This is a genomic window from Streptomyces sp. NPDC057900, assembly GCF_042887885.1.
GTDB lineage: Bacteria > Actinomycetota > Actinomycetes > Streptomycetales > Streptomycetaceae > Streptomyces.
Genome location: NZ_JBHVOI010000006.1, coordinates 98,100 through 207,492, shown reverse-complemented (window position 1 = coordinate 207,492; position 109,393 = coordinate 98,100). Strand labels below are relative to the sequence as shown.

Here is a 109,393-nt window from a genome sequence, read left to right as displayed (position 1 = left end):
GGCGACTGGCCGAACGTGTGCTGGACGGCGTTGGTGGCCAGCTCGGAGACGATGAGCCGGACGGTGTCGGCGCCGTCGCTCCCGTCCGACAGCCCCCATTCGGCCAATACCCGGGCCACGTACCTGCGGGCCGCGGAGACCGAAACCGGCTCGCTCGGCAGCGTGACACTCGCCTCTTGTTGGTCCGCCATGGCCGGCCGCCCCTTTCCCGCCCGGAACCGACCCACGATCGGTCCGTGCTGTGCTTCGCGCCAGATTGCCACTGATGCTGCCCTCTGTGACGGCGATCCACCAAGATATGCATATATCTGTCGCTCAAAGCGGTGAACTCTTCGCTGGATACCGTGCGGGAGCGGCACACTGTCCGCTCGGCACGGAGTGGCCGGCGGGACTGGGAGGGGAGCCACCACATGCAGCACGGCCCTGCGGTGCGACGCCGCAAGCTCGGGGAGGAGTTACGGAGTCTGCGCCACACCTCGGGCCTCACCAGCCGGGAGGCGGCGCAACTGCTCGGCTGGCACCAGTCGAAGGTGAGCCGGATCGAGACGGGCGTCAGCGGGGTGCGGCCGGCGGACGTCACCCGGCTGCTGGACGCGTACGCCGTGGACGACCGGCAGTTGCGGGAGGTCCTGGAGACCCTCGCGGGCTCCGCGGGTGGTGGCGGGGCGGGCTGGTGGCACGCCTATCGCGGGCTCATTCCGCCCCAGTACCGCGACTTCATCAGTCTGGAGTCGCAGGCGCGCACCGCCCGGACCCTGGAAACCTCGGTGGTGCCGGGCCTGTTGCAGACCGCCGACTACGCACGCGCGGTGACCCGGGCCTCGCTCGACGGCCTGCCGTCCGGCCAGTTGGACTCGCTGGTCGAGGTGCGGCTCGCCCGGCAGGGGGTGCTCAGGAGCGATCCGCCGCTGAGGCTGAGCGCGGTGCTCGACGAGGCGGTGCTGAGGCGCGCGGTGGGTGGCCGGCGGGTCATGAGGGAGCAGCTCCGCCATCTCATCCGGCTGGCCCGGCTTCCGCATGTGGACCTCCAGTTGCTGCCCTTCTCGGTCGGCGGCTACGTCGGCCTCACCGGACCTTTCGTAATCTTCTCTTTTCCGAGCACTTCTGATCTGGATGTGGTCGTTCTTGACCACTTGACGAGTAGCCTCTATCTGGAGCGGAAAGAAGACCTTGAGGCGTACAGCTCGGCCTTCCGCACTCTGCAGGCGCACGCGCTGTCGCCGGAGCACTCGTTGGACCTGATCGCCACGATCGACCGCGGCGGTCAGTAACTACGGACTGCCCGAGGGGGGCGTCATGTCGGATTGCCTCGCACAGCACGCGTTACGGTGGCGGCGCAGCAGCCGCAGCACGGGAATGAACAACTGCGTGGAAGCCGCGCCGTTCGGCGGCGGACGGCTGGCCGTGCGCGACTCCAAGGATGTGTCCAGGCCACCGCTGCGGTTCTCGGCCGAGGCCTGGACCTCCTTCGTCGCCGGTCTGAGCCCAAGGAGTGTCCCGGTCCGCTGACGCGACGCGGCGGACCGGTCGAGGGCGCCGGACGACGCGGGTGTCGTCTCAGGCGCCCGGAGCGGTCCGCCGCACGATCGTGACCGCGGTCGCGATCTGCTCGACCGTCAGATCGGCGCGTGCGGTCAGCCGCAGCCGGGAGATGCCGTCCGGTACCGAGGGCGGCCGGAAGCACCCCACCGCCATTCCGGCGGCGCGGCAGTCCGCCGCCCAGCGGACCGCCGCGTCGGCCGAGGGCGCCCGCACCGAGACCACGGCCGCGTCCGGGCGTACGGCGGTCAGACCGGCCGAGGTCAGCCGGTCGTACAGCGCGGTGGCGACCGTACGGGCCCGGCCCGCACGTTCCGGTTCGCGGCGCAGCAGCCGCAGGCTGCCGAGCGCGGCGCCGACGGCGGCCGGGGCGAGCCCGGTGTCGAAGATGAACGTGCGGGCGGTGTTGACCAGGTGGTCGATGACGCGGGCGGGGCCGAGAACCGCGCCGCCCTGGCTGCCCAGCGACTTGGAGAGGGTCAGGGTGGCCACGATGCCCTCCGCGCCCGCCAGGCCCGCGGCCGCGAGCGCGCCGCGCCCGCCCGCTCCGAGGACCCCCAGACCGTGCGCGTCGTCGACGAGCAGCGCGGCGTTCTCTTCGCGGCAGGCCTGGGCCAGGGCGCCCAGCGGCGCGGCGTCGCCGTCGACGGAGAAGACCGAGTCGGTGACCACCAGCGCCCTGCCGTCGTGCGCGTGCAGGGTCTTGCGCACCGCGTCGGGATCGGAGTGCGGCACGACGGCGGTCTCGGCCCTGGAGAGCCGGCAGCCGTCGACGATCGAGGCGTGGTTGCCCGCGTCCGACACGATCAGGGAGCCCCGGCCGGTGAGGGCGGTGAGCGCGGCGAGGTTGGCCGCGTAGCCGGAGGACAGGACGAGGGCCGCCTCGAAACCGCAGAAGTCGGCCAGTTCCTGTTCGAGCTCGGCGTGCAGCGCGGTGGAACCGGTCACCAGGCGCGATCCGGTGGCTCCCGCACCCCAGCGGCGGGCGGCGTCCGCCGCCGCCCCGGTCACTTCCGGGTGTCTGGTCAGCCCGAGGTAGTCGTTGCTGGCGAGGTCCAGCAGTTCCGATTCCGCGGGCCGGGGCCGGAGCGTCCGGACCAGTCCGGCGTCCGCGCGGCGGCGGGCCTCGTCGTCTGTCCAGTCGAACGGGGCGAAGGGCATGGGCAGTCCCTTTTGTAGGCAACTCACAGACCTTAACCGGGGGCGAAGCCGGACAGGGTGTGGCCATGCACACACCCTGAGGGCTCTCTGTTGTCCGGTTCTTCCTTGGCTCGGAGGCGTGCCGTGCGTCAGGATCATCGCCATGGACCTCCTGAACACGCTGGCGGAGAAGGGGCTGCGGCGCGAGCTGCCGACCCGTGAAGAAGCGCTCGCCGTACTGGCCACCCCGGACGACGATCTGCTCGACGTGGTGGCCGCGGCCGGAAAGGTACGCCGTCAGTGGTTCGGGCGGCGCGTGAAGCTCAACTATCTGGTCAATCTGAAGTCGGGGCTCTGCCCGGAGGACTGCTCGTACTGCTCGCAGCGGCTGGGCTCCAAGGCCGAGATCCTCAAGTACACCTGGCTGAAGCCCGATGAGGCGTCCAAGGCGGCCGCCGCCGGGGTGGCGGGCGGTGCCAAGCGGGTCTGCCTGGTGGCCAGCGGCCGGGGCCCGACCGACCGGGACGTCGACCGGGTCTCGCAGACCATCGAGGCGATCAAGGAACAGAATGAGGGCGTCGAGGTCTGTGCCTGCCTCGGCCTGCTCTCCGACGGCCAGGCCGGCCGGCTGCGCTCCGCGGGGGCCGACGCGTACAACCACAACCTGAACACGTCCGAGGGGACGTACGGGGCGATCACGACCACCCACACCTACGCCGACCGGGTGGAGACGGTGCACCAGGCGCAGGCGGCCGGGCTCTCCGCCTGTTCGGGGCTGATCGCCGGAATGGGCGAGAGCGACGCCGATCTGGTCGATGTCGTCTTCGCGCTGCGCGAGCTCGACCCCGACTCGGTGCCGGTCAACTTCCTGATCCCGTTCGAGGGGACCCCGCTCGCCAAGGAGTGGAACCTGACTCCGCAGCGCTGCCTGCGGATCCTGGCGATGGTGCGCTTCGTCTGCCCGGATGTCGAGGTACGGCTCGCCGGCGGGCGTGAGGTGCATCTGCGTTCGATGCAGCCGCTCGCCCTGCACCTGGTCAACTCGATCTTCCTGGGCGACTATCTGACGAGCGAGGGCCAAGCCGGACAGGCCGACCTCGACATGATCGCGGACGCCGGTTTCGAGGTCGAGGGTGCGGGCACGACGACGCTCCCCCGGCACCGCGCGGACGCCGGCGGCAGCTGCGGTTCTCAGTCGGACGCCTGCGGTTCGCACTCCGACGGCTGCACGCCCTGCGGCGAAGGACCGGTGGCGGAGGCGGATGCCTCCGAAGCCGCGGAGGTCCCGGCGGCACGCACTGATCTGGTGTCGGTCCGCCGTCGCGGCGCGGGAACGGATCTCGCACCCAATGCCTGAGCCGCTCTCGCCCGCCGCTCTGCGCGCCCTGGACCGGGCCCACGTCTGGCACCCCTACGGCCCGATGCCGGGCCGTCAGGAACCGCTGGTCGTGGAGTCCGCGTCCGGGGTACGGCTCCGGCTCGCCGAACCGGCCCAGGGGCAGCGCGAGCTGGTGGACGGCATGTCCTCCTGGTGGTCGGCGGTGCACGGCTACAACCATCCGGTGCTCAACGAGGCGGCCAGAGGCCAGCTGGACCGGATGAGCCATGTGATGTTCGGCGGGCTCACCCATGAGCCCGCCGTGCGGCTGGCGGCCCGGCTGGTCGAGATCACCCCGGAACCGCTGAAGCACGTGTTCCTCGCCGACTCGGGCTCGGTCTCGGTCGAGGTCGCCGTCAAGATGTGCCTGCAGTACTGGCGCTCGGCCGGGCGGCCCGCGAAACAGCGGCTGCTGACCTGGCGCGGCGGATACCACGGGGACACCTGGCAGCCCATGTCGGTGTGCGACCCCGAGGGCGGCATGCACGAACTGTGGTCGGGGGCGCTGCCGCGACAGGTCTTCGCCGACGAGCCCCCGGCCGGTTTCGACGCGGAGCCGGACGCCGCGTACGCGACGCACCTGCGGGAACTGATCGCGCACCACGCCGATGAGCTGGCCGCGGTGATCGTGGAACCGGTGGTCCAGGGAGCCGGCGGGATGCGGTTCCACTCGCCGGGCTATCTGCGGGTGCTGCGCGAGGCGTGCGACGCCAGCGGTGTACTGCTGGTGTTCGACGAGATCGCCACCGGATTCGGCCGTACGGGGAAGCTCTTCGCCGCTGAACACGCCGGGGTCTCCCCCGATGTGATGTGCGTGGGCAAGGCCCTGACCGGCGGCTATCTGACGATGGCCGCGACACTGTGCACGAGCGAGGTGGCCGAGGGCATCTCGCGCGGCGAGGTACCCGTACTCGCCCACGGCCCGACGTTCATGGGCAATCCGCTGGCCTCCGCGGTCGCCTGCGCCTCCATCGAGCTGTTGCTCGGCCAGGACTGGGAGCAGGAGGTCAAGAGGATCGAGGCGGGTCTGCGCGACGGCCTGGCGGCGGCAGCGGAGCTGCCCGGGGTCCGGGACGTGCGGGTGCTCGGCGCCATCGGGGTCGTCCAGCTCGACCACGAGGTGGACATGGCGGCCGCGACCGCGGCAGCGGTGCGCGAGGGCGTGTGGCTGCGGCCGTTCCGCGATCTCGTCTACACCATGCCGCCGTACGTGACCGGCGACGACGATGTGGCACGGATCTGCCGCGCGGTGTGCGCGGCGGCGCGGGAGGGCTGAGATGAGCGTTCTGGTAGTGACGGGTACGGGCACGGAGATCGGCAAGACGATCGTGACCGCCGCCGTGGCGGCGGCCTCCGCGGGGCGCCGGGTGGCCGTGCTCAAACCGGCCCAGACGGGGCTGGCACCCGGTGAGCCGGGCGACGCCGCCGAGGTCGTACGGCTGGCGGGCGGCCATGTGACGGCCGTCGAACTGGCCCGTTTCCCCGAACCGTTGGCGCCCGCCACGGCCGCCAGACGGGCCGGCCTCCCGCCGGTGCGCCCGTACGAGGTGGCGGAGGCGGCCGGGAAGCTGGCGGCCGAGCACGATCTCGTCCTGGTCGAGGGCGCGGGCGGGCTGCTCGTACGGTTCGACGACGAAGGGGCCACCCTGGCGGACGCGGCGCGGCTGCTCTCGGCGCCGGTCCTGGTGGTGGCGCCGGCCGGACTCGGCACGCTCAACTCCACGGCGCTGACCTCGGAGGCGCTGCGCGCCCGTGGGCTCGACTGCCTCGGGGTGGTGGTCGGCAGCATGCCCGCGGAGCCGGACCTGGCGGAGCGCTGCAATCTCACGGATCTCCCGGTGGCCGCGGGGGCACCGCTGCTCGGCGTGGTCCCGGCGGGTGCGGGGGCACTGCCGCCCGCCGAATTCCGGGCGCGGGCAGGCAGTTGGCTGACCGCCGGGCTGGGCGGGGTCCGTCCGCCGGACTGACGGGCGCAGGCCGAGCGGGACCCGGCCTTCGGCCCGGCGGACCAGGGTGGTCCGGTGCAGAATCGGGGTAACGGGGTAACGGCGTAACGGGGAAGGAAACTCGGAGGAGGCCGTCATGCGGTTGCGGAGCGCGAAGACGCGTCGGGACGCAGTGCACCATCCCGTCTTCGCCCGCTACTACGCCCGGATGAGCGTGGCCGCGGAGACCACCGCGGGCATCGCCCCGGTGCGCGCGGAGCTGCTGTCCGGTCTCTCCGGGCAGGTCATCGAGATCGGGGCCGGCAACGGTCTCAACTTCTCCCACTACCCGCCCACGGTCCGCGAGGTGGTGGCGATCGAACCGGAAGCCACCCTGCGGCGGCTGGCCGTACGGTCCGCGCTCGGGGCCGGGGTTCCGGTGGACGTCATGCCGGGCACGGCGGAGGCGCTGCCGGTGAGGGACGGGGTGTTCGACGCCGCCGTCGTCTCGCTGGTGCTGTGCACCGTGCGGGACGTGCGGCGGTCGCTCGCGGAGATCAGGCGGGTCCTGCGACCGGGCGGTGAGGTGCGCTTCTTCGAACACGTGCGGGCCGACAGCAGGGGCATGGCCGCCGTCCAGCGGGTCCTGGACCGGACGGTGTGGCCGCTGCTCGCCGGAGGTTGCCACACCTCGCGTGACGCACTGGCCGCGATCGAGGCGGCCGGATTCGTGGTGGAGGCGCACCGGGACATCCGGATCCCCGAGAGCGGTGTCCGGCTCCCCACCTCTGCCTGCGTGGTCGGGGTGGCGCGGCGGCCCTAGCGCGGCCTACCGCTCACAGGCTCCACTGGCGCAGCTCGTCGGCGATCGCGCGGACGTCCGCCTTGCCCTCCTTGACCAGCAGCGCCAGATCGCGCACCTGCTCGGGCGAGGTGATGACCTTCAGGCCCGACGCGACGAGATAGGCGTAGGCCACGGCGGAGGCGAACATCGCGTTGGACCGTTCCAGCGCGGGGACGTGCAGCAGCAACTGCAGCAGTGACGCGGCCCTGGAGTGCGGGTCGCTGTAGACGGGGCTGCCGAAGATCTCCGCCTCGTGGCGGGCGACGGCGGCGACGAGCGCGCCCCAGTCGGTGACCTGCGGGTCGCCGGGCGTCTTGTGCTCCGCGACCATGAGCAGCCAGGAAAGGTGGATCCGGAGATTCAACGGGTGCCTTTGCGCTCCGGGCCGAACTCCTCGGTGAATACCGATTCGTACTGCTTCATGAAGTCGGCTGCCGCTTCGACGAAGGTGTGTCCGACCTCGCCCGCGTCCTGCTTGACGAGCTCCTCTATGTAGCGGTTCACGCTCATCCCCCTCTGGAGCGCGCGCTGTCGCGCGGCCTCGGCGGTGGCCTCGTCCACTCGTACGTTCAACTGAGTCTTGGGCACCCCATCACGCTAGCGCGGGATCGCTAGCACCGGCAAGGGGAACCGGCCCTCGGAGCGCATCTGCGCAGGCCGCCCGGTCCGTCCGGGCCTCCGGCCGGGCACAGGCGTGGGCGCCCCGGCACACCTACGGTCGGAAGATAACCGACGGATACCCCACCCGACCGCTCCCCCGCCCGAACAAGTAGTCATAATTCCAGGTCAGGCAGGCGACGCCGGTGCGGTCGGCCACGCGGCAGGCGTCGAATCGCCTGCCGGCCGTCCAGCATCCCGCGACTACTCATGGAGTCCACTTTGAGTACGACGTTCCGTTCTCGTATCACCGCCAGGTTCGGCCGCAGCTACCTGGCCAGGATTCAGAAGCACGGAATCGGATCCTCCACGATCAGGCTGCTGCCGGAGGATCTCCTGATGCTGCTGCGCAGGGACGGTCTGGACCCGGTACGTCAACTGGCCGCGGCACGGGCCGCCGCACCGGTGTCCAAGGTCTCGCTGCCGTTCGGCATGGACGCCTGGGTGGTCACCGGATACGAGGAGTCGAAGTCCGTGCTCGGCTCCGCCGAGGGATTCAGCACGGACTTCGCCCACCTCGCCACGAACGCCGGAATAGCCGCCGAGCAGAGTCCCGGCGGACTGGGCTTCAGCGATCCGCCCGTGCACACCCGGCTGCGCCGCATCCTGACCCCTGAGTTCACGATGCGCCGGCTCCGCCGGCTGGCTCCCCGGATCGATGCCATCGTCGAGGAGCGGCTGGCCGCGATGGAGGCCGCGCGGGGCCCGGTGGACCTGGTGCACGAGTTCGCGCTGCCCATCCCCTCACTCACGATCTGCGAACTGCTCGGCGTGCCGTACGAGGACCGCGACGACTTCCAGCAGCTGGCCATGGACCGTTTCGACCTCTTCGGCGGAACGACCGCGCCCTTCGGTGCCATGTCCGCATCACTGGACTACTTCAGGGGCGTCGTCAGGGCGCAGCGCGCGAAGCCGGGCGACGGGCTGCTCGGCATGATCGTGCGGGAGCACGGCGACAGCGTCGACGACGAGGAACTCGCGGGCCTCGCCGACGGCGTACTCACCGGCGGATTCGAGACCACGGCCAGCACGATCGCGCTCGGCTCGCTCGTCCTGCTGCGGAACGAGGACGTGCTCACCCGGCTGCGTACGGACGACTCCACGACCGTGCCGTTCGTCGAGGAGGTGCTGCGCTACCTCTCCGCCGTACAGATGGCGTTCCCCCGGTTCGCCCGCGAGGACATAGAGATAGCCGGGGTCGTCATTCCGCGCGGGGACATGGTCCTGTGTTCCCTGAGCGGCGCCAACCGGGACGAGTCCTACGTCATGGACGACGGCCGCTTCGACCTGGACCGCGCAACCCCGTCGGTTCATCTCGCCTTCGGCCACGGCATCCACCGCTGCATCGGCGCCGAACTGGCCCGGATGGAGCTGCGGTCGGCCTACCCGGCGCTGGCCCGGCGGTTTCCCGGGATGCGGCTCGCCGTGCCGCCGCAGGACCTCGCCTTCCGCAAGCTGTCGATCGTCTACGGCATCGAGTCGCTGCCGGTGCGTCTGCGCTGAGGCCGGTGCGGCTCCCCGCCCGTGGCGGACGGCCGGGCGGGTATTGGCTGGCGGCGCCGGGCGGCACTCTGCTTGGCTCGCCGGATGAGTGATCTCCGCATCAGGTGCGCCGCCCCCTCCGACATCGACTCCGTACTGCGATTCTGGCGTGCGGCGGCGGAAGGCACGAGCATCAGCGACGACCGCGACGGGGTGGGGCGGCTCGTCGCGCGCGATCCCGAGGCCCTTCTCCTCGCCGAACGTGACGGGGTTCTGGTCGGTACCGTCATCGCCGGTTTCGACGGGTGGCGGTGCTCCGCCTACCGGCTGGCCGTCGCTCCGGACCGCCGCCGGCAGGGCATCGCCACCGCCCTGATGGCCGCGGCGGAGCAGCGGTTCGCCGAGCTCGGCGGGCGGCGCGTCGATGCCATGGTCCTGGAGGCCAACGAGCGGGCGCACCGCACCTGGGACGCGGCCGGCTACCGGCGCGAGGACCACTGGCGGCGCTGGGTGAAGCCACTGCAGGGGTGAGACGGCGCGGGGCAGCGGGCGACTTTGCTGATCCTTTACTATAGGTGTTCCCCTGTCGATCGTTACTTCCTTACCTCCTTACGAAAGGTGTGAGCGTCCGTCCATGGGCGAGCCTCCCAGTAGCCGACATCGCCGATACCGAGCGATCCTCCTGCCCCTGCCCGATCATGGGACGGAGGTGAACCGATGACCGAAGTGCTTCTGCTGCTCGTGGCGGTACTGCTCTCCCTTGCCTGTGGCGCCTTCGTCGCGGCGGAGTTCTCCCTGACCACCGTCGAACGGGGACAGCTCGAACGAGCTGTCGAGAAGGGTGAACGTGGCGCTTCGAGCGCCATGAAGGCGGTACGCAGCCTCACCTTCCAGCTCTCCGGGGCCCAGCTGGGCATCACCGTCACCAATCTGGTGGTCGGCATGCTCTCCGAGCCCTCGATCGCGAAACTGATCCGGGGACCGATCGAATCCGCCGGGCTGTCCGCCGGCGTGTCGTCGTCCCTGGCGCTCGTGATCGGCACAGCCCTGTCCACCGTCTTCCTGATGGTCGTCGGCGAGCTCGTCCCGAAGAACTGGGCGATCTCCTCGCCGCTGGCGGTCGCGAAGACCGTGGCCACCCCGCAGCGGGTCTTCACCGCCCTGTTCCGGCCCTTCATCAGCCACCTCAACAACACGGCCAACCGGATCGTGCGCCGCTTCGGGCTCGAACCCGCCGAGGAGCTGGCGACGGCCCGCAGCCCTCAGGAGCTGGTGGCCCTGGCCCGGCACTCGGCCAAGGCGGGCGCCCTGGAGGCGGACACCGCCGAGCTCTTCGTCCGCACCCTGAACCTCGCGGAGCTGACCGCGCAGAACGTGATGACCCCGCGGGTCCAGGTCACCGCGCTGGAGGTGCGGGCCACCGCGGAGGACGTCGCCAACGCCACCCGGGCGACGGGGCTGTCCCGGTTCCCCGTGTACCGCGGCAGCCTCGACACCGTCGTCGGCGTCGCCCACATCAAGGACGTGCTGGCGATCCCCGCGGAACAGCGGCCCCGTAAACGGGTCGGGGACATGCTGCGCGAGCCGCTGCTCGTACCGGAGACGCTGACCGTGGACCGGTTGCTGGACCGGCTCTCCGGGAAGCTCGCCATGGCGGTCGTCATCGACGAGTACGGCGGCACGGCCGGCGTGGTGACACTGGAGGACATCGTCGAGGAGGTCGTCGGCGAGGTGCGCGACGAGCACGACCCGCACGAGACACCGGATCTCGCGCCCGCCGGCGAGGACGCCGACGGACGCACCCTGTGGTCGGCCGACGGCGCCGCCAGGGCCGACCAGCTGGAGAGGATCGGACTGCGCGTGCCGGACGGACCGTACGAGACCCTCGCCGGGCTGATCGCCTCGGAAGTGGGCCGGATCCCCGTCGTCGGTGACGTGGTCGAGTTCGCCGGCTGGCGGCTCGACGTGGTGGACGCCTCCGGGCGCCGCGCCGCCCGCGCGCTGCTGCACGCGCCGCTGCCCGGCTCCGACGATGTGCCGGAGGACGGCCGATGACCGCCGTACAGCTCTTCATCGGGCTGATGACCCTGGTAGTGAACGCCTTCTTCGTCGGCGCGGAGTTCGCTCTGATCTCCGTACGGCGCAGTCAGATCGAACCGCAGGCGGAGGACGGGAACCGGCGCGCGCGCAGCGTCGTCTGGGGGCTCGAACACGTCTCCGCGCTGCTCGCCGCCGCACAGCTGGGCATCACGCTCTGCACCCTGGTCCTCGGTATCGTCGCGGAACCGGCCATCGCACATCTGCTGGAGCCGGTCTTCGACGCCGTGGGCATGCCGCACGGGCTGGTCCATCCGGTCTCGTTCGTGATCGCGCTGTCCGTGGCGACGTATCTGCACATGCTGCTCGGCGAGATGGTGCCGAAGAACATCGCGCTCGCCGAGCCCGTGCGGACCGCGCTGCTGCTGGGTCCGCCGCTGGTGGCGCTGGCCCGGACCCTGCGTCCGGTGATCTTCGCGATCAACGCCTTCGCCAACACTCTGCTGAAGCTGCTGCGGGTGGAGACGAAGGACGAGGTCTCCGCCACCTTCTCGGACGACGAGCTGGCCCGACTGGTGAAGGACGCCGGGGACGCCGGACTGGTCGACGACCGGGCGGCGGAGCGGCTGCACCACGCGCTGGAGCTGGGCCGCAGGCCCGTGCGCGATGTGGTGCTGCCGGTGGACCGGGTGATGTACACGAGGGTCGGTACGAGCCCCGAGGAGCTGGAGCGGCTCTCGTCGGAGACCGGGTTCTCCCGTTTCCCGGTGATGGACAGCGAACAGCGGATCCTGGGCTACCTCCATGTGAAGGACGCCCTCGATGTGACGCCTCGCGACGAGCCGTTCCCGGTGACGGCGATGCGGCCGATCGCCCGGGTCCGGGCGTCCACTCCGCTGGACGACGTACTGACCGCACTGCGGCGCAGCCGTACGCATCTCGCGGCGGTCGTCGACGAGGACGACCGGCTGGCCGGAATGGTGACGATGGAGGACGTGCTCCGGGAACTCGTGGGACGGCCACAGGCACGGTGACCCAGCCTGGGCCCCGGTCCCGGCTCCTGTCCTGAGCCGGGGCCGGGGCCGGACCGGGGCCGGGCTTCCTGGGGCCGGGAAGGGCCGGGCGACCCCGCGATATCATCACATCGCCATGGAAATGAATGCCACCTACACCAGTCTCGTCGCGATCGGCGACTCGTTCACCGAGGGCATGTCGGACCGGCTGCCGGACGGTTCGTACCGGGGCTGGGCCGATGTCCTCGCCACCCGGCTCGCGGCCCGGACTCCCGGATTCCGGTACGCCAACCTCGCCGTGCGCGGGAAGCTGATCAGCCAGATCGTCGACGAGCAGGTGGACGTCGCCGCGGACCTGCGGGCGGACGTCGTCACGTTGGTCGGCGGGCTCAATGACACCCTGCGCCCCAAGTGCGACATGGGCATGGTCCGCGGGCGGCTGGAGGAGGCCGTGGAACGCCTCGCGCCGTCGTGCAAGAAGCTGGTGCTGATGCGCAGCCCGGGGCGCAACGGACCGGTGATGGAACGGTTCCGGCCCCGGATGGAGGAGCTGTTCTCCCTGGTCGACGATCTGGCCGCCCGGCATGGCGCGGAGGTCGTCGATCTGTACGGGGCACCGGCGCTGGGCGACCCCCGCATGTGGGACGTCGACCGGCTGCACCTGACCGCCGAGGGGCATCGCAGGGTGGCCGAGGCGGTGTGGCAGACGCTCGGCCTGCCCGCGGAGAACGACTGGCGGACACCGCTGCCCGCCGCCGTCCCGCCGCACTGGGCCACCCGGCGCGTCGATGATGCGCGCTTCGCGCGTGAGCACCTGTTCCCCTGGATAGGACGGCGCCTGACCGGCCGCTCCTCGGGGGACGGACGCTCGGGGGCGCAGTTCAGCGCCGAGCAGGGGCTGGCCTTCTGGGTGACCCCCGACGACGCCGTCGTCCCGGGCCCGGTCGCCACGTGGCGCCGCGTGGACGCGGGCGAGTAACCGCCCTCCGTCAGCCGTCCTTCGTTGACGGCTCTCCGCCAGCCGCTCTCCACCCTCTGCGCCAGCCGCCCTCTGCCCTCTGCCCTCTGCCCTCTGCCCTCTGCCCTCCAGGGTCGTGCCTCATCCTCGCCACGGCCCGCTCAGCCATGCCTTCGCACCGGCGGCGCGGCAGGCATGGCAATCCCCCGGAAGGGTGACCGGCCGCGTCGAACTGATTTCAGCGCCCGCCGCCGGGTCCTGTCCGCCCAATCCGACCAATCAGAACGTGCGTTCACAAAATGAGCCGTGACGGAGCCCGAACCGAGGCGTTATTAGAGCACCAGTGCCACTTCGCCGCCCGGATGGAGCAACGTCATGAATCCCGCCCCCACCCCCGTGCATCAGCCGACCGGAATCGAACGGCGCCCTGCCGCCGCGACGACGCTCCGCATGGACGACACCCGCCGCTCATCACGTCCGGATACGGGGTGGGAGGCATGAGTGAGTCGACCGATGAATCGACCGGAAGCGTCCCGGGGCCGCGCCCCACCCCGCCGGACCCGGCAACAGGACAGGCGACGGCCACCGGGCCGGAGCAGGCCTCCGCCGTCCCGGAGATGCGGTATGTGGACCTGACGGGCAGCCGGGAAGCGGCCGGGCGGTCGATCCGGATGCGCGACATGGCGCGCCGTCTGCCCCAGCTGGTCCGGCGCTCCCTCGCGCTCGCCCACCGCGTCGACCCACGGGCCACCATCGGCCTCCTGCTGTGCCAGACGGCGGCCGGTGTGATGCAGGCGCTGGGCCTGATCGCGATCAGCGGCACCCTCACCGCACTGCTGACCAGCGGAGACGTCTACCACCGGCTCCTTCAGGCATGGCCGTCCGTGGCGCTGCTGGCCACCGCTTCCGGCGTACGGGCCCTGCTGGGCATCACCGTCAGCTGGCTCTCCTCCCGGCTGAGCCCCCTCATGTCGCGCGAAGCCGAGCAGATGCTGCTCACCGGCTGCGCCACGGTGGAGCTCTCCGCCTACGACGACCCCGACTTCAACCGCGACCGGGAAGCGGCCGACCGAGGAGCGCAGGTCACCGGCGACCTGATCAACGAGGGTCAGGACCTGATCGCCTCGGCCGCGTCCTTCCTCGCCGGTGCCGCCGTGCTCGCCGGGGTGAACTGGACGCTCCTCCCCCTCCTGGTCGCGGCCAGCCTGCCGCAGGCCCTCGCGCAGGTCAGCGCCGCCCGGGTGCGCTATCTGGCGAACCTCCGCAGCAACGGCGACAACCGCATGCTGTCGGTCCTGCGCTGGCACATCTTCACCAGGGAGGCCGCCGACCAGATCCGGGCCGGCACGATGGCCGCCTTCCTGTCCGGCCGGTACCGGCAGACAGTCGCCCGGATCAACCGCGAGGACCGCACCGCGGCCGACAAGGGCGCCCGCATGTCGCTGCTCGGCGCGCTGTGCGGCGGCCTCGGCTCCGCCGTCGTGTGGGCGGCGGTGGTGTGGCTGCTGGCCACCGGCCGCATCAGCGTCGGGCACGCCGGGACGGCCGTCTTCGCGCTGCAGACGGTGGGCCAGTCGGTGCGCGGGCTCGTCGCCGTCGGGGCCAGGGCCGTCCGCACGGGCCTGTACATGGACGACTGGTCGCGGTTCCTCGACCTCGCCGGCGGGTACGCGATGCGCCGCGGCGAGCACTGCCCGCAGCCGCCGAACGAGATCGAGATCAGGTCGGTCTCGCACCGCTACGCCGGAAAGGACCAGGACGCGCTGTCCGACGTCTCGCTCACCCTGCGGCGCGGCGAGGTCACCGCGCTGGTCGGCTTCAACGGCTCGGGAAAGTCGACCCTGTCGAAGCTGGTCAGCGGTCTGTACGTGCCCACGGGCGGGCAGGTGCTGTGGGACGGGGTCCCCACCGCCGACGCCGATCCGCAGGCGCTGTGGCAGCAGGTCGCCCTGGTGCCGCAGGACTACGCGCACTGGCCGCTGACGGTGCGGGAGAACGTGACCCAGGGTCAGCCCACGGCCCGGGGCGACGCCGCGGTCCGCGAAGCGTGCGAGGCCGCCGACGCCGACGAGGTCATCGACAAGCTCGGCGCCGGCCTGGACACCCTCCTGGCCCGCGAGTGGCTGAACGGCGAGGAGCTGAGCGGTGGCCAGTGGCAGCGCATCGCCCTCGCGCGGGCGTTCTTCCGCGAGGCCGGGCTCCTGGTCCTCGACGAACCGACCGCCAACCTCGACCCCCGCGCCGAGTACCGGATCTTCCAGCGGCTGCGGGACCTGGCCCGGGACCGGGTCGTACTGCTGGTGACCCACCGGATCACGAACGTGGCCGTCGCCGACCGGATCGTGGTCCTCGACGGCGGCAGGGTCGTACAGGAGGGCACGTACAAGGTTCTTGCCGAACAAGACGGCCTGTTCAAGCAGTTGTTGTCCTACCAGGTCACCTGCGAGGAGAACGACGACACGTACGGGACGCCCCGTGCATAGGGGGCCCGAAGGGCCGACGGGCTCCGACCCGGCCGCGCGCCGGGCGCCGCCCATCCCACTCGACGACAGGAGTTGTTCCATGAAGCGCGACCTCGCCCCCACCGCCACGGTGGGGCCGCAGGCCCGGACCGAGCGCCCGGCCACCCGCGCGGCCGGTCCCGCCGACGCCGAGGGCATCATCGGTCTGAGGTCGGAATTCATCCTCTCCGAGCCCCTGGACCCGGAGTGGACGACGCTGTGCAGTACCCAGCTCGCCCGCCGCCTGTCCCCGGGGGGAGACGCCCGCGCCCAGGTCGCCCTGGCGCCGGACGGGTCGGTCGTCTCCTGCGCGCTCGGCCTGATCCACCCGGTCCTCCCGGCGCCCGCCTACCCCAGGGGGCTGGCCGCGCGCGTGCACGCGGTGGCCACCCGGCCGGAGTTCCGGCGCCTCGGCCTCGCCAGGGAGACGCTGTCCGCCCTCCTCGACCGCCTCCAGGCGGACGGGGTCACGCTCTTCGAGCTGCACGCCGGCGAGGAGGCCACACCGCTCTACCGGGAGCTGGGGTTCGCGGCCGATCCCGCGCTGATGCGGATGACGCGGCTCGTGAGCGCGGCCGCCCGCGTCGAGCCGCCCACCGGACGAGTGCTGCTCCCACCGGAGGAGTACGCCTCTTCCGTGCCCAAGTCGACCGGATCGGCCTTCATCTTCTTCACCGACCGGGACGACCGCCCGGTGCAGTTGCGGGCCACCTACTCCGAGGCGCACCCCTGGCAGTTCCCCGGCGGCACGATGGATCACGGTGAGCGGCCCTGGCAGACGGCGCAGCGCGAATGCCGTGAGGAGACCGGCATCGACGTGGCGGGGCCGCCCCGGCTGCTCGCCTCGGTCTTCGGACCGCCCGGGGGCGACTGGCCGTACTCCACGACGGGATGTGTCTTCGACGGCGGCCGGCTCTCCGACGCACAGATCCGGTCCATCGTCCTGGACCCGGACGAGCATGACGCCCTGCGCGTCCTCACGTTGAAGGAATGGGAGCCGCTCATGCCGTCGCAGGACTTCGCCCGCCTGGACGCGGTGATGACGGCTCGGCTGACCGGCACGACCGCCTACTTCGACTCCTGGGGCTGGGGGAACGGCTGACCATCGTGCGGCCGGGCGATCTGCGGGAGGCCGACGCCGTGCGGGCCCACTGGTGCTCAGGGATCAGACGTCAGGAACGGTACGACGGCGAGGGGAGCGACACGTTGAGGCAGGTCCGGAAGGAAGCCTGGCAGGAGCATTACGAGGGCGGCCGGGGGTTCCGTCCACTGGGCGACGCGGAGCGGGCGTTGCTGGCTGAGCACGTCCCGGCGCCCGAGGGCGGACGGGCCCTCGACGCCGGATGCGGAACCGGTGAGCTTGCCGTGGCGCTGGTCGGCATGGGCTATCGGGTGGACGCGGTCGACTTCGCCGAAGGCGCGCTCGTCCGGGCCCGAGCGGAGCACGCCACGGTGCGCGGGGTGCGATGGCTGCGGCTGGACCTGGACCAGTGCGGCCTGCCCGGACTGCCCGGCCCGGCCGATGGGGACGACGGGGACAACGGGTGCGAGGGGGACGAAGGGGGCGAGGGGAGATACGACCTGGTCACCCTCCGCCTGAGCGTCGCCTTCCTCCGCGACCGATCGTCCGTACTGCGTGCTCTGCGGGCGCGGCTGCGGGAGGGCGGGGCGATCGTCGTCATCACGCCGGTGGTGGAACACACTCCACCGGACAAGCGGCACATCGCCCTGGACGAGAACGAGCTCAGCTCGATCACGGACGGTTTCGAGGAAGCCCTGAGGTTCGAAGCGGATGGCCTGGCGGTGCTGGTACTGCGCGGTGCGGACGGGTCGTTCACCGCGGTGGAGAAAGGACGGCCGAACCCGCAAGCGGTGGCGGGCGCCGCGGCCGTGGTCACCGACGCGGCCGGGCGGGTTCTGCTGGGCCGTTCCGTCAAGGGCATGTGGGAGCTGCCCGGCGGCCGTATCGAGGCGGGCGAGTCCGCGCAGGCCGCCGCCGTACGGGAGCTGGCGGAGGAGACCGGGCTGACGGCCCGGGTGGAGGACGCCCATGTCATCACCGTCCTGCACGACGACCGGCTGGACATGCGCCGCATCTCCCCCGTCGTCCGGGTCACCGAATGGGACGGCGAACTCACGCTGCGGGAGCCGGACAAGTTCGTCCGCTGGGAGTGGCACCCGCTGCACACCCTGGCCACCCTCGGGACGATTTTCATGCCCTCCGCCCAATCGCTGAACGCGGTCTTCCCCGGGGTACTTCCGGGACTGCCGCCGGTGCACTCCTACCCGTGCGTCTCCGCCGTCCCGCCCGTGCCGGGCGAACCCGCGGAGGCGGCCCGGCTGCGCGAGCGCATGGCGGACCGCGTGATCCACGAGGGCTGGGCCCCCTGCGCCCGGGTGCGGGCCGCGCTCCGCGCGGTGCCCCGGCACCGCTTCGTCCCCGAGGTCCCGCTCACTGCGGCGTACCGCGACGATCACGCCGTAGTGACCGTCCGCGAGGCCCCCGGAACTGCCGTCAGTTCGGTCTCGGCGGCCTGGCTCCAGGCCGACATGGCCGGGCAACTCCGCCTGGAGCCGGGGATGAACGTGCTGGAGGTCGGTTCGGGCGGGTACAACGCGGAGCTGCTCGCGCACATCGTCGGGGAGCGGGGCCGTGTGGTGACCGTCGATCTCGACCCGTACGTGGTGCACCGCACCAGACGGCTGTGCGCGGAGGCCGGGAGCGGCCGGGTCACGGCCGTACTCGGTGACGGCGGCGGCGGGGCGCCCGCACATGTACCGGCGGGCGGGTTCGACGGCATCATCATCACGCACACCGCGACAGACATCGCCCCGGCCTGGCGCGATCAACTGGCCGAAGGCGGCAGGCTGGTCGTCCCTCTGGAGATCGGCGGATACACCCGCTCGGTCACCCTGGTCCGGCGCGGGGACACCTTGCACGCGGAGCACTGGACGTACTGCGGGTTCGTACGCGACCGGGGTGCCGCCGCCCGTGCGGTCCCCGTGGACCGGCTGGCTGACGGGGCGGTCGCGGTGCGGTGGGAGAACGGTGTCCCGGGTGACACCGGGGGTCTGGACGATGCCCTGTGCGGGCCGCGCCACGAGCTCGCCACGGGCCTCGTCGTGTCCGGCCGGTTCAATTTCGAGACGCTGCAGATCTTCGCGGCGAGTACGCTGGCCGGGTTCTGCCGGCTGACCGTCCCGGACGGATCCGAGCTCGTCGCCCAGCGTGACGCGGCGGCGGTCGTGGCCGACGGCTCGCTCGCCTATCTGACCCTCGTCAAAGTCCACGAAGCGCCTGAACCAGCTGGTTCCCGCCACGAGTTCTACATCCACGCGTACGGGCCGGCCGGTCCGGAGCTCGCTCGGCGGTTCGCCGCGTGCGTGCGCACGTGGGACCGGGATGTGCGCGCGAGCGGCTACCCGTCCATGAGCGTCCACCCGGGGGGAACCCCGGACGACCACCTGCCGCCCGGTGACGTGCTCGAAAAACCGGCCTCGCGACTGGTTCTCGGCTGGCCAGGCCGTGGCGTCCGCGTAACCGGGCAGGACGCTCCGGGCGTACGGGGGACCGCGCCGGACGCTCCGGGCGAAACCGTCGTCGTGGGGCAGAACACATGACGAGCCTGGCCAACGGTCCGTCCGCCGATGGCACGAACCGGCTCGCACCCTCACTGATGGGCGTGTTCGCCCACCCCGACGACGAGTCCCTGCTGGCCGGCGGTGTGCTCGCGCGGAGCGCCGCCTGCGGTGCCCGCACGGCGGTCGTCACCACCACGTGGGCGCCTGACAGTCCCCGCGCGGCTGAGCTCAGCGACGCCCTGGGTGCGCTCGGCGCCGGCCAGCCGCGCATGCTCGGCCACGCCGATGCCCGCAACCCCTCGTCCGCCCCCGGCCGGGCCCGGCTCCTCGATGTACCGCTCGACGAGGCCGTCGGCCACGTCGTGTACCACCTGAGGGAGTTCCGTCCCGATGTCGTGGTCACGCACGACGCGCTCGGGCAGCTGACCGGCCACCCGGACCACCGCCGCACCCACCAGATCACCCTCCTCGCTGTCGAAGCCGCGGGACTCGGGCCGCTCTACCCCGAAGCGGGGCCTCCCTGGCAGCCTCGCGCCCTGTACGCGGCGACCCACCCCGACAGCGGCATCGGCGAACTCGGGCCCCTGCTGACGGGCGTCGGCAAGACCCTCCTCAGCGTCCCGGACGCGTATGTGAGCACGACCGTCGACGTCACCCCGTGGGTCGCGGCCAAATGGCGCGCGATCCTCGCCCATCGGAGCGAAGCCGCCCGCGAACGGTCTCTGCCCGGCATCCTGGCCCGCCGGCCGGCGGAATCCCGCCTCACGATCATCCGGACCGAGTACTTCACCCGCCTCGTGCCCGGCCCCGTAACGGACGATCCCCACCGGTCTTCCAGGGCCGGCCAGGAAGGGGACAGCTGAACGTCCCGGTGCGGGCGGTGCTTACGGTTTGCGGGTTACCCAGAGCGCTTCGGCCGGCCAGCGGTGCGCCCAGTCGGGCGGGTCTGTCCGGTTGTAGCCGTTGGCCGTTCCGAGTTCGGGCCGCGGCTCGATGAGGTCGTCGACGACGAGACCCGCGCCGCGCAGGACCCTGATCCAGTCGCCGTAGGTGAGCTGATAGCTGACCGCGCCCTGGTCCTCGGCGATGGTGTCCAGCCCGAAGTAGTCCTGCCGCAGCGTCGTGGTGGCGTGGCCGGCGGCTTCGTCGTAGCAGGCTTCGAACCATGGGCTGGCGACGTTGAACACCAGCCGCCCACCACGGCGCAGGACGCGTGCGGCCTGCGGAACGGCCAGCTGCGGGGGCGCCCAGCTGAGCCCGCCGTAGTCACAGAACACCAGGTCGAAGCTGTCGGCGGCGAACGGCAGGTGTTCGGCGGCGCCCTGCACCAGCGGGTAGCGGGCCGCCCCCATCGCGCGCGCCGCCGCGTCGAGCTGAGCCTCGGACAGGTCGAGCCCGACCACGGTGGCGCCCTCGGCGGCGAGCACCCTCGACCACTGGCCGGCGCCGCAGCCGAGTTCGAGGACGCGCTTCCCGGTGACGTCGCCCAGGGCGCGCAGGTGCGCGTCGGGGATGGCATAGGTGCCCCAGAGCCGGGGCGCTGCGCCGATCTGCGGGTCGTGCTTGTGCTGGTAGGCGCCGCTGAACTGGTTCCAGAACTGCCGGTTGGCCGAAATGCTGTCCACGGGCCGACTCAAGCACTGCCTGCCGGAACGGTCAACACGATTGCGCGGCGACCGGGAAGGTCGGCTCTGGAGAGCGCTGCGGTGCGATGCCGCCCACCTCTCACCGCCGAACGGTTCATGGCCGCGTGCCCGGCTGTCCCGTCCCGCGCAGCGCGAACGCCGCTTCCGTCGTACGGCACAGCGCCTGGACCGCATAGCGCAGGGAGCGCCAGGAAGTCAGGCCCAGGAGGATGCCGAAGGGAGCCGCGGGCCACCACCAGGCGCCGAGCACCGTGAACGCCGTGCCCCAGACAAGGCCCTCGCAGGCCGCGTCATAGGCGTCGCGGGCCTGGGCCAGCGCCGCGCGGGGCTGGTCGGCCGCACTGAGCAGGAGGGTGGTCCAGCTTCCGGCGACGTCCCCGCCGGTCTGCCGTCCGACGTTCTCCTCTGTGCGGCGCAGGCGGTCGCCCGACCAGGTCGGAGACTTCGGCCGCCCGCCCGTTCCGGCCCGTGCGGCCCGTGCGTCGAGGCGGTCGGCACGCAGCGCGTGGCCGTCGGCGCGGGCGCGCACGGAGCGCCGGGCCAGCACGTCCGGTTCGGCCCACCGCCGCACCCGCCACCTGGTCACCCGTCGGCCCACCGGCATCAGCCACCACGGCCAGGCGCCCGCCGCGAGCGAGCCGACCAAGGCTGCCGCGTAGGGCACCGCGAAGGCGGCTCCCAGCACCGGCACCGCGACGAGTACGAGCGAGGCCACGGTGTCCGCTGTCGGGCCGCCGCCCGTTCGCAGGGCATCGGCCATCCGCTCGCGCGCGAGGGCGATGTCGTTCCAGTGGGCATGGCCCAGGTCCCCGCCGCCGACGGCCGCGACGATGACGAACAGTGCGGCGGGCAGCAGCCGTCGCAGGAACCAGCCGTCGGGTATGCGCTTCTGCAACTCGATGAGCAGGCCCATCACCCGTCAGCCGTCCACCAGTCGCATCGGCCCCCCGGCCAGGTCACAGGCCGGTGTGGCGGTAGCCGTCCCGGCGCGTAGTTCGACCCGGCCGCAGCGGCTCGTGGGGCAGACCCAGCCCACCGACTGCGGGGTGGGAGCGCCGGGCCAGTCACCGACGCCCATGGTGGCGGGCAGTCCGAGCCCGTTCGGGACGCCGGCCGCCTCGACCGCGTCGTGCAGCGCTCGTACGGCGTTCCGCCACTCGGCACCGGCCGGATCGGCGTCCCGTACGGCCGGGAAGGCCGACTCCCATACGGCGGACGGGATGAGCGGACGCAGCTCCTCGACGTTGCGGCACAGGTATTCCACGGCGTCCTCGTACACGCTGTGCGCCTTCGCCCCGTCGCCCACCCGAACCCCCCTCTAATCCTGCCTCTAATCCTGTGCAAGCCAAGCTTCCTGACTGTTGATCAGACTAATGTAGGTGTGATGTCCGAGGTTCGGGAACGAGTGGTCGAACGTCTCACCGCCGCGTTCGGCACCGGCGATGTCACGCCTCTGCGCGGCCAGGAGGCCGTCGCCGAGGCACTGGCCCTGCTCGCCGAGGTGACGTCTTCACCGGAGGACTCGATCGACCTCGACGCGGTGGCCGCCGTGTTCTGGACGTTCTGGGGCCGCCACCAGGGCGCGGAGGATCCGGATGCCGTGCGGAACACGGAGGTCGCGGTCTGCACCTTCGGTTTCCTGTGCCCGCGGCTGCCCCCGGAGGCCGGACTCCCCGAATCCCTCAAGGAGGGCTTCGACGCCACCGACCCGTCCCACGAAGCGCGCTTCGCGCACCTGGTGTGCTCGGTCCACGCCGGCGTCGCGGTGGGCGGGACGCCTCAGGAGCGGCCGGCAGCACTCGGCCGCGCCCTCGCCTGGTCGGACGCCGCTCATGAACTCGTGGACGCCGAGGACCAGGTAGGGGTCGTGGAGCTGTCCGTCTACGCACACGACTTGTGGATGCTCCGGTTCCAGACGCAGGCCGACCCGGACGGCCTGGCCAATGCCGCCCGTTACGGCCGGGAGGTGTGCCGGCGGATGGCCGCCGCGCCAGGCCTGTTCGACTCCGACGCGGCACGCGCCGCGGCCTCGGCCTGCCTGCGCACGGTGGTCGACTCCGCCCGGCTCCTCGGCTCTCCCGGACTCGCGCGGGTCGAGCGGCTGATCACGGCTGTGCCGCGGGACACCGTCACTCCGCAGACCGCGGAAGGGCTGCGGTTCCTGCGGATGCTGGATGCCCAGCCCGTCACCTGGCCCGGTGAATTCGACCTGCACGTCGGTACGGCGATCGCTGACGCGGGCATCGCCGAGCAGGACGCGGGACGTGTCGCCTGCGGCGTACGACGGCTGCGGGCGGCGTACGACGACACTCCCGCCGGCCACCCCGAACACGGCACGGTCGCCGTAGCCCTCGGCCGGGCGCTCAGCGCGCTCGCCCAGGTGCGCGAGGACGACGACACGGCCCTGGAGGCGGCCCGGCTGCTCTCCTCTGCCAGTGCCTTGAGCGACGAGCACAGCGACATGCTCGCCACGTACCAGGAGTTCGAGTCGTTGCGCGAGAGCGACGATCCGGACGCCCTGAGACGGGCCGCGCCACTCCTGGACCGCCTCGCCGTACAGGAGAGGGCGAACGCCGCCCGCGAGGGCCGGCCGGTGGACCTCGACATCGAAGCCCTCTCGCTGATCAGCGGATTCGACCCCGCCGACGTCGCATCCGACTCCGGAGCCGGCTCCGACTCTGGCTCTGGCTCTGGCTCCGGCTCCGGCTCCGGATCCGAATCCAACTCCGTCGAACACGGCGTGGGGCGCGCCGACGAGCGCATCGGCCGCTACCGCTCCGCCCTCGCTGTCCTCCCGGCCGATCACCCCAAGCGGTATGCGCACCTCGCGGTCCTGGCCGCCCTCACCGGGTTGCGCGCCGGGGCCCTGCGCTCCAGCGAGCCCGCCCGCGCCGGACTGCTGGACATCGAGTCCCGCGAGCTGACCGAGGAGGTGCTCGCCACCGCCCCGCCCGGCTTTCCCGCGACGGACCTGTTGCGCCGAGGGATCCTGGACGTGGCGCTGCCCGTCGCGGTCCTCGCCGTCACAGCGGACATCACGCGGGAGGAGGACATGCCCGACGACATCCGCCGGACGCTCGACGCGCTGTCCCGGCTGTCCGGCATCAGCCTCGACCGCCCGGAACACCTCGACTCCGCCGTCGCGACCCTCCGCGAGATCCTCGACTCCACGGACGATGACGACCCCGAGCTGCGCCGGCACCTGGCGGGAGCCCTCGGCAGCGCCTTGTCCGCCGGCACCGCGGAGCGGCCCGATCCCGCTGTGCTCGAAGAGGTCGTACGGCTGCTCCGCGAGGCCGGCGCCAATTCCGGCGACTCACCCAGCGAGTACGACCGGATGCTCGCGCACGCCCTCAGCATTCTGTCGCTCGGCTCCCACGACGCGGAGGGCGCGCGTGAGGCGGCGGCCCTGCTCGCCTCCGCACCGCAGCCGACCCCCGAGGAGGCGGCGCTCCAAGAGGACGCGGGCCTGACCCGGACCGACCAGAGAGTGCTGGCCGCACGCGCGGAGTTCCACAACGCCCTGCAGAACTACGTGTTCGGCCATGACCCCGCACAGCTGGAACGGGCCCGGCGGATCGCCCACGGATTGCGGGACCTCACCCGGGCAGGGGCGTCCGAAGGTGACGACCGGCCCTGGTACGACCTGATGGGCGACGCCTATGTCGACCTGGTCGAATCCGTGGGGCCGGGAGGCCCTCGGTCCGACCTCGACGACGCGGTGGTCGAGCAGTGCCGCAGGACGTTCGCGGCCTGCCCGGTCGGACACCCGATGCGGCCCATGACGGCGATGACGCTCGTCAGGGTCCTGATGCAGCGTTCCGCGGCTCTCCGCACCGGCGAACCGGAGAGGGCGCGGGCCCTGCTCACCGAGGCACGGGCCCTGGAGAGCGCCCTGAAGGACGTGACACCGGGCGATTCACCGGTCGACCTGGCCGACGTGATGGGCCCGATGTTCGACCTCATCGGCCTGGACCGCCTTCCGCAGATGTCCGCCACGGATACCGATGGCCCCGTGGACCACCGGGAGGCACCGGGGACGGACCACGCCTCCGGTCCCGTACCCGGCTCGGAGCCGTCCGGGGCCGACGACGACGCCCAGGAGCCGGGGCGCGGTGCCGGTGTCCTGCTCGGGCCGCTCGCCGCCTTCGCGGACGGGCTCCGCTCCCGCCTCGCCGGCCGCGAGCCCGCCGCGGGCTGGGACGACCTCGTCGGTTCCACGTGGATGCGCGCCAACGGCGAGATCGGCGCGGCGGCCCGCGAGATCGGCCGCGGGGAGCAGGGAATCGGCCCGGCGCTGACACACCTCGAAGCGGCCGTCGAGGCGATGACCGGGATCACCGACCGGGGCAGTGACCAGACATCCGCCGAGCACGGTCTGTCCATCTTCGAGGGCGACATCAGAGGGCTGGTCGAGCTGATCCTCTGCACCCTCGAAATGCGCGAGTCAGCGGCGCGGATCGCGGAGCGGACGCGGCTCATGGAAGAGAACCTACGAGCGCAGAAGGCGGGACAGGCGCCCGGCCTCGACGGCCTCCCCGCCCTCGACCACACGGTCCGGGCCCCCGAAGTGGCGCGTACCGCCGAACTGCTGGAACGGGGCCGTGGCCTGCTGCTGGCACGCCGCATCGAGGCCCGCGCCGACATCAGTGATCTGCGGGCCGCGTTCCCGGAACTGGCCGAATCCTTCCAGCGGTTGACCGACCGGCTCGACTCCCGTTCCGAGCCTGACGCCGGGACACCGGGGGCTGCCGAGTGGGCCCGCCTCGCAGCCCTGCGCGCGTCGAACGAACTGGACGATCTCGTACGGCACATCCGCACCCGGCCGGGGTTCGAGGGCTTCCTGCGGCCGCTGACCACGGAGGGGTTCAGGGCGCTCGCCGCCGATGGCCCCATCGTTGTCCTCAACCACGGCAAGAACCGCTGCCACGCCCTCGTCATCACCCAGCAGTCGGTCACCTCGCTGCTCCTCGCTCCCGGGGCCGACGAGATCACCGACGCGGCGCGCCGGCTGCGCGACGCCGTCGACGCGATCAACGCCCGGGGGATGTCCCGCCCCTCCCCGCTTCGACTCGTCGCCGCGGGCAGGACGGTCCGCGAGACTCTGGCGTGGACCTGGCACCGGATCGTGCGCCCGGTCCTGGAGTCCGTCGGGCCGGTGGAACCCACCCCCCGTGACGGCTCGTGGCCGCGCGTCTGGTGGGTGGCGACCGGCGCGTTCAGCGCCCTGCCGCTCCATGCGGCCGAATGCACGGCGCCCGACTGCCCGGAGGACGGCTGCGGCGCCGCCCTCGACACCGTGATCTCGTCGTACGCGCCCGGGCTGCAGACCCTTGCGTACGCGCGAGCACGCGCCCGGCAGCGCGATACGGCCGACCACGGCAGCGCGCTCCTCGTGGCCGCGGCCGAGGACGATCTCCCCGGCGTGGCGGCCGCGGCGGCCCACGCGGCCGAGCTCCTCGGTGCCCGGCCACCGCTGATCGGCCCGGCCGCCACCCGCGAGGCCGTGCTCGCCGCGCTGCACGAGGCCTCGTGGGCGCATTTCGGCTGCCACGCGGCGTCGGACCCGGCGGAACCCTCCGGTGCCCTGCTGCATCTGCCCAGTGGCGAGCCGGTCTCGGTCCTGGAAATCTGCCGGGTGCGCCCGCGCTCGGCACAGCTCGTCTTCCTCGCGGCCTGCGGCACCGCTCGCGCGGCCGAACGCCTGGTGGACGAGGCCATCCACATCACGAGCTCCTTCCTGCTTGCGGGCTTCCCGACGGCGGTCGGCACCCTGTGGAAGATCGACAGCATGCACGCGGACCAGATGACGCGGGACTTCTATCGCCGCACGACCGCCCCGGACAGCCCCAATGCCGCGCACGCGCTGCACGAAACGGTCCGCCAGCTGCGACGCCGCATCCCGGACAAACCACATATATGGGCAACATACGTCCATGCGGGGGCATAGCCCACGATCCCCCTCGGGAGCCCCATACCCCGCCCTGCCCCTGCGCACCGATACGGACCACGCCTCCCGCTTCGCCCCGTCACTCCACGTGCTCGGAACCGGCTCAGAACTTGCTCGGAACTTGCCCGGATCGGGAACCCGGAACGACATCGCTCATGGCCGCACCGCGCTTCCGGACAGTGCGCCCGGGGATTCGTCTCACGCATGACTCATGCGCTGCACGCGGGACAGTGCCCGGAAGCCTCCGACCTGGACCTTCTGGAGCCGGTGCACGCTCACGAGCCGCTGAAGAAGGCGGGTAAGCTCACGACACGTGACTGCTGTGTCTGCGAAGCCTCGCATCCCCAATGTCCTGGCCGGCCGCTACGCCTCCACGGAGCTGGCTGTCCTTTGGTCCCCCGAGCAGAAGGTGAAGCTGGAACGTCAGCTGTGGCTGGCGGTGCTGCGCGCCCAGAAGGACCTCGGGATCGAGGTACCCGACGCCGCTCTCGCCGATTACGAGCGCGTCCTCGACCAGGTCGACCTGGCCTCCATCGCCGAGCGCGAGAAGGTCACCCGGCATGACGTCAAGGCCCGCATCGAGGAGTTCAACGCTCTCGCCGGCCATGAGCAGGTCCACAAGGGCATGACGTCCCGGGACCTCACCGAGAATGTCGAGCAGCTCCAGATCCGGCTCTCCCTGGAACTGATGCGTGACCGCACCGTGGCCGTGCTGGCCCGGCTCGGCCGGCTGGCCGGCGAGTACCGCGAGCTGGTCATCGCCGGTCGCTCCCACAATGTCGCCGCCCAGGCCACGACGCTCGGCAAGCGCTTCGCGACAGCGGCTGACGAGCTGCTGGTGGCCTACGGCCGGCTGGAGGATCTGCTGGTCCGCTATCCGCTGCGCGGGATCAAGGGACCCGTCGGCACCGCCCAGGACATGCTCGACCTGCTGGGCGGCGACGCCGGGAAGCTGGCCGACCTGGAGCAGCGCATCGCAGGCCACCTCGGCTTCGCACAGGCATTCACCTCCGTCGGCCAGGTCTACCCGCGCTCGCTCGACTACGACGTGGTGACCGCGCTGGTACAGCTGGCCGCCGCTCCTTCCTCGGTCGCCAAGACGATCCGGCTGATGGCAGGCCACGAGCTGGTGACCGAGGGTTTCAAGCCCGGTCAGGTCGGCTCGTCCGCGATGCCGCACAAGATGAACACCCGCTCCTGCGAGCGCGTCAACGGTCTGATGGTGATCCTGCGCGGCTACGCGTCGATGACCGGCGAGCTGGCGGGCGACCAGTGGAACGAGGGCGATGTGTCCTGCTCCGTGGTGCGCCGGGTGGCGCTGCCGGACGCGTTCTTCGCGTTCGACGGTCTGGTGGAGACCTTCCTGACGGTGCTCGACGAGTTCGGCGCCTTCCCCGCCGTGGTCGCCCGTGAGCTGGACCGCTACCTCCCGTTCCTCGCCACCACCAAGGTGCTGATGGGCGCGGTCCGCGCGGGTGTCGGGCGTGAGGTCGCCCACGAGGCGATCAAGGAGAACGCGGTCGCTTCCGCCCTGGCCATGCGTGAGCAGGGCACGGAGCGCAACGAGCTGCTCGACAAGCTGGCCGCCGACGAGCGCATCCCGCTGGATCGCGCCCAGCTGGACGAGCTGATGGCCGACAAGCTCTCGTTCACGGGCGCAGCCGGTGACCAGGTCACAGCGCTCGTCTCGCGGATCGAGGAGATCACGAAGCAGCACCCGGAGGCTGCCGGGTACGCGCCTGGCTCCATCCTCTGATGTCGCGCGACAGCGGACGATGACACCCGAAGAGCTCCAGGCCGCCCGTGGCCGCACTGTTCCCGATGTGGCCGCGGGCGGCCTTCGTGTGCTGTTCTGCGGAATCAATCCGAGCCTGATGACTGCTGTCACGGGCCACCACTTCGCTTTCCCCGGCAATCGTTTCTGGCCGGTACTCCATCTGTCGGGTTTCACATCGCGGCAGTTGAGGCCCGCCGAGCAGTCCGAGCTGCTTCAGCACGGGCTGGGCATCACCAACGTGGTCGCCAGGGCCACAGCCCGTGCCGACGAACTCACCGCCGAGGAATTCCGCGCCGGGGGAGAAATCCTCACCGCCAAGGTGGAACGGCTACAACCGCAGTGGCTGGCGGTCGTCGGCATCACGGCCTACCGGACGGCGTTCGGTGAACGGCGGGCCCAGATCGGGCAGCAGGAACGGACGATCGGCGGAGCCCGCGTCTGGGCTCTGCCCAACCCCAGTGGCCTCAACGCCCACTGGACCGCTCAGACAATGGCCGCGGAGTACGGACGGCTCCGCAGTGCTGTCGCCGCGGGGTCTCCCACCAGCGCCGCCGAGAGCTGAGTCCTCAGGCGTCGCGGCGTCGGAGCGCCCACCATCCGGCCAACAGCGTGACCGCGGCCCAGCCGGCGGTGACGGCGAGTCCGGTCCAGGGGCCCAGGCTGCCTTCCGGGTGCTGGTGAAGCACCAACTGTCCGGCCCGGTCCGGCAGATAGCCGGCCGCACCGCCGGCTACGTCCCCGACGACGAACGAGACGATCAGGATGAAGGGGATGAGCAGACTGAGCACGGCAATCGCGCTGCGCAGCAGGACGGTCAGCCCCGCCGCGAACAGTGCCATCAGCGCCAGGTATATCGCTCCTCCGAACGCTGCTCTCAGGGCGCCTGGTTCTCCGAGGCCGATGGCGTACTCCCCCATAAAGAGCTGCCCCACCAGGAACGAACTGAAGGTGGTGAGGAGGCCGACTGCCAGCGCCGCTCCTCCGATGAGCGACATCTTGACCGTGTAGAAGTGGGTGCGGCGCGGAACCGCCGCGAGTGACATGCGCAGCGCGCCGTTGAGATACTCGGACGAAATCGCCGTCGCGCCGAAGCTGATGGCCGCGATCTGGCCGAAGTTCAGCGCGTAGAAGGCGCCGAATACGAGTTCGGCGTCCGCGTCGGCCGCCTCGGCCTGACCGACAGTGGCGAAAGTCAGCACGGTGACGACCATGGTGACGAGGAATACGGCAATCAGGGATCCCGCGACGGATCGCAGCGATCTGATCTTGATCCACTCGGAGTGCAGGACTGTGGTTGTCGACATGGTCAGGTCTCCTGAGGTGTGGTGTGCGCGGCGGCGGAAGCGAATTCGGCGGCACCAGCGGTGAGATCCAGGTAGGCCTGTTCCAAGGTGGTCTGCTCGTCCACGAGCTCCAGGACCGCGATGCCCTCCCTGGCTGCCATCGCTCCGATCTCCTGAGCCTTGACGCCCTCGACGGTCCACCGGCCGTCCTCACCCTGCGCGGCCCGGTAGCCGTCGCGTGCCAGGACCTCGCCGAGCCGGGCGGATTCCGTCGTGCGCATCCGCACCCTGGGCCGGCTACGGGAGTCGAGGAACTCCTGCATCGGCAGGTCGATGAGGAGCCGGCCGCGCCCGAGCACGATCAGATGGTCGGCGAACGACGACGTCTCGTTCATCAGGTGACTGGAGACGAGCACGGTGCGGCCCTCGCGGGCGAGCCGCTTCATCAGCTCCCGGATCCAGACGATTCCCTCCGGATCCAGCCCGTTCGACGGCTCGTCCAGCATGACCACGTCCGGGTCACCGAGCAGCGCCGCCGCTATGCCGAGCCGTTGGCGCATGCCGAGAGAGAACGTCTTGATCCGGCGTCCGCCCACCTGCGCGAGGCCGGCCTCCTCCAGCAACTCCTCGACTCGGCCGCGGCCCATGCGGTTGCTCGTCGCGAGCATCAGCAGGTGGTCGCGGGCCGTCCGCGAACCATGAGCGGCCTGCGGATCGAGGAGCACCCCAACCCGGCGCAACGGCTCGTTGAGGGTCGCGTAGGCCTGACCGCCGACGGTGGCGGAGCCGCCTGTGGGCCGGTCCAGCCCGATGACCAGGCGCATGGTGGTGGACTTGCCTGCACCGTTGGGCCCGAGGAATCCGGTGACCCTGCCGGGCCGCACGCTGAAGGTGAGATGGTCCACGGCGCGGGTCCCGCCGTAGTCCTTCGTGAGCTCGTGGACATCGATACTGGTCATGTCCTCAGCCTGGCCGCCCCGCCGGCGACGGTCCTCCCCCGCAGGAGTGGATCATCTCCCTCTCTCGGGGGAGCCGCCGGGCCCGAGCACGCTGGCACGATGAGCAGCATGCTCCGCTTCCTCCGCCCGTTGACCGCGCAGGTCACCTACACCCGCTGGCTGCATCTGCTCATGCCGTCCGCCGCCGTGAGCGTGTGGATGTTCATCTCGATGGACACGCCGTGGGTCCCCGTCGTCCTCGCGGCGCTGGTCGGCCTGATACCCGGCATGCGGCTCGCGGAGGGGGTCCAGGCGCAGCTCCTGCTCACGCCTGCGGAGCGCGGCACCCCCGAAGCGACCATCTCTGTCGCACCCTCCACTTCCTGGTCCGAGCGCTGGCGGACCGCGCTCTGGCTGGAGGTGCGGCTGCTGTGTGCGGGGCTGGCCGGTCTCGCGACGGTGTGGCTGCCGGCCACGACGGTCGATCTCGTCCGCTCGTCGCTCGGTTCGAGACCGAGCGACGAATGGTTCGCCACCGGCCTCGGACCGCACTGGTGGGCCGCGCTCCTCGCGCCCGTCCCCCTGCTGATCATGTTTCCGGTGATCGTGGGCTGCGGGGAGCTGATCACTGCGGCGGCCCGCTGGCTGCTGGGGCCGACACCCGTCCAGCGACTGACCGTGCTGGAGGAGCGCACCGAACAGCTCCTGGAACGCAACCGGATCGCGCGCGAACTGCACGACTCGATCGGGCACGCCCTGACGGTGGCCGTGGTGCAGGCAGGGGCCGCCAGAGCGGCGCGCGACCCGGAGTTCACCGAACGGGCGCTGGTGGCGATCGAGGAGACCGGCCGCTGCGCGCTCGAAGACCTGGAGCGGGTACTGCGGGTACTGCGCGAGTCCGGTACGCCGCCGGGGCAACGGCCGTCCCTGATCGAGGCGGACCGATTGCTGGACTCCGCGCGGGGAGCCGGGGCCAGAGTCGATGCCGAGGTGTCCGGTCCCCTGGAGCAGGTACCGGGGTCGGTGTCGCGTGAGGGGTACCGCATCCTTCAGGAGTCCCTCACCAATGCCCTGCGGCACTCGCGGGCCTCCCCCGTCCGGGTCCGGATCAGCGTGGCGGAGGGTCGTCTGGAGTTGGAGGTGACCAACCCGTTCACGGGTCCGACCGGTACACCCGGGGGTGGAACGGGGCTGCGGGGGATCCGGGAGAGAGCGGCCCTGCTGGGCGGAATCGCCAAGACAGGCCTGTACGAAGGGAAATGGATGGTGCACGCGAGCCTTCCACTGGAGCACATACGCTGACCTGATGCCGGTTACCGTTCTTCTCGTCGATGACGAACCCCTGGTCCGCGCGGGTCTGCGCGCGGTCTTGGAAGCCCAGCCCGATATCGAGGTCGTCGGTGAGGCGGGAGACGGGGCCGCGGTGATCCCCTTGGTCCGTCAGCTGCGGCCCGATGTCGTCGCGATGGATGTCCGGATGCCGCTGATGGACGGGATCGAGGCGACCAGAGTGGTGCTGCGCACGGTGCCGGATCCGCCGAAGATCCTTGTGGTGACGACATTCGAGAATGACGAGTACGTCTATGAGGCGCTGCGTGCGGGGGCGGACGGTTTCCTCCTGAAGCGGGCCCGGCCCGCCGAGATAGTGAACGCGGTGCGGCTGGTGGCGGAGGGCGAGTCCCTGTTGTTCCCGGCGGCGGTCCGGCAGCTGGCCGCCGAGTACGGGACGAACAGGGCGCGCGAGGCCATGGACCGGGCTTCGCTCACCGAGCGCGAGGCCGCTGTGCTGCGGCTGATGGCGCGGGGGCTGTCCAACGCGGAGATCGCGGACAGGCTCGTGGTGGGGGTACAGACAGTAAAGACCCATGTCAGCGCCGTACTCGCGAAGTTGGGCGCCCGCGACCGCACGCAGGCCGTCATCGCCGCATATGAGTCCGGCTTCGTCGCACCCAGCTGAGCCGGGACCGCACCAGGAACAGAGCCGGACCGGGGCAGAACCACAGCACAGCACCGAAGCCAGGCCGAAGCCGGACCGGAGGAGGGCTACAACACAGACCGAAGCCAGGGCAGAGCCAGGCCGAAGCCGGGCTGAACGCGGGCCGGCTGCGGGACGGGCCCGGACCGGAATCGGGCGTGGGGCCGGATGGTCGCGGTCCTTCGCGGGCGGCGTCGCGTCCCGCGGTCGCCCCGTCCCTGTGCAACGAGTACCATCCGCCTGACATGCGCACGAGCTGGGAGGACACACCGTGGGCCGGCTGACCGGTGGGGACCCGTCGTTGCTGCGTCGGATCAATTCCGCGGTGGTACTGCACGCCCTCAGGGGCGCCGGTTCCCCGACCCTCACGGACCTGACGCGGATCACCGGGCTTTCGCGGCCGACGGTCGAGGGCGTCGTCGAGGGGCTCTTCGAGGCCGGCCTGGTCGTGGAGTCGGCGCCCGACGGCGCCGAGGCACGACGGCAGGGGCGCCCGGCCAGGCGTTTCCGGTTCCGCGCCGAGGCCGGGCACCTGCTGGGCATCGAGATCGGCCCGCACCGGGTCTCGGCGCTGCTGTCGGGCCTGGACGGCCGGATCATCGGCGCCGGCTCACGTGCGGTGTCCGAGACCGCCTGTGCCGACGACCGCCTCGACAAGGTGCGGACCGTGGTCGCCGAGGTCCTGCGGCGGACGGGTGTGGCCCGCAGCAGCCTGCGGGCGGTCGGGGTCGGCAGCCCCGGCATCGTGGAGGCCGACGGCACGGTCAGGCTGGGCACCGCGCTTCCGGGCTGGACCGGCCTGGCCCTGGGTGAGCGGCTTCGGCGGTCCTTCCGCTGCCCTGTGCTCGTGGAGAACGATGCGAACGCCGCAGCGGTCGCGGAGCACTGGAAGGGCGCGGCCACCGAGTCCGACGACATCGTGTTCGTGCTGGCGGGGCTGAGTCCGGGGGCGGGTTCGCTGATCGGCGGACGGCTGCACCGCGGCTTCGGCGGTGCGGCGGGCGAGATCGGTGCGCTGCATCTGCTCGGCCGTGACGTCACACCGGAGCGGCTGCTGTCCACGACGGACACACCTCTGGACCCGCTCGACGAGCATGCGGTGGCCGCGGTGTTCGCGAAGGCGCGGCACGGCGACGAGCAGGCGCAGGCTGCGGTCGAGCGCTTCATCCAGCGGCTGGTCCACGATGTCGCCGCGCTGGTGCTGGCGCTCGATCCTGAGCTGGTGGTCGTCGGAGGGTGGGCGGCCGGACTGGACGGGGTGCTCAACCCCCTCCGCGGTGAGCTGGCCCGCTACTGCCTGCGGCCCCCACGGGTGGCTCTGTCACTGCTCGGCGAGGCGGCTGTGGCGACAGGGGCGCTGCGGCTGGCGCTCGACCACGTGGAGGAGCAGTTGTTCGCGGTGGAGGGAACGGTGACGGCCCGCCGCTGAGCGCGACGGGCCGTAGGGCGCGAGTCCCGGCGCACCCGCCGGGAGGCAGCCGGCCAGGAGACAGCCGGTCAGCAGGAAGCCGGTCGGTGAACAGCCGGTCAGTAGGCGGCCGGTCGGTGAACAGCCGACCGGGAGGCCCGGCCGTCAGGAGGCCTGGCGCTCCTGGTCGTGGTGGCTGATCTCCACGTCGCCCGAGTCACCGAAGGTGAGCCGGCACGTGTCGGCCCGGTAGGTGGCGATGGAGACGGCCGCCGTGCCGCCCGCGGCGAGGTAGCGGGTGGTGACGACGAGGACCGGGGCCCCCGGAAGCCGGTCGAGCTCCTTGGCATCGTCCGCGCGGGCGGAGCCGAGCTCCACCGAACGGTCCTGCCCGTCGAGCCCGAGCCGGTGCAGTTCACGCACGACACCGCGGGCCCTGGCGGAGCCGGACGGGGCGTCTATCGCGGAGAGCTCGGGAACGGAGGACGACGGCACGTACAGCAGCTCCGCCGCGACGGCCTGCCCGTGGGAGACGCGGATCCGCCGCACGACGTGGACGAGCTCGTCGCCCGCCACGTCGAGCACCTCGGCCACCGCGGCAGGGGCGGTCGCGGCCCGGCAGTCCACCGGCTGCCACGCCTCGCCCGCGCCGCCTCCGCTCCAGTCGTGCTGAGCGGTGGAGACGGCGACACCCACGCGCGGCGGCGCGACCGTGGTCCCGACCCCCCGCCGGCGCTGCAGTCTGCCTTCGAGTTCGAGCTGCTCCAGCGCCTGCCGGAGCGTGGCTCGGGCGACGCCGAACCGGGCGGCGAGCTCCCGCTCGTTGGGAAGGATCTCCCCCACCGCAAAGTCCGAGTCGAGTGCCTCACTGAGCACGGTCTTCAGGTGCCAGTACTTCGGCTCCGGTACCGATTCCAGCTGCGTGGTCCCCACCCTTGTCCTCCGCAATCGCCCAGCGGCTTTTCCGCGACGTTATTTATTAAAGGTTCCTGTCTTAACGTTGCGACCATAGGACGGCGCACCCCCTTGGTCAAGACCAATCCTTAGCCGGTAACCCTGTGAAACGAGGCGCTGTCGCAGAGCGTTCACAGGGCGTTCGCGGACCGGTGAGCCGTACGCAGCACAAAGCCCCACGTCCGGGCAGGTCCGTGGGGCTTCAAGAACGTTCCGCGCACTGATGGCCGACGACGGTGACCGGGCGGCGACTTCACGCAGGAGCAGCCGGAACAAGATGCACGGAAATCAGCGGGAACGCGAAGAAATCACGCGATTGCGACAGGCGACGGATCCCGGCGATCACACGTCGTCGAATGACGTGAGTTTGTCGGGGTTTCGAACGATATACACGCACCGGACAAGCCCGTCCCGTACATCCACTTGCATGACGGAATCAGGCTTGCCGCCGATGAGGACCAGCAGCGCCGGCCCGCCGTTCAGCTCAAGGCTCCGGATCTCCACGTCCGGGATCGGCTCCTGTGCGACGGCGAGGAGGAAGCGGCTGACCTTGTCCGCGCTCTCCAGGATCCGCAGGGGCGCCTTCGACTTCCCGCCGCTGTCACCGACGAGGCGTACGTCCGGCGCGAGGAGCGCGAGCAGCGCATCGATGTCTCCGCCCGCGGCCGCCGCGAGGAAACGCTCCGTCAGGTCGCGGCGTTGGACGGGATCGACGTCGTAGCGGGGCTTGCGCTCCTCCACATGGCGTCGGGCCCGCCCGGCGAGCTGGCGGACGGCGGCCTCCGTCCGGTCGAGTGTCGTGGCGATCTCGCCGTACGGAAAGCCGAAGGCCTCACGCAGCACGAAGACGGCGCGCTCCAGCGGGGACAGCGATTCGAGGACGACGAGCACCGCGACGGAGACGGAGTCGGCGAGCACGGCCCGCTCCACCGTATCGGGCACCGCGGGGCCGAAGTCGGTGACGAGGGGTTCGGGCAGCCAGGGCCCCACGTACGCCTCGCGCCGCGACCGGAGCTGGCGCAGGCGGTCGATGGCCAGCCGGGTGACGGTCCTGACCAGGAAGGCGCGCGGCTCGCGCACGTCCTCCCGCACCACGGTCGACCAGCGGAGCCACGCCTCCTGGACCACGTCCTCCGCGTCGGCGATCCGGCCGAGCATGCGGTAGGCGACCCCGGTGAGCACGGGTCTGTGCTCTTCAAAGACGTCGGTCACGATGTCGGTTGTCACCGCCCCATCCCAGCCGACGGGCCGCACGCTGTCCAGTTCGAATCGCGAGGACCTCTTGAACTCCAAGCTACCTGACGGTAATTGTTGTTGACGACTTGTCTAAGTCGTCGACAGGCGCGGCCGCCCCGTGCCGGAATATCCGGGAGCGTCCCCATGGCAACCACGGCCTCGTTCACCGTCGGCACACCCGCCGGGCCCCGGCCCGTGTCCGTCGCGTACGAGCGGACGGGTGCCGGGGAACCGCTGCTGCTCCTCCACGGCATCGGCCACCACCGCCAGGCCTGGGACCCGGTGGTCCCCGTCCTCGCCGTGGAACGGGACGTCATCGCCGTCGACCTGCCGGGCTTCGGCGCCTCGCCCGCACTGCCCGACGGTCTCCGGTACGACCTGACGACCGTGGCGTCGCTGCTGGACTCCTTCTGCGAGGAGCTCGGCCTGGACCGCCCCCATGTCGCGGGCAACTCGCTCGGCGGGCTGCTGGCGCTGGAGCTGGGGCGCGAGAAGCGCGTGCGCTCGGTGACGGCGCTCTCGCCCGCCGGGTTCTGGACCGAGCGCGAGCGGCGCTACGCCTTCGGCACGTTGCGCGCCATGCGGCTGGCCGCCGGTTCCATACCGCTGCCGCTCATAGAGCGGCTCTCCCGCACGCCGGCCGGCCGGGCGGTGCTGACGAGCACCATCTACGCCCGGCCCGGCCGCCGTTCACCTGAGGCTGCGGTACGGGAGACGGTCGCCCTGCGCGAGGCCACCGGCTTCCACCAGACGCTGGCCGCCGGACGCGATGTCATGTTCACCGACGACGTGCCGGGGCTGCCGGTCACCATCGCGTGGGGCAGCGGCGACCGGCTGCTCCTGCGCCGCCAGGGGATCCGGGCCAAGCAGACCCTTCCCGGTGCCCGGCTGGTCCGGCTGCCCGGCTGCGGCCATGTCCCGATGAGCGACGACCCCGCTCTCGTGGCGCGGGTCGTTCTCGACACCAGCCGCTGAATCCGGCACGGGCACGGCCCCACGCCGGTTCAGGACACCCGAGCCGAAGGCCACGCCCAGCCCGACCAGGCAGCTTCCGGCGGCCTGCGCGACACCGTAGGAGCCGGTGCCGACCAGGGGGGCGGTGAGCGCGGCGGAGACCGGGACCAGCCCGCAGAAGAGCGTGGCGCGCTCGGCGCCGATGCGCGCCAGGCCCATGTACCAGCAGACGAACCCGATGACCGTGACGACGGCGGCCTGCCACAGGAGCGCCAGCGCCTCACCGCCCGTGGGCATCGGCAGGAAGCCTCCGCCGTCCAGCAGCAGACCCAGTACGACCGATTCCACCGCGGCGATCACACAGACCGTGGCGGACAGCAGCCGCGGACCGAGCGGACGCAGAACGGGTACGGCGATGACCGCGAAGCCCACCTCACCGGCCAGCGCGCCGACGGAGCAGAGGATGCCCGCCAGGTCGGTACGGCCCCAGCCCTGCACGGTGAAGGCTCCCGCGGCGACCAGCCCCGCCGCGTAGAGCACGGGCCGCGTCGGCCGGCGCCCGTCCAGCAGCGGCACGAGCACCGCCACGACGATCGGCGCGCACCCGACGAAGACGCCCGGAACAGCAGGTTCCGCACTCCGCTCCGCGGTCAGGACGGCCAGGTTGAAGCCGACCATTCCGACCGCCGCGAGCAGGGCAAGGCGCGCCCACTGGCGGCCGCTGAGTGTGCGCAGCGTGGCCGTGGGCGGGGGCGCTCCGCCCCGTCGCAGCAGAGGCAGGAGCAGCAGCCCAGCCAGTCCGTAGCGCAGCGCCTGGCCGCCCGCGTACGGGTAGTCGCCGAGGACACTGTTGGCGGTGAAGGAGGCACCCACGAGGATGCAGGCGAAGGCGGCGAGCAGTGCGCCGCGCAGAGAGGTCGAATTCATGGTGCCAACGCTATGGAGCGCGGCGGTCCGGTTTAAGGTCCACTTCCATGACGTCTTCGGGGACCAATCCAGGACCGGACAGCGACGGCGGCGGGGGCGACGGGGACGGGGAACCGGTCTCCGCCGCGTGGGAGCTGCTGCTTCCGGCAGCGTCCGCCCCTGCGCGCGGTCGCGGTCGCGCCCTCCAGTCGGCGTTGCGCGACGCCGTCCGGTCGGGCCGCCTGACGCCGGGCACCCGGCTTCCGTCCAGTCGTGAGCTCGCGGCCGATCTCGGTGTCTCACGGGGTCTGGTCACCGAAGCGTACGAGCAGCTGACCGCCGAGAGCTATCTGCACAGCGGGCGCGGGGCGGGCACCTGGGTGAGCGGATCGGTCCGGGCCGCCGCGGACCGGGCCCGCGATCTCGCGCCGCGCGGACCCGGCACCCTCGTCGACTTCCGGCCCGGTACGCCGGACCTCTCGCTCTTTCCGCGCAGTGCCTGGGCCGCCGCTCACCGTTCGGTGCTCGGCAGGCTGGCGCACAGCGCCCTGGGCTATCCCGATCCACGTGGGCTGCCCGAGCTGCGGGTGGCGCTGGCCGCCCTGCTGGCGAGGCGTCGCGGGGTGGTGGCAGATCCGGAGCGCCTGCTGGTCTGTTCGGGCGTGGCGCAGGCGACGACGCTGCTCGGGTTCGTACTGCGTGAACGCGGTTTGCGCACCGTCGGTGTCGAGGATCCGGGGAGCCCCGAGCACGCCATGCTCTTCGCCTCTACGGGCCTTGCCACGGACCGGCTGCCGCTGGATGACGAAGGGCTGGCCATGGAGCCGCTGACGCGCTCCGGGGTGCGTGCCGTGATGACCACACCGGCCCATCAGTTCCCCACCGGGATCGCGTACTCCGCCGCCCGCCGGAGCCGGCTCCTGGACTGGGTGAGGGAGGTGGACGGGGTGATCATGGAGGACGACTACGACGGTGACTTCCGCTACGACCGGGCGCCCGTCGGAGCGCTGCAGGGGCTGGATCCGGAACATGTCGTGTACACCGGGTCCGTGAGCAAATCGCTGGCACCCGGTCTGCGGCTGGGGTGGCTGCTGGCACCGGCGTCGATGACGGAAGAGATCGTCGACCGCAAGCGCACGATGGATCTCGGAAATCCTGCCGTCGACCAGGCGGTTCTCGCCGATTTCGTCACCCGGGGCGGCTATGACCGTCAGCTGCGGCGCTGCCAGCGCGCCTACCGGGCGCGCCGCGACACCCTGACCGCCGCGCTGGCCGAGCACTTCCCCGGTACCGAGGTGAGCGGTATCGCCGCCGGGCTGCACATCATCGCCCGGCTGCCCGAACGGTACGGTCCAGAGGCCGGTTTCGCCGCCCGCGCCGCTGAGGCCGGAATCGCGCTGCGGCTGATGAGCGACTGCGGAACCGTGCGCCCGGCGGACCGCTCCGTGAGCCTGGTGCTGGGTTACGCGCAACTGGCACCGGTGGACATCGCGCGCGGGGTACGGCTGCTGGCGGAGGCTCAGCAGGGCTCGCGCCGAGAGGAACGCCCACCGCCCGGGGCAGCACGGGGCGTGGCTCGAACACCCCGGCCAACCGGCCAAAAACCGACGATAGGCGACTAGATCCACACTTAACCCATCGGTCACAAGGCGTTCGTGATCAGGCAACACCGCTGCGTCACAGTGAAGGCATGACTGATGTGACATCCGCCAGGAGCGCCCGCCGCCCCCACCACTGGCGTCGGGATCTCATCGAACTCGCCGCCCTGTTCACCGCGGTCGCCGTGGCCGACGCGATCGCCAACCTGATCGGGCACCAGCCGGACGGGCCGTATCTGCTCATCGCCTCGGCCCTGGCGCTGACCGCGACCGCCGCGTTCCACACCTGGTGGGCTCGGCGGCACAGCCACGCCCCGCCGCCGGATACCGACGGGGCGACCGGCCCCGACGCCGCCCCGCCGCCGGCCACGGCGGCCGTCCACCTGAACCCGGGCCCGGCATCAGCGCCGGCACCGGCAGCCGGCACCGATTCCGCCGGGACGACGCTGTGGCGGATGCGCACCACGGTCAGGGACGCGCCCGGCAGCCTGGCCGCCCTCTGCATCGTGCTGGCCCAGCACCGTATCGACATCCTGACCCTGCAGACGCACCCGCTGGCCCGGGGGACGGTCGACGAGTTCCTGCTGCGCGCACCCGCCGCGCTGCCGGCTTCGCGGCTGACCCGCGCGATCTCCGACGCCGGCGGCAGCTCCACCTGGATCGAGCGCGCCGACGCCCATGACCTGGTGGACGCCCCGACCCGGGTGCTCGGCCTCGCCACCCGTACCGCGCTGGACGCCGCGGAACTCCCGCTCGCCCTGCGACAGCTGCTGGGCCGGTGCACCATCCACTCGCTGCCCGCCGTCTCGGTCACCGGACGCGCCACCGGGGAGACCGCGCCCGTCGAAGGGGTGCTGGAGGAGACGGTGATGCGGCTGCGTGATCCGTCGGGCGGCGTCATCACGGTGGAGCGCCCCTATCTTCCGTTCACGCCCACCGAGTTCGCCAGGGCCCGCGCCCTGGTCGAGCTGGATGCCCGGCTCGGCCCCCGGGTCCCGCGCAGCGAGCACGTGCTCACCCTCCCCGAGGGCAACGAGATCACCGTGCGCCGGGCGGACCACGCCGACCTCGAAGCGGCCCGCGCCATGCACGACCGCTGCACCGAGCAGACGCTGCGGCTGCGCTACCACGGCCCGGTCCGCGACGCCGACCGCTACCTCGACCACCTGCTGAGCCCCCGCTTCGGCCGCACCCTCGCCGTGCAGACGGCCTCCGGGCGGCTGGTCGCCCTCGGCCATCTGCTCTGGGACGGCGACGAGACCGAGGTGGCCCTCCTCGTCGAGGACGACTGGCAGCGCCGGGGCATCGGCTCCGAGCTGCTCGCCCGGCTGGTCGCGCTCGCCGTCGAGGCCGGCTGCGAGAGCGTCTACGCCGTCACCCAGGCGTCCAACACCGGCATGGTCGCCGCCATGCGCGCGCTCTCGCTGCCGCTCGACTACCAGATCGAGGAAGGCACGCTGGTGATCACCGCCCGGCTGAGCTCGGCTCCGGAACGGTCCCTGCCGCTGCCCCCGCACCTGCGGGCACATCACTGAATCCCTGACGTACCACGGGCTCCTCGCCGCTGAGCGCCTGGCAGAGATCGGCCCAGAGGTCCTCGACGTCCTCCAGGCCGACCGACATGCGCAGCAGCCGGTCGCCCACCCCCGCCGCCCGCCGGTCTCCTTCATCCACAATGCGGTGGCTGATCGAGGCGGGGTGCTGGATCAGACTGTCCACGCTGCCGAGACTGACGGCGGGCGTGATGAGCCGTACCGCGGCGATGACCCGGTGCGGGTCCCCGAAGACCTCGAAGGACACCATCGCGCCGCCCAGTTCCGGGTAGTGGACGCGGGCGATCCGCGGGTCGGCGGCCAGCCTGCGGGAGAGTTCGGCGGCGCTGGCGGACGCGGCGCGCACCCGGACCGGAAGCGTGGAGAGACCGCGCAGCAGCAGGTATCCGGCCATCGGATGCAGCACCCCGCCGGTGGCGAACCGCACCTGGCGCAGCCGGGCGGCGAACTCCTCGTCACAGGCGACGACTCCGCCCATCACGTCCCCGTGGCCCCCCAGGTACTTCGTCGCACTGTGCAGCACGATCCGCGCCCCGTGCTCGACGGGACGCTGGAGAACCGGGGTCGCGAAGGTGTTGTCGACGAGCAGCGGCACGGAGCCGCAGGAGTGCGCGACCGCCCGGACATCCACTTCCCCGAGCGTCGGGTTGGCCGGTGTCTCCACCATCACCAGGCCCGTGTCTGGGCGGATCGCGTCGGCGATGCCCGCCGGATCGGTCCAGGTCACCTCGGTGCCGAGCAGCCCGGCGCCGAGCAGATGGTCGCTGCAGCCGTACAGCGGGCGGACGGCCACCACGTGGCGCAGTCCGATGCTCGCGCGGGCCAGCAGGACGGCGGTGAGCGCGGCCATCCCGCTGGCGAACGCCACGGCGCTCGCGGTCCCTTCGAGCCGGGCCAGGGCCGTCTCGAACCGGGCGGTGGTCGGGTTGTCGAGCCGGGCGTAGACCGGCGGCCCGTCGAGCCGGGCGCCGGTGGCGGCGAAGGAGTCGATCCGCTCCGCCTCCGCCCTGGAGTCGTACGAGGGGTAGGTGGTGGACAGGTCGATCGGCGGGGCGTGCAGGCCGAGAGCCGCGAGATCGTCGCGTCCGGCGTGTACGGCTTCGGTGGCCAGCGCCCTGGACCGGGTTGTCGTCGAGGGCGCCATCGAGGCTTCGGTGTCCATGTCACTACTCTGAACAGCTGCCGGGATATCCGTACCAAGGGCCGTGCTACGTTCGGCAGATGACCGATTCCATCGCCCTGGACACGGTGGATCTGCACATTCTGCGCCTGTTGCAGAACGATGCACGGACCACCTACCGGGATCTCGCGGCCGAGGTCGGGGTCGCCCCCTCGACGTGCCTGGACCGGGTCGCCCGGATGCGCCGCACGGGCGTCATTCTCGGCCATCAGCTGCGACTGGACCCGGCCAGGATGGGACGCGGTCTGGAGGCGCTGCTGTCCGTCCAGGTGCGGCCGCACCGCAGGGAGCTCATCGGCCCGTTCGTCGACCGGATCAGGACATTGCCGGAGTCCCGGGCACTGTTCCATCTGACCGGACCGGACGACTATCTGGTGCATGTGGCCGTCACCGATACCGCTGACCTGCAACGGCTGGTGCTGGACGAGTTCACCTCGCGCCGCGAAGTGGCCCGGGTGGAGACCCGGTTGATCTTCCAGCAGTGGGAGTGCGGACCGCTGCTGCCGCCCGCCGCGACCACCGCCCGGCCGCCCGCGTGTCAGGTCTCCGAGCCCGGTTGATGGTGACGCGGAGCCCCTCTCCGTATGAGGATGTCCACATGTCAGACACTCCCAGCAGCGCACTGCCCCGCCAGGTCGCCGACGCCTACGTCGACGCGTTCATCCGGCTCGACCCGATCTCCGGCACCTTTCTGGGTGTCGCGGAAAGCTCGCGCCGCCTTCCCGACTTCTCCCCCGCCGGCCAGGAGGAACTGGCCGCGCTGGCCCGCGCCACACTCGCCCGGCTCGACCGCGCCGAACAGCTGCCCGGCGCGGCCGACGACGCCGAACGGCGTTGCGGCCGCCTCCTCCGCGAGCGGCTGACCGCCGAACTCGCCGTCCACGAGGCCGATGAGGCGCTGCGCGCCGTCTCCAACCTGCACTCCCCCGCGCACTCGGTCCGTGAGGTGTTCACGGTGACGCCCACCGAGTCGGACGAGGACTGGGCGGCGGTCGTCGACCGGCTCCGCGCCGTTCCGGCCGCGCTGGCCGGTTACCGCGAGTCCCTCGCGCTCGGTCTGGAGCGCAAGCTGTACGGCGGTCCGCGCGCCACGACCACCTTCATCGGCCAGCTCGACGAGTGGATCGGGGACGGCTCCACGGGGTTCTTCCAGGACTTCGCCGCCGCCGGTCCGGCCGCGCTGCGCGACGACCTCGACGACGGAGCCCGGCAGGCCACGCAGGCCCTGGAGGAGCTGCGGCAGTGGATGCGCGAGGTGTACGCCCCCGCCGTCGAGGGCGCGCCAGAGGTGGTGGGCCGCGAGCGGTACGCCCGCTGGTCGCGCTACTTCAACGGCACCGACCTCGATCTCGACGAGGCGTACGCGTACGGCTGGGCCGAATACCACCGGCTGCTCGCGGAGATGCGGACCGAGGCCGAGAAGGTGCTGCCCGGCGCGGGTCCCTGGGAGGCGCTGGCCCATCTCGACGTGCACGGCAAGCACATCGAGGGCGTCGACGAGGTCCAGGCCTGGCTGCAGGGGCTGATGGACGAGGCGATCGAGGCCCTGGACGGCACGCACTTCGAACTGGCCGAGCGGGTCCGCAAGGTGGAGTCCCGGATCGCTCCGCCCGGCGGCGCCGCCGCGCCGTACTACACGGGCCCGTCCGAGGACTTCTCCCGCCCCGGCCGCACCTGGCTGCCGACCATGGGCGAGACCCGGTTCCCGGTGTACGACCTGGTCTCCACCTGGTACCACGAGGGCGTTCCCGGTCATCACCTCCAGCTCGCCCAGTGGGCGCACGTCGCGGAGAGCCTCTCGCGCTACCAGGCGTCCATCGGCATCGTCAGCGCCAACGCCGAGGGCTGGGCGCTGTACGCGGAGCGGCTGATGGACGAGCTGGGCTTCCTGCCCGACGCGGAGCGCCGCCTGGGGTATCTGGACGCGCAGATGATGCGCGCCTGCCGGGTGATCGTGGACATCGGCATGCACGTGGAGCTGGAGATCCCGGCGGACTCCCCGTTCCATCCCGGTGAGCGGTGGACGCCGGAGCTGGCCCAGGAGTTCTTCGGCAACCACAGCGGCCGGCCCGCCGATTTCGTGGAGAGCGAGCTGACCCGCTACCTCTCGATGCCTGGGCAGGCCATCGGCTACAAGCTGGGTGAACGCGCCTGGCTGCTCGGCCGGGAGAACGCCCGCGCGGCGCACGGGGACGCCTTCGACCTCAAGTCCTGGCACATGGCCGCTCTTTCGCAGGGGCCGCTGGGTCTGGACGACCTGGTCGACGAGCTCTCCAAGCTCTGACCGGTCCGGCGGGCCGGGCCCGGAACCGGGCCCGGCCCGCCGCCGTCAGCAGCCGCAGTCCCCGGAGCCGGCCGGTGCGGTGAGCGGGTCGGCGGCGCGCCGTCCGTGCCCCTGCCGGGTCTCGAAGGCGAAGCCCTCGCGCACCCAGTACTCGAAGCCGCCGAGCATCTCCTTGACCCGGTAGCCGAGTTGGGCGAGGGCGAGCGCGGCACGGGCCGCGCCGTCGCAGCCGGGACCCCAGCAGTAGGTGACGACGGGCACGGCCGGATCGAGCAGTCCCGGCGCCCGCCCGGCGATGAGCGGTGTCGGCAGGTGGACCGCGCCGGGAATGTGCCCCTGGTCCCAGGATTCGGTGGAGCGGGAGTCGAGGAGTACGAAGCCGGGGTCCCCGTCGGCCGCCAGTGCGGCGGCGACGTCGGAGACGTCGGCGTGGAAGGCGAGCGAGGCGCCGAAGTAGGCGGCTGCCTCGGCCGGAGCGGCGGGCGGCACCCGGAGTACCGGGTTGTCCGCGGTGATGGCGGGCGGTGGAGTCATGGTCGAAAATCTATGACCGGCGGCGCCCCGCCGGAAGAAGAGATCCCCGGCACCGGACTTGATCCGCCGGGCGTTCCCCTGTTCTCTCTGTGTATGACCGACTATTCCCCGGACGACACCGACTGGCGCATTCTCGATGTCCTCCAGCGTGAGGGGCGCGCCACCTTCGCCGACATCGCCCGGACGGTCGCGATGTCGTCGAGCGCCGTGACCGAGCGGGTCCGCAGGCTGGAGGAGGCCGGGATCATCAGCGGGTACGCGGCGGTGGTCGATCCGGACCGCCTCGGACTGCCGATCCTCGCCTTCGTCCGGCTGCGCTATCCGAACGGCAACTACAAGCCGTTCCACGATCTCGTCGCCGCCACGCCCGAGATCCTGGAGGCCCACCATGTCACCGGCGACGACTGCTTCGTGCTGAAGGTGACGGCCCGCTCCATGAGCCATCTGGAAGCGGTGTCGGGCAGGATCGGCGCCCTGGGGTCCGTCACCACGAGCGTCGTCTACTCCTCGCCGCTGCCGCGCCGGGCGGTCAGCCGCTGACTCCGTCCGCCGCCCGGTGGCGTACCGCGGATCCGTGGCGCTCCTTCTCCACTTCGAGCTGGGCCGGAATGCGCCGGCGCAGATCCGCGACATGGCTGACAATGCCGACGCTGCGGTCCCGCTCCCGCAGCGAGTCCAGCACGTCGAGCACTTCGTCGAGCGTCTGGTCGTCCAGGCTGCCGAACCCCTCGTCGATGAAGAGGGTGTCCAGCCGTACGCCGCCGGCCTCGTCGGTCACCACGTCCGCGAGGCCGAGCGCCAGGGCGAGCGAGGCGAAGAACGTCTCGCCCCCGGACAGCGTGGCCGTGTCGCGTTCCCGGCCGGTCCAGGCGTCGATGACGTGCAGCCCGAGACCGGCCCTGCGGCCGCCGGTTCTGGCATCGGAGTGGACCAGGGTGTAGCGGCCCGACGACATCCGCCGCAGCCGGGCCGTGGCGGCCGCGGCCACCTGTTCGAGGCGGGCCGCCAGTACGTAGGACTCCAGCCGCATCTTGCGTTCGTTGTCCGCCGAGGTGCCGGCGGTGAGTCCGGCGAGCCGCGCGATGCGCTCGTACTCCTCGCGCACCGGCCCCAGTGCCCGCACCTCTTCCGCCGCGCGCCGGGACAGCCGGCCGAGTTCGGCGCAGCGTTCCCGGGCGGCGGTGTGGGCACCCGCCCCGTCCCGCAGCAGCCGCTCGGCCCTGTCGTACAGCGACTGCGCGGCGGCGGGGTCTGCCGGGGGACGGCCGGCGGCGGTGCGGGCGTCGGCCTCCGCCAGCCGGTCGGTGACGGCCGCGGACTCGGCCTGCCAGGCGTCGATCCGGTGCTGGAGCGCCCGCTGCCGGGAGTCGGGGAGCATCGTCGCGGCGGCGTCCTGCGGAGTGTCGAAACCGGCCCGGAACGCCGCGTCCGCGAGCCGGGCGTCGGACTCCTTCAGCCGGGCCGCCGCGCTCTCCTCCTCACGCAGAGCCTCGGCCGCCTCCACGAGCAGCGCGACCCGGCGCTGCAGGAGGGCGGCGTGCTCGGTGACGCTGCCGGATCCGCCGCGCGCCTGGGCCAGCACCTCTGCGAGGGCCGCCTGTTCCGCGTCGAGTCCCTCGCGCCGGGAGGTGCGGGCCGCGGCCCGGCGTTCGGCCTGCTGCCGGTCCCCGGCCCGTTGCTCCTGCTCGCGTTCCGCGGCCGCGAGGGCCTCGCGCGCCGCGTGCGTCCCGGTGGCGGTCCGGTAGGCCTCCGCGTGCTCCCTGGTCAGGGTGTCCACGAGATCGGTGAGCGCTCCGACGGTCGGCTCGCAGGCCGCGTCCGCCGTCTGCCCTTCCGGGTTGTCCGCGGCCTCCGCGCGGGCGGCCGCATACCGCTCGCGTACGGCGCCGAGCGCGTGTTCCGCCTCGGTGCGCGCCTGCTCTGCGCGGCGGTGGGCGGCCTCCGCGGCGTCCTCCGTGGCCTGGTCGACGTGTCCGTCCCCGGCCCGTGCGGGCTCCGGGTGGCCGGCCGATCCGCAGACCGGGCAGGCCTCGCCCTCGACCAGTTCCCGGGCGAGCTCGGCCGCGATGTCACGCAACCGCCGCTCGCGCAGGCCGAGCCAGGTCTCGCCGGTGGTGAGCGCGTCCTCCCGGGCCGTGGCCAGGCGGTCCTCCGCCTCCGACACCCGCGCGGCCAGCGTGTCGCGGCGCCCCGCAGCGTCGAGTCGGCGTCGGGCCGGGTCCAGCCGGCCGGCCAGCAGTTCGGCGCGGGTCGCCGCTTCCTGGGCCGCCTCGATGCGGGTGTGCAGCCGGTGCCGGGTGGTCTCCCAGCCGGCCAGCCAGCTCTGGGCGTCCCGGATCAGTTCGTCGTCCGCCCTGGCCTGCCGTTCCAGCGCGGCCCGTTCGCTGTCGATCTCGGCGCTGCGATGCTCGGCGCGACGGGCGGCGTCCAGCGCGCCGAGTTCCTCGCGGAGCCGTCGTTCCAGCGCGGTCAGCTGTTCGGCGCCCGCGTCGGCCAGCTCGCCGGGCAGCCCGGCCCGGGAGCGGTCGCGGGCCGCGCCCGCCCGCCGGTGCGCCCGCCCGGCCTCCTCGCGAAGCTCCAGCGCGGGGGCGACGAGATCCGCCTTGCGGGCACGTCGCAGCCGCTCCCGCGCCTGGTCGTGCTCGTACCGCCCGGCCTCCACCTCTGTGGCGCGCCGCCGGGTCTCCGCGTACCGCTGCTGGAGCCCGGCCAGTTCGCGCTCGGCGTCCAGGGCCTGCCGGGCGGCCGACTGCCGGGTCTCGGCCGCGGACAGCACGCAGGCCGCGATGTCGAGCCGTTCCCGGGCGCCGCTGCGGGCGGTCGCCGCCCATTCCAGTACGGCGTCCGCGAGCCCCGGTTCGCCGGGCTGGATGCCGGGCAGCGGGTGCTCCTCGGCGGCGGGCCCGGCCGCCTGGGCGATCCGCTGGGCGACCGCGAGGATCCGTTCGTCCCCGGCTCTGACCTGGGTCCCGGCGGCCCGGCGCAGCTCCGCGAGGTGCTCCTCGACCGCGGCGAAGCGACGGGTGTCGAAGAGCCGGCCGAGGAGCTTCCCGCGCGCCTCCGCGTCGGCGCGCAGGAAGCGGGCGAAGTCGCCCTGCGGCAGCAGGACCACCTGACAGAACTGGTCCCGGCTCATCCCGATGAGCTGGGTGATCTCCTCGCCGATCTCCTGGTTGGACCGGCTCAGCGCCCGCCATCCCTCGCCGGGGACGTACTCGCGCAGCCGGCTCTGCGCCTTCTCCGTGGTGTAGCCGTCGCCCTTCTTCTTGGGGCGGGGCTGGGCGGGGCTACGGGTGATCTCCAGCCGGCGCCCGCCGACGGTGAGTTCGAGCAGGATCTCGGTCGGCAGGTCCGCCGGGGCGTGGTCGCTGCGCAGCGAGGTTCCTGGGCTCTGCCGGGCGCCGGGCACGGCGCCGTAGAGGCCGTAGCAGACGGCGTCGAGGACCGAGGTCTTGCCGGCGCCGGTCGGTCCGTGCAGCAGGAAGATCCCGGCTGCGGAGAGCGCGTCGAAGTCGATCTCCTGAGTGGCGCCGAACGGTCCGAAGGCCGTGATGCCGAGTCGGTGGAGCCTCACCGGTTCACCTCGCGCACGCCGTCGTCGACGCGTACGTGGTCGAAGGCGCCGCGCAGCACCGTCCGCTCCGACTCGTCGATGCCGTACCCGCCCCGGACATGGGCCACGAAGTCCTCCGCGATGCTCTGGTCGTCGCGTCCCCGCAGCCGCTCGGCGTAGGAGGTCCGCGGGTCCTCCGGGTCGCGTTCCGGTTCGAAGGCGAGGGCGAGGGTGTGCGGGAACCGCTCGACGAGGCGGGCCATCGGCTCGGCCGGGCGGACCGGATCGGTGAGGGTGGCCTCCACCCAGGAGTGCTCGTGCCGTTCGAGGGCGGGGTCGTCGAGGAGGGTGTCGAGCCGGCCGGTGAGCCTGGCGAGCGGGCGGGGCACCGGGCAGTCGATCCGTTCGGCGGTGACCGCACCGGTACCGTCCAGCTCGATCAGCCACATGGTCTTGCGGTGGCCGGACTCGGAGAAGGAGTACGCGAGCGGGGAGCCGGAGTAGCGGACCCGCTCGGAGACGGTCTGGCAGCCGTGGAGGTGCCCCAGTGCCACGTAGTCGACGCCGTCGAAGACCCCGGCGGGCACGGCCGCCACGCCGCCCACCGTGATGTCGCGTTCGCTGTCGCTCGGCTCGCCGCCCGCGACGAAGGCGTGGGCGAGGACGACGGACCGGGTGCTGTCCGGCCGTGTCGCGAGGTCCGCGCGGACCCGGTCCATGGCGGCGCCCAGCACGGCCTCGTGCCCGGCCCGCTCCGCCCGGAACTCGTCCTTGACGAGGGCGGGCTCCAGATACGGGAGCCCGTAGAACGCCACGTCGCCGTGCGCGTCCGGGATGACGACGGGGGTGGCGCAGTGCGCGGGGTCGGTGCGCAGATGGATGCCGGCGCGTCCGATGAGACCGGCGCCGACGCCGAGCCGGCGGGCCGAGTCGTGGTTCCCGGAGATCATCACGGTGGGTACGCCGGCCTCGGCGAGCCGGTGCAGCGCGTCGTCGAAGAGCTGGACGGCGGAGAGCGGCGGCACCGCCCTGTCGTACACATCACCCGCCACGAGCACGGCATCGACCTCGTGGTCACGGACCGTCGCCACCAGGTGGTCGAGGTAGGCGGCCTGGGCTTCGAGCAGCGACACCCGGTGGAAGGAGCGGCCCAGGTGCCAGTCCGATGTGTGCAAAATCTTCAAGACCAGGCTCCGACCTGCATGTTTCGTTTCCTCCACCCGTGCGGCCGCGGCCCCCGCGCTCCGGAACGGGCCGGACCTCGCGGCCGGTGTCCGTCACACCGGCGCGGCCCCGCGCCCGCGCTCCCGCACCACAGTACTCAGGCGTCCCCGTACGCCTTTTCGCCCAGCTCCAGTTCCGCCTCGCCCGCCGTCGCGTCGGCCAGCCAGCGGCGGAACTCCTCCACATCGGCGTCCGGCAGCCCGATCTCGATGGTCACCGCCTCCGCGTACCGGACCTCGCGCACGCTGCGTCCGGTGGCCCGCAGTTCGTTCTCCAGCCGCCCGGCCCGCTGGTGGTCCACGGTGACCGTCGCGATCCGGAACCGCTGCCGGGTGAGGGTGCCCAGCGCGTCGAGGGCCTCACCGACCACCCCGCCGTACGCCCGGATCAGCCCGCCGGCACCGAGCTTCACGCCGCCGTAGTAGCGGGTGACGACGGCGACGACGTACCGCATCTCGCGGCGCGTCAGCATCTGGAGCATGGGAACGCCCGCGGTGCCGCCGGGCTCGCCGTCGTCACTGGCCTTCTGTACGGAGGCGTCGGCGCCGATCACGTACGCGAAGCAGTTGTGGGAAGCGGCCGGGTGTTCCCTGCGGACGCGTGCGACGAAGTCCTGGGCCTCCTCCTCGGTGGCGGCGGGGGCGAGCGCGCAGATGAAGCGCGAGCGGTTGATCTCGGTCTCGTGCACGCCCGCGCGGGCGACTGTCCGGTACTGCTCCTGCATCCGGCCAGCCTATGCGCAGCCCCGGGAATGGCCGGGGGCGGCCGTCCGTTGTGACGATCATGTACGCAGACACGGAGACGATCCGCAGGATTCTGACCGGGACGGGCGACACCTGGGCCGTGGTGGGGCTGTCCGACAACCGCTCGCGCGCGGCCTACGGGGTGGCGGAGGTGCTCCAGCGCTTCGGCAAGCGGGTGGTGCCGGTCCACCCCAGGGCCGAGCGGGTGCACGGCGAGGACGGCTACGCCTCGCTGGCCGAGATCCCCTTCCCGGTCGACGTGGTGGACGTCTTCGTCAACAGCGGGCTGGCCGGGGCGGTGGCGGACGAGGCGGTCGCGATCGGCGCCTCCGCGGTCTGGTTCCAGCTGGGAGTGATCGACGAGGAGGCGTACGAGCGCACCAGGGCGGCCGGGCTCGACATGGTCATGGACCGCTGCCCGGCGATCGAGATCCCCGCGCTGAACGGCTGAGTGCACCCGGCGGCCAGATGTGCGGGGTATCACATTCCGCTCCTGGCTGGGAGGATGACCGGCTGTGAGTACTGCCTACGTCCCGAGCGTGTCCGCCGTCCCCCACAGCCGGGCCCGCCTGTCCCGTCAGCTCGCCGCGCTGGGCATCGAGCGGGGCGGCGTCCTGATGGTGCACGCGTCACTGAGCGCGGTGGGGGCGGTCGACGGCGGCGCGGACACGGTCGGTGCCGCGCTGCGGGAGGCGCTGGGTCCGGAGGGCACCCTGGTGGTCCCTTCCTTCACCCCGGAGAACTCCGACACCTCCCCGCAGTACCGCGCCCGGGTCCACGGCCTCGGCGAGCGGGAGCGGGAGGCCGTGCGGGCGGCGATGCCCGCGTTCGATCCGGCGATCACGGCGGCCCCGTCGATGGGCCGGCTCTCCGAAGCGGTGCGCCGTTCACCGGGCTCGGTCCGCAGCGCGCATCCGCAGACCTCCTTCGCCGCCCTGGGCCCGCTGGCCGGCCACGTGGTGGCGGACCACCGTCCGGACTGCCATCTCGGCGAGGACTCCCCGCTGGCCCGCCTTCACGAACTGCGGGCGCAGGTCCTGCTGCTCGGCACCGGATTCGGCTCCTGCACGGCGTTCCACCTCGCGGAGTACCGGGTGCCCTCGCCGCCCCGCCGCACCTATCGCTGTGTGGTGCGGGACGGCGGCGGGCGCCGGTGGTGGGAGTACGAGGACGTGGCCCTGGACGACGGCGACTTCGCGCGACTGGGCGAGGACTTCGCGCGGTCGGACCGGGGCGCCGCCGTTCGCACCGCCGCGGTCGGCTCCGCCACGGGCCGGCTGTTCCGTTTCCCGGCGGCGGTCGCCTTCGCGATGGGGTGGTTGCCGGCGCACCGGGGCCGCGGAGTCAGCCGCCGATGCCCAGACCGGCCACGACGGCAGCCCCCGGGAGCGCCGCCAGCGCCTTGCCCGGCATGATCAGCTTGCCCCGTCGGCTGCCGCTGCCGATGAGGACCCATTCCTGGTCCACGACGGCGGGGTCGATCAACAGGGGCCAGTCGGCGGGGAGTCCGACGGGGGTGATGCCGCCGTACTCCATTCCCGTGTCGCCGACCGCCGTGTCCATCGGGGCGAACCGCACCTTGCGGGCGTCGAGGTGCCGGCGGACGACTCCGTTCACGTCGACGCGGGAGTGGGACAGCACCAGGCAGGCGGCCAGGGTGACCTCTCCCCCGCGCTTTCCGGCCACGACGACACAGTTGGCCGAGCAGTTCAGCAGATCGGCCCCGTGGTGCTCGACGAACGCCGCCGTGTCAGCGATCTCGGGGTCCGTGTCGACGTGGATGATCTGCTCGGCGGGGAACCCGCCCCAGCCCTCCCGGACCGCTGCGGCCACCGGGGCGGTGAGCAGTTCGAGGCGTTCGACCGCGGGGCAGGCGTCCTCGAAGGAGCCGATGGGTGCGCGCATGCGTGCACGCTAACAGCCGCGCTCACCGGACCGGTTGGACGTCTCATCTGACGGGCGGGACGGACACGGCCATGGTGACTTCGACGGGCTCCGGGCCCTCGTTGCGGTAGGCGTGGCGGTGGTGCGCCTCGAACGTGGCGGAGGTTCCGGCGGGGACGGTGTACGAGGCGCCGCCGACGACCAGGGTGAGTTCGCCCGTCGTGACGTGGAGCAGCTCGACGGTGCCCTCGGGGTGCGGGTCGGACGCGCTGCCTTCACCGGGCGCCAGCCGCCAGTGCCAGAGTTCCAGCGGGCCGCGGGCCTCGGTGCCGACCAGCAGGGTGGTGGCGCTCCCGGCCTCCGTGGACCACATGCGTACGGCCTGGTCCGCGGGGACCAGCCGGACCGGGGAGCCCTGCTCGTGGTCGAGCAGGGTGGTGATGGCGACGCCGAGCGCGTCGGCGAGCTTGACCGTGGTGCCGACGCTCGGGTTGGTGCGGGCCTGCTCGATCTGGATGATCATGCCGCGACTGACCCCGGCGCGGGTGGCGAGGGCGTCCAGAGTGAAACCCCGCTCCCCGCGCCAGCGCTTGAGGTTGCGCGCGAGGGACTGGGTCAGCTGGTCGAGATCAGTCACATTCCGTCCAATATTCTGGATGCCGGAGACGAAAATACTGCACTACGGTGTGGTGTACCCACCGTTCATCGCACTGTACTGCGAGGCCCTCGCGTGCCGCGCTGTTCGCTGTGTCCGCCGGGGGGCTCCTCGCGGCCGGGCACCCTCAGCTCTCGTCGAGCTCCGCCACGGCCAGCAGCTGTTCGGGCGTCACGCCCTCGGGGATCGGCACCGGGGCCGGCGTGCGCAGGGGCGGCTGCCAGCCCTTGTCCGGGTCCCAGCTGCGTACGACGCGGGCGGGGGCGCCGGCCACCACCGCGTGGTCGGGCACCTCGCCGCGGACGACCGCGCCGGCCGCCACGACCACGTTGCGGCCGAGCCGGGCGCCCGGGAGGATCACCGCTCCGGTGCCGATCCAGCAGCCGGGGCCGATGGCGACCGGTTCCATCCGCGGCCACTGCCGGCCGACCGGCTGATGCGGATCGTCGTAGCTGTGGTTGGTCGAGGTGATGTAGACGTACGGCCCGCAGTAGGTGTCGGAGCCGATCGTCACCGTGGTGTCCGCGACGACATGACTGCCCCGGCCGAGCACCACTCCGTCGCCCAGGGTCAGGATCGGATCGGCGCCGAGGTCCAGATCGGGCATGAGGCCCGCCGTGAGGGTGACCTGTTCGCCGATGACGCAGTGGTTGCCGAGCTCGATCCACCGTTCCCCGAAGACCGTGCCCTGCGGGAAGGCGAGCCGGGTGCCCTCGCCGATCCGGCCGAACCGCAGCCCGCCGGGGTGCGTGGCCGTCACCGCGCCCGCCTCCCGGACCCAGCGCCAGCAGCGGTGGACGGCCCCCGACAGGGCGCGCCGCCGCCAGGCGGTCAGGGAGGAGACCGTGTCTCTGTTCTTCGGCACCCGCACACGGTAGTCGGGGCGCCCGGAACCGGTATCCGCACCGGCCTGTGATCTTCACCCCACCCGGCCGCCGGCCCTCGTACCCGTCGCATACGGTTTCCCCGGCGGAACCGGACGGCGCCCGGCCGGAGGACCGCGACCCACAGCACCGGAGCACGGAGGAACGCGCGATGGCAGAACAGGCGTTGATCACCGCAATGGGAGGTCAGGAGCCGGACATCGACCCGTCCGCCTTCACCGCACCGACGTCGGTCGTGATCGGTGAGGTCACCATGGCGGCCGGTTCCAGCGTCTGGTACCACGCGGTGCTGCGGGCGGACTGCGGTCCCATCGTCATCGGCGCCGGTTCAAACATCCAGGACAACTGCAGCGTCCACGTCGATCCCGGTTTCCCGGTCACGGTCGGCGAGCGCGTCTCCGTCGGGCACAACGCGGTGCTCCACGGCTGCACCGTCGAGGACGACGTGCTGATCGGCATGGGGGCCACCGTCCTGAACGGTGCGCACATCGGCACCGGTTCGCTGGTCGCCGCCCAGGCACTGGTCCCGCAGGGGATGCGGGTGCCGCCGGGCTCGCTGGTCGCCGGTGTGCCCGCCAAGGTGAAGCGGCAGCTGACCCAGGAGGAGCTCGACGGCGTGAAGTTCAACGCGGTCGGCTACGTGGAGCTGGCGAAGGCACACCGCGAGGCGTTCGAGGACTGAGCGCGGGTCAGTCGGCCGCCGGTACGGTCCCCGGTTCGGGCGCGGGCTGCGCGGCGGACCGGGCGGCCGCCTTCTTGGCCCGGTTCCTGACGACCAGCATCGAGCCGAGTCCGATGAGGACCGCGATCGCCAGTCCCAGGTACGAGAACCGCTTGAGCCAGTCCTCCGCGACGACACCCACCGAGTAGATGACGGCCGTGGTGCCGCCCGCCCAGACGATCCCGCCGAGCACGTTGGCGATCAGGAACTTCCAGTACGGCATGTGCAGGACACCGGCGAGCGGTCCCGCGAAGATGCGCAGCAGTGCGACGAAGCGGCCGAAGAAGACCGCCCACATGCCCCACTTCTGGAACGAGCGTTCCGCCGTGGCGATCTGGCTCTCGCCGAAGTGGCGGGGGAACTTGCCGCCGAGCCAGGCCAGCATCGGACGTCCGCCCTTGCGGCCGATGGCATAGCCGATCGAGTCACCGATCACCGCCCCGGCCGTCGCGCAGGCACCCAGGATCCACGGGTTGATGCCGTCGTGCCCCGCGGCCAGCAGAGCCGCGCTGATCAGGACGACCTCGCCCGGCAGCGGGATGCCGAGGCTCTCCACGCCGATGACGATGCCCACCAGGAGGTAGACGCTGATCGCGGGGACGGTCTCCAGCCATTCCTGGATGTGCAACGCCGGTTCCTCCGTAGTGATGTCCTGTCGGCCGCCGGACAGCTCCCTCGGCGCACGGAGGTAACCCTACCGGCCGCGCGGGCGGCACCGACAGCGAGAAGGGCCGCCCCCGCACCCCTTGCGGGCGGGAGGCGGCCCTTGTCGGGACGGCCGGAATCAGGCGTTCGGGCGCAGCGTCCAGACCACCGTCATCTCGCCGGTCACCGCGCCGTCCGCGCGCTGGATCCGGATGGCCACGGGGAACTCGGGGCGCTTGCCCTCGTCCAGTTCCGCGACGACTTCGGCCACCGGCCTGCCGAGGGTGGCGGTCGCGGTGACATCGCCCATGGCCAGCTTCTGGTAGCCGATCTCCGCCTTCACCGCGAGCGGGACGGCGCGCGTCAACTGGTCCCCGAACGCGGCGATGACTATCGCGCCGCTCGCCGATTCAGCCAGCGTGAACATCGCCCCGGCGTGCGGTCCACCGAGATGGTTGTGGAAGTCCGCCTGGTCCGGCAGGCGGACCACCGCGCGTTCCGCGGTGGACTCCAGGAATTCGAGGTTGAGGGTCCGGACCATCGGAACCGTCGCGGCGACCATCTCGCCCGCGGTCATCTGTTCAGCGCTCATGGGCCAGATGTTACCGGCCGGTAGTCATATTTGGCCATGCCCCCGGGATCATCGGGTCCGCACCCGGTCATGTTCTTCACCGTCCGCTCACGGGGGCGGCCGTAGCCGCCCGTGCGGCGCACCTCTATCGTTACTCGCCATGTGGCCAGGACAGCAGCCGCCCGGGGGCGAGCAAAACCCGCAGGACCAGAACCAGAACCCGTATCAGCAGCCGGGTTACCAGCAGCCGAATCCCTACCAGCAGCCGGGGTACCAGCAGCCCGGCGCGTCCGGGCAGCAGCCCGGATACGGCTACCCGCAACAGGGTCAGCCGGGGCAGCAGCAGGGACAGCCGGGCTACCCGCAGGGCAATCCGTACCAGCAGCCGACCGCTCCGCAGTACGCGGTTCCCGGCCCGCCCGGTCCGCCCCAGCCCGGCAACGACAAGAAGAAGACGACCGTCGTCGCCATCGTCGCGGCGGTCGCGGTCGTGGCGGCCGCGGTGGTCACCGGTGTCGTCGTGATGAACAAGAAGGACGACGGCAAGGACGGCAAGAACGTCGCCGACGACAAGAAGTCGTCCGCGCCCGCCAAGCCCTCCGGGTCCGCGTCGTCGCCGGAGGAGAACCCGCGCGGTGGCGAAGACGACGCCAAGCCGCTCATCGCCGGCTGGAAGGTGGTGACCAACCCGAAGTGGGGCACGCAGTTCGACGTGCCCGGCGACTGGGAGGTCTCGTCCCCCACCACGTCCTCCTTCTTCGAGGACGACAAGAAGGGTGACGGCTCACCGCTGATCGGCTTCACCGCACCCGCGGACCTCAAGAGCAAGTGGTGCGTCGACGACTCCGACCACGACGGCATCAAGGAGAACAGCAGCCTGGCCGGCACCGGCACCCGCGGCGCCGAAGGTGCCACGGACGCCGATGTGAACGCCAGGAACGAGGCGGGCACCTGGGTATGGGCCGCCTACGCGCAGCACATGCCGAAGAGCACCATCAAGATCAGCAAGCCGAAGCAGTACACCACCAAGTCGGGTCTGACCGGCAGCCTGGTGACCGCCAAGGCGCCCAACGTCACCAAGAAGAAGAAGTGCGACACGGACGGCAAGTCCATCGCCTTCACCTTCAAGAACAGCGACGGGGCGTTCTCCTCCTGGGTTCTGTACGGTGCCGACTCCGTCCCGGACGAGCTGCCGGACACGACGATCATGAAGATCCTGAGCACCGTGCGCCTGGTGAAGATCACCAAGTCCTGACGCTCCGCGGCAATCCATTTGGCACGACGGGGTCAAGCCAGCGATAGTCCCCTGGTGACAGCCGCCGACCTCGCACCCCCATCGGACCGCCCCTCCCGGGCGGGCCGCAATTACCGGCTGCTGACCGCCGCCGCGATCATCACGGGCCTGGGCACCAACGGCGCGCTGATCGCGGCGGCGTTCGCGGTTCTGGAGTCGGGCGGCGACGCCGGTGACGTCGGGCTGGTGGCCGCCGCCAGGACCGCGCCGCTGGTCCTCTTCCTGCTGATCGGCGGGGCGGTCGCGGACCGGCTGCCGCGCCACCGCGTGATGGTGGCGTCCAACACCCTCAACTGCGTCTCGCAGGCCGTCTTCGCCTGGCTGGTCCTGACCGGTGACGCCCGGCTGTGGCAGATGATGGTGCTCACCGCGCTCTGCGGCACCGGGCAGGCCTTCTTCAACCCGGCTGCCGAGGGCATGCTGATGTCCACGGTCAGCGCAGAACAGGCGAGCCGTGCCTTCGCCCTCTTCCGGATGTCCATGCAGGGCGCCGCCATCGGCGGTGCGGCGCTCGGCGGCGCCATGATCGCCGCGATGGACCCCGGCTGGGTGCTGGCCATCGACGCGGCCGCCTTCGCGGTGGCCGGGGCGCTGCGCTCCTTCCTCGACGTGAGCCACATCCCCGCGCGCGAACCCGGTGGCGGGCTGCTCGCCGATCTCCGGGACGGCTGGCAGGAGTTCGTCGGCCGCACCTGGCTCTGGGCCGTCGTGGCGCAGTTCTCCGTGGTGGTCGCCGCGGTCGGGGCCGCGGAGGCGGTGTACGGACCGCTGGTCGCCAGGGACGAACTCGGCGGCGCCCGCCCCTGGGGCCTCGCGCTCGCCGCGTTCGGCGTCGGCACCCTGGGCGGGGCGGTCCTGATGATGCGGTGGAAGCCGCGGCGGCTGCTGCTGGCCGGAACGCTCTGCGTCTTCCCGCTGGCCCTGCCCTCGGCGGGGCTCGCCGTGCCCCTCCCGGTGGCCGGACTCTGCGCGGTGATGTTCGTCAGCGGCGCCGCCATCGAGGTGTTCGGCGTGTCCTGGATGACGGCCCTGCATCAGGAGATTCCGGAGGAGAAGCTGTCGCGGGTCTCGGCGTACGACTGGTTCGGCTCGGTGGCCATGGTGCCGCTCGCCACCGCGCTCGCCGGTCCGGTCGAGTCGCTCGTCGGGCGCAGCCAGGCGCTGTGGGGCTGCGCCGCGCTGGTCGTCCTGGTCACCGGCGCCGTGCTGTTCGTGCCGGACGTGCGCAACCTGACCCGCAGAACCGCCCCCACAGAGGTGGTGGCGAAGGGCGCCCCGGCGTCAGCCGATGCCGAAGGAACCCTCGGGCGGCTCGGGTGAGTCGACCGCCTCGTCGTCACCGACCGGCCCGGCGCCCCTGACGAGGCGGGCCACGTCGGCGCCGTACTCGACGCGGGCGGGGAACGCGTCGGCGGCGCAACGGCGGATCAGCGCGGCCGTGTCGAACGGGGTGCGGGAGGCGACCAGGACGACGTTGCCGAAGCGCCGGCCGCGCAGCACGGCCGGCTCCGCGATGATCGCGAGCTCCTCGAAGACGGCCGCGAAGGTGGCCAGCTGCGGGCGCAGGAAGTCGAACGGCGCCCCGTCCGCGAGGTTGGCGGCGTAGACCCCGTCGGTGCGCAGCGCACGTGCCGCGGCCCGCGCGTAGGGCAGGGTGGTCAGGTGGGCGGGCACCCGCGAGCCGCCGAAGACATCCGCGACCAGGAGGTCCACGGAGCCGGGCGAGGTCGCCTCCAGGTGTTCGCGGGCGTCCGTGCCGTGCACGGTGATCCCGCTGCCGGCCGGCAGCGGAAGGTGCTCGGCCACGAGGGCGAGCAGGCCCCGGTCGGCCTCCGCGACGTGCTGCCGGGATCCGGGGCGGGTCGCCGCGACGTAGCGGGGCAGGGTGAGGGCGCCGCCGCCGAGGTGCAGCACGTCGAGCGGTGCGCCCGGTTCCGCGACGCGGTCCACGACGTGGCCGAGCCGCCTCGTGTACTCGAACTCCAGGTGTTCCGGAGCGTCCAGGTCGACGTACGACTGGGGCGCCCCGTCGACGGTCAGCAGCCAGGCCCGCTCCCGGTCCACGTCGGGGAGCAGTCTGGCGGTGCCCCGGTCCACGTCGCGGATGACCGGTATCGACTCGTTCACTCCCCCATTGTGCGGTGCCCGGACGGCTGTTCATGACCGCTGCACCCCGCGCCCGGTCCGTCTCCCGCGGGTTCGGGAGACGGACCGGGCCGTGCGGCGTTACGGCTCCGGGCTCAGAGCAGGCCGGTGACCGTACCGGCCCCGATCGTGCGGCCGCCCTCGCGGATCGCGAAGCCGAGGCCGGTCTCCAGCGGTACGTCCCGGCCAAGCTCGACGGTCATGGTGACCGTCTCACCGGGGCGCGCCACCGCCGCCGCGCCGAGGTCGAGGTCGCCGACGACGTCCGCGGTGCGGATGTAGAACTGCGGCCGGTAGCCGGTGGCGACCGGGGTGGTCCGGCCGCCCTCCCGCCCCGACAGGACGTACACCTGCGCGGTGAAGCGCCGGCTCGGGGTCACGCTGCCCGGCGCCGCGACGACGTGTCCGCGGCGCACCCGGTCGCGCTCGACCCCGCGCAGGAGCAGCGCGACGTTGTCGCCGGCCTCCGCGGACTCCATCGGCTTGCCGAAGGTCTCCAGGCCGGTGACGACCGTCTCGATGTCCGCGCCGAGCACGCCGACGCGGTCCCCGACGCGGACGGTGCCGCGCTCCACCGCGCCGGTGACGACCGTGCCCCGGCCGGTGATGGTCAGGACGTTCTCCACCGGCAGCAGGAACGGCGCGTCGGTGTAGCGCACCGGCATCGGCACATAGGTGTCGACGGCGTCGAGCAACGCCTCGACCGCCCCCGTCCAGCGCGGGTCGCCCTCCAGCGCCCGCAGCCCGGAGACCCGCACGACGGGCACGGTGTCGCCGCCGTAGCCGTGCGCGGACAGCAGCTCGCGCACCTCAAGCTCGACCAGGTCGGTCAGCTCGGGGTCACCCGCGTCCGCCTTGTTGAGGGCGACGACGATGTGGTCGACGCCCACCTGACGGGCGAGCAGCACGTGCTCTGCTGTCTGCGGCATGATCCCTTCGAGCGCCGACACGACGAGGATCGCCCCGTCGAGCTGGGCGGCGCCGGTCACCATGTTCTTGATGTAGTCGGCGTGTCCGGGCATGTCGACATGCGCGTAGTGCCGGGTGCCGGTCTCGTACTCGACGTGCGCGATGTTGATCGTGATGCCGCGCCGCGCCTCCTCCGGCGCCCGGTCGATCCGGTCGAACGGGACGAAGGTGCCGGTGCCCCGCTCGCTCAGGACCTTGGTGATGGCGGCGGTGAGGGTGGTCTTGCCGTGGTCGACGTGGCCCATGGTGCCGATGTTGAGGTGCGGCTTGGTGCGCACGTATGCCGTCTTGGACATGGCTCATTCCTTGGTTCTCGAAGCTGAGAGAGAAGACCCCAGGGCCCCGCCGACCCTCCCCTCACGGGGTCCGCCGGACTGTCGGGGGAGGGTCAGCTTCGGGCGCCGCCGATGGGCGCTGCGGCAGCGGTGACGGCTGCCGTGACTGCTGCGGTGGCAGGGCTCGCGGCAGCCTTCGGCGCGGCCGCGACTGCGGGCCATGCTGCGAGGAAGGCGTACCGGAACATGCTTCGATCATGTCCGACCCGGGCGGGCCCGTCGAGCGATTTACGGGCGGCGGCGGGTGAGTTGACGGTGTCGGCGGAGGCGTGACGCCCGCCCGTGCCGCGGGGCGGACGGTTTCGGCTCCGTCTCGCGGAATCCGCCCCTATAACGGTCACATTACGACGATCACACCCGGTGTTCGGATACTCTCCCCGAATGCTCGACCCCGTCCCCGCCACCCGGTCCGCCGTCGGTCTCTCCGCGCGCTGCACACGGGTGCTGTTCTCGCCCTGGTCCAGGTTCTCGCTGCTCGTGGCCGTGCTGGTGGCCGCCGCGACGACGATGCTGCTCCTCAAGCCACAACAACTGCTCGCCTCCGGCTGGCCGGCCCAGCTGAGCGGCGGCGCCGCCGCGGTCGTGCTCTTCGGCCTCGCGTACGGCGTGTGCACGGTGGCGTTCGTACCGCGCCCGCTGCTCAATCTCGCCGCCGGGGCGCTGTTCGGCACCCAGGCCGGCCTCGCGGCGGCGCTGGCGGGCACGGTGCTCGGCGCGGGCGTCTCGTTCGGGCTGGGCAGGGCGCTGGGGCAGGACGCGCTCCGTACGCTGCTGCGCGGGCGCTGGATGCGGGCGGCGGACGGGCAGCTGAGCAGGCACGGATTCCGCTCGATGCTGGCGCTGCGGCTCTTCCCCGGAGTGCCTTTCGCCGCCGCCAACTACTGTGCCGCCGTGTCGCGCATGGGATATCCCCCGTTCCTGGTGGCAACCGGTCTCGGCTCGATCCCGAACACGGCCGCGTACGTCGTGGCGGGGAGCGAGGCCTCCTCACCGACCTCGCCCGCGTTCCTCGCGGCGATGGGGTTCATCGTGCTGACGGGGCTCGGCGCGGTGGTCGTCGCCTGGCGCAGGCGTCACCGGCTGGGCGCCGAGTGACGCGGCGGTACGGCCGGGGGTTGTCGTAACCCTGTTCACCCGGGGGCGATACGCTTCCCGCGACCGACAGACGATCTCCGGGCCCCAGGCGGCCCTGCCCTCACACGCCCGCAATCCGCACGCTGCCGACCGGCTCCGATATCCGGCGGACGATGCATGATCACTTCAGGATGGCCCAAGCCCCATGAGCTGGTTCGAATCCTTCGTCCTCGGCCTCGTTCAGGGACTGACCGAGTTCCTGCCGATCTCCTCCAGCGCGCATCTGCGGCTCACCGCGGCGTTCGCCGGCTGGCACGATCCGGGAGCGGCGTTCACCGCCATCACCCAGATCGGCACGGAAGCCGCAGTCCTCATCTACTTCCGCAAAGACATCGTCCGGATCGTCGGCGCCTGGTTCAGGTCGCTGACGGACCGCTCGATGCGGAGCGACCACGATGCCCAGATGGGCTGGCTGGTCATCGTCGGCTCCATTCCGATCGGTGTGCTGGGCGTGACGTTCAAGGACCAGATCGAGGGCCCCTTCCGCGACCTGCGGCTGATCGCCACCACGCTCATCGTGATGGGCATCGTCCTGGGCGTCGCCGACCGGCTGGCCGCCCGTGACGAGACCGGCGGCAAGCACCGGGCGATCAAGGAGCGCAAGTCCCTCAAGGAACTGGGCGTCAAGGACGGCCTGATCTTCGGCTTCTGCCAGGCGATGGCCCTGGTACCGGGCGTCTCCCGGTCCGGCGCCACGATCAGCGGCGGTCTGCTGATGGGCTACACCCGTGAGGCGGCGGCACGTTACTCGTTCCTGCTCGCGGTCCCGGCGGTCCTCGCCTCCGGCGTCTTCGAGCTGAAGGACGCGGGCGAGGGGCATGTGGCCTGGGGGCCGACGATCTTCGCCACGTTCATCGCGTTCGGTGTGGGGTACGCCGTCATCGCCTGGTTCATGAAGTTCATCACGACGAAGAGCTTCATGCCGTTCGTGATCTACCGGATCGCCCTGGGTGTCGCGCTGTTCATCCTGGTCGGCGCGGGCTCCCTGAGCCCGCACGCGGGCGAGTCCGCGGGCTGACCCCCGCCGGACTTCTCCCGGTGGCCGGTCACGGGTGGGGCATGCCGTCGGCCGGCGGGGCAGGGCGGTACAGCCGCCAGATCACTTCGACCCCGGTCCCCGAGGGGGCCGTGGGCGGTGCGGCGAGTTCGTGCCGGACCTCGGTGAAGCCCAGTCGGCGCGGTATGGCCGCGCTCGCGCTGTTGGCCGAGTCGTGCGCGATCTCCAGATACCGCACGGCGGGCAGCGTGAACATCTCGCTGATCAGTGCGGAGGCCGCTCTCGTCGCGATGCCCCGGCCGGTGGCGGAGGGGTGCAGCCAGTACCCGAGGAACCAGCCCGCCGGTTCGGGCCCTCGGTAGGCCTGGCACATGCCGACGAGGGTGCCGTGCTCGATGACGCCGTAGTTGTACACCCGGCCACCGGCCCAGCCGGAACCGGACTTCGCGAGGAAGCCACGGGTGTTCGCCTCGCTGTGCAGGGCGACCCACGGTTCCCAGGGGCGCAGGTGATCCACGGACTCCTCGATCAGCCGGTGCGCCGAGGAGAAGTCGCGCTGTCCGCGCCAGCTGCGCAGGGCGATATCTCCGCACTCGATGACGGGCCTCGGTCGTTCCATGGCAGCCATGATTGTTCGTGAACGGGCCCGCCGCAGCTATTTGGGCCGGTCCGACGGCTTCACCGGCTCACTGCCGGTCGCGTACACCGTGGCGATGATGCCGTCGGGAAATCGCTCGTTGCGCAGCACGACCCAGGTGTTCCCGTGACCGTCGTCGATGACCGCCTCCTCGGTGCGGGGCCAGTGCGGCAGGACGTTGTCGGCAAGGTGGGCGGCGAGCCGCCGCGCGATCTCGTCGATGGTGTCACGGGTGACCTTCAGGCCGAGGGTGTGCCTGGCGTACAGGTTGAGGGCCTTGCCGCCGATGGGCAGGGGGAGGTGTCCTGACAGTGCCTCCCGTTTCCAGGCCGCCAGGCCACCGGATCCGCTGATGCGCGAGGTGACGCCGGTGCGGTACTGGGCCCAGGTGCGTTCCGCGTGACGGGTGCAGTAGCGCAGGACGTGGCTGCGGTCCGCGCTGATGACCAGGCCGTATCCGTGTCTGCGGAAGTAGATCCGCCACGTGCCGGTACCGCTTCGTTCGGTGGTGGCCCGCTCGGAGATGAGGTCTTCGAGCAGGGAGCGGATCTGTGTCTCCGCGATCTGCGGCACGACGGAGTGCACTCTGGCGTACGTGGCGACGGCGCCGGGTGTGACGTCGACCTCGTACGCCTCGTCGGAGTCCATACCGAGGGTGCCGGGTGTCCAGGCGCCGGGCCCCCACCGCCACTCGGAGCGGCGCGGCCCCGGGGCGTCACGGGTCACGGCGGGCGTCACGGTCGTGTAGCCGTCGCACCGGCCGCACCATCCGTCGGCGCGATTGGTGGTGTTGGAGCACGCGGTGCCGTCGGCGCCGTAACGGCGGCACGGGCGCCGGGGCGGTGCTGGGGTGATCAATCACCTCTCCTGTTCGGTCGGTGCCACCGGTGGTGCGGGCTGCTCCCACCCCGTCGAGCGTAGGCCTCGGACGCCCGTTCGGTGCCGGATTCGCACGGCTTTCCCTTGCGGGCTTCACGTGCGGTCGGCGAAGCGTCCACTTCTCGCGCACGATTTGGTCACAACTTCATCACTCATGGAATGTACGGCTCACACCGGCCTGTACGGCCTGGCTACGGTCGTCCCTCACCGCATCACCTGGGGGTCCCATGTCGCACACTCCGCCGCCGCAACAGCCGCCCTGGGGGCAGCCGCCCGAGCCCACCGGGCCCAACCCGTATGTGCCGGCGGCGCCTTCCGGGGGCCGGCCGGGCTGGACGAGGAAGCGGATCATCATTCCCGCGGCGGTCGTCCTGCTCTGCGTCGGCGTCGCCATCGGCGGCTCCGACGACGGCGCCGGGACGGAGAAGACCGCCGACGCGAAGGCCGCGCCCACGGCAACCGTCACCACGACGGCAACGGCCACGGCGACCGCGTCGGCCGAACCCCTGCCCGCCGTGACGGAGACCGTGACCGCCACCCCGAAGCCGGTTCCGGCCGTGACGCGGACGAAGACCGTCCGGGTCACCGTCGCACCCGATTCCGGTACGTCAGGCGGCTCCGGTGGCTCCGGGTCCGGCGGCGGCTCCACGTCCGGCGGTGGCTCCGGGTCGGCGTACTACGCCAACTGCACCGCCGTCCGGGCAGCCGGCGCCGCCCCCATCCACGCCGGTGAACCCGGCTACGGGCGGCACCTGGACCGCGACGGCGACGGGGTCGGCTGCGAGTAGGCGCCCGGCATCCGGACGGCGAGGGGGCCACGGCGGTTCGGCCGTGGCGTCACCGGCGGCGCGCGGGCACGAACTCCCGGATCGCCAGGGCCAGCCGATCCGGCTGGTCCAGCGGTACGAGCGTGCGGCTGTCGGGGATCTCGGTCAGCCGCCCCTGCGGGAGGAGCTCCGCGAGGCGCCGGCCGTGCGCGGGCGGCATCACGCGGTCCCCGGCCGCCCAGACGACGAGCGCGGGGCGGTCGAAGGTCTCCAGGGCGTCGGCGGCACCGGCCAGCCCCCTGGCGTCCCCGGCGGCCGCCCGCAGCGTCCGGACCGCGTCGCGGCGGATGCCCGGCCGGGTCATGACGGGGCGCGTCCACCGCCTGGTGGCCGCGTCGCCCCGCCGGGTCAGCCATCCGAACGCGACCGGGAGGCGGCGGACCGGGCGCAGCCGCATCTGCTGCATGAACAGACCGAAGAGACGGGGCGACAGCCGCCCGGCGAGCGCGAGAGTCCGGCCCGTCACCCGGGCCGGGTAGTTGTCGAACGCCTCGCAGGAGACGAGCACGATCCGGCCCACCCGCGCGGCGCGGCCGCCGTCCCCCTCGGCGATGAGCAGTTGGACCAGGGCCCCACCGGTGTCGCTGCCCACGAGCGTGACGTCGTGCAGGTCCAGCCGGTCGAGGAACTCCGCGACCAGCCCGGCCGTCCCGCGGAGCGACAGGTCGGCGTCCGCGCGCATCGGATGCCGATGCGCGCCGAGGGGCAGCGTCGGCGCCAGGCACCGGTATCCGGCGGACAGCCCGGCCACCGTCCCGTCCCACAGGGACGCATCCATCATCAGTCCGTGCAGCAGGACCACTGTGGGGCCGTCGCCGCCGGTGTCCTCGTAGACGACCGTCCCGGCGGACAGTTCGATCTCCTTCGTACCCGTCGCCACGGCGCCTCCAAGGGTGCTTCCGGCGGATGGGACCTGCTGGGATTCCGCGGACGTGCTCATGACGACCTCCGGGTGGGCGGGATCGATCCCTCCCAAAAAGTGAACCACGTGGTTCACATCATGTCCATCGCCCGGCCGCGCCCGCTGCGCCGCAACGGGCGAGAACGCTCACTCCCCGGCCGCCTCCTCCCGCTCCAGCGCGCGCACCAGCGCCTCGAACCCCGCGGCTACCCCGGCCGTGTCGCCGCTGGTCCGGGCGTCCACCAGGAAGCCCCGCAGTGTCGCGAGGACCATTTCCGCGACCTCCAGCTTCCGCTGCCCGGACCAGTGCTCCGGGCAGACCGCGAGCAGCGTGGGCAGGTACTGCTGGGACGCCTCGCGGCCGAGTGCGGCGTAGCGTCCGGAGTCGTACATCGCCAGGCCGATGGCCTGATCGAGCACCGCCGCCTCGTCGTCGCTCAGCAGAATGGGCCAGATCGCCCGCACCCATTCCCCCAGTGACCGGCGGGCCCCGTCCTCGGTGGCGGCGGCCAGTGCCTTTCCGATGCGGCGGCGGCGCAGTTGGACGGTGGCCTGTACGAGAAGGTCGTCGGCGCCGTCGAAGTGGTAGAGGAGCACCTTGTGCGTGGTGCCGGCCGCGCGTGCGGCGCGTCGCAGCGAGAAGTCCACGATCCCGTTGGCCGCGAGGTCCTCCGTGACCCGGTCCAGCAGTTCCCGGCGCCGGGCCTCACCGCGCGGCGATCCCGCCGATCGCCGGTAGCCCGCTCGGTCCGGTGAGCCTTCGCCGGCAGAGGCAGAGATGTTCATGCCGACAGCTTCCATGATGCGGTGCGCACGCACAGCCGCGGGCACGGGGCCGGATACCGCACTGCCCCCGTGCCCGCCGGAACGGGAACAGGGGCAGTGCGGGCCTACGGGCCCCCGGGTACGCGTTTCGTCACTCGGTCTCGACGAAGGGCGGAAGATCGGGTTCGACGAACAGCCCCTGGTAACGCGGTGTCGGTACCGCCTCGACACGGCCCGGGGCCTCGGCCACCGGGCCTGCGGCGCTCTCGTCCGAGCGCCGCTGGGCCTGGCGGGGCGGGGTTTCAGCCATCGGGTCTCCTGTACATCGCAGTTGCTGTGAGAGCCCCGTGGCCGGCCGGTCCGTGGACAGCGGCGACGACGGGGGTGTGGCATCGTCCCGGTCCCACACCCACCAGGGCACCGGTATATCCGACGAGGCTTGCAGAGACTATCCGTTGCCGCTGGTCCGGCCGTCGGCACCGTCGCCGGTGCGCCCCGTGTTCGCCTTCACGGCCGCATCAGTACGCGACGACCGCCCACACCAGCGCCGCCGCGACGGCCGCCGCGTAGCAGCCGGCGGCGGCCCGCACGACGGACACGCGGGTGTGTGGGCTCCACGATGTCATGGCCAGGAGGCGTGCCAGTACCGGGAGCACCAGGACGGCGTGCAGGCTGACGCCGTGCAGGGGCTTGACCGAGGCCGTGGAGGCGTATCCGGCCAACTGATGCCCGGTGCGGGTGAGATACACCCCGCGCGCGATCATGGCCGCACCCGACAGCAGCCCGATGAGGAGAATCCCGCAGCCGGCCCGGAGCGCGAGCGCCATGCCGGGCGGTCCGCCGGGCCGCCGGAGGAACGCGGCGGCGGAGAGCGTGGAGAGAATGACGACCAGCCCTCCCCCGCCGACGGCCAGCGTCATGGAGACGCCGGCGTCGAAGGCGGTCTCCATGTTGAAGTGGGACGGCACATGGCGCCAGGCCTGCACGGTGATCCCGGCGACCTCAAGTACACAGTCCGCGGCGAACAGCCCCAGCAGCACGGTCCGGGCGCGGACGCCGATCCGCAGGTAGGAGGAGACCCAGGCGATCGCGATGAGTGTCAGGCCGAAGGAGAGGCCGAACGTGACGGGCTTGCGCCAGGACACCGGGCCGTCCCAGGAGCCGCCGTCGACGAGCAGGACGACGAGGTGGACCAGCCCCGACGCGATCAGTGCGGCCCCTGTCGCGTAGCAGAGCCCCTCGGCCGTGCGTACCTCGCGCCGACCTCGCAAGGGCGCGGCCCGGCCGGGAACGCGGCCGTCCGCCCATCCGGCCGGGGCTGTCGCTGTCGTCCGCTTCTCCATGTGCCGCAGGATCCCCCGGCGCGCGCCGGCACGTCGTCGTACACCGGAAGGCGGTGGCCGTACGCCCGGTGGAGTAGCGGCGGGCAGGGCGCGGGGGACCCGACGGGCACACGCGGACGGTCGGTACCTCGCCCCCGAGGTACCGACCGCTCCCACGCCGTTGACGGCCTTCAGGCCGCCTGCTTCTTCATTGACGTCAGGTGGGCGAAGACGACCACGTTGGCCGAGTAGCCGTTCTTCTTGTCGAAGCGCCCGCCGCACGTCATGAGTCTGAGCTCCGGGCGGTTGGTGGTGCCGTACACCTTGTCGTCCGGGAAATCGTCCTTCGTGTAGGTCTTGACCTCGTCGACGGCGAAGACCGCGGTACGCCGGTCGGCCCTGGAGACCCTCACCTTGTCGCCCCGGTGCAGGGCGTTGAGGTTGAGGAAGATGGCCGGCCCCGTTTCGGTGTCGCGGTGACCGACGATCAAAGAGGTCCCCGCGTCACCGGGTGACGGTCCGTTCCGATACCAGCCCACCACCCTCGGCCTGCTCAGCGGCGGGGCACCGAGGTGCCCCTTGGCGTCGAGGCCGAGACCGATGACCGGGGCCTCGATGAAGATGCCGGGAACCGCGATCTTCACCGGCCGTGAGGGGGACAGCGGCAGGTGCTCGACGCGCTGCGCCGGCAGGTCTCCACCGCCCGCGGCGTCGCCGCCGTAGGCGGTGGAGACCGACGGGTCGTCGGACGAACTCGCCCAGACGATGCCGGCCATCAGCGAGGAGAACACGCACAGTGTCATCGTGAGACGGCACGCACGGGTCGGCCCCCGCCGTCGTCTGCGGGGCCTAGGCCTCGTTGCGGGCACGGCGTCGTGCGGCTCGGCGGGCCATCACCAGACCTGCTGCCCCGACCGTCCCGGCGGCCAGCGCGGCAGACGTACCGACGCTCCAGTCGCTGTCGGAGCTGAGGTTCGTCATGTCCGGAACGCCGCCGCCACCGGCGGGCACCCCACCGGACGGCTTCTCGTAGTTCGACTCGGCGGCGGAAGCGGACGAGTCGCGGTCGTTCCTGTCCGCACGGCCACCGTTGTCGGCCGGCTTGGAGCAGTCGACCCGGAAGCTCTTCTGCTTCGGGCCCGCCGGGACGATCCACACCAGCTGGTACGTGCCCTCGGGAAGCAGGTACTCCTGGCTGCGCGCCGATCCGTTCACGAGAGGAAGGGTGCTCTGCAGGGTGTCGCCCGGCGGGACGGTCGGGGGCTGCGCGGTGATCGTCCAGGGAACCGCCGGGAACGACTCGAAGTTGCTCGCGTTGAGGACGAACTTGCAGACCTCCACGCCGTCCTGGCCGCGCGAGTTCCAGCCGACCGAGCGGATGTCGATGTTGCCGCTGTCGCCGGGCGCGGCGTAGGCGGCGGATGCTCCAGCCAGCGTCGCTCCGGCGATGGCGACCGCGGCGACTGCGGCACCCCCCGCACGGACACTGCGGCTACGGACGGAAGCGGAAATACGCATGCTGAACTCCTTCAAACCGAGACGATTGTCGTACTGATCGATTGATCGCCTAAGAGATCGCATGAATGAGTGCGAAAATATGACTTAACACACCGGAAAAGCCGACTCGTACCCTGAGCAGCCGATAACGAGCCGGTGCCAGAGGGCCGTGCGGGCGATACCGGACCGCCTGCCGGTGGCCGCGCCACGGGTTCCAGCCGCAGCCGCCCGGCCGGCCAGGGAGGTGGCTCGGCCGGGCCGAACCAGACGCGGGCCTCCTCCCCGGTTCGGACGGGCAGCCGGGGGAAATCGTTCTCGGCGTGCTCGGTGCGGTGCAGCGCGTTACCCGGATTCAGGTGCCGGGCGGCGTACGCGTCGAAGGCTGCCGCGTCGGCGGGGTGGCAGACGGTCGCGAACACTTCACGGGCGCCGGGCGCGGGCGTGAAGCCCGGACCGCGCAGCAGCAGGACGTCGTCGCTGTCGACCATGGTGGCGTTGGCCGCGTCGCGGTGCTCCCGCCAGACCGGGCCGGTGTAGAACGCCTCCAGCGCCCGCCTGCGGTGCGCCATGTCGGGGAACGCGCGCAGCCAGACGAAGCGGTCCGGGTCATCGAGGTCACGGAACCGGCCTCCAACGGTGATCCCGACCGCCTGCTGACCGACCACGAACTCGCGCTCGAACAGCTCGATCAGCGTCTCCCGGGCTCCGGGACGCAGGGTGTACTGGCGGAGTTCGACGACGCTCATCCGCCGGCCTTCCCGGTGCGGGTGAGGTCCATGGTCCAGTTGAGCTCCCAGGAGCGGCCGTCGTCGGCGGAGAACTCCTGCTCCCAGCGGGCGGTGTCCCGGCCGAGGCGGTACCAGGCGAAGTGCACGCGGACGGGTCGGCCGTCGTGGGTGTCCGCTCCGTGGAAATCACCGCGGTCACCGGTGAACCCGCCGATCAGCGGCGGATACAGACGGCCCGTCCGGCTGTCGGACCAGTGGAGGGACCACTGCTCCGTCTCCCGGTCGAACAGCCGCAGGGTCACCCCCCGCAGGTCGAGGGTGGGAAAGCTGATCTCGTCGATGTTGCCGGCGCCCCCGAAGAGCGGCCGGACCACCGCGTGGCCGGGGAACTCCACCCAGGTGCCGGGGCCCGGGCCGAGCGGTGCGGTGAGACGGCGGTTGGCCACGTCCCAGGAGCCGTGCAGGAAATCGAAGTCGTCCATGCGCCGCAGGTTAGGGCCGGTCCACTGACATCCACTGTCAGTGGATACTGAGCGGCATGCGTGCGAGTCGGCTGGTCACCCTGCTCCTGCTGCTCCAGGACCGGGGCCGGATGACGGCCCGGCAGCTGGCCGGCGAACTGGAGGTCTCCGTACGGACCGTCTACCGAGACGTCGAGGCGCTCGGCGCCGCCGGTATCCCGCTGTACGGAGACGCCGGACACGCTGGCGGCTACCGCCTGGTCGACGGCTACCGGACCCGGCTCACCGGACTGACCGCGGATGAGGCGCAGGCCGCGTTCCTCGCCGCGCTCCCCGGCGCCGCCGCCGAGCTCGGCCTCGGCGAGGCGCTCGCCACCGCCCGGCTCAAGCTGCGGGCGGCCCTTCCGGCGGAGCTGCGCGAGCACGCCGCGCGGATCCAGGAGCGCTTCCTGCTCGACGCCCCCGGCTGGTACGGCGACGCCGACCGTACGCCTCACCTGACCGCTGCCGCCGCCGCGGTGTGGGCACGGCGGGCGGTGGTGCTGCGATACCGGCGCTGGCGGGCGCCCGAGGAGATCGAACGGCGGGTGGAACCGTACGGGCTCGTACTCAAGGCCGGCCGCTGGTATCTCGTCGCCGACGGGCCATCCGGGATCCGCTCCTACCGGATCGACCAGATTCTCGAACTCCAGCCACTGGAAGAGGAGTTCACCATCCAGGACGGGTTCGACCTGACCAGGCACTGGAACAGCTATCTGGCCGGTTTCCGAGCGCGGCTGCACACCGGGGAGGCCCTGCTACGGCTCACTCCGGAGGGCGCACGCCGCCTCGGCGTCACCCCCACCGGTGACGGGTGGACGGAGGCCCGGGTGCCCATCGAGTCGGTCGACCACGCCCACGGCGAGTTCCTCCGGCTGGGCGCCGATGTCGAGGTCGTGGCACCGGCTGAACTCCGCGACCGTATCGCCGAGACGGTACGGACCCTGGCCGGCCGCTACGAAGCGGGGCCCGGGGCAGGAGGTCCTCCAGGCCGGGGCGCCGCGCCGGCCGCGCCGGTGAGCAGCCGGTAGGACATGCCCCGGCCGGGAGACTTCAGACTTCCGTCTCCCCCGGCCCCTCGGTGCCGAACTGTTCGGCCCGCAGCGCGAGGTCCTGCAGCACATCGGCGGACGACACGTCCGTCTGGCCGGAGTCGTGCACCTGCGCCAGCATCGCGAACGCCAGGGTGAACGCTCCGACCAGTTGCTCCACCGCACCGCCGACCTCACGGCCGACGAGGCCCACCACGTCCTCGATCGTGGCGTCCTCCGGGATCGCGATCCGTGGCATCGTCTCGTTCAGGAGGGCGGTCACCACGGTCGAGTCGTTGCTGGGGTCACCGCGGTCAGGGTTCTCCTCCAAGAGCCTGCGCATCTCGCCCGCCTCTGTGAGGATGCCGATCACACGCTTCACGACTTCGCTCTGCTCCATCCCGCGAGCATAGGTGCAGGCGCGACGGCAGACGAGGACCAGCGTCCATGTCACGCGTGATCTGCGCGGCCGGTGCACGGCTCTTGGCCCCTGACGCCCTTGGGCCCAGACTGACCCGATGACACAGCGTGTGGATCTCTCGACCGTGATGGACCGGATCTCCATCGACGCGGTGATCACCGGCTACGCGGTGGCGGTGGACGACGGCGAATGGGCGGACTATCTGGCACTGTTCACCCCGGACGGCCGCGCCGACTACCGCACCGCGGGCGGTATCGAAGGGCCCGCCGCCGAGGTGGCGCAATGGCTCTCGCAGACCATGCTGCTCTTTCCCGTACGGCAGCACCTGATCGTCAACCGCCGGCTCGACCTCCAGGATCTCGGGGGCTACCCGGGTGACGGCGCCCGGGTCCGGGCCGACTACATGAACCCGATGCGGCTCGGCGACGACACCGGTGGCGCCGGGAGCGGTACCGACGGAGACCGTCCGACCGCGCCGAATTTCGTCTCCGGTGGGCGCTACGCCTTCGAACTGGTCCGTACGGAGGGCGGCTGGCGCATCCGGGGCGTGACCGTTCACGAGAAGTGGCGGAGCATGACGGGCGCCCTGGCCGCCGACTGATCCGCGCCGGTCCGCTTCCGCTGCCCCACACTGGGGGAGAACACGGAGACGGGTTCCCGAGGGACCGGGCGGCGCGGGCAGGACGATGCGGGCAGGACGAGGAGGCGCTCCATGTGGACCGGGGCCGGGCAGCGGCGCGAGTGGGGCGAACGGATACTCGGATCCGCCGTGTGGCGTGGTGGAGTCGCGCTCCTCGCCGGCGCGCTGCCGGCGCTGGCCTTCCCCGCTCCCGCGCTCTGGTGGTTCGCGTACGTGGCCCTGGTGCCGTTGCTGTTGCTGATCCGGTCCGCCGGCACGGGCCGCAGGGCGGCCGTCGACGGGTGGCTCGGCGGCACCGGATACATGCTGGCCGTGCACCACTGGCTGATGCCGAGTCTCCATGTGTTCATCGTGGTGCTGGCGGCGCTGCTCGGTCTGCTGTGGGCTCCGTGGGGCCTGCTCGTCTCCCGTGTGCTGAGCGGGCGGCTGTCCGGTACGGCGGTGGCGGTGGCCGTGATCGTGGTGCCGTGCGGCTGGCTGGTGATCGAGCTGGCCCGCTCCTGGGAGGCGCTCGGCGGCCCGTGGGGGCTGCTGGGCGCGAGCCAGTGGCAGGTGGCGCCTGCGCTCCGGCTGGCCTCCGTGGGTGGGGTGTGGCTGGTGAGCCTGCTGGTGGTGGCGGTGAACACGGCGCTCACCGTGCTGCTGGTGGCCTCGGCCGCCCGCACGGCGGCGGTCGTCTCGCTCGTGGCAGGCGCCGTGCTGGTGGGCACGGTGTGGGTGTGGGCGCCCCGGCCGGAGCGGTCGGGGGTGGCGCGGATCGCCGTCGTGCAGCCCGGCGTGATCGAGGGGCCCGGCAGTGTGCAGCGCCGGTTCGCCCGCAGTGAGGAGCTGACGCGCTCGCTGGCGGGCCGGAATCTCGACCTGGTCGTGTGGGGCGAGAGCAGTGTCGCGGTGGATCCGGTCCGGCGGCCCGATGTCGCGGCCCGGATCGCGGCGCTGTCGCGGCTGGTGGGCGCGGACGTGCTGGTGAACGTGGACGCCAGACAGACCGACGCTTCCGGCCGGACCGGCATCTTCAAGAGCGCGGTGCTGGTGGGTCCGCACGGGCTGACCGGGGACCGTTACGACAAGATGCGGCTCGTTCCGTTCGGCGAGTACATCCCGGCCCGTTCCGCGCTCGGCTGGGCGACCTCGATGGGCAGGGCCGCGGGCGAGGACCGGCTGCGCGGCGCCCGGCAGGTGACGATGGCGCTGCCGGGTGCGGACGGGCCGCGCATCGGCCCGCTGGTCTGTTTCGAGTCCGCGTTTCCCGATATGAGCCGCCGGCTGACCCGGGACGGTGCGCGGGTGCTGGTCGCCCAGTCCTCCACGTCGTCGTTCCAGCACGGCTGGGCACCCGCCCAGCACGCCTCGCTCGGCGCGCTGCGGGCCGCGGAGAACGGCCGCCCGATGGTGCACGCCACGCTGACGGGCGTCAGCGCGGTGTACGGCCCGGAAGGCGAGCGGGTCGGGGATCCGCTCGGTACGGGCACGAGCGGCGCCGAGGTGTTCGACGTGCCCATGGCGAGCGGCACCACGCTCTACGTCCGGCTGGGTGACTGGCCGCTGTACGGCGCGCTGGTGGTGCTGGCCGGGTTCTGCGCGTTCGCGGGCGTACGGTCCGTGCGCGGCAGGTCCGGCCGGTCCGTTCCGCTGGGTGCGCTCTCCTCGGGCGGCGGGGGCCCGGACGGAGCCTCCGCGGTGACCGGGTCCGCGCGGTGACTCATGAGCGGGTGTGCGTTCAGAACGTGTTACGGGCCGGACCGTTGACGGCGACGATGTCGCCCATGGCGTCGACGGTGAGGGCGATCCGTTCGACCTTGTTGGTCACGCCGAGCACCAGCCACACCACGCCCCACAGGAAGCAGCTGAAGACCGTCAGGACGGCGTGCAGCACGTGGTTCAGGGGACGGCCCCTGACCATGACGACCTGGGTCTCGGAGCGGGACTCCACGCGCCAGCCGCTCGCGATCCGCTGGCTGACCGCCCAGTCGAGGATCAGGCCGCGCCGCGTCGCGTCGGGCGGACGGCCGTCCGCCGAGTAGTAGCCGGGCGGGGGCTGGAGCGCGCTCCAGCCCTGGGGCTCGTGGCGGGGTTTCACGAGGTCACCTCCGCGGGCCGGGGGTCCATCTCCTCAGCCTGCATCGCCCCCGGTCCGCACGCATCCCCAGGAGCGGCGACCGGCGTCGCGACCGGTCCCGCGCGGAGCCCTACGCGCAGTCGAGGTCGCGCAGGACGCGCTCGCACAGCTCGTGCGTCTCCAGGGCGTCCCGGGCGCTCGGCGTCCGCCCGTCCCGCACGGCGTCCAGGAACGTCCATACGCTCTGCTCGATGCCGCGCTGGCGGGCCACCGGCACCCAGTCGCCGCGCCGCCGTACGCTCGGCTGGCCCTTGTGGTCGATCACCTCCGCGAGGTTGACGACCTCGCGCTTGGAGTCCTGGCCGGAGATCTCAAGGCGCTCCTCCGTCGAGCCGCTGAGCCGGTTCATCGCCCCGATGGCGGTGAAGCCGTCGCCGGACAGCTGGAGCACGACGTGGTGCATCAGGCCGTCGCGGATCCTGCCCCGTACGACGGTGTGCTCGACCGGGCCGGGGACCAGGAAGCGCAGGGTGTCGACCACGTGGATGAAGTCGTCGAACACCATGGTCCGGGGGTCCTCCGGCAGCCCGACCCGGTTCTTCTGCATGAGGATCAGCTCGCGCGGGTGCTCGGCGCACTGGGCGTAGCCGGGCGCCAGCCGGCGGTTGAACCCGACGGCGAGGCCGACCCCGCGGGCCTCCGCCAGCTCGACCAGCCGCTCGGACTCCGCGAGTCCGTAGGCGAGCGGCTTGTCGACGTAGGTGGGGACACCGGCCTCGATCAGCTGGCCCGCGATCTCCGGATGCGCCGCGGTGGGGGCATGTACGAATGCCGCGTCCAGTCCCTGGGCGAGCAGCGAGCCGAGGTCCGTGTGGCACTGCGCGGCGGGGATCCGGTGGGTCTCCGCGACGGCGGCCAGGGTGGCGGGGGTGCGGGTCTGCAGATGCAGTTCGACCCCCGGCAGGGTGCTGAGTACCGGCAGGTACGCCTTCTGCGCGATGTCTCCGAGCCCGATGCAGCCGACCTTCACAGGGTTTCCCTCTCGCTGTTCAGCGCCGTGCGTCGCGGTTCTCGTCCGTGGTGGTCCGCCGCGTTTGTACGACCGGCGCGTCGTTCGTCCCGGCAGCATACGTGTGCTGCGGCGGGCGCCAGTCGGCGATGCCGTCGAACGTGCGCAGCACGAGACCCGGCCCGAACCGGGAGGCCGTGGACATCGTGAAGTCGCGCAGCGCGACGGAGACGGGCCCGGACAGGCGCATCAGCCGCGAGACCTGTGCCGCCTTGCGGACGATGGCGGTGGTCCGGGGCAGCCGCTCGGCGGTGTACGTGGCGAGGCCCGCGCCCAGGTCCGTGCCGGGTGCGACGTGGTGGGCGAGCACGATGGCGTCCTCGATGGCCTGGTTGCCGCCCTGGCCCAGGGTGGGCGCCATGGCGTGGGCGGCGTCCCCGACGAGCGCCGTGCGGCCGCGGTGGAAGGCGGGCAGCGGGTCTGTCATCTGGTGGACGTCGTTGCGCAGAACGCCTCCCGGCGCTGCGGCTTCGATGATCCCGCGGATCGGCCGGTGCCAGTCGCCGAACCTGCGCAGCAGTTCGGCCCGCTCGTCGTCCGCGGCACGCGCACCCGCGGGGGCGACCGCCGCCGCGTACGCGTAGATCCGGCCGTCCTTGAGCGGCTGGGTGCCCCAGAGCGCGCCGCGTCCCCAGGTCTCGTGCGGGGCGAAGGGCTCGGCGGGCGCGGGGACCAGGACGCGCCAGGTGGTGAAGCCCGCGTACGAGGGGCCGGGGTGGTCCGGGAAGAGGGTGCCCCGTACGTCCGAGTGGATGCCGTCGGCGCCGATCACGAGCTCGGCCTCGACGGTCCCGTCCGGGGTGCCGATCACGGCGGGCCGGCCGCCCGCGGTGCCCGGGTCCACGAGCCGGGCCGGGCAGCCGGTGCGGACGGCGGACGCGGGGAGCGCGGCGGCGAGGCGGTCGACCAGGGCGGCCCGGTGCAGCAGGACGAGCGGACCGCCGAACCGCTCGGCCGCGGCGGCGCTGTCGGTCCTGGCGAGCCAGCGGCCGTCCGGTGAGCGCATGCCGCCCTCGCCCTGCCAGGCGGCCAGGGACCTGATCTCGTCGCCGAGGCCGATGACGTCCAGGGCGCGCTGGGCGTTGGGGGCGAGGCTGATGCCGGCACCGACGGGTTCCAGCGACGCGGCCCGTTCCACCACGGTGACCTGCCATCCCGACCGGTGCAGGGCCACCGCCGTCGTGAGTCCACCGATTCCGCTGCCGATGACGACCGCACGGGGTGCGCGCATGACTTCTCCTCGATCCCGACACCTGAACTACAGCTGTAGTGACAACTCCAACGTACTACACCTGTAGTACCGGCGGTAGGTTGATCCCATGGCCACACGCACCACCGGCTCCGCCCGTGCCGATCTGATCACCGACGCCGCGCTCGACCTGCTGGCCGAACGCGGCATGCGGGGGCTGACGCACCGGGCGGTGGACGAACGGGCCGGGCTCCCCCAGGGCTCGACGTCCAACTACGCCCGCACCCGGCAGTCCCTGCTGGAGGCGGCGGTGCGGCGGCTGGCGGAACGGGAGGCCCGCGTCCTGGCACCCGGCGAACTCCCGGCACCCGGCGCGGCACCCGACCCGGCCGCCGCGCCGTCCACGTCCACCGGCCAGGCGCCCGGCGCCTCCGCGCCCCCCGGCCAGGACGCGCTGATCGCCGGTCTGGCGCTGGCCCTGCACCGCTATCTGACCCGCCACCCCGAACTGCTCGTCTGCCGGTACGAACTCGCCCTGGAGGCCACGCGCCGCCCCGAGCTGCGGGCGTTCTTCGACGCGACGGGCCGGCAGTTCCGCGAACCGCTGGTCGCGCTGATGACGGCGGCCGGGTCACCGGAGCCCGAACGGCACGCCCTGTCCCTGGTCGCCTGGTGCGAGGGGCTGATGTTCTCGTGCGCGGCCGGCTCCTACAGCCGTTCCGTGCCTTCCGAGGCCGAACTGCGCACCGGCTTCGGCGAGCTGCTGCGCGGGATGCTCGGGCACTGACGCACAGGCACCGGGCCGTGGCGACACGCGGGGTGCCGCGCTGACCGGGGTCACTCGTGCGGATCAATCCGGGGGTTCCGGCCCGCTCGACGGCCGGTCGGCACCGCAGAGTTGATCAGGTGCATCGAACCAGTACCACCGTGAAGCTCCTGGTCGCCGTGGCGGTCACGGCCCTGTCCGGGTGCGTGTCCGTGCAGCCCCGGCCGAGCGCCCCGCCCATCCCCTCGCCCCGCCCGGCCGCCCAGGATCTGGCCCCGCAGATCGGCCGCCCGCCGGTCCACGACGTCCTGGAGGCCGTCCCGGACCCGAAAACGTCCACCGCCTCGGCCTCCGCGACCGCCGGCACCGGCCGGGCGTCCGCCGCCCCTCCGGCCGCGCGTCACACCGGGCCCCGTGCCGTACCCCGCGCCCCGCAGCCCCGGCACGACCCCGGCGCGGCGCACCCCCGGCCGCCGCGCGGGGCCGCGCCCCCCGCGCCTCCCGCACCGGCCCTGCCGGCTCCGGTCACCGGGACGGATGTGTGCGCGCTCGGACGGGGATACGGGCACTGGCCGGCGGGAAGTCCGCAGTCACGGATCTGCGACCGCACCTACGGGCACTGACCCGGCGGGCCGCGCCCGGAGCGCCGCCCGCCGGTTCCCCCTCAGAGCTCCCGCAGACGCAGCTCCAGCCGCCCGATGGCCGCCCGGACCCCGCCCCCGTAGCCGTCGTCGGCCCCGTCCTCCGCGAGCACCCCCGAGGCGTCCCGGGCCCGGTCGAGATGGATCCGGGCCGCCGCCGGGCGCCGGAGCTTCACGTAGTCCGCCGCCAGGTTGAGGTGGAGCGACGGATAGAAGGCCCGCACCGCGAGCGCGTCGCCGTGTTCCGCGACGCGCTCGTCGGTCAGCGCCCGCGCGGCGGCCAGCGCCCGCAGGTCCCAGACCAGCTCGTCAGCGGGGTCGTCCTGGGTGTCCGCCATGTAGTGCGCGAGGGTGCACCGGTGCAGGGCGTCACCGTCCGCGCCGATCTCCGCCCAGAGGAGGCCGAAGCGGTTGCGCGCCTCCTCGCGGTCACCGCCGTGCAGCAGCATGACCGCCTGGCCGATTCTGGTCATGACGACGTCCCGCGACGCCTCCTGCTGCTCCGTCACTGCGGTCTCCCTCGTACCCGTCCGCCTGCGACCGGCCGGATCCATGAGGTTCCGTACGGTTGCAGACCGTTTCGGATGATTCCGGCCGGTTCGACGCTAACCGCAGCGGCGCACAATCGCACCCAGGATCCGGCGCGCCATCAGCCCAGGTCGGGGATGCGCCAGTCGATGGGCTGGTGTCCCTGCGCGGCGACGGCCTCGTTGATCTGGGTGAAGGGGCGGGACCCGAAGAACTTCTTGGCCGAGAGCGGCGAGGGGTGCGCGCCCTTCACCACCACATGGCGCTCCTCGTCGATCAGCGGGAGCTTCTTCTGCGCGTAGTTGCCCCAGAGCACGAAGACCGCCGGGTCGGGCCGGGACGCGACCGCGCGGATCACCGCGTCCGTGACCTTCTCCCAGCCCTTGCCCTTGTGGGAGTTGGCCTCGCCCGCGCGCACGGTCAGCACGGCGTTGAGGAGCAGCACGCCCTGTTCGGCCCACGGCATCAGATAGCCGTTGTCCGGGACCGGCAGGCCGAGCTCCTCCTTCATCTCCTTGTAGATGTTCCGCAGGGACGGCGGGGTCCTCACGCCGGGGCGCACGGAGAAGCACAGCCCGTGCCCCTGGCCCTCGCCGTGGTACGGGTCCTGCCCGAGGACCAGGACCTTCACCTTGTCGTAGGGGGTCGCTTCGAGCGCGGCGAACACCTGCCCCCGGGGCGGGTAGACCGGTCCCGCGGCCCGCTCCTCCTCGACGAACTCGGTGAGCTCCTTGAAGTACGGCTTCTGCAGCTCTTCGCCGAGGACGCCGCGCCAGGACTCGGGCAGCTGGTCGGTGTCGGTCACGTCAACAACCTCCGGTAAGCAATCAGTTCTTGATCCCAGAACTTACCGGCGACCACTGACAACGCGGCCGGGAGCCTCCTGGCCGCGCTCTCCGGAGGGGCCGCGAGCGGCCCGCCGGGCTACCAGCTCGCCTTGCGGTACAGCTCCCACATCTGCATGACCGTCTGCGGGTCAAGGGCCCGTTCGCCGCCGCCGATGTCGTCGCCGGCCGCCACGTACAGCTTGCCCTGCCACAGCGGCAGCAGCCGGACGTCGTCGACGAGGGCCTTCTGGGCCACCTCGAACTGCTGGCTGACCGCGCCCCGGTCGCTCTCCTTGCGGGTCTGGGGCAGCACCTGCTTGGTGATCTCGTCCTTCGCGTACGGCATGCCCGTGATGCTGTCCTTGCCCACGAAGGGGGCGATGAAGTTGTCCGGGTCCGGGAAGTCGGGGAACCAGCCCCGGCCGAAGACGGGGTACTCGCCCTTGGTGAAACCCTCCTGGAAGGTGTTCCAGGGCCGGCTCTTCAGCGTGATCCTGAAGAGGCCGGAGGCCTCCAGCTGACGCTTGAGCTCGTCGAACTCGGGGGCCGTCGAGGATCCGTACCGGTCGGTGGTGAACCAGAAGGTCATCGCCACGGGCTCGGTGATACCGGCGTCCGTGAGGATCTTCTTGGCCTTCTTCCGGTCCGGGTCGCCGAAGGTGTCGAAGAAGCTGGTCGTATGGCCGGCGATGCCCTTGGGCACCATGGAGTAGAGCGGTTCCGCGGTACCCCGGTAGACCTTGGCGACCAGCGCGTCCCGGTCGACCAGCTGGGCGATCGCCCGCCGCACCGCGGGCTTCCCGGCGGCCGGGTCCTTGGGGTTGAAGACCAGAAAACGGATGTCGGCGCCGACCGACTCGACGAGCTGGAGGTTGCTCTTGTTGTCCTGGCCGTCCTCCAGGCTGACCACCTCCTCCGCGGACAGCCCTCGGTAGGTGGCGTCGATCTCGTTCTTCTTGAGCGCCTTCACCATGGCGCCGGACTCCTTGAAGTACCGGATGGTCACGGCGTCGTTCTTGCGGTCGGCGAAGCCCTTGTAGTCGGGGTTCTTCACCAGCTCCGAGCGGTCACCCTGCTTGTACGCGTCCAGCAGGTACGGCCCGGACCCGGTGACCTTGCCGTCGTCGCGGATCTTGTGTGCCGAGTACTCGCCCGGTGCGACCAGCGACATGGCGGGCGTGGCCAGGATGAACGGGAAGGTGGCGTCCGGCTTGGTCAGGTGGAAGACGACCTCAAGGTCACCCTTGGTCTCCACCCGGTCCAGCGAGCCGAGCATGCCGACCGGTCCGCCCTTGACCGCGATCGTCCTGATCCGGTCTATGGAGTACTTCACCGCCTCGGCGTCGAGCTTCTCGCCGTTGGAGAACTTCAGACCCTCGCGGAGCGTGCAGCGGTACGCGGTGCTGGTGGTGTCGGTGAACTTGCAGTGGTCCGCGGCGTCCGGCTCCGGGCTCGTACTTCCGGTGGGGAAGCTGACCAGGGTCTGGAACACATTGCGCATCAGTTCCCAGGAACCGTCCCACGCCGCCGCCGGGTCGAGGGTGGAGGGTTGGCTGGTCGTCCCGACAGCTAGCTTCTGCTCCACATCCGAACCACTGTCGGACAACAGACCGCAGCCGGCCAGCAGAGACAGGGAAGCAAGGGCTGCAGCGGCCTGCAGACTGGCCCGGTAGAACACGTGCACGCTCCTCGATCAGCCATGGGTCGGCAGACCATACCGCAGCGCCCCGCCGGGTCAATCCGCAGGACCGGCGGGGCACTTGAGTCAATCAGGGCCAAACCCGCTCAGGCCGTTCTCAGCCAACGCCCGCGTTCAGGAAAATCCCGCCGTCGACCACCAGGGTCTGCCCGGTGATCCAGTCGGACTGTTCCGACGTGAGGAAGGCCGCGGCGCCACCGATGTCCTCGGGAACACCGAGCCGTCCCAGCGGGTAGGGCGCGGCCGCCTCCGCCTCGCGGCCCTCGTACAGGGCCTGGGCGAACCTGGTCTTCACGACCGCGGGGGCGATCGAGTTGACCCGCACGACCGGCGCGAACTCGTGCGCCAGCTGAAGGGTCAGGTTGATCATCGCGGCCTTGCTCATGCCATACGCGCCGATGAAGGGCGAGGCGGAGACGCCCGCCACGGAGGCGATGTTGACGATCGCCCCGCCGTTCTCCTTCTGCCACGCCTTCCAGGTCTGCTGCGCGAAGCCGAGCGCCGAGATCACGTTCGTCTCGAAGACCTTGCGGGCGACGTTGAGGTCGAGCTCGGCCATCGGCCCGAAGACCGGGTTCGTACCGGCGTTGTTGACCAGGAAGTCGACCCGGCCGAACGCCTCCATGGTGCGCTCGACGGCCACCGCCTGGTGCGCCTCGTCGTGCGCCTTGCCCGGCACGGCGATGACGCGCTCGGAGCCGAGGGTCTCCACGGCCTCCTTGAGCGCGTCCTCGCCGCGTCCGGTGATGCACACCCGGTCGCCTCGGGCCACGAGCGCCTGGGCGATGCCGTAGCCGATGCCCCGGCTCGCGCCGGTGATCAGCGCGACCTTGCCACTGTCCTGCACAGTCATGATGTCCGCAGCCCTTCGGGTCAGTTGAGCGGTCCGCCGGCGACGTACATGACCTGGCCGGAGACGAAGCCCGCGTCGTCGCCCGAGAAGAAGGCGATGGCGTTGGCGATGTCCTCGGGGAAGCCGACGCGCTGCACCGGGATCTGGGTGGCGGCCGCGGCCTGGAACTCCTCGAAGCCCATGCCGACCCGGGCGGCCGTCTGCGCGGTCATCTCGGTGACGATGAAGCCGGGGGCGACGGCGTTGGCGGTGATGCCGAACTTGCCGAGCTCCTTGGCCAGGGTCTTGGTGAAGCCCTGGAGGCCCGCCTTGACCGCGGCGTAGTTGGCCTGGCCCCGGTTGCCCAGCGCCGAGGAGGAGGACAGCGACACGATCCGGCCGAACTTCTGCTCCACCATGTGCCCCTGGACGGCCTTGGCCATCAGGAACGCGCCCTTGAGGTGCACGTTCATCACGGTGTCCCAGTCGGACTCGCTCATCTTGAAGAGCAGGTTGTCACGGAGCACGCCCGCGTTGTTGACGAGGATCGTCGGGGCACCGAGCTCGGCGGCGACCCGCGCGACGGCGGCTTCCACCTGGGCGCTGTCCGACACGTCGCAGCCGACGGCGAGGGCCCGGCCCCCGGCGGCGGTGATCTTCTCGACGGTGTCCTTGCAGGCCGCCTCGTCCAGGTCGAGTACGGCGACGGCGCGGCCCTCGGCCGCCAGGCGTACCGCGGTGGCGGCACCGATGCCCCGTGCCGCTCCCGTCACGATGGCTACGCGCTGCTCGGTGGTGGACATGCTTGGTTCTCCTCGCCCTTGGATCGCGGCTCAGCGGACGTCAGGCACATTCCCTGCGAAATGGTTCCCGATAGCTGAGCAACCGCTTAGTACCTTCTCCGGTCGAGACGCTAGAAGGCCTGGCACCCGGTGTCAACGGCCCACGGACGCAGCGGCGCATGTCACACCGGGATCAGCGGACCAGAAGGTCGAGCAGCCGTTCCACCTCGGCCGCGGGGTCGGTGGTGAGACCGCTGTGCACGGGGCTCGGCTGGATGACGGTCGAGCGCGGGGCGATCAGCCAGCGGAAGCGCCGCCCGGCGTCGTCGCCCGCGGCCTGGCCCGCCTCCGTACCGCCCCGGCAGATGCCCTCGATGCCGTGCAGCGCGGCGCGCACGCCGGTGACGTCGGCGTCGGGGTCCAGCGCCTTGAGCTTCACCTCGTCGAGTTCGGTGCGGGCGGCGACGAACCCCTTCGCCCGGCAGTAGACGACCACGCCGGCGTTGAAGAACTCGCCGCGCTGGACCCTCGGCACCACGCGCAGCAGGGCGTACTCGAAGACAACACGCTCAGTCACGGCCGGCCGCTCTCGTCGCTGTTCTTGGTGTCACGCCTCGGGGCGAGGCGTTCGGTGAGCCAGCCCGGGGCCTGGGACGGCTTGTCGGCGGTGGGCTCGTCCAGGGTGATCCGCTCGCTGATCGTCGCCGCCCGCGCGAGCAGCGCCTCCACGTAGGCGCGCCGGAGCTGATCGGTCGAGTCGAACCCGGGCTCGTCCACCAGCCACTCGTCGGGCACGTCGGCGGCTACCTCGGTGAGCAGTTCCTCGGTGACCAGCGGGGCGAGCTCGGCGGCGGCCGCGGCGATGTCGGGGCCGAACGGGGCCAGCGCGTGGTCCGAGGCGTTGTAGGCCTTGGCGGCGGAGGCCTGGGCGCCCGGCCAGTTGTGGTGCCAGATCATGGTGGCGCCGTGGTCGATGAGCCAGAGGTCGCCGTGCCAGATCAGCATGTTCGGATTGCGCCAGGACCGGTCGACGTTGTTGATCAGCGCGTCGAACCAGACGACGCGCCCCGCCTCGCGCGGATCCACCTGGTAGGCGAGCGCGTCGAACCCGAGGGAACCGGGGAGGAAGTCCATCCCGAGGTTGAGGCCGCCACTCGCCTTCAGGAGCTCCTGGACCTCCTGGTCGGGCTCGGCGAGACCGATGACCGGGTCCAGCTGCATCTGTACGAGATCGGGGACGCGCAGCCCGAGCCGGCGGCCGAGCTGTCCGCAGATCACTTCCGCGACCAGCGTCTTGCGTCCCTGACCGGCACCGGTGAACTTCATGACGTACGTGCCGAAGTCGTCGGCCTCGACGATCCCCGGAAGCGAACCGCCCTCACGCAGGGGCGTGACGTACCGGGTCGCGATCACCTCTTTGAGCATTTCCCAGGCCACCTGTCTCTTCAGCCTTGTCATCCGTGGAGGCTCCGGTGGGACACAAGGAAGGATCCACCGGTTGGCGGCGCTGAGGAAGAACCCGGGAGGTCTCGGCCGGCGAGCCGCTCCCCCGCTCCCCGAGCGGACCGTCGACGGTGCCGCGCCCCTTGCCGCCGGCCTCCGGCGTGAAGTGAACATAGTAGCCGAGCGTGATCGCCCGCGAGGAGTGCCCGAGCCACCGGGATGGGCGCGGCTACCGCTTGGCGGCGAGGAGTGACCTGGCCGCGGTCACCGCACGGCCCGCCGGGGCGGATAGCATGTGCGCGTCTCGTCTCATTCTCATTGCTGAGGAGCGGGTGGTGTGCCGGGAAGCCTGGTCGGCGACGTAGCTGTCGTGCGCCCGGAAAGGCTTGCCGTGTCCGTCGCTTCTCGTGTCCGCCGGTCCGGCGTGCGACTCGTCGTCGACAGAGCCACACCCCGTGTGCCGCGCAAGCCGAACCCTCGGTGCCCTGTGGGCGCCCCGCCTCGGTCTGCCCGGCAGCTTCGACTGGATGAGAGTTCAGAGATGTCCCCGCAGCGCCCCTCGTCGCCGCCTCCCGCCATACCCCATGAATCGGTGATCCAGCAGGTGCTCGCCTGCTTCGACGCCTATGCCCGTATCCAAGGGGCGCGCGACAGCATCCTGCCGGCCTCCCGGGTCACGCCCAGGGAGGAGCAGCGGGCCTTCGACGACCTCCGGCACGCCATCGAGCGGCTCCGCGACACCACCGAAGCGGACTGATCCTCAAGTGGACTGACTCCCGGTCTTCCCGTCCGCCGACGACGGCAGCCTGGCCTCGACCGCGTCGAGCAGCAGCTCAAGCGCGAACGGATAGCCGCTGAACCTCATCTCGTGGGCCAGCAGACGCACCGTGGCGACGATGTGCGGGTAGGCGTCCGCGTCCAGCCGGCCGTAGCGGTCCTGCCACACCTGGAGATCGGCCTTCTGCGCGGGGGCCGGCAGCGCGAGGGCGGCCGCGTCCAGGGCCGCGAAGGCGAGGGCCTGGTCCACGAAGGCGTGATAGACGCGGACCGCCTCCCGGTCGCCGAAGCCCGCGGAGCGCAGCACCCCGAGGATCGTCTCCACGGCCCGCCGCTCGTTGTCCCGCCCGGTCGTCCGGTGTGCGGCCAGCAGCGCTGCCTGCGGATGGGCCCGGTACGAGGCCTGGATGCGCAGACCCAGCTCGCACAGGTCGAAGCGCCACCGACCGGTGGGGCTCCAGCCGCGCTGCGAACGGCCGATGAGCTCGTCGGCGACCGCCAGCAGCAGTTCGTCGGTGTTGCGGAAGTAGCGGTACAGCGCGCTGGGGTCGGCGCCCAGCGCACCGCCCAGCCGGCGGACCGTCAACGCGTCCGCTCCGTGCTGCCCTACCAGGCGCAGCGCCGTCTCCACGATGACCTGTTCGGACAGCACAGTGCCCTGTTTCGTCGGCCGTCTGCGCCGTCGCTGCGGCTCCGGAACCACCCGCTCAACCATGGCCCGGAGCTTATGACAACACCATTGACCTGTGAAGGAGACGGCGGGTTTCATGACCAGCCATCCAGGCTCTCCAGCCCCCTTCCCCAGGCAAGGCGACGATCCGTTGGCAGCAGTAGTGAAGAATGCGAATCCCGGGCCGGGCAGTGGCGCCGAGGCGCCCCGGACCGCGATGCGGAAGTCCATAGGCGTCGTCGACGGCGTCGTTCTCGCCGCTTCCAGCACGGCGGCCACCAGCAGCATCGGCATCGGGCTCGGCCTCATGGCGGGCATCGTCGGCCTGCATCTGCCGGCCATCATGCTGCTGGCCTTCCTGCCGGTGCTCGGCATCGCCGGCGGATACGGGCGGCTCAACCGCAGCGAACCCGACGCCGGCAGCAGCTACAAGTGGGTCGGCGGGATATTCAGCCCCTGGCTGGGCTTCCTGACCGGCTGGGTCAACGTCGTCGGCACCGTCGTGTTCATGGCCTACACCACCACCGTGACCGGCTCGGCGATCATCCAGCTCCTGCGTCAGGCGACCGTCGACAGCGTCGCCGGGCTCTCCCTCGATCCGGACTCGACCCTGCAGTCCACGCTCCTCGGCATGGCCGTGCTGCTCGCCGCCTCGCTGGTCGCCGTGCGCGGGCTGGACCTCGCCGCGCGTCTCCAGAAGTACCTGCTGGTCTTCGAGTACGGCGTGCTGATCGCGTTCTGCGTCTATGGCCTGTTCGCCGGGGACCAGCCCTTCTCGCTCACCTGGTACGACCCCTTCGACATCCCGTCGGCCGAAGCACTCGCCCAGGGCATGATGCTCGCAGTCTTCTGCTACTGGGGATTCGAGTCGGTCTTCAGCGTCGGTGAGGAGGTCGGTGATCCGCGCGACGCCTCCCGCGGCGGGTTCATCGCCCTGGTCGTCATGCTGCTGCTCTTCCTGCTGGCCGGCACCGCGTTCCAGCGGGTCCTGCCGCTGGACGAACTGGCCGACAACGGCGCGCAGGGGCTCGCCTACTTCGGCACGAAACTCGCGGAGCAGCCACTGGCCGCGCTGCCGCTCGTCGCTCTCATGTTCTCCGCGGTGGCCTCGCTCCAGGCGTCGGTCATCCCCACCGCCCGGGGGATGTACGCGATGGGCCGCGACGGTGTCCTCGGCCCCGTCTGGACGCGGCTGCATCCCAAGCACCGGACCCCGGCCGCCGGGACCCAGCTGATCACCGCGATCGCGCTGCTCCTGGCCGTGCTGTCGCTCGTCATCCCCACCGTCAACGACTTGATCTTCGCCGCCGTCAACGCGATCGGCATCGTCGTCGCCCTCTACTACGCGCTCACCGCCACCGCCGCCGCGGTGCGTTTCCGCCATCTGCTGCGCACCTCGCCCCTGGAGGCGCTGCGCGCGGTCGTCGGGCCGCTGCTCGGCGCGCTCGTGCTGCTCGCCACCGGCGCCTACCTGACCTGGACCTTCTACACGTCCACCGACCACTTCGAGGTCTCCGCGGACAACGGCTGGTTCGCCCTGCTCGTCCCGGTGCTGATGATCGGCTCCGGGCTGGTGGCTGCCGCGTGGGCCCGCTGGCACCGCCGGTCGCCGTACTTCACCCGAGCCCGCACTCCGGACGCCGCCGACGCTTCGCGGGAGGCCGGCGCATGACCTGATGGCAACGCCATGGCGCGGGGCCGCCCGAGCCGTCCGCACGACGCCCCGTCTCACCTCGCATCCCTTCTCACCTCTGGAGCACCGTATGACCACGGCCGATCTGGTCTTCACCCGTGGCCCCGTCTTCACCGCCGATCCGGCCCGCACCCGGGCCTCCTCACTCGCCGTCACCGGCGACCGCATCACCGCGGTCGGGCACGACGAGGTCCACGAACTCATCGGTCCCGGCACCGAAGTCGTCGACCTCACGGGGAAGCTGCTGCTCCCCGGCTTCCAGGACGCCCATATCCACCCGGTGTTCGCCGGGGTGGAGCTGGCCCAGTGCGATCTGACCGGCACCGTCGGCGCCGCGGAGTACCTGACCCGGATCCGCGCCTATGCCGACGCCCGTCCGGAGCGGGCCTGGATCACCGGCGGCGGCTGGTCGCTGGAGAGCTTCGACGGCGGACTGCCCACCCGGCAGCTGCTCGACTCCGTGGTCCCCGACCGCCCGGTCCTGCTGGCGAACCGTGACCACCACGGCGCCTGGGCCAACACCCGGGCCCTCGAACTGGCCGGCATCACCGCCGCCACCCCCGATCCCCCGGACGGCCGCATCGAACGCGAGCCGGACGGCTCGCCCGCCGGGGTGCTCCAGGAGGGCGCACAGGCACTGGTCGCCCGGCTGGTGCCGCCGATCACCCCGGCGGACCGGCTGGCCGGGCTGCTGCGTTCGCAGCGACTGCTGCACTCCCTGGGTATCACCGGCTGGCAGGACGCCCTGCTCGGCGTGTTCAACGGCAACACCGATCCGTCGGACGCCTATCTGACCGCCGCCCGCGACGGCTCGCTCACCGCCCGGGTCACCGGTGCGATGTGGTGGGACCGCGAGCGCGGGGCCGAGCAGATCGACGAACTGGTCGCGAGGCGCGAGCGGCTCAGCCACGGACGGTTCCGGGCCGGCTCTGTGAAGATCATGCAGGACGGCATCGCGGAGAACTTCACCGCGGCGATGACCGCCCCGTACCTGGACGGCTGCGGCTGCGCCACCGCCAACAGCGGACTGAGCTTCGTCGAGCCGGACGCCCTGCGCGGCCATGTCACCCGGCTCGACGCCCTCGGCTTCCAGGTCCACTTCCACGCGCTCGGCGACCGGGCGGTCCGCGAGGCGCTCGACGCGGTGGAGGCCGCCGTCGAGGCCAACGGCCGTCGCGGTAACCGTCACCACCTGGCCCATCTCCAGGTGGTCCACCCCGACGACATCAGGCGCTTCGCCCGGCTCGGCGCCATCGCCAACATCCAGCCGCTGTGGGCCGCCCACGAGCCCCAGATGGACGAGCTGACCATCCCGTTCCTCGGTCCCGAACGTGCCGCCTGGCAGTACCCGTTCGGGGATCTGCTGCGGGCGGGCGCCACCCTCGCGGCGGGCAGCGACTGGCCGGTCAGCAGCGCGGACCCGGTCCAGGGCATCCATGTCGCGGTCAACCGGCGGGAGCCCGGTACCACGGACAGCCGGGTCTTCCTGCCCGAGCAGCGCCTCGACCCGGCCTCGGCGGTGGCCGCGTACACCGCGGGCAGCGCCCATGTGAACGGCCTGGACGACGCGGGCAGTCTGCTCCCCGGCAACCTGGCCGACCTGGTGGTCCTGGACCGCGACATCCTCACCGCGCCGCCGGAGGAGATCTCCGGGGCACGGGTGCTGCGGACGTACGTCGGGGGTGCGCTCGTCCACTCCGACTGAACGGGGCGCCTCAGCGCGCTCCGTACACCGGTTGCGGTGTCCCGGCGGCCGCGAGCAGTTCCGACGCGGCCGCCCCCGCCTCGGCCGGGGTCCAGCGGGCGCCCTTGTCGGCGGTGGGGCCGGGCCGCCAGCCCTCCATCACGGTGATCCGCCCGGCCTCGGCCTCGAAGACCCGGCCGCTGACCCCGGCGCACGCCTCCGATCCCAGCCAGACGACGAGCGGCGAGACGTTCTCCGGGGCCATCGCGTCGAACCCTCCCCCGGCCGGTGCCGCCATGGTCTCGGCGAAGGTCTCCTCGGTCATCCTGGTCCGGGCGGCCGGGGCGATCGCGTTGACCTGCACCCCGTAACGGCCCATCTCGGCGGCGGCCACCAGGGTCAGGGCGATGATCCCGGCCTTGGCGGCGGAGTAGCTGCCCTGGCCCACGCTGCCCAGCAGCCCGGCCCCGGAACCGGTGTTGACGACCCTGGCCACCGGCACCCGCCCCGCCTTCGCCTCGGCGCGCCAGTGCGCCGCCGCGTGCTTGAGCGGCAGGAAGTGGCCCCTGAGGTGGACGCGGGTCACCGCGTCCCAGTCGTCCTCCTCCAGGTTCACCAGCATCCGGTCGCGGAGGAACCCGGCGTTGTTGACCAGGGTGTCGAGGCGGCCGAAGGAGTCGAGGGCGGTCGCGACGAGCGAGGCCGCGCCTTCCGCGGTGGCTATGTCCCCGTAATGCGCGACGGCCTCGCCGCCGACCGCGCGGATCTCCTCGACGACCTGCTGGGCGGGGCCGTCGGCCGTACCGGAGCCGTCGGGGCCCACGCCGAGGTCGTTGACGACGACCTGCCCGCCCTCGGCGGCGAAGGCCAGGGCGTGGGCGCGGCCGAGTCCGCGGCCCGCGCCGGTGACGACGGCGACGCGACCGGCGCACAGGGCTGTCGATGAGGTCATGACGAGTGTCCTTTCGAGGGGCGACGAGCGGAGAACGGGGCGCCGGGAGCACCGGGTGGACCGACGCTCTCCCACGGCGTCCGTATCACTGCTACGTTGAATCTAACAAACGTTTGGTGGAAAGGTAGCTGATCTGCTCATGGGTGTCTCCACCTCCGCCCCCCAAGAGGGCGTCGCCGTCGTCACCGTGGACTTCCCTCCGGTCAACGCCCTGCCCGTACAGGGCTGGTACGACCTCGCCGCCGCCGTGCGCGCGGCCGGGGCGGACCCGGACGTCCGCTGCGTGGTGCTCACCGCGGAAGGCCGCGGGTTCAACGCGGGCGTGGACATCAAGGAGATGCAGCGCACGGACGGGCCGGAGGCGCTGATCGGCGCCAACCGGGGCTGCTTCGAGGCGTTCGCGGCGGTCTACGAGTGCGAGGTCCCCGTGGTCGCCGCCGTACACGGCTTCTGCCTCGGCGGCGGCATCGGCCTGGTGGGCAACGCGGACGCGATCGTGGCCAGTGACGACGCGACCTTCGGGCTGCCGGAGCTGGACCGGGGCGCGCTCGGCGCGGCCACGCACCTGGCCCGGCTGGTTCCGCAGCACCTGATGCGGACCCTCTACTACACCTCACGCACCGTCACGGCCCAGGAGCTGCACGGGCACGGCTCGGTGTGGAGCGTCGTCCCGCGCGCCGAACTGCCCCGGGCCGCCGGGGAGCTGGCCCGGGAGATCGCGGCCAAGGACGGGTACCTGATCCGGCTCGCCAAGGCGGCCATCAACGGCATCGACCCGGTCGACGTACGCCGCAGCTACCGCTTCGAGCAGGGCTTCACCTTCGAGGCCAACCTCAGTGGCGTCGCCGACCGCGTGCGCGACACCTTCGGCACGGACAAGGAGCAGCAGACGTGACACAGGACAAGACGATGACGGCCGACGACGTCGTCGGCCGGCTGGAGAGCGGGATGACGGTCGGCATCGGCGGCTGGGGTTCGCGCCGCAAGCCGATGGCCCTGGTCAGGGCGGTACTGCGGTCCGACGTCACCGATCTGACCGTGGTGTCGTACGGCGGGCCCGACGTCGGGCTGCTCGCCGCCGCGGGAAGGATCCGCAAGCTGGTCGCGGCGTTCGGGACGCTCGACTCGATACCGCTGGAGCCGCACTTCACGGCCGCCCGGCAGCGCGGCGCGTTCGAGATGGTCGAGCTCGACGAGGCGATGATGATGTGGGGGCTGACGGCGGGCGCGCAGCGGCTGCCGTTCATGCCGGTGCGGGCCGGTCTGGGCTCCGATCTGATGAAGGTCAACCCGGCTCTGCGTACGGTCACTTCGCCGTACGAGGACGGCGAGAAGCTGGTCGCGGCGCCTGCCCTGCGACTGGACGCCGCCCTGGTTCACCTCAACCGGGCGGACGTGCACGGCAACGGCCAGTATCTGGGCCCCGATCCGTACTTCGACGACCTGTTCTGCGAGGCCGCGGACCACAGTTACGTCTCCTGTGAGCGGATCGTGGAGACGGCGGATCTGCTCAAGGAGCACGGGCCGCAGACACTGCTGGTCAAGCGGCTGTTCGTGGACGGGGTCGTCGAGACGCCGAACGGCGCGCACTTCACCTCCTGCGTGCCCGACCACGACCGGGACGAGAGCTTCCAGCGCGCCTATGTCCGGGCCGCCCGCGACCCCGAGGGCTGGCCCGCCTTCGTCGAACGGTTCCTGTCGGGGGACGAGGCCGCCTACCAGGCCGCCGTCACCGCGTTCCACCAGGAGGAAGCATGAGCGGCACCGAGTCCACCGGCATCGCGGCGGCGACCCGTGCGGAGTACTGCGTGGTGGCGTGCGCCGAGGCGTGGCGGGACGCGGGCGAGATCCTCGCCAGCCCGATGGGCACCGTCCCGGCCATCGGGGCGCGGCTGGCCAGGCTGACCTTCTCGCCCGATCTGCTGCTGACCGACGGGGAGGCCCTGCTGACGGGCGACACCCCCGCGCTGGGGGCGCGGGCCGCGAGCATCGAGGGCTGGCTGCCGTTCCGCCAGCACCTGACGCTCACCGCGACCGGCCGCCGGCACGTGATGATGGGCGCCAGCCAGATCGACCGGCACGGCAACCAGAACATCTCCTGCATCGGCGACTGGGCCAGGCCCGCGCGGCAGCTGCTCGGGGTGCGCGGCGCCCCGGTCAACACCCTCAACAATCCGACGAGTTACTGGGTCCCTAAGCACTCGTCCCGGGTGTTCGTGGAGCACGTGGACATGGTCAGCGGGGTCGGGTACGAGCGGGCGGCGGCGGCCGGCCCGTCCGCGACCCGCTACCACCGCATCCCCGAGGTCGTCTCCAACCTGGGCGTCTTCGACTTCGAGACCCCCGACCGCACCATGCGGCTGCGCTCGCTGCACCCCGGGGTGAGCGTCGAGGACGTCACCGGGGCCACCGGTTTCGCCCTCACGGTCCCCGACCGGGTGCCGCTCACCCGTGACCCGTCGGAGGCGGAACTCCGGCTGATCCGGGAGGTCATCGACCCGAAGGGGCTGCGCGAGCGCGAGGTCCCGGCATGACCGGGCCCGCGCCGCTGCCGACCGCGCTCACCGAACTGACCGGGGTGCGGTATCCGCTCGTACAGACCGGGATGGGCTGGGTGGCCGGTCCCCGGCTGGTGTCCGCCTCCGCGAACGCGGGCGCGCTCGGCATCCTGGCCTCCGCGACGATGACCGTGGAGCAGCTCCGCGCGGCGGTCCGCGAGGTCAGGTCCCGTACGGACGCGCCGTTCGGCGTCAATCTGCGCGCGGACGCGGGGGACGCGGCCGAGCGGGTACGGATCGTGATCGAGGAGGGCGTGCGGGTGGCGTCGTTCGCGCTCGCCCCGTCGAAGGAGCTGATCGCGCGGCTCAAGGACGCGGGTGTCGTCGTCATCCCGTCCGTGGGTGCCAGGCGGCACGCGGAGAAGGTCGCCGCGTGGGGCGCCGACGCGGTGATGGTGCAGGGCGGCGAGGGCGGCGGCCACACCGGCGACGTGGCCACCACCGTGCTGCTCCCCCAGGTCGTGGACGCCGTGGACATCCCGGTCATCGCGGCGGGCGGCTTCCACGACGGCCGCGGCCTGGTGGCCGCGCTCGCCTACGGGGCGGCCGGGATCGGGATGGGCACCCGCTTCCTGCTCACCTCCGACAGCACCGTCCCGGCGGCGGTGAAGGCGAAGTACCTGGCCGCCACCGTCAAGGACGTCACGGTCACCGACCGGGTCGACGGAATGCCGCACCGCATGCTGCGCACGGAGATGGTCGACTCCCTTGAGCGTTCCGGCCGGGCCGCCGCACTGCTGGGGGCGGTACGGCACGCCTCCGCCTTCCGGAAGGAGACCGGTTCGAGCTGGCGCGGGCTGATCCGCGACGGACTGGCGATGAAGCACGGCAGGGAACTGGCCTGGAGCCAGGTGCTGCTGGCCGCCAACACGCCGATGCTGCTCAAGGCCTCGATGGTCGAGGGGCGCACCGATATCGGGGTGATGGCCTCGGGTCAGGTGGCGGGTCTGATCGAGGATCTGCCGTCCTGCGCGGAACTGGTCGGGCGGATCATGTCCGAGGCGCTGGCCGTGCTGAAGTCGCTGCCGGGGGCGGGGCGGAGTTCCTGACGTACACAAATAAAGGGCAGTGCGCCGGAAAAGTCTGCACCAGACCGGAATTATGGCTTCCATCACAGCGGTTACCGAGGTGCTCTGGTGAGATCACCGAATGCTCGGTCTCCTCCTTCGCCTCCTGCCCTTCTGGGTCCGCGAGCCCGTCTTCATCCTGGTCGGGTCCGTCTTCGGCGTACGCATCATGTATCTCGCCGCTCACGAACGGAACTGGACCGCGGCCGGCATCGGCACGGCCTTCCTCGTGTTCACCGCGGTTCGCGTCCACACCGTGGTCCGCGCACTGCGCGCCCGCCGGAACCCGGGCCGGCCGGACCAGCCGGACCCGGCGGACGGCACCGTGCCGCAACCGCTGCCGCAGCCGCGGCCCGGAGCCGTGCCCGCGACGCCGAAGAAGGAGCCCAACGCCTGGGGACAGGCATTCGCGGCCGTGGCCCTGTTCGGGGGGCTCGCGGCCGCGGTGTGGGTGGCTCCGCACATGACGGCGGCGGACGGCGACGGCAACACAGCCGCGCCCGCCTCCTGTTCGGGCGGCGAGGACGGGAAGCTGCCGAAGGCGTACGCCAGGACTCCGAAGGCCGTCACGGGTGACGAGCTGTGCGAGGCACTCAACCGTTCCGACCTGGCACAGCTCGTGGGAACGCCGGACGAGAGGGCGACCTCGGCCACCGGTACCAGCGGCACCTCGGCCCTGACCGACGGGAAGGTGGCCGAGCCCGAGGCCCGGGTCGAGTTCGACACGTACACCGTGAACCTCTCGGCCACGTACAACAAACTGTCGGTCGCCCAGTACGTGAAGATGATGAAGACCGGAGGTGAGTACAACAGGACGGACACGATTCTCGGCCGGCCCGCGGTCTTCTCCTCGGATCCCACCATGAGGTTCGAGATCAACCTCGGAAGCAAGGATTCCAGCGGGCCCGTCGAGGAAGGCCCGCTCGCCAGGACGCTGACCGTGGCTCTCGACAAGAAGGACGCGGGCGGCTACTACGACATCACCGTCTGGAGCCGGTCCGGAGCCCTCCCCGACGACGGCGTCCTCCTCAACATCGCCGAGGAGGTTCTTCCGACGGTCCCGGACCGGGCGGCCCGGTGAGTCACCCGGCCCGGCCGGGACGTATCAGAGGCGTTCGATGATGGTGACGTTGGCCTGGCCGCCGCCCTCGCACATGGTCTGCAGTCCGTAGCGCCCGCCGGTGCGCTCCAGTTCGTGCAGGAGGGTCGTCATCAGCTTGGTGCCGGTGGCGCCGAGCGGGTGACCGAGCGCGATGGCGCCGCCGTTGACGTTGACCCTGTCGGGGTCGGCGCCGGTCTCCTTCAGCCAGGCCAGGACGACCGGGGCGAACGCCTCGTTGATCTCGACGAGGTCGATGTCGTCGAGAGACATCCCGGCCTTCTTCAGGGCGTACGCCGTCGCCGGGATCGGTGCGGAGAGCATCCGGATCGGGTCCTCGCCGCGCACCGAGAGGTGGTGCACGCGGGCACGGGGGTTGAGGCCGTGCTCGGCGACGGCCCGTTCGGAGGCGATGAGCAGCGCGGAGGCGCCGTCGGAGACCTGCGAGGAGACGGCGGCGGTCAGCCTGCCGCCCTCGACGACCGGTTTGAGTCCTGCCATCTTCTCCAGCGAGGTGTCGCGGCGCGGCCCCTCGTCCACCCGGACGTCCCCGTAGGCGACGGTCTCGCGGTCGAAGCGGCCCTCGTCGATGGCGCGCAGGGCCCGCCGGTGCGAGCGCAGGGCGAACTCCTCCATGTCCTGGCGGCTGATGCCCCACTTCTCGGCGATGAGTTCGGCGCCGTGGAACTGGTTGACGGGTGCGTCGCCGTAGCGGGCGCGCCAGCCGACGGAGCCCGCGTACGGGCCGTCGGTCAGCCCGAGCGGCTCCGCGGCCTGGCGGCTGGCGAAGGCGATGGGGATCATCGACATGTTCTGGGTGCCGCCCGCCACGACCAGGTCCTGGGTGCCGGACAGCACGCCCTGGGCGGCGAAGTGGACGGCCTGCTGGGAGGAGCCGCACTGCCGGTCGACGGTGGTGCCGGGCACCTCCTCGGGGAGGCCCGCGGCGAGCCACGCGGTGCGGGCGATGTCGCCTGCCTGCGGGCCGACGGTGTCCAGGCAGCCGAAGACGACGTCCTCCACGGCCGCCGGGTCGACCCCGCTGCGCTCGATGAGCGCCTTGATGACGTGCGCCCCGAGGTCGGCGGGGTGGACGGCGGACAGCCCGCCCTTGCGGCGGCCGACCGGGGTTCGTACCGCGTCGACGATGTAGGCCTCGGCCATGACTGCTCCTTCGTGGGCGTGTTGATGGCGTGTCAGGTACGTGGGGTGATGCCTTCCAGGACCATGGACAGGTACTGGCGGGCGATCTCCTCCGGGGTGTGGGTACCGCCGGGGCGGTACCAGGAGGCGGCGACCCAGACGGTGTCGCGGACGAAGCGGTAGACGAGCCTGACGTCCAGGTCGCCGCGGAAGGCCCGCTCGGCCACCCCGCGTTCCAGGGTCCGCAGCCAGGCGTCCTCGAACTTCGCCCGGGAGTCGGTGAGGTAGGCGAATCGCGGCTGGGCGGAGAGCCGGCCGGACTCCTTCTGGTAGATGGCGACCGCCGGGCCGTGCCGGTCGATCTGCCGGAAGGACTGGGTGACGAGCGCCTCGATGGTCGCACCGGGTCCGAGTCCGGCGGCGAGAACGGTGCCGTAGCCCGCCCACAGTTCGTCCAGGAAGGCCGAGAGGATCTCGTCCAGCATCGACTCCTTGGAGTCGAAGTGGTAGTAGAGACTGCCCGCGAGCAGCCCCGCCTCGTCCGCGATCCGGCGGACGGTGGTGGCGTTGTAGCCGAGGGCGGCGAACACCTCGGCGGCGGTGGCCAGGAGTTCGGCGCGTCGTTCGGCGTTGGCGCTCCCGGCGATCGCGGTCACGCCCTCTGGCTGCTGACAGAGACGGTCTCCCCCGTCATGTACGAGGAGTAGCCGCTGGCCAGGAAGACGATGACGTTGGCGATCTCCCAGGGCTCGGCGTACCGGCCGAAGGCCTCCCGTTCGGTGAGTTCGGCCAGCAGCTCCGGGGTGGTGACCTTCACCAGGTGCGGGTGCATGGCCAGGCTGGGGGCGACGGCGTTGACGCGTACGCCGAAGCCGGCGGCCTCCAGGGCGGCGCACCGGGTGAGGGCCATCACGCCGGCCTTCGCGGCGGCGTAGTGGGCCTGGCCGCGCTGGGCGCGCCAGCCCACGACGGAGGCGTTGTTGACGACGACGCCGCCGCTGTCACGCTCCTTGAAGTGGCGCAGTGCGGCGCGGGTGCAGCGGAAGGTGCCGTTCAGAGTGACGTCGAGGACCTTCGACCACTGCTCGTCGGTCATCTCGACGAGGTCGGCGGTGCCGCCGAGTCCCGCGTTGTTGACGACGATGTCGAGGCCGTCGTGGCGCTCGGCGGCGAACGAGAACAGGGCGTCGACCTGCTCCTGGACCGTGACGTCGCAGGGCAGGGCGGCGACGTTCTCGTCGCCGAACTCCTCGGCCAGGGCGGTGGCGCTCTCCCCCAGCCGGCGGGCGTGGGCGTCACCGATGACGATCCGGGCGCCCTCCTCCAGGAACCTGCGGGCGGTGGCGCCGCCGATCCCGGCGCCCGCGGCGGCGGTGATCACGGCGGTGCGTCCGGCCAGAAGCGAGTGCCCCGCTACGTAGGGCGGCTGGGTGGTCACGGGCGACTCTCCTCCGGCAGGCCGATGACGCGCTCGGCGGTGACGGTGCGGAACTCCTCGACGCTGCTCATGCCGGTACGTTAATCTACCAAACACTTGTTAGGGAAGGAGGGGCCGATGTCCGCTGCCCATGACGAACCGGTGCGCTACGAGAAGCGGGGACCCGTCGCGACGGTGACCATGAACCGGCCCGACTACCGCAACGCGCAGAACTCCGCCATGACCTACGCCCTGGACCGGGCCTTCTACCGCGCCACCGACGACAGCGAGGTGAAGGCCGTCGTCCTGGCCGGAGCGGGCAGGCACTTCTCCGCCGGGCACGACATCGGCACCCCGGAGCGCGACGCCCATCTGCCCTTCGAACGCCGGGCGGGACTCTGGTGGGACCACTCGGACAAGGAGGGCGCGGAGAGCCGGTTCGCCCGGGAGTCCGAGGTGTATCTGGGGATGTGCCGCCGGTGGCGGGAGCTGCCCAAACCCGTCATCGCGTCCGTACAGGGCGCGTGTGTGGCGGGCGGACTGATGCTGGCCTGGGTCTGCGATCTGATCGTGGCCTCCGAGGACGCGTACTTCGCCGATCCGGTGGTCCGCATGGGCATCCCCGGTGTCGAGTACTTCGCGCATCCCTGGGTGATGCCGCCCCGGATCGCCAAGGAGTTCCTGTACACCGGCGACCGGATGAGCGCGCGGCGCGCGTACGAGGTCGGCATGGTCAACCGGGTCGTCCCCCGGGTGGAACTGCCCGAGCGGACACGAGAGTTGGCGCTGCGGATCGCGGAGATGCCGCGCCTGGGCCTCGCCCTGACCAAACGCGCCGTCAACCAGGCCGAGGATCTGCAGGGCATGCACACCGGCATGGACTCCGTGTTCGGCCTGCACCACCTGGCGCACGCCCACAACGCCGAGACCGCGGCCGACGCGCTGGGCGGCATGGACATCCGGGCGATGAAGAGGGCGGGTGCCTGATGGACCTCGAATTCGACGCGGCCGACGAGGAGTTCCGGACCGAGGTGCGCGACTGGCTGGCCGCCCACGTGCCGGCCGTCCCGCTGCCGTCCCTGGAGACCCGCGAGGGGTTCGCCGCCCACCGGGAGTGGGAGGCCACCCTGGCCGCCGACCGCTGGTCGGTGGTGTCCTGGCCGCAGGAGTTCGGCGGACGCGGCGGCTCACTGCTGCGCTGGCTGGTCTTCGAGGAGGAGTACTACGCCGCCGGGGCGCCCGGCCGGGTCAGCCAGAACGGCATCAGCCTGCTGGCCCCCACCCTCTTCGAGAACGGCACCGCAGAGCAGCGGGCCCGGATCCTGCCCCCGATGGCGAGCGGCGAGGTCATCTGGGCGCAGGCCTGGTCCGAGCCGGAGTCCGGCTCCGATCTGGCCTCGCTGCGCTCGACCGCCGTACGCACCGACGGCGGCTGGCTGCTCAGCGGCCAGAAGACCTGGTCCTCGCGGGCCGCCTTCGCGGACCGCGCCTTCGGCCTGTTCCGCAGCGACCCGGAGGCGGACCGGCCGCACCGGGGACTGACGTATCTGATGTTCCCGCTGGACGCGGAGGGTGTCACCGTGCGGCCCATCGGGCGGCTCGACGGGAAGCCCGCCTTCGCGGAACTCTTCCTGGACGAGGTCTTCGTCCCCGACAGGGACGTGATCGGTGAGCCCGGACAGGGCTGGCGGGTCGCGATGAGCACCACCGGCAACGAACGCGGACTCACCCTGCGCAGTCCGGGCCGGTTCACGGCCGCCGCGGACCGGCTGACCGCGCTGTGGCGCGAACACGGCGATCCGGCCGACACGGCGCTGCGCGACCGGGTGGCCGACGCCGTGATCGGGGCCCGCGCCTACCGGCTGTTCTCCTACCGGGGCGCCTCCCACGTGCTGCACGAAGAGGGCGGGCCCGCCCAGGCCGCCTCCAGCCTCAACAAGATCTACTGGTCCGAACTGGACATCGCCCTGCACGAGACGGCCCTCGACCTGCTCGGCCCGTACGGCGAACTCGCGGACCACGCGGGCGAATCGCCCGCCGCCGGGGCCTGGGCCGAGGGCTACACCTTTTCCCTGGCCGGTCCCGTGTACGCGGGCACCAACGAGATCCAGCGCGACATCATCGCCGAGCGGCTGCTCGGCCTGCCGAAGGGACGCCGGTGATGCGCTTCTTCCCCGACGCCGAGCAGCGGGAGTTCGCCCGCTCGCTCGACGCCCTGCTCACCGCCGGCGACACCCCGGCCGTGATCCGGTCCTGGGCCACGGGCGACCACGCCCCGGGGCGGGCGCTCTGGACACGGCTGGCCGAGGCCGGGGTGTTCGCGCTCGCGGTCCCGAAGGAGCACGACGGGTTCGGCCCGCTGCCGGTCGAACTCGCCGTCGCCTTCGAGGCGCTGGGGCGCCACGCGGTTCCCGGACCGCTGGTCGAGACGGTGGCCGCGGCGGCGCTGCTGGACCGGCTCGGGGACCCGGACACGGCCGCCGCCCGGCTGCCCGCCATCGCCTCCGGCACGTCCCTCGTCTCGCTCTGCCTGACCTCCCTCGGCCCGTACGCCCTGGACGCGGACGCGGCCGACGCGGTGTTCGTGGTGGACGGCGACACCCTGCGCCTCACCGCCGGTCCCGGTCCCGTGCAGCCGTCGGCCGATCCGGCGCGGCGGCTGTCGCGGCCGTCCGGGGGCGCGGTCGTCGCCCGGGGTCCCGAGGTGACCGCCGCGGCGCGGTACGCGGCCGATGTCGCCGCGCTCGCCGCGGCGGCCCAGGCGCTCGGGGTCGGCCGCGCCCTGCTCACCCGTACCGTCGCCTACGTCACCCAGCGCACCCAGTTCGGGGTGGCGATCGGCTCCTTCCAGGCGGTCAAGCACCGGCTGGCGGACACCCTGCTGGCCCTGGAGTTCACCGAGCCGCTGGTGCACGGCGCCGCCCTCGCGCTCGCCGCCGGGGACGACGGGGCGGGGCGCGATATCGCCGCGGCCAAGGTCACCGCGGGCGAGGCCGCGTACCGGGCGGCGCGCACCGCCCTCCAACTGCACGGTGCGGTGGGGTACACCGACGAGCTCGACCTGTCGCTGTGGATCCGCAAGGCCCGTCCGCTGCGGGACGCCTGGGGCACCCCGGCCGCGTGCCGGGCGCGGGTCCTGGCCGGCTGACCGCACACGCGGGAGAGCGGCCGGACGGGCCGGCGACCCGCTGGAACCGTCGGACAGGATCAGGCAGGACCGGACGGGAAGGGCCTCACATCATGGACACCGAAAGCCCGCTGGACTTCACCGGGCGCGTGGTGCTGGTCACCGGCGGCACCAAGGGCATCGGGGCCGCCATCGCCTCAGCCTTCCTCCGGACCGGGGCGGACGTGGTCGTCTGCGGCCGCACCACCCCGGACACCCTGCCCCGCGCCGGGGACCGGGAGGCCGTCTTCCGCGCCGCCGACGTCCGCGATCCGGCGGCGGCGGCCTCCCTGGTGGACAGCGCGGTGGAGCGCTTCGGCCGGCTCGACGTGCTCGTGAACAACGCGGGCGGCTCGCCCGACGCCGACGCGGCCACCGTCTCACCGCGCTTCGTCGAGAAGGTCGTCGCGCTCAATCTGCTCGCGCCCTTCTACGTGGCGCAGGCGGCCAACCGCGTCATGCGGGACCGGGCCGGCGGCGGTTCGATCGTCAACATCGGCAGCGTCTCCGCCCATCACCCGCAGCCCGGCACCGCCGCCTACACCGCCGCCAAGGCCGGGCTCCTGGCACTCACCAGGGCGCTGGCCCTGGAGTGGGCACCGGCGGTCCGGGTCAACCACATCACCACCGGGCTGATCCGCACGCCGGGCGCGGCCGAGGTCTACGGCGCGGACGGCGGCGCCTCGGTGGCGGGCGTCATCCCGATGGGCCGGATGGCCGTACCCGAGGACGTCGCCCAGGCCTGCCTGTACCTCGCGAGCGAACTGTCCGGATACGTCAACGGGGCGGATCTGGCGGTGCACGGCGGCGGGGAGTTCCCGGCCCGCTACCTCGCCGCGAAGGCGGCCGGCGAACCGGGGTGAGGCCCGCGCCGCGGGACCGCACCGGCGCACGTGACGCAGACCATCCTCTGTGTCCGCGATCCGTGGGTAGGTCTCCGGTACGGTGTCGAACGCTTCGGGCCGGACAGTCCCTGGAAGGCCCGGAGCGGTTCGCCGCCGCAGAGTGACCACGGGACACCGACCGGTGCGCCCGTGCGACATCGCCCGTCCTGACGCCACGCGCCCGTGACACGACTGGGGAGTTTGATGTTCGAGAAGGTATTGGTCGCCAACCGTGGAGAGATCGCGATCCGCGCGTTCCGCGCCGCGTTCGAACTCGGGATCTCCACGGTGGCGGTGTACCCCCACGAGGACCGCAACTCACTGCACCGGGCCAAGGCGGACGAGGCCTACCGGATCGGGGAGCCCGGCCATCCGGTGCGCGCCTACCTCTCGGTCGACGAGGTCATCAAGGCCGCCCGGAAGGCAGGCGCCGACGCGGTCTACCCCGGCTACGGCTTCCTGTCGGAGAACCCGGACCTCGCGGCCGCGTGCGCGGAGGCCGGCATCACGTTCGTCGGACCGCCCGCCTCCGTACTGAACCTGACGGGGAACAAGTCCCGCGCGGTCGCCGCCGCGCGGGAGGCCGGGGTGCCGGTGCTGAAGTCCTCCGAGCCCTCCGAGGACGTCGACGCGCTCGTCGCGGCAGCGGAGGACATCGGCTTCCCGGTCTTCGTCAAGGCCGTCGCGGGCGGCGGCGGACGCGGCATGCGCCGGGTCGCCACGGCGGGCGAACTGCGCGAGTCGATCGACGCGGCCATGCGCGAGGCGCGCTCCTCGTTCGGTGACGCGACGGTCTTCCTGGAGCAGGCGGTCATCAACCCCCGCCACATCGAGGTGCAGATCCTCGCCGACGCCGAGGGCAATGTCGTGCACCTGTACGAGCGGGACTGCTCGTTGCAGCGCCGCCACCAGAAGGTCGTCGAGATCGCGCCCGCCCCGAACCTCGACCCGGAGCTGCGGGACCGGATCTGCGCCGACGCCGTCGCCTTCGCCCACCACATCGGCTACGTCAACGCGGGCACGGTCGAGTTCCTCGTCGACGAGCGCGGCAACCACGTCTTCATCGAGATGAACCCGCGCATCCAGGTCGAGCACACCGTCACCGAGCAGGTCACCGGACGCGACCTGGTCATCGCCCAGCTGCGCATCGCGGCCGGCCTGACGCTGCCCGAACTGCACCTCTCCCAGGACGACATCACCCTCAACGGCACCGCGATGCAGTGCCGCATCACCACGGAGGACCCGGCCAACGGCTTCCGGCCGGACACCGGCACCATCTCCGCCTACCGCTCCCCCGGCGGGCCCGGAGTACGGCTGGACGGCGGCACCGTCCACACCGGCGCGGAGGTGTCCGCCCACTTCGACTCGATGCTCGTCAAGCTCACCTGCCACGGGCACGACTTCGCCAACGCGGCCCGCCGGGCACGCCGGGCCATCGCGGAATTCCGCATCCGGGGTGTGGCGACCAACCTGCCGTTCCTGGGCGCCGTACTGGACCAGCCCGACTTCCGGGCCGGGCGCATCACGACGAGCTTCATCGAGGAACACCCGGAGCTGATCCGGGCCCGCCCCTCGGCCGACCGGGGCAGCCGGATGCTCGGCTACCTGGCCGAGACCACCGTCAACCGGCCCTACGGCCCCCGCCCCTCCGTCATCGACCCGGCGGACAAGCTGCCGGCCCTGCCGACCGGGTCGCCGCCCGCCGGTTCCCGCCAGCGCCTGGCGGCCCTCGGCCCGGAGGCCTTCGCGGCCGAGCTGCGCGCCCGGCCCGCCGTCGCCGTCACCGACACCACGTTCCGGGACGCGCACCAGTCGCTGCTGGCCACCCGGGTGCGGACCCGCGATCTGCTGGCCGTCGCCCCGCACGTGGCCCGGACCGCCCCCGAGCTGCTGAGCCTCGAATGCTGGGGCGGCGCCACCTACGACGTGGCGCTGCGCTTCCTGGCCGAGGACCCGTGGGAACGGCTGGTGAAGATCCGGGAGGCCGTGCCCAACATCTGCACCCAGATGCTGCTGCGGGGCCGCAACACGGTCGGCTACACGCCCTACCCCACCGAGGTCACAGAGGCGTTCGTCGCCGAGGCCGCGACCGCCGGAATGGACATCTTCCGGATCTTCGACGCCCTCAACGACGTCTCCCAGATGCGCCCGGCCATCGACGCCGTGCGCGCCACCGGCACCTCGGTCGCGGAAGTGGCGCTCTGCTACACCGCGGACCTCTCGGACCCCGGCGAGACCCTGTACACCCTGGACTACTACCTGCGTCTCGCGGAGCAGATCGTGGACGCGGGCGCCCATGTCCTCGCCATCAAGGACATGGCCGGGCTGCTGCGTCCGCCCGCCGCCCGCACCCTGGTCACCGCGCTGCGCGAGCGGTTCGACCTGCCCGTCCATCTGCACACGCACGACACCCCCGGCGGGCAGCTGGCCACCCTCATCGCCGCCATCGACGCGGGCGTCGACGCGGTGGACGCTGCGGTCGCCTCCATGTCCGGTACGACCAGCCAGCCCTCGCTGTCCGCGCTGGTCGCCGCCACCGACCACACCGAACGGGCCACCGGCCTCTCGCTCCAGGCCGTCGGCGACCTGGAGCCCTACTGGGAGGCGACCCGCAAGGTCTACGCCCCCTTCGAGTCCGGTCTCGCCTCGCCCACCGGCCGGATCTACCATCACGAGATCCCCGGCGGGCAGCTTTCCAACCTGCGCCAGCAGGCCATCGCCCTCGGTCTGGGCGACCGCTTCGAACTCATCGAGGACTGCTACGCCGCGGCCGACCGGATGCTCGGGCGGCTGGTGAAGGTGACGCCGTCGTCCAAGGTGGTGGGCGATCTGGCGCTGCATCTGGTGGGCGCGGGCGTCGAGGCGGCCGACTTCGAGTCCGACCCCGGCAAGTTCGACGTACCGGACTCCGTGATCGGGTTCCTGCGCGGCGAGCTGGGCGACCCGCCCGGCGGCTGGCCCGAGCCGTTCCGCACCCGCGCGCTGAAGGGCCGCCCGGAGAAGGCGCAGCCGCCGCAGCTCTCCGACGAGGACCGCGAGGGGCTGGAGAAGTCGCCACGCGCGACCCTGAACCGGCTGCTCTTTCCCGGCCCGACCAAGGAGTTCGAGGCCCACCGCGAGGCGTACGGCGACACCTCCGTCCTGCCGACCCCGGACTTCCTGTACGGGCTGGAGACGGAGACCGAGCACACGGTCACGCTCGACCCGGGTGTCACCCTGCTGATCGAGCTGGAGGCCATCTCCGAGGCCGACGAGCGCGGCTTCCGCAGCGTGCTGGCCACCCTCAACGGGCAGTTGCGGCCGGTCTCGGTGCGGGACAGGTCCGTCGCCACCGAGGTCAAGGCCGCCGAGAAGGCGGACCGGGGCAACGCGGGCCATGTCGCGGCCCCGTTCGCCGGGGTCGTCACCCTCCAGGTGGAGGAGGGCGCCTCGGTCTCCGCGGGCCAGACGGTCGCCACCATCGAGGCCATGAAGATGGAGGCGTCGATCACCGCCCAGTCCGCCGGGGCGGTCCGGCGTCTCGCGATCGGCCGGGTCCAGCAGGTCGAGGCGGGCGATCTGCTCATCGAGATCGCCTGACGGACCCCCTGGAGGAGGCCCGCAGGGCGCCGGCCACCGGCCGCCGGAATCCGGCGGCCGGTGTGCTGCGGCCCGTGCGCTGTCACGCGTCGTCGTCGTTGACCCAGCTCATGAGCTTGCGGAGCTCACGGCCCGTGGTCTCCAGCAGGTGGTCGCTGTCGGCCTTCTTGTACTCGTTGTACTTAGGCAGACCGTTGTGGTACTCGGCCATCCAGTTCTTGGCGAAGGTGCCGTCCTGGATCTCGGCGAGGACCTTCTTCATCTCGGCCTTGGTCGCGTCGGTGATGATGCGCGGGCCGGTGACGTAGTCGCCCCACTCGGCGGTCTCCGAGATGGACCAGCGCATCTTCTCCAGGCCGCCCTCGTACATGAGGTCCACGATGAGCTTCAGCTCGTGCAGGCACTCGAAGTACGCGATCTCCGGCTGGTAACCCGCCTCGGTCAGCGTCTCGAAACCGGCCTTCACCAGCGCCGCCGTACCACCGGCCAGCACCGCCTGCTCACCGAACAGATCCGTCTCGGTCTCCTCGGTGAACGTGGTCCTGATGACGCCGGCGCGGGTGCCGCCGATGCCCTTGGCGTACGAGAGCGCCAGCTCCAGGCCCTTGCCCGTGGCGTCCTGCTCGACGGCCACGATGCACGGAACGCCGCGGCCCTCCTCGTACTGGCGGCGGACCAGGTGACCCGGGCCCTTCGGGGCGACCATGCAGACGTCGACGCCCGCCGGCGGCTTGATGAAGTCGAAGCGGATGTTCAGGCCGTGGCCGAAGAACAGCGCGTCGCCGTCCTTGAGGTTGTCCTTGACGGACTCCTCGTAGACCTGGGCCTGGATCGGGTCCGGAACCAGGATCATGATGACGTCGGCCTCGGCGGACGCCTCGGCGGGCGTCACCACGCGCAGGCCCTGCTCCTCGGCCTTGGCCTTGGACTTCGAGCCCTCGTGCAGACCGACACGGACGTCGACACCCGAGTCGCGCAGCGACAGCGCGTGGGCGTGGCCCTGGCTGCCGTAGCCGAGGACCGCGACCTTGCGGCCCTGGATGACGGACAGGTCGGCATCGGCGTCGTAGAACATCTCGGCAGGCATGGGGAGTTCTCCTTGGTTCCTGGAATATGAGGGTGTACGGACGGGAACAGCGGGGACGGCCGGGGGGTTACGCGCTCTGCGCGCGTACCGCGGTGGTGCCGGCGGCCGGGGTCAGGCGGATCGGCCGGGCCTCGCGCGCGGTGCGGTCGGCCAGCGCCCGGGAGCCCCTGCCGATCGCGATGGCGCCGGACTGGACGAGCTCCTTGATACCGAAGGCGGCGAGCACCCTGAGCATCGCGTCGAGCTTGTCGCCGGAGCCGGTCGCCTCAAGGGTGACGGCTTCGGGCGAGACGTCCACGGTTCTGGCCCGGAACAGTTCGGCGATCTGCACGATCTGGGCGCGCGAGGCGTTGTCGGCGCTCACCTTCACCAGGACCAGCTCGCGCTGGACGGCCGAGTCGGCCTCCAGCTCGACGATCTTCAGGACGTTGACCAGCTTGTTGAGCTGCTTGGTCACCTGCTCAAGGGCGAGTTCGTGATCGACCCGGACGACGATCGTGATGCGGGAGAGATCGGGGTGTTCCGTGGTGCCGACCGCGAGCGAGTCGATGTTGAAGCCGCGGCGCGAGAACAGTGCGGCGACCCGGGCGAGGATGCCGGGCGTGTTCTCGACCAGGACGGAGAGCGTGTGCTGGGACATGTCGGGAGGTCCTCTCAGTCGTCCGCGGAGTCGCCGAAGTCGGGGCGGACGTCGCGTGCGGCCATGATGTCGTCGTTGGAGGTGCCGGCGGGGACCATCGGCCACACCATCGCGTCCTCGTGGACGATGAAGTCCACTACGACGGGGCGGTCGTTGATCGAGTTGGCCTTGTCGATGATCGCGTCGAGCTCGTACGGGTTCTCGCAGCGCAGGCCCACACAGCCCATCGCCTCCGAGAGCTGTACGAAGTCGGGCACCCGGGTGCCCTTCGCCGGGAGGCCGTCGGTGTCGGCGCCGGTGTGCAGCACGGTGTTGGAGTACCGCTGGTTGTAGAAGAGGGTCTGCCACTGGCGGACCATCCCGAGCGCGCCGTTGTTGATGATCGCGACCTTGATCGGGATGTTGTTGAGCGCGCAGGTGGTGAGCTCCTGATTGGTCATCTGGAAGCAGCCGTCACCGTCGATCGCCCAGACCGTGCGGTCCGGCATCCCGGCCTTGGCACCCATCGCCGCCGGGACCGCGTACCCCATCGTCCCGGCACCGCCCGAGTTGAACCAGGTGTCCGGTTCCTCGTGCGGGAGGAACTGCGCCGCCCACATCTGGTGCTGGCCCACGCCGGACGCGAACAGTGTTCCGGCCGGAGCGAGTTGACCGATCCGCTCGATGACCTGCTGCGGGGAGAGCAGCCCCGGGTCCGCGGGGAGCTCGTAGCCGCGCCGGTAGGTGGTCCGCCAGCGGTCCAGCTCGCGCCACCAGGCCGTGTAGTCGCCCGAGCGCCCCTCGTCCCGGTCGCCGCGCACGGCGACGGACAGGGCGTCGAGCACCTCGCGGGCGTCCCCGACGATCGGGACGTCCGCGAGCCGGTTCTTGCCGATCTCCGCCGGGTCGATGTCGGCGTGGACGACCTTGGCGTGCGGGGCGAAGCCGTCGAGTCTGCCGGTGACCCGGTCGTCGAACCGGGCCCCCAGGGCGACGATCAGGTCCGCCTTCTGCAGCGCGGCGACCGCGGCGACGTCACCGTGCATGCCGGGCATCCCGATGTGCTGTGGGTGGCTGCCGGGGAAGGCGCCAAGCGCCATCAGGGTGGTGACGACGGGGGCCCCGGTCAGCTCGGCCAGGGTGCGCAGCTCGGCGGTGGCGCGTGCCTTGAGGACCCCGCCGCCGACGTAGAGGACCGGCCGGCGCGCCTCGCCGATGAGCCGGGCGGCCTCGCGGATCTGCTTGGCGTGCGGCTTGGTGACCGGGCGGTAGCCGGGCAGTTCCAGCGCGGGCGGCCACTGGAAGGTGGTGGCCGCCTGGAGGGCGTCCTTGGTGATGTCGATGAGCACCGGTCCGGGGCGGCCGGTGGCGGCGATGTGGAAGGCCTCCGCGACGGTCCGCGGGATGTCGTCGGCGTCGGTGACCAGGAAGTTGTGCTTGGTGACCGGCATGGTGATGCCGACGATGTCCGCCTCCTGGAAGGCGTCCGTGCCGATCGATTTGGAGGGCACCTGTCCGGTGATCGCGACGAGCGGCACGGAGTCCATGTGCGCGTCGGCGATCGGGGTCACCAGGTTGGTGGCGCCCGGACCCGAGGTCGCCATGCACACCCCCACCTTGCCGGTGGCCTGTGCGTAGCCGGTGGCCGCGTGGCCCGCGCCCTGCTCGTGGCGGACCAGGACGTGACGGACCCGGGCCGAGTCCATCAGGGGGTCGTACGCGGGGAGGATGCAGCCGCCCGGGATGCCGAACACGGTGTCCGCGCCGACCTCTTCGAGAGAGCGGATGAGCGACTGGGCACCCGTCACGTGCTCGGCGCCGGTGTCCGGCTGCCCGGTGGGACGGGTCCGCACTTGCGGGAGGAGGGGCGCGGGGGCCTGCTGCACAGCGTTTGACATCGTCAGTTCCAAAAGGCCGTAGGGGTGTTGTCGAATCCGTTCCGGTGATCGGGGGCCGCGGCGGTGCCGGCCGGTGGTACGTGCCCGCCGCCGGGTGATCACCGCGTCGGGTGCACCCGGCGGACCGGGCG

The 109,393-nt window shown here is 71.9% G+C and carries 105 protein-coding genes and 1 pseudogene (1 of these 106 running past the window's edge); 53 read left to right on the top strand and 53 right to left on the bottom strand.

Going from position 1 to position 109,393, the window contains the following annotated elements; all coding sequences use genetic code 11:
* Positions 1-191, bottom strand: the 5' end (the start) of a protein-coding gene (locus ACFVQ0_RS23700; RefSeq protein WP_390091077.1) for an ATP-binding protein. It extends 241 nt beyond the left edge of the window; only the first 191 of its 432 coding nucleotides appear in the window; it begins with the start codon at positions 189-191; the stop codon falls past the left edge of the window.
* A gap of 219 nt (positions 192-410) precedes the next feature.
* On the opposite strand from ACFVQ0_RS23700, the gene ACFVQ0_RS23695 reads away from it, so the two are divergent.
* A complete protein-coding gene (locus ACFVQ0_RS23695; RefSeq protein ID WP_390091075.1) occupies positions 411-1,271 on the top strand; it encodes a helix-turn-helix domain-containing protein in 861 nt (286 codons plus the stop codon).
* A gap of 25 nt (positions 1,272-1,296) precedes the next feature.
* Positions 1,297-1,509 carry a DUF397 domain-containing protein gene (locus ACFVQ0_RS23690; RefSeq protein WP_390091073.1) on the top strand — a complete coding sequence of 71 codons (213 nt, stop codon included), beginning with the start codon at positions 1,297-1,299 and terminating at the stop codon, positions 1,507-1,509.
* Positions 1,510-1,557: 48 nt separating this feature from the next.
* Here the strand turns inward: ACFVQ0_RS23690 and ACFVQ0_RS23685 are convergent, their stop codons facing one another.
* Positions 1,558-2,700, bottom strand: a complete 1,143-nt coding sequence (locus tag ACFVQ0_RS23685) for an 8-amino-7-oxononanoate synthase (RefSeq protein WP_390091071.1) — start codon at positions 2,698-2,700, stop codon at positions 1,558-1,560.
* 142 nt (positions 2,701-2,842) lie between these two features.
* On the opposite strand from ACFVQ0_RS23685, the gene bioB reads away from it, so the two are divergent.
* From bioB to ACFVQ0_RS23665, 4 genes are all read left to right on the top strand, one after another.
* Positions 2,843-4,036, top strand: a complete 1,194-nt coding sequence (gene bioB / locus ACFVQ0_RS23680) for a biotin synthase BioB (protein ID WP_390091070.1) — start codon at positions 2,843-2,845, stop codon at positions 4,034-4,036.
* A complete protein-coding gene (locus tag ACFVQ0_RS23675; RefSeq protein WP_390091068.1) occupies positions 4,029-5,333 on the top strand; it encodes an adenosylmethionine--8-amino-7-oxononanoate transaminase in 1,305 nt (434 codons plus the stop codon). Before bioB ends, ACFVQ0_RS23675 begins: the two co-directional genes overlap by 8 nt.
* Before the next feature lies 1 nt (position 5,334).
* Positions 5,335-6,024 (top strand): dethiobiotin synthase, encoded by a 690-nt coding sequence (gene bioD, locus ACFVQ0_RS23670; RefSeq protein ID WP_390091067.1) that lies wholly within the window; start codon positions 5,335-5,337, stop codon positions 6,022-6,024.
* A 115-nt stretch (positions 6,025-6,139) separates the two neighbouring features.
* Positions 6,140-6,805, top strand: coding sequence for a class I SAM-dependent methyltransferase (locus ACFVQ0_RS23665; protein ID WP_390091065.1), 666 nt, complete (start codon positions 6,140-6,142; stop codon positions 6,803-6,805).
* A 13-nt stretch (positions 6,806-6,818) separates the two neighbouring features.
* On the opposite strand, the gene ACFVQ0_RS23660 is transcribed toward ACFVQ0_RS23665, so the two are convergent.
* The gene (locus tag ACFVQ0_RS23660; protein ID WP_024493430.1) at positions 6,819-7,190 is read right to left on the bottom strand and encodes a hypothetical protein; all 372 of its coding nucleotides are present in this window, start codon (positions 7,188-7,190) and stop codon (positions 6,819-6,821) included.
* On the bottom strand, positions 7,187-7,414 hold the full coding sequence (locus tag ACFVQ0_RS23655) for an antitoxin (RefSeq protein ID WP_390091063.1): 228 nt from the start codon (positions 7,412-7,414) through the stop codon (positions 7,187-7,189). The genes ACFVQ0_RS23660 and ACFVQ0_RS23655 overlap by 4 nt, the downstream gene beginning before the upstream one ends.
* Positions 7,415-7,705: 291 nt before the next feature.
* Between ACFVQ0_RS23655 and ACFVQ0_RS23650 the strand changes: the two genes are divergently transcribed.
* The 9 genes from ACFVQ0_RS23650 (at position 7,706) to ACFVQ0_RS23610 (ending at position 19,919) form a co-directional block, all read left to right on the top strand.
* On the top strand, positions 7,706-8,986 hold the full coding sequence (locus ACFVQ0_RS23650) for a cytochrome P450 (RefSeq protein WP_390091061.1): 1,281 nt from the start codon (positions 7,706-7,708) through the stop codon (positions 8,984-8,986).
* 84 nt (positions 8,987-9,070) lie between these two features.
* Positions 9,071-9,496, top strand: coding sequence for a GNAT family N-acetyltransferase (locus ACFVQ0_RS23645; protein WP_390091059.1), 426 nt, complete (start codon positions 9,071-9,073; stop codon positions 9,494-9,496).
* A 186-nt stretch (positions 9,497-9,682) separates the two neighbouring features.
* Positions 9,683-11,020: a hemolysin family protein gene (locus tag ACFVQ0_RS23640; protein WP_390091057.1), complete on the top strand. Its 1,338-nt coding sequence runs from the start codon at positions 9,683-9,685 to the stop codon at positions 11,018-11,020.
* Positions 11,017-12,036: a hemolysin family protein gene (locus ACFVQ0_RS23635; protein ID WP_390091056.1), complete on the top strand. Its 1,020-nt coding sequence runs from the start codon at positions 11,017-11,019 to the stop codon at positions 12,034-12,036. The genes ACFVQ0_RS23640 and ACFVQ0_RS23635 overlap by 4 nt, the downstream gene beginning before the upstream one ends.
* Before the next feature lie 115 nt (positions 12,037-12,151).
* Positions 12,152-12,994, top strand: a complete 843-nt coding sequence (locus ACFVQ0_RS23630; protein ID WP_390091054.1) for an SGNH/GDSL hydrolase family protein — start codon at positions 12,152-12,154, stop codon at positions 12,992-12,994.
* Positions 12,995-13,590: 596 nt separating this feature from the next.
* A complete protein-coding gene (locus ACFVQ0_RS23625) occupies positions 13,591-15,456 on the top strand; it encodes an ABC transporter ATP-binding protein (RefSeq protein ID WP_390091360.1) in 1,866 nt (621 codons plus the stop codon).
* 79 nt (positions 15,457-15,535) lie between these two features.
* Positions 15,536-16,576: a GNAT family N-acetyltransferase gene (locus tag ACFVQ0_RS23620; protein WP_390091052.1), complete on the top strand. Its 1,041-nt coding sequence runs from the start codon at positions 15,536-15,538 to the stop codon at positions 16,574-16,576.
* 104 nt (positions 16,577-16,680) lie between these two features.
* Entirely contained in the window at positions 16,681-19,095 is a 2,415-nt protein-coding gene (gene fxlM, locus ACFVQ0_RS23615; protein WP_390091050.1) for a methyltransferase, FxLD system, read from the top strand.
* A complete protein-coding gene (locus tag ACFVQ0_RS23610) occupies positions 19,092-19,919 on the top strand; it encodes a PIG-L deacetylase family protein (protein ID WP_390091048.1) in 828 nt (275 codons plus the stop codon). Before fxlM ends, ACFVQ0_RS23610 begins: the two co-directional genes overlap by 4 nt.
* Before the next feature lie 21 nt (positions 19,920-19,940).
* Here the strand turns inward: ACFVQ0_RS23610 and ACFVQ0_RS23605 are convergent, their stop codons facing one another.
* From ACFVQ0_RS23605 to ACFVQ0_RS23595, 3 genes are all read right to left on the bottom strand, one after another.
* Positions 19,941-20,681: a class I SAM-dependent methyltransferase gene (locus ACFVQ0_RS23605; RefSeq protein WP_390091046.1), complete on the bottom strand. Its 741-nt coding sequence runs from the start codon at positions 20,679-20,681 to the stop codon at positions 19,941-19,943.
* A 115-nt stretch (positions 20,682-20,796) separates the two neighbouring features.
* Entirely contained in the window at positions 20,797-21,615 is an 819-nt protein-coding gene (locus ACFVQ0_RS23600; RefSeq protein WP_390091045.1) for a hypothetical protein, read from the bottom strand.
* Between the two features lie 6 nt (positions 21,616-21,621).
* Positions 21,622-22,008 carry a hypothetical protein gene (locus ACFVQ0_RS23595; protein ID WP_390091043.1) on the bottom strand — a complete coding sequence of 129 codons (387 nt, stop codon included), beginning with the start codon at positions 22,006-22,008 and terminating at the stop codon, positions 21,622-21,624.
* A 78-nt stretch (positions 22,009-22,086) separates the two neighbouring features.
* Between ACFVQ0_RS23595 and ACFVQ0_RS23590 the strand changes: the two genes are divergently transcribed.
* The 3 genes from ACFVQ0_RS23590 (at position 22,087) to mug (ending at position 28,991) form a co-directional block, all read left to right on the top strand.
* Positions 22,087-26,652 carry a CHAT domain-containing protein gene (locus ACFVQ0_RS23590; protein WP_390091041.1) on the top strand — a complete coding sequence of 1,522 codons (4,566 nt, stop codon included), beginning with the start codon at positions 22,087-22,089 and terminating at the stop codon, positions 26,650-26,652.
* 313 nt (positions 26,653-26,965) lie between these two features.
* A complete protein-coding gene (purB, locus tag ACFVQ0_RS23585; RefSeq protein ID WP_390091039.1) occupies positions 26,966-28,408 on the top strand; it encodes an adenylosuccinate lyase in 1,443 nt (480 codons plus the stop codon).
* 19 nt (positions 28,409-28,427) lie between these two features.
* Positions 28,428-28,991, top strand: coding sequence for a G/U mismatch-specific DNA glycosylase (mug, locus tag ACFVQ0_RS23580; protein ID WP_390091038.1), 564 nt, complete (start codon positions 28,428-28,430; stop codon positions 28,989-28,991).
* 4 nt (positions 28,992-28,995) lie between these two features.
* Here the strand turns inward: mug and ACFVQ0_RS23575 are convergent, their stop codons facing one another.
* Both ACFVQ0_RS23575 and ACFVQ0_RS23570 read right to left on the bottom strand, forming a co-directional pair.
* Positions 28,996-29,733 (bottom strand): ABC transporter permease, encoded by a 738-nt coding sequence (locus ACFVQ0_RS23575; RefSeq protein ID WP_390091036.1) that lies wholly within the window; start codon positions 29,731-29,733, stop codon positions 28,996-28,998.
* A gap of 2 nt (positions 29,734-29,735) precedes the next feature.
* A complete protein-coding gene (locus tag ACFVQ0_RS23570; protein ID WP_390091034.1) occupies positions 29,736-30,671 on the bottom strand; it encodes an ABC transporter ATP-binding protein in 936 nt (311 codons plus the stop codon).
* Between the two features lie 108 nt (positions 30,672-30,779).
* Here ACFVQ0_RS23570 and ACFVQ0_RS23565 point away from each other — a divergent pair, with 108 nt between their 5' ends.
* From ACFVQ0_RS23565 to ACFVQ0_RS23555, 3 genes are all read left to right on the top strand, one after another.
* On the top strand, positions 30,780-31,952 hold the full coding sequence (locus ACFVQ0_RS23565; RefSeq protein ID WP_390091359.1) for a sensor histidine kinase: 1,173 nt from the start codon (positions 30,780-30,782) through the stop codon (positions 31,950-31,952).
* Positions 31,953-31,956: 4 nt separating this feature from the next.
* Complete coding sequence (locus tag ACFVQ0_RS23560) at positions 31,957-32,607, top strand: response regulator (protein WP_390091032.1); 651 nt, start codon at positions 31,957-31,959, stop codon at positions 32,605-32,607.
* Positions 32,608-32,896: 289 nt separating this feature from the next.
* Complete coding sequence (locus tag ACFVQ0_RS23555) at positions 32,897-34,054, top strand: ROK family transcriptional regulator (RefSeq protein ID WP_073736232.1); 1,158 nt, start codon at positions 32,897-32,899, stop codon at positions 34,052-34,054.
* Positions 34,055-34,198: 144 nt separating this feature from the next.
* Here ACFVQ0_RS23555 and ACFVQ0_RS23550 read toward each other — a convergent pair whose 3' ends face one another.
* Both ACFVQ0_RS23550 and ACFVQ0_RS23545 read right to left on the bottom strand, forming a co-directional pair.
* The gene (locus ACFVQ0_RS23550) at positions 34,199-34,966 is read right to left on the bottom strand and encodes a GntR family transcriptional regulator (protein WP_390091030.1); all 768 of its coding nucleotides are present in this window, start codon (positions 34,964-34,966) and stop codon (positions 34,199-34,201) included.
* A gap of 363 nt (positions 34,967-35,329) precedes the next feature.
* Complete coding sequence (locus ACFVQ0_RS23545) at positions 35,330-36,214, bottom strand: RNA polymerase sigma-70 factor (RefSeq protein ID WP_390091028.1); 885 nt, start codon at positions 36,212-36,214, stop codon at positions 35,330-35,332.
* A gap of 153 nt (positions 36,215-36,367) precedes the next feature.
* Between ACFVQ0_RS23545 and ACFVQ0_RS23540 the strand changes: the two genes are divergently transcribed.
* Positions 36,368-37,198 (top strand): alpha/beta fold hydrolase, encoded by an 831-nt coding sequence (locus ACFVQ0_RS23540; protein ID WP_390091026.1) that lies wholly within the window; start codon positions 36,368-36,370, stop codon positions 37,196-37,198.
* A gap of 57 nt (positions 37,199-37,255) precedes the next feature.
* Here the strand turns inward: ACFVQ0_RS23540 and ACFVQ0_RS23535 are convergent.
* Positions 37,256-38,104, bottom strand: a pseudogene (locus tag ACFVQ0_RS23535) (DMT family transporter); the annotation flags it as partial.
* Between the two features lie 47 nt (positions 38,105-38,151).
* Here ACFVQ0_RS23535 and ACFVQ0_RS23530 point away from each other — a divergent pair.
* Positions 38,152-39,705: a PLP-dependent aminotransferase family protein gene (locus ACFVQ0_RS23530; protein WP_390091024.1), complete on the top strand. Its 1,554-nt coding sequence runs from the start codon at positions 38,152-38,154 to the stop codon at positions 39,703-39,705.
* A gap of 68 nt (positions 39,706-39,773) precedes the next feature.
* Positions 39,774-41,216 (top strand): GNAT family N-acetyltransferase, encoded by a 1,443-nt coding sequence (locus tag ACFVQ0_RS23525; protein ID WP_390091022.1) that lies wholly within the window; start codon positions 39,774-39,776, stop codon positions 41,214-41,216.
* Here the strand turns inward: ACFVQ0_RS23525 and ACFVQ0_RS23520 are convergent.
* The gene (locus ACFVQ0_RS23520; RefSeq protein ID WP_390091020.1) at positions 41,146-42,396 is read right to left on the bottom strand and encodes a trans-sulfuration enzyme family protein; all 1,251 of its coding nucleotides are present in this window, start codon (positions 42,394-42,396) and stop codon (positions 41,146-41,148) included. The two genes, ACFVQ0_RS23525 and ACFVQ0_RS23520, sit on opposite strands and share 71 nt — an antisense overlap.
* 59 nt (positions 42,397-42,455) lie before the next feature.
* Here ACFVQ0_RS23520 and ACFVQ0_RS23515 point away from each other — a divergent pair, with 59 nt between their 5' ends.
* The gene (locus ACFVQ0_RS23515; protein ID WP_390091019.1) at positions 42,456-42,974 is read left to right on the top strand and encodes an Lrp/AsnC family transcriptional regulator; all 519 of its coding nucleotides are present in this window, start codon (positions 42,456-42,458) and stop codon (positions 42,972-42,974) included.
* A 38-nt stretch (positions 42,975-43,012) separates the two neighbouring features.
* Positions 43,013-44,698, top strand: a complete 1,686-nt coding sequence (locus ACFVQ0_RS23510; protein WP_390091018.1) for a DUF885 domain-containing protein — start codon at positions 43,013-43,015, stop codon at positions 44,696-44,698.
* Positions 44,699-44,743: 45 nt separating this feature from the next.
* Here ACFVQ0_RS23510 and ACFVQ0_RS23505 read toward each other — a convergent pair whose 3' ends face one another.
* Positions 44,744-45,232, bottom strand: a complete 489-nt coding sequence (locus tag ACFVQ0_RS23505) for a rhodanese-like domain-containing protein (protein ID WP_390091016.1) — start codon at positions 45,230-45,232, stop codon at positions 44,744-44,746.
* 93 nt (positions 45,233-45,325) lie between these two features.
* Here ACFVQ0_RS23505 and ACFVQ0_RS23500 point away from each other — a divergent pair, with 93 nt between their 5' ends.
* On the top strand, positions 45,326-45,772 hold the full coding sequence (locus tag ACFVQ0_RS23500) for an Lrp/AsnC family transcriptional regulator (RefSeq protein WP_311306987.1): 447 nt from the start codon (positions 45,326-45,328) through the stop codon (positions 45,770-45,772).
* Here ACFVQ0_RS23500 and ACFVQ0_RS23495 read toward each other — a convergent pair.
* The 3 genes from ACFVQ0_RS23495 to ACFVQ0_RS23485 form a co-directional block, all read right to left on the bottom strand.
* Entirely contained in the window at positions 45,762-48,806 is a 3,045-nt protein-coding gene (locus tag ACFVQ0_RS23495) for an AAA family ATPase (RefSeq protein ID WP_390091013.1), read from the bottom strand. The genes ACFVQ0_RS23500 and ACFVQ0_RS23495 overlap by 11 nt on opposite strands.
* The gene (locus tag ACFVQ0_RS23490; RefSeq protein WP_390091011.1) at positions 48,803-49,969 is read right to left on the bottom strand and encodes an exonuclease SbcCD subunit D; all 1,167 of its coding nucleotides are present in this window, start codon (positions 49,967-49,969) and stop codon (positions 48,803-48,805) included. The genes ACFVQ0_RS23495 and ACFVQ0_RS23490 overlap by 4 nt, the downstream gene beginning before the upstream one ends.
* Positions 49,970-50,106: 137 nt before the next feature.
* On the bottom strand, positions 50,107-50,733 hold the full coding sequence (locus ACFVQ0_RS23485) for a YigZ family protein (RefSeq protein ID WP_390091009.1): 627 nt from the start codon (positions 50,731-50,733) through the stop codon (positions 50,107-50,109).
* Positions 50,734-50,792: 59 nt separating this feature from the next.
* Here ACFVQ0_RS23485 and ACFVQ0_RS23480 point away from each other — a divergent pair, with 59 nt between their 5' ends.
* On the top strand, positions 50,793-51,203 hold the full coding sequence (locus tag ACFVQ0_RS23480; protein ID WP_390091007.1) for a CoA-binding protein: 411 nt from the start codon (positions 50,793-50,795) through the stop codon (positions 51,201-51,203).
* A 64-nt stretch (positions 51,204-51,267) separates the two neighbouring features.
* Entirely contained in the window at positions 51,268-52,167 is a 900-nt protein-coding gene (locus ACFVQ0_RS23475) for an aminoglycoside N(3)-acetyltransferase (protein ID WP_390091005.1), read from the top strand.
* Here ACFVQ0_RS23475 and ACFVQ0_RS23470 read toward each other — a convergent pair.
* From ACFVQ0_RS23470 to ACFVQ0_RS23460, 3 genes are all read right to left on the bottom strand, one after another.
* Entirely contained in the window at positions 52,097-52,657 is a 561-nt protein-coding gene (locus ACFVQ0_RS23470) for a YbaK/EbsC family protein (RefSeq protein ID WP_390091003.1), read from the bottom strand. The genes ACFVQ0_RS23475 and ACFVQ0_RS23470 overlap by 71 nt on opposite strands.
* Positions 52,658-52,700: 43 nt before the next feature.
* The gene (locus ACFVQ0_RS23465; protein WP_390091001.1) at positions 52,701-53,273 is read right to left on the bottom strand and encodes a helix-turn-helix domain-containing protein; all 573 of its coding nucleotides are present in this window, start codon (positions 53,271-53,273) and stop codon (positions 52,701-52,703) included.
* Between the two features lie 145 nt (positions 53,274-53,418).
* Complete coding sequence (locus ACFVQ0_RS23460; protein ID WP_390090999.1) at positions 53,419-54,156, bottom strand: acyltransferase; 738 nt, start codon at positions 54,154-54,156, stop codon at positions 53,419-53,421.
* A gap of 170 nt (positions 54,157-54,326) precedes the next feature.
* On the opposite strand from ACFVQ0_RS23460, the gene ACFVQ0_RS23455 reads away from it, so the two are divergent.
* Entirely contained in the window at positions 54,327-54,857 is a 531-nt protein-coding gene (locus ACFVQ0_RS23455) for a gamma carbonic anhydrase family protein (RefSeq protein ID WP_311306977.1), read from the top strand.
* A gap of 7 nt (positions 54,858-54,864) precedes the next feature.
* On the opposite strand, the gene ACFVQ0_RS23450 is transcribed toward ACFVQ0_RS23455, so the two are convergent.
* Together ACFVQ0_RS23450 and ACFVQ0_RS23445 are read right to left on the bottom strand one after the other, a co-directional pair.
* Positions 54,865-55,524, bottom strand: coding sequence for a DedA family protein (locus tag ACFVQ0_RS23450; RefSeq protein ID WP_390090997.1), 660 nt, complete (start codon positions 55,522-55,524; stop codon positions 54,865-54,867).
* Between the two features lie 156 nt (positions 55,525-55,680).
* On the bottom strand, positions 55,681-56,118 hold the full coding sequence (locus ACFVQ0_RS23445) for a DUF4442 domain-containing protein (RefSeq protein ID WP_390091358.1): 438 nt from the start codon (positions 56,116-56,118) through the stop codon (positions 55,681-55,683).
* A 154-nt stretch (positions 56,119-56,272) separates the two neighbouring features.
* On the opposite strand from ACFVQ0_RS23445, the gene ACFVQ0_RS23440 reads away from it, so the two are divergent.
* Together ACFVQ0_RS23440 and ACFVQ0_RS23435 are read left to right on the top strand one after the other, a co-directional pair.
* Positions 56,273-57,367 carry a hypothetical protein gene (locus ACFVQ0_RS23440; RefSeq protein ID WP_390090995.1) on the top strand — a complete coding sequence of 365 codons (1,095 nt, stop codon included), beginning with the start codon at positions 56,273-56,275 and terminating at the stop codon, positions 57,365-57,367.
* Between the two features lie 54 nt (positions 57,368-57,421).
* On the top strand, positions 57,422-58,726 hold the full coding sequence (locus ACFVQ0_RS23435) for an MFS transporter (RefSeq protein WP_390090993.1): 1,305 nt from the start codon (positions 57,422-57,424) through the stop codon (positions 58,724-58,726).
* Here the strand turns inward: ACFVQ0_RS23435 and ACFVQ0_RS23430 are convergent.
* Positions 58,688-59,533: a spermidine synthase gene (locus ACFVQ0_RS23430; protein ID WP_390090991.1), complete on the bottom strand. Its 846-nt coding sequence runs from the start codon at positions 59,531-59,533 to the stop codon at positions 58,688-58,690. The two genes, ACFVQ0_RS23435 and ACFVQ0_RS23430, sit on opposite strands and share 39 nt — an antisense overlap.
* Positions 59,534-59,646: 113 nt before the next feature.
* Entirely contained in the window at positions 59,647-60,816 is a 1,170-nt protein-coding gene (tuf, locus tag ACFVQ0_RS23425) for an elongation factor Tu (RefSeq protein WP_390090989.1), read from the bottom strand.
* A gap of 420 nt (positions 60,817-61,236) precedes the next feature.
* On the opposite strand from tuf, the gene ACFVQ0_RS23420 reads away from it, so the two are divergent.
* Together ACFVQ0_RS23420 and ACFVQ0_RS23415 are read left to right on the top strand one after the other, a co-directional pair.
* Positions 61,237-61,950 carry a TVP38/TMEM64 family protein gene (locus ACFVQ0_RS23420; protein ID WP_390090987.1) on the top strand — a complete coding sequence of 238 codons (714 nt, stop codon included), beginning with the start codon at positions 61,237-61,239 and terminating at the stop codon, positions 61,948-61,950.
* A gap of 184 nt (positions 61,951-62,134) precedes the next feature.
* Entirely contained in the window at positions 62,135-63,007 is an 873-nt protein-coding gene (locus tag ACFVQ0_RS23415; protein ID WP_390090984.1) for an undecaprenyl-diphosphate phosphatase, read from the top strand.
* 28 nt (positions 63,008-63,035) lie between these two features.
* On the opposite strand, the gene ACFVQ0_RS23410 is transcribed toward ACFVQ0_RS23415, so the two are convergent.
* A complete protein-coding gene (locus ACFVQ0_RS23410; RefSeq protein ID WP_390090982.1) occupies positions 63,036-63,605 on the bottom strand; it encodes a GNAT family N-acetyltransferase in 570 nt (189 codons plus the stop codon).
* A gap of 36 nt (positions 63,606-63,641) precedes the next feature.
* A complete protein-coding gene (locus tag ACFVQ0_RS23405) occupies positions 63,642-64,481 on the bottom strand; it encodes a hypothetical protein (protein ID WP_390090980.1) in 840 nt (279 codons plus the stop codon).
* A gap of 248 nt (positions 64,482-64,729) precedes the next feature.
* On the opposite strand from ACFVQ0_RS23405, the gene ACFVQ0_RS23400 reads away from it, so the two are divergent.
* Positions 64,730-65,290, top strand: coding sequence for an excalibur calcium-binding domain-containing protein (locus ACFVQ0_RS23400; protein WP_390090978.1), 561 nt, complete (start codon positions 64,730-64,732; stop codon positions 65,288-65,290).
* Between the two features lie 49 nt (positions 65,291-65,339).
* On the opposite strand, the gene ACFVQ0_RS23395 is transcribed toward ACFVQ0_RS23400, so the two are convergent.
* From ACFVQ0_RS23395 to ACFVQ0_RS23360, 8 genes are all read right to left on the bottom strand, one after another.
* A complete protein-coding gene (locus ACFVQ0_RS23395; protein ID WP_390090976.1) occupies positions 65,340-66,269 on the bottom strand; it encodes an alpha/beta fold hydrolase in 930 nt (309 codons plus the stop codon).
* A 108-nt stretch (positions 66,270-66,377) separates the two neighbouring features.
* On the bottom strand, positions 66,378-67,016 hold the full coding sequence (locus ACFVQ0_RS23390) for a TetR/AcrR family transcriptional regulator (RefSeq protein ID WP_390090974.1): 639 nt from the start codon (positions 67,014-67,016) through the stop codon (positions 66,378-66,380).
* Positions 67,017-67,146: 130 nt separating this feature from the next.
* Entirely contained in the window at positions 67,147-67,305 is a 159-nt protein-coding gene (locus ACFVQ0_RS23385) for a hypothetical protein (protein WP_390090972.1), read from the bottom strand.
* 208 nt (positions 67,306-67,513) lie between these two features.
* Positions 67,514-68,338, bottom strand: coding sequence for a hypothetical protein (locus tag ACFVQ0_RS23380; RefSeq protein WP_390090970.1), 825 nt, complete (start codon positions 68,336-68,338; stop codon positions 67,514-67,516).
* 170 nt (positions 68,339-68,508) lie between these two features.
* Positions 68,509-69,120, bottom strand: a complete 612-nt coding sequence (locus ACFVQ0_RS23375) for a class F sortase (RefSeq protein WP_390090968.1) — start codon at positions 69,118-69,120, stop codon at positions 68,509-68,511.
* Positions 69,121-69,166: 46 nt separating this feature from the next.
* A complete protein-coding gene (locus ACFVQ0_RS23370) occupies positions 69,167-69,835 on the bottom strand; it encodes a hypothetical protein (protein ID WP_390090966.1) in 669 nt (222 codons plus the stop codon).
* Positions 69,836-69,846: 11 nt separating this feature from the next.
* Complete coding sequence (locus ACFVQ0_RS23365; protein ID WP_390090964.1) at positions 69,847-70,560, bottom strand: NIPSNAP family protein; 714 nt, start codon at positions 70,558-70,560, stop codon at positions 69,847-69,849.
* Complete coding sequence (locus tag ACFVQ0_RS23360) at positions 70,557-71,024, bottom strand: hypothetical protein (protein ID WP_390090962.1); 468 nt, start codon at positions 71,022-71,024, stop codon at positions 70,557-70,559. The genes ACFVQ0_RS23365 and ACFVQ0_RS23360 overlap by 4 nt, the downstream gene beginning before the upstream one ends.
* A 56-nt stretch (positions 71,025-71,080) precedes the next feature.
* Between ACFVQ0_RS23360 and ACFVQ0_RS23355 the strand changes: the two genes are divergently transcribed.
* Complete coding sequence (locus tag ACFVQ0_RS23355) at positions 71,081-72,073, top strand: helix-turn-helix transcriptional regulator (RefSeq protein ID WP_390090961.1); 993 nt, start codon at positions 71,081-71,083, stop codon at positions 72,071-72,073.
* Positions 72,074-72,095: 22 nt separating this feature from the next.
* On the opposite strand, the gene ACFVQ0_RS23350 is transcribed toward ACFVQ0_RS23355, so the two are convergent.
* Entirely contained in the window at positions 72,096-72,473 is a 378-nt protein-coding gene (locus ACFVQ0_RS23350; protein ID WP_390090959.1) for a hypothetical protein, read from the bottom strand.
* 118 nt (positions 72,474-72,591) lie between these two features.
* Here ACFVQ0_RS23350 and ACFVQ0_RS23345 point away from each other — a divergent pair, with 118 nt between their 5' ends.
* On the top strand, positions 72,592-73,095 hold the full coding sequence (locus ACFVQ0_RS23345; protein WP_390090957.1) for a nuclear transport factor 2 family protein: 504 nt from the start codon (positions 72,592-72,594) through the stop codon (positions 73,093-73,095).
* Positions 73,096-73,206: 111 nt separating this feature from the next.
* Entirely contained in the window at positions 73,207-74,835 is a 1,629-nt protein-coding gene (gene lnt, locus ACFVQ0_RS23340; RefSeq protein WP_390090955.1) for an apolipoprotein N-acyltransferase, read from the top strand.
* Between the two features lie 19 nt (positions 74,836-74,854).
* On the opposite strand, the gene ACFVQ0_RS23335 is transcribed toward lnt, so the two are convergent.
* The 3 genes from ACFVQ0_RS23335 to ACFVQ0_RS23325 form a co-directional block, all read right to left on the bottom strand.
* The gene (locus ACFVQ0_RS23335; protein ID WP_390090953.1) at positions 74,855-75,214 is read right to left on the bottom strand and encodes a hypothetical protein; all 360 of its coding nucleotides are present in this window, start codon (positions 75,212-75,214) and stop codon (positions 74,855-74,857) included.
* 109 nt (positions 75,215-75,323) lie between these two features.
* Positions 75,324-76,223, bottom strand: a complete 900-nt coding sequence (locus tag ACFVQ0_RS23330; protein WP_390090951.1) for a Gfo/Idh/MocA family protein — start codon at positions 76,221-76,223, stop codon at positions 75,324-75,326.
* Between the two features lie 19 nt (positions 76,224-76,242).
* Positions 76,243-77,493 (bottom strand): FAD-dependent monooxygenase, encoded by a 1,251-nt coding sequence (locus ACFVQ0_RS23325; protein WP_390090949.1) that lies wholly within the window; start codon positions 77,491-77,493, stop codon positions 76,243-76,245.
* An 88-nt stretch (positions 77,494-77,581) separates the two neighbouring features.
* Between ACFVQ0_RS23325 and ACFVQ0_RS23320 the strand changes: the two genes are divergently transcribed.
* Both ACFVQ0_RS23320 and ACFVQ0_RS23315 read left to right on the top strand, forming a co-directional pair.
* Positions 77,582-78,238 carry a TetR/AcrR family transcriptional regulator gene (locus ACFVQ0_RS23320; RefSeq protein ID WP_390090948.1) on the top strand — a complete coding sequence of 219 codons (657 nt, stop codon included), beginning with the start codon at positions 77,582-77,584 and terminating at the stop codon, positions 78,236-78,238.
* A gap of 119 nt (positions 78,239-78,357) precedes the next feature.
* Positions 78,358-78,840 carry a hypothetical protein gene (locus ACFVQ0_RS23315; RefSeq protein WP_390090947.1) on the top strand — a complete coding sequence of 161 codons (483 nt, stop codon included), beginning with the start codon at positions 78,358-78,360 and terminating at the stop codon, positions 78,838-78,840.
* A gap of 41 nt (positions 78,841-78,881) precedes the next feature.
* Here ACFVQ0_RS23315 and ACFVQ0_RS23310 read toward each other — a convergent pair whose 3' ends face one another.
* The 7 genes from ACFVQ0_RS23310 to ACFVQ0_RS23280 form a co-directional block, all read right to left on the bottom strand.
* Positions 78,882-79,367, bottom strand: a complete 486-nt coding sequence (locus ACFVQ0_RS23310) for a hypothetical protein (RefSeq protein ID WP_390090945.1) — start codon at positions 79,365-79,367, stop codon at positions 78,882-78,884.
* Between the two features lie 140 nt (positions 79,368-79,507).
* Entirely contained in the window at positions 79,508-80,191 is a 684-nt protein-coding gene (locus ACFVQ0_RS23305; protein ID WP_390090943.1) for a uracil-DNA glycosylase, read from the bottom strand.
* Between the two features lie 119 nt (positions 80,192-80,310).
* A complete protein-coding gene (locus tag ACFVQ0_RS23300) occupies positions 80,311-81,891 on the bottom strand; it encodes an ABC transporter substrate-binding protein (RefSeq protein WP_390090941.1) in 1,581 nt (526 codons plus the stop codon).
* A 118-nt stretch (positions 81,892-82,009) separates the two neighbouring features.
* Positions 82,010-82,765, bottom strand: coding sequence for an SDR family oxidoreductase (locus tag ACFVQ0_RS23295; RefSeq protein WP_390090939.1), 756 nt, complete (start codon positions 82,763-82,765; stop codon positions 82,010-82,012).
* A gap of 20 nt (positions 82,766-82,785) precedes the next feature.
* Complete coding sequence (gene fabG, locus ACFVQ0_RS23290) at positions 82,786-83,547, bottom strand: 3-oxoacyl-ACP reductase FabG (RefSeq protein WP_390090937.1); 762 nt, start codon at positions 83,545-83,547, stop codon at positions 82,786-82,788.
* 172 nt (positions 83,548-83,719) lie between these two features.
* A complete protein-coding gene (locus tag ACFVQ0_RS23285) occupies positions 83,720-84,103 on the bottom strand; it encodes a DUF3037 domain-containing protein (RefSeq protein WP_390090935.1) in 384 nt (127 codons plus the stop codon).
* Entirely contained in the window at positions 84,100-84,951 is an 852-nt protein-coding gene (locus ACFVQ0_RS23280; protein WP_390091357.1) for a HipA family kinase, read from the bottom strand. The genes ACFVQ0_RS23285 and ACFVQ0_RS23280 overlap by 4 nt, the downstream gene beginning before the upstream one ends.
* A 559-nt stretch (positions 84,952-85,510) precedes the next feature.
* Here ACFVQ0_RS23280 and ACFVQ0_RS23275 point away from each other — a divergent pair.
* Entirely contained in the window at positions 85,511-85,726 is a 216-nt protein-coding gene (locus ACFVQ0_RS23275) for a hypothetical protein (RefSeq protein WP_390090933.1), read from the top strand.
* A gap of 3 nt (positions 85,727-85,729) precedes the next feature.
* On the opposite strand, the gene ACFVQ0_RS23270 is transcribed toward ACFVQ0_RS23275, so the two are convergent.
* Positions 85,730-86,461: a TetR/AcrR family transcriptional regulator gene (locus tag ACFVQ0_RS23270; RefSeq protein ID WP_390090931.1), complete on the bottom strand. Its 732-nt coding sequence runs from the start codon at positions 86,459-86,461 to the stop codon at positions 85,730-85,732.
* A 172-nt stretch (positions 86,462-86,633) separates the two neighbouring features.
* On the opposite strand from ACFVQ0_RS23270, the gene ACFVQ0_RS23265 reads away from it, so the two are divergent.
* Both ACFVQ0_RS23265 and ACFVQ0_RS23260 read left to right on the top strand, forming a co-directional pair.
* On the top strand, positions 86,634-88,088 hold the full coding sequence (locus ACFVQ0_RS23265) for an APC family permease (protein ID WP_390090929.1): 1,455 nt from the start codon (positions 86,634-86,636) through the stop codon (positions 88,086-88,088).
* A 91-nt stretch (positions 88,089-88,179) separates the two neighbouring features.
* Positions 88,180-89,814, top strand: coding sequence for an amidohydrolase (locus tag ACFVQ0_RS23260; RefSeq protein ID WP_390090928.1), 1,635 nt, complete (start codon positions 88,180-88,182; stop codon positions 89,812-89,814).
* Between the two features lie 10 nt (positions 89,815-89,824).
* Here ACFVQ0_RS23260 and ACFVQ0_RS23255 read toward each other — a convergent pair whose 3' ends face one another.
* Complete coding sequence (locus ACFVQ0_RS23255; RefSeq protein ID WP_390090926.1) at positions 89,825-90,745, bottom strand: SDR family oxidoreductase; 921 nt, start codon at positions 90,743-90,745, stop codon at positions 89,825-89,827.
* Between the two features lie 139 nt (positions 90,746-90,884).
* Between ACFVQ0_RS23255 and ACFVQ0_RS23250 the strand changes: the two genes are divergently transcribed.
* The 5 genes from ACFVQ0_RS23250 (at position 90,885) to ACFVQ0_RS23230 (ending at position 95,451) form a co-directional block, all read left to right on the top strand.
* Positions 90,885-91,640, top strand: a complete 756-nt coding sequence (locus tag ACFVQ0_RS23250) for an enoyl-CoA hydratase family protein (protein WP_390090924.1) — start codon at positions 90,885-90,887, stop codon at positions 91,638-91,640.
* A gap of 14 nt (positions 91,641-91,654) precedes the next feature.
* The gene (locus ACFVQ0_RS23245; RefSeq protein ID WP_390091356.1) at positions 91,655-92,503 is read left to right on the top strand and encodes a CoA transferase subunit A; all 849 of its coding nucleotides are present in this window, start codon (positions 91,655-91,657) and stop codon (positions 92,501-92,503) included.
* Positions 92,500-93,279, top strand: a complete 780-nt coding sequence (locus tag ACFVQ0_RS23240) for a CoA-transferase subunit beta (RefSeq protein WP_390090922.1) — start codon at positions 92,500-92,502, stop codon at positions 93,277-93,279. Before ACFVQ0_RS23245 ends, ACFVQ0_RS23240 begins: the two co-directional genes overlap by 4 nt.
* 14 nt (positions 93,280-93,293) lie before the next feature.
* Entirely contained in the window at positions 93,294-94,352 is a 1,059-nt protein-coding gene (locus ACFVQ0_RS23235; RefSeq protein ID WP_390091355.1) for an NAD(P)H-dependent flavin oxidoreductase, read from the top strand.
* 100 nt (positions 94,353-94,452) lie between these two features.
* Positions 94,453-95,451: a DUF6215 domain-containing protein gene (locus ACFVQ0_RS23230; protein WP_390090921.1), complete on the top strand. Its 999-nt coding sequence runs from the start codon at positions 94,453-94,455 to the stop codon at positions 95,449-95,451.
* Positions 95,452-95,475: 24 nt separating this feature from the next.
* On the opposite strand, the gene ACFVQ0_RS23225 is transcribed toward ACFVQ0_RS23230, so the two are convergent.
* From ACFVQ0_RS23225 to ACFVQ0_RS23215, 3 genes are read right to left on the bottom strand one after another with little or no spacing between them, the layout of a single operon-like run.
* Positions 95,476-96,633, bottom strand: a complete 1,158-nt coding sequence (locus ACFVQ0_RS23225) for an acetyl-CoA C-acetyltransferase (RefSeq protein WP_390090919.1) — start codon at positions 96,631-96,633, stop codon at positions 95,476-95,478.
* A 32-nt stretch (positions 96,634-96,665) separates the two neighbouring features.
* Positions 96,666-97,268, bottom strand: a complete 603-nt coding sequence (locus tag ACFVQ0_RS23220) for a TetR/AcrR family transcriptional regulator (RefSeq protein WP_390090917.1) — start codon at positions 97,266-97,268, stop codon at positions 96,666-96,668.
* Positions 97,265-98,050, bottom strand: coding sequence for an SDR family oxidoreductase (locus ACFVQ0_RS23215; RefSeq protein WP_390090915.1), 786 nt, complete (start codon positions 98,048-98,050; stop codon positions 97,265-97,267). The genes ACFVQ0_RS23220 and ACFVQ0_RS23215 overlap by 4 nt, the downstream gene beginning before the upstream one ends.
* A 117-nt stretch (positions 98,051-98,167) precedes the next feature.
* On the opposite strand from ACFVQ0_RS23215, the gene ACFVQ0_RS23210 reads away from it, so the two are divergent.
* From ACFVQ0_RS23210 to ACFVQ0_RS23190, 5 genes are all read left to right on the top strand, one after another.
* Positions 98,168-99,016: an enoyl-CoA hydratase gene (locus ACFVQ0_RS23210; RefSeq protein WP_390090913.1), complete on the top strand. Its 849-nt coding sequence runs from the start codon at positions 98,168-98,170 to the stop codon at positions 99,014-99,016.
* A complete protein-coding gene (locus ACFVQ0_RS23205) occupies positions 99,016-100,191 on the top strand; it encodes an acyl-CoA dehydrogenase family protein (protein WP_390090911.1) in 1,176 nt (391 codons plus the stop codon). The genes ACFVQ0_RS23210 and ACFVQ0_RS23205 overlap by 1 nt, the downstream gene beginning before the upstream one ends.
* Positions 100,191-101,177, top strand: coding sequence for an acyl-CoA dehydrogenase family protein (locus ACFVQ0_RS23200; protein WP_390090909.1), 987 nt, complete (start codon positions 100,191-100,193; stop codon positions 101,175-101,177). Before ACFVQ0_RS23205 ends, ACFVQ0_RS23200 begins: the two co-directional genes overlap by 1 nt.
* Positions 101,178-101,269: 92 nt before the next feature.
* The gene (locus tag ACFVQ0_RS23195; protein ID WP_390090907.1) at positions 101,270-102,058 is read left to right on the top strand and encodes an SDR family oxidoreductase; all 789 of its coding nucleotides are present in this window, start codon (positions 101,270-101,272) and stop codon (positions 102,056-102,058) included.
* Positions 102,059-102,283: 225 nt separating this feature from the next.
* Positions 102,284-105,658 (top strand): pyruvate carboxylase, encoded by a 3,375-nt coding sequence (locus tag ACFVQ0_RS23190; protein WP_390090905.1) that lies wholly within the window; start codon positions 102,284-102,286, stop codon positions 105,656-105,658.
* An 82-nt stretch (positions 105,659-105,740) separates the two neighbouring features.
* Here ACFVQ0_RS23190 and ilvC read toward each other — a convergent pair whose 3' ends face one another.
* The 3 genes from ilvC to ACFVQ0_RS23175 form a co-directional block, all read right to left on the bottom strand.
* Positions 105,741-106,745, bottom strand: coding sequence for a ketol-acid reductoisomerase (gene ilvC, locus ACFVQ0_RS23185; protein ID WP_390090903.1), 1,005 nt, complete (start codon positions 106,743-106,745; stop codon positions 105,741-105,743).
* Positions 106,746-106,812: 67 nt separating this feature from the next.
* The gene (gene ilvN / locus ACFVQ0_RS23180) at positions 106,813-107,385 is read right to left on the bottom strand and encodes an acetolactate synthase small subunit (RefSeq protein WP_390090901.1); all 573 of its coding nucleotides are present in this window, start codon (positions 107,383-107,385) and stop codon (positions 106,813-106,815) included.
* Between the two features lie 14 nt (positions 107,386-107,399).
* A complete protein-coding gene (locus ACFVQ0_RS23175) occupies positions 107,400-109,262 on the bottom strand; it encodes an acetolactate synthase large subunit (protein ID WP_390090899.1) in 1,863 nt (620 codons plus the stop codon).
* Positions 109,263-109,393 lie beyond the last annotated feature (131 nt).

What these genes read in the sequence shown, in the direction of transcription:
- ACFVQ0_RS23520 (WP_390091020.1), bottom strand. Translation starts at nt 42,396, where the DNA reads ATGGACACCGAAGCCTCGATGGCGCCCTCGACGACAACCCGGTCCAGG.
- ACFVQ0_RS23395 (WP_390090976.1), bottom strand. Translation starts at nt 66,269, where the DNA reads ATGAGCACGTCCGCGGAATCCCAGCAGGTCCCATCCGCCGGAAGCACC.
- ACFVQ0_RS23410 (WP_390090982.1), bottom strand. Translation starts at nt 63,605, where the DNA reads ATGGAACGACCGAGGCCCGTCATCGAGTGCGGAGATATCGCCCTGCGC.
- ACFVQ0_RS23525 (WP_390091022.1), top strand. Translation starts at nt 39,774, where the DNA reads ATGACTGATGTGACATCCGCCAGGAGCGCCCGCCGCCCCCACCACTGG.
- ACFVQ0_RS23370 (WP_390090966.1), bottom strand. Translation starts at nt 69,835, where the DNA reads ATGCGTATTTCCGCTTCCGTCCGTAGCCGCAGTGTCCGTGCGGGGGGT.
- ACFVQ0_RS23690 (WP_390091073.1), top strand. Translation starts at nt 1,297, where the DNA reads ATGTCGGATTGCCTCGCACAGCACGCGTTACGGTGGCGGCGCAGCAGC.
- ACFVQ0_RS23250 (WP_390090924.1), top strand. Translation starts at nt 90,885, where the DNA reads ATGGGTGTCTCCACCTCCGCCCCCCAAGAGGGCGTCGCCGTCGTCACC.
- ACFVQ0_RS23505 (WP_390091016.1), bottom strand. Translation starts at nt 45,232, where the DNA reads ATGACTCCACCGCCCGCCATCACCGCGGACAACCCGGTACTCCGGGTG.
- ACFVQ0_RS23205 (WP_390090911.1), top strand. Translation starts at nt 99,016, where the DNA reads ATGGACCTCGAATTCGACGCGGCCGACGAGGAGTTCCGGACCGAGGTG.
- ACFVQ0_RS23320 (WP_390090948.1), top strand. Translation starts at nt 77,582, where the DNA reads ATGGCCACACGCACCACCGGCTCCGCCCGTGCCGATCTGATCACCGAC.
- ACFVQ0_RS23345 (WP_390090957.1), top strand. Translation starts at nt 72,592, where the DNA reads ATGACACAGCGTGTGGATCTCTCGACCGTGATGGACCGGATCTCCATC.
- lnt (WP_390090955.1), top strand. Translation starts at nt 73,207, where the DNA reads ATGTGGACCGGGGCCGGGCAGCGGCGCGAGTGGGGCGAACGGATACTC.
- ACFVQ0_RS23360 (WP_390090962.1), bottom strand. Translation starts at nt 71,024, where the DNA reads ATGGACGACTTCGATTTCCTGCACGGCTCCTGGGACGTGGCCAACCGC.
- ACFVQ0_RS23590 (WP_390091041.1), top strand. Translation starts at nt 22,087, where the DNA reads ATGTCCGAGGTTCGGGAACGAGTGGTCGAACGTCTCACCGCCGCGTTC.
- ACFVQ0_RS23275 (WP_390090933.1), top strand. Translation starts at nt 85,511, where the DNA reads ATGTCCCCGCAGCGCCCCTCGTCGCCGCCTCCCGCCATACCCCATGAA.
- ACFVQ0_RS23195 (WP_390090907.1), top strand. Translation starts at nt 101,270, where the DNA reads ATGGACACCGAAAGCCCGCTGGACTTCACCGGGCGCGTGGTGCTGGTC.
- ACFVQ0_RS23365 (WP_390090964.1), bottom strand. Translation starts at nt 70,560, where the DNA reads ATGAGCGTCGTCGAACTCCGCCAGTACACCCTGCGTCCCGGAGCCCGG.
- ACFVQ0_RS23625 (WP_390091360.1), top strand. Translation starts at nt 13,591, where the DNA reads ATGCGGTATGTGGACCTGACGGGCAGCCGGGAAGCGGCCGGGCGGTCG.
- ACFVQ0_RS23230 (WP_390090921.1), top strand. Translation starts at nt 94,453, where the DNA reads ATGCTCGGTCTCCTCCTTCGCCTCCTGCCCTTCTGGGTCCGCGAGCCC.
- ACFVQ0_RS23565 (WP_390091359.1), top strand. Translation starts at nt 30,780, where the DNA reads ATGCTCCGCTTCCTCCGCCCGTTGACCGCGCAGGTCACCTACACCCGC.
- ACFVQ0_RS23685 (WP_390091071.1), bottom strand. Translation starts at nt 2,700, where the DNA reads ATGCCCTTCGCCCCGTTCGACTGGACAGACGACGAGGCCCGCCGCCGC.
- ACFVQ0_RS23415 (WP_390090984.1), top strand. Translation starts at nt 62,135, where the DNA reads ATGAGCTGGTTCGAATCCTTCGTCCTCGGCCTCGTTCAGGGACTGACC.
- ACFVQ0_RS23210 (WP_390090913.1), top strand. Translation starts at nt 98,168, where the DNA reads ATGTCCGCTGCCCATGACGAACCGGTGCGCTACGAGAAGCGGGGACCC.
- ACFVQ0_RS23610 (WP_390091048.1), top strand. Translation starts at nt 19,092, where the DNA reads ATGACGAGCCTGGCCAACGGTCCGTCCGCCGATGGCACGAACCGGCTC.
- ACFVQ0_RS23540 (WP_390091026.1), top strand. Translation starts at nt 36,368, where the DNA reads ATGGCAACCACGGCCTCGTTCACCGTCGGCACACCCGCCGGGCCCCGG.
- ACFVQ0_RS23265 (WP_390090929.1), top strand. Translation starts at nt 86,634, where the DNA reads ATGCGGAAGTCCATAGGCGTCGTCGACGGCGTCGTTCTCGCCGCTTCC.
- ACFVQ0_RS23440 (WP_390090995.1), top strand. Translation starts at nt 56,273, where the DNA reads ATGTGGCCAGGACAGCAGCCGCCCGGGGGCGAGCAAAACCCGCAGGAC.
- bioD (WP_390091067.1), top strand. Translation starts at nt 5,335, where the DNA reads ATGAGCGTTCTGGTAGTGACGGGTACGGGCACGGAGATCGGCAAGACG.
- ACFVQ0_RS23560 (WP_390091032.1), top strand. Translation starts at nt 31,957, where the DNA reads ATGCCGGTTACCGTTCTTCTCGTCGATGACGAACCCCTGGTCCGCGCG.
- ACFVQ0_RS23240 (WP_390090922.1), top strand. Translation starts at nt 92,500, where the DNA reads ATGAGCGGCACCGAGTCCACCGGCATCGCGGCGGCGACCCGTGCGGAG.
- ACFVQ0_RS23620 (WP_390091052.1), top strand. Translation starts at nt 15,536, where the DNA reads ATGAAGCGCGACCTCGCCCCCACCGCCACGGTGGGGCCGCAGGCCCGG.
- bioB (WP_390091070.1), top strand. Translation starts at nt 2,843, where the DNA reads ATGGACCTCCTGAACACGCTGGCGGAGAAGGGGCTGCGGCGCGAGCTG.
- ACFVQ0_RS23575 (WP_390091036.1), bottom strand. Translation starts at nt 29,733, where the DNA reads ATGTCGACAACCACAGTCCTGCACTCCGAGTGGATCAAGATCAGATCG.
- ACFVQ0_RS23480 (WP_390091007.1), top strand. Translation starts at nt 50,793, where the DNA reads ATGTACGCAGACACGGAGACGATCCGCAGGATTCTGACCGGGACGGGC.
- ilvN (WP_390090901.1), bottom strand. Translation starts at nt 107,385, where the DNA reads ATGTCCCAGCACACGCTCTCCGTCCTGGTCGAGAACACGCCCGGCATC.
- fabG (WP_390090937.1), bottom strand. Translation starts at nt 83,547, where the DNA reads ATGTCCACCACCGAGCAGCGCGTAGCCATCGTGACGGGAGCGGCACGG.
- ACFVQ0_RS23665 (WP_390091065.1), top strand. Translation starts at nt 6,140, where the DNA reads ATGCGGTTGCGGAGCGCGAAGACGCGTCGGGACGCAGTGCACCATCCC.
- ACFVQ0_RS23675 (WP_390091068.1), top strand. Translation starts at nt 4,029, where the DNA reads ATGCCTGAGCCGCTCTCGCCCGCCGCTCTGCGCGCCCTGGACCGGGCC.
- ACFVQ0_RS23280 (WP_390091357.1), bottom strand. Translation starts at nt 84,951, where the DNA reads ATGCTCAAAGAGGTGATCGCGACCCGGTACGTCACGCCCCTGCGTGAG.
- ACFVQ0_RS23515 (WP_390091019.1), top strand. Translation starts at nt 42,456, where the DNA reads ATGACCGATTCCATCGCCCTGGACACGGTGGATCTGCACATTCTGCGC.
- ACFVQ0_RS23500 (WP_311306987.1), top strand. Translation starts at nt 45,326, where the DNA reads ATGACCGACTATTCCCCGGACGACACCGACTGGCGCATTCTCGATGTC.
- ACFVQ0_RS23245 (WP_390091356.1), top strand. Translation starts at nt 91,655, where the DNA reads ATGACGGCCGACGACGTCGTCGGCCGGCTGGAGAGCGGGATGACGGTC.
- ACFVQ0_RS23635 (WP_390091056.1), top strand. Translation starts at nt 11,017, where the DNA reads ATGACCGCCGTACAGCTCTTCATCGGGCTGATGACCCTGGTAGTGAAC.
- ACFVQ0_RS23260 (WP_390090928.1), top strand. Translation starts at nt 88,180, where the DNA reads ATGACCACGGCCGATCTGGTCTTCACCCGTGGCCCCGTCTTCACCGCC.
- ACFVQ0_RS23640 (WP_390091057.1), top strand. Translation starts at nt 9,683, where the DNA reads ATGACCGAAGTGCTTCTGCTGCTCGTGGCGGTACTGCTCTCCCTTGCC.
- tuf (WP_390090989.1), bottom strand. Translation starts at nt 60,816, where the DNA reads ATGTCCAAGACGGCATACGTGCGCACCAAGCCGCACCTCAACATCGGC.
- ACFVQ0_RS23400 (WP_390090978.1), top strand. Translation starts at nt 64,730, where the DNA reads ATGTCGCACACTCCGCCGCCGCAACAGCCGCCCTGGGGGCAGCCGCCC.
- ACFVQ0_RS23295 (WP_390090939.1), bottom strand. Translation starts at nt 82,765, where the DNA reads ATGACTGTGCAGGACAGTGGCAAGGTCGCGCTGATCACCGGCGCGAGC.
- ACFVQ0_RS23530 (WP_390091024.1), top strand. Translation starts at nt 38,152, where the DNA reads ATGACGTCTTCGGGGACCAATCCAGGACCGGACAGCGACGGCGGCGGG.
- ACFVQ0_RS23630 (WP_390091054.1), top strand. Translation starts at nt 12,152, where the DNA reads ATGGAAATGAATGCCACCTACACCAGTCTCGTCGCGATCGGCGACTCG.
- ACFVQ0_RS23570 (WP_390091034.1), bottom strand. Translation starts at nt 30,671, where the DNA reads ATGACCAGTATCGATGTCCACGAGCTCACGAAGGACTACGGCGGGACC.
- mug (WP_390091038.1), top strand. Translation starts at nt 28,428, where the DNA reads ATGACACCCGAAGAGCTCCAGGCCGCCCGTGGCCGCACTGTTCCCGAT.
- ACFVQ0_RS23325 (WP_390090949.1), bottom strand. Translation starts at nt 77,493, where the DNA reads ATGCGCGCACCCCGTGCGGTCGTCATCGGCAGCGGAATCGGTGGACTC.
- ACFVQ0_RS23510 (WP_390091018.1), top strand. Translation starts at nt 43,013, where the DNA reads ATGTCAGACACTCCCAGCAGCGCACTGCCCCGCCAGGTCGCCGACGCC.
- ilvC (WP_390090903.1), bottom strand. Translation starts at nt 106,745, where the DNA reads ATGCCTGCCGAGATGTTCTACGACGCCGATGCCGACCTGTCCGTCATC.
- ACFVQ0_RS23470 (WP_390091003.1), bottom strand. Translation starts at nt 52,657, where the DNA reads ATGCGCGCACCCATCGGCTCCTTCGAGGACGCCTGCCCCGCGGTCGAA.
- ACFVQ0_RS23355 (WP_390090961.1), top strand. Translation starts at nt 71,081, where the DNA reads ATGCGTGCGAGTCGGCTGGTCACCCTGCTCCTGCTGCTCCAGGACCGG.
- ACFVQ0_RS23200 (WP_390090909.1), top strand. Translation starts at nt 100,191, where the DNA reads ATGCGCTTCTTCCCCGACGCCGAGCAGCGGGAGTTCGCCCGCTCGCTC.
- ACFVQ0_RS23385 (WP_390090972.1), bottom strand. Translation starts at nt 67,305, where the DNA reads ATGGCTGAAACCCCGCCCCGCCAGGCCCAGCGGCGCTCGGACGAGAGC.
- ACFVQ0_RS23645 (WP_390091059.1), top strand. Translation starts at nt 9,071, where the DNA reads ATGAGTGATCTCCGCATCAGGTGCGCCGCCCCCTCCGACATCGACTCC.
- ACFVQ0_RS23420 (WP_390090987.1), top strand. Translation starts at nt 61,237, where the DNA reads ATGCTCGACCCCGTCCCCGCCACCCGGTCCGCCGTCGGTCTCTCCGCG.
- ACFVQ0_RS23455 (WP_311306977.1), top strand. Translation starts at nt 54,327, where the DNA reads ATGGCAGAACAGGCGTTGATCACCGCAATGGGAGGTCAGGAGCCGGAC.
- ACFVQ0_RS23380 (WP_390090970.1), bottom strand. Translation starts at nt 68,338, where the DNA reads ATGGAGAAGCGGACGACAGCGACAGCCCCGGCCGGATGGGCGGACGGC.
- ACFVQ0_RS23190 (WP_390090905.1), top strand. Translation starts at nt 102,284, where the DNA reads ATGTTCGAGAAGGTATTGGTCGCCAACCGTGGAGAGATCGCGATCCGC.
- ACFVQ0_RS23255 (WP_390090926.1), bottom strand. Translation starts at nt 90,745, where the DNA reads ATGACCTCATCGACAGCCCTGTGCGCCGGTCGCGTCGCCGTCGTCACC.
- ACFVQ0_RS23375 (WP_390090968.1), bottom strand. Translation starts at nt 69,120, where the DNA reads ATGACACTGTGCGTGTTCTCCTCGCTGATGGCCGGCATCGTCTGGGCG.
- ACFVQ0_RS23225 (WP_390090919.1), bottom strand. Translation starts at nt 96,633, where the DNA reads ATGGCCGAGGCCTACATCGTCGACGCGGTACGAACCCCGGTCGGCCGC.
- ACFVQ0_RS23695 (WP_390091075.1), top strand. Translation starts at nt 411, where the DNA reads ATGCAGCACGGCCCTGCGGTGCGACGCCGCAAGCTCGGGGAGGAGTTA.
- ACFVQ0_RS23175 (WP_390090899.1), bottom strand. Translation starts at nt 109,262, where the DNA reads ATGTCAAACGCTGTGCAGCAGGCCCCCGCGCCCCTCCTCCCGCAAGTG.
- ACFVQ0_RS23600 (WP_390091045.1), bottom strand. Translation starts at nt 21,615, where the DNA reads ATGGGCCTGCTCATCGAGTTGCAGAAGCGCATACCCGACGGCTGGTTC.
- ACFVQ0_RS23445 (WP_390091358.1), bottom strand. Translation starts at nt 56,118, where the DNA reads ATGACCGCGGGCGAGATGGTCGCCGCGACGGTTCCGATGGTCCGGACC.
- ACFVQ0_RS23390 (WP_390090974.1), bottom strand. Translation starts at nt 67,016, where the DNA reads ATGAACATCTCTGCCTCTGCCGGCGAAGGCTCACCGGACCGAGCGGGC.
- ACFVQ0_RS23485 (WP_390091009.1), bottom strand. Translation starts at nt 50,733, where the DNA reads ATGCAGGAGCAGTACCGGACAGTCGCCCGCGCGGGCGTGCACGAGACC.
- ACFVQ0_RS23350 (WP_390090959.1), bottom strand. Translation starts at nt 72,473, where the DNA reads ATGGAGCAGAGCGAAGTCGTGAAGCGTGTGATCGGCATCCTCACAGAG.
- ACFVQ0_RS23270 (WP_390090931.1), bottom strand. Translation starts at nt 86,461, where the DNA reads ATGGTTGAGCGGGTGGTTCCGGAGCCGCAGCGACGGCGCAGACGGCCG.